An 82,734-nucleotide genomic window follows, 5' to 3' on the forward strand; every position below is an offset into this window, starting at 1 on the left:
CTCGGGGCCACCGCAGACCAGCGGATCGGGTTTGCCGATGGCGCGCGGGTCCTTGCGGGCGTAATCCACCTGGCTGAGCACATGGCGCAGCGCCTCGATCCGGGCGCGGCGCTTGTCATCCGAGCGGATGATCGTCCAGGGCGCGTGATCGCTGTGGGTGCGATCAAAGGTTTCGCGGATCGCGTCGCTGTAGTCGTCCCAGAGGCGCAGCCCCTCGACATCGATGCGGCTGAGTTTCCATTGCTTGAGGGGGCTGGCCTCGCGCTTGAGGAAGCGGCGCAGCTGTTCGGCGCGCCCGACATTGAGCCAGAATTTCACGAGGTGAATGCCCTCATCCACAAGCATCCGTTCGAAATCGGGGGTTTGGACGAAGAAATGCGCGCGCTCAGAATCCGTGCAGAAGCCGAAGACCTTTTCGACGACGCCACGGTTATACCAGCTGCGGTCATAGAACACGAGGTCACCGCCTGCGGGCAGATGGTCGATATAGCGCTGGAAATACCATTGCGTCGCCTCGGTGTCCGAGGGTTTGGGCAGCGCCACCACCCGCGCGCCGCGCGGGTTGAGATATTCGCGGAAGCGTTTGATCGTGCCGCCCTTGCCGGCGGCGTCGCGCCCCTCGAAGACGATGGCGATGCGCGCGCCGCTTTCCTTGGTCCAGGCCTGCAATTTGACAAGTTCGACCTGGAGCGCCTCGAGATCCTTCTCGTAATGCTTGCGCGGCAGGCGCTCGGAATGGGGGTAACCGGGATCGAGGATATCGCCCTTGTCCGCGCGCAGGATGGCGTTGCGGATCGGTTCGGGGGCGTCATTAGCGAAGAAGGACGAAATCGCGCCGTCGAATGGGAGCTCCATGAGCCTCTCCTTTTTTTGGGGATTACTATGACGGGTCAGGGGGCGGGGTGCAATTCGGCGCGCCGAGCGGCGCGATCAATGGCGGCGACGACGCTGTCCTCGTTCGCGTGATGTGGCATGTGGCCGGTGCCGGGCAGGCGGGCGAGATTGGCGGCACCAAGCTGGCGCGCGAGCGGTTCGGCATGGATGTGCAGCCCGACCGTCGTATCGGCGCTGCCATGGACGATCTCGATGGGCAGGTCGAGCCTGTCCAGCGCGGGTTGCAGGGCGTTGATCTGCCCGAGCAGACTGGCGCGTTGCAGCGCGTTGGCGCGCAAGCTGTCGCGCCGCAGTGTGAGCGGCGCGCCGATATGGGCGATGTAGCCCGACGGCACCGGGTCGGGCTGAAAGATCGAGGCGACCGCGCGTTCGACCCGCTCGTCATGCACGAAAGCCGTGAGGAACGGGATTACCAGCGGCCCCAGAACCCGGTGCGACAACACCTTGTAATAAAGCGAAAGATCGCTGTCCCAGGGCTTGGCCGGAGAGGCCAGCGGCACCAGCGCGGCGATGTGGCCGGGCCGATGCACCGCCCAGGCCAGCGCCACTGCGCCGCCATAGGAATGGCCCAGCACGATGGGGTTCTCGACACCCATCTGGCGCGCGGCGTCCGACAGAAGCTCGGCCTGCTGGCGGATCGTGGCGCCGGTCCGGTTGATGCGATCCGTATGGCCAAGGCCGGGACGGTCGAAGACCGTGACCCGGTAATGTTCGGCCAGGCGCGGTGCGAGGCTGTAGGTCATGTCGCGCAGATTTCCGCTGGCGCCGTGGATTAGCACGATATCCGGCCCGCTTCCCATGCTGAGCGCGTGGACCCGGTGGCCGTTCACATCGAGAATGCGCCCCTGCGGGGGAAAGGCGGCTTCGGCGCGGGCCTCGTGGGCACGGGCGCGCAGTTGCACGACCAGCCAGAGCACCGCCAGCGCCAGCAGGCACGCAAGGGCGATCCTAACGGCCAACGGCATGAAGATCGAAGGGAGTGGTCTGGTAGATCTGGTTGATCCAGTTGCCGTAAAGCAGATGCGCATGGCTGCGCCAACGGTTCTGCGGCGGGCGCGCGGGATCGTCGCCGGGATAGTAATTGCAAGGCAGACTGACGGGGGTACCATTGGCCACGTCGCGATCATATTCCTGCTTGAGCGTGTCGCTGTCATATTCGAGATGGTTGAAGATATAGAGCGCGCGATGCGCCGCATCCTCGACCAGGCAGGGGCCGACCTCGTCGCTGTGCAGAAGAATGTCGAGATCGGGCACGGCTTCGATCTCGTCGCGGCGCATCTCGGTCCAGCGGCTGACCGGGATCACGCAATCATCCGAAAACCCGCGCAGATAGGGCGAGGCAGGCGCCATGTTGCGATGCCTGAAGCAGCCGAACGCCTTTTCATCGAGCAGGTGCTTCTGCACGCCGTGAAGATAGTTCATCATCGCCATGCCGCCCCAGCAAACCCCGAAAGTGGAATGCACATGGGTCCGGGTCCAGTCGAAGACCTGGCAAAGCTCGTCCCAATATGTGACCGCGTCAAAGGGCAGATGTTCGATCGGGGCGCCGGTGATGATCAGACCGTCGAAACGCTCGCCGCTGGCCAGCACATCCGAGAAGGGGCGGTAAAAGCTGCGCATGTGGTCGGCGGCGGTGTTGCGGGTGCGATGCTCGCTCATGCGGATGAGGCTGAGCTCGATCTGAAGGGGCGTCGCGCCGATCAGGCGGGCGAACTGGTTCTCGGTCTGGATCTTCTTGGGCATCAGGTTCAGAAGCCCGATGCGCAGCGGGCGGATATCCTGACGGTCGGCCTGATCCTCGGTCATGACCATGACCCCTTCGCGCGTCAGCACGTCGAAGGCGGGCAGGTCGGCGGGGATCTTGATGGGCATGAGCGGTCAGTCCTTGCGTTGGCGGTCAGCTGCGGCGCGCGAGCGCGCTGGCGACAAGGGTTTCGAACCCTGCGGCGTCGCGGGTCTCGGCCACCTCGTCGGCGGTGATGGTGACACCCCAGCGGGCCATCGCCTCGTAGCGGGGCTGGCGATGCGCCAGAGCGCGCGCATAGGTCCAGCGGATGAAGGCATCTGGATCAACTTCGTCCGCTTGAATATTGTTTTCGTTCAGATATTCACTCCACGCCGCATCAAGGAATTCGGGCTGGTAGGCCATCGGCTTGGGCGCTCGGTCAAAGCGGCGGATCAGTTCCTGAGTGTGTGCCTCGGAGCCCTTGATATGGATCAGCAGGCAGTGGCGCGACAGTTCGTTGAGCAGCGGATCGTCAGGGTCGTCGCCATCCACCCATTCGCAGATCGACCCGCCGGTATCGCAGACGAAATTCGGATAGCCGTAGAGCCGCTCGGCGCGGGCGATGAAATGCGCCGTGTCATTGAGCGCGGCGATCTCGGCGTGGCGGAACTGTTCCTGCCGGCGGCGGTATTCGTCGATGGGAAAGCCGCCTTTCTCGGGGTTGCCCGGTTTGCCCAGATAGGTCGAGACCGGCGCCAGGTTGTCGAAGGTGATGTTGGAGCCGATATAGATCGAATCCGTCAGGAGAAGCTCGCGCAGGAACGGCACCTTCATGGCGTGGGCCTTGGCGTTGTCGGCGATGAGCTCGCCCATGTAGCGGGTGCCGATGCGGTAATCGATCGAGTAATGGAACCAGTCGCCGGACTCGCGCAGCATGTTCGACAGATGCGTCTTGCCAAGCCCCGACATCCCGAAGAACAGGACGCGCTTGTGACTGGCATCGCGCCAGGCCTGAGCGGATTGATAGATCATGGGCGGATCCTTTCTGCCGGGATGTGGTAGCCAGCGGCGCGGGGCAGGTCAATGGCAAGCGGGGCACAACGAAAAACCCCGCCCGGGTGATCGGGCGGGGCGCTATCTGCGGGGATGGCGTGGATCAGTAGTGCCAGCCGACCTTCACGCCGACACCGACGGCCGAGTTGTCGGTGAATTGCGGGCGCAGCGGCCCGATGGAGGTCGTGGCGTCGCCGATCCAAGTGTAGTTGACGCCGGTCGAGACCGAGAAGTTCTCGTTCTTGTAGCGCGCGCCGACGGTGACGCCGAACTTGCCGCTGGTCGGGCCGAGATTCGAGACCGGGGTGACCGAGTCGCCGTCTTCATAGGTCAGCGAGAGCGAGCCGCTCCAGGTATCGGAGAAACGCCGCCCCACACCCATCGTGTAGGTGAAGGTGTCGTCGCTATATGACAGGAAGGCGTTGCCCGTCGCGCCGCGATAGATCAGCGGGTCGATGGTGAACTCGCTCCACTCGACCCAGCGGATACCGCCGAAGACCAGCGTGTCCTTTGCAATGCCGGTCTGGAAATTCAGGTTGACCGATTGCGGGGTCTCGACCTCGGTCTTGGTGACCAGCGCGGTGACCGGCGCCGTCAGGTTTTCCAGAGTGGTGTGCGATGTCTTGACCTTGGAATTGTAGGTCAGCGACACGCGCAGCGCGATGTCGGGGCGTTCATAGGACGCACCCGCCAGGTAGCCGACGCCGTAATCCGCATCCGCCACGGCATTGTAGCCCGCGACGATGGGGAAGTTCGCGCGCGCCTCGAGGCGCTGCACCCGCACGCCGCCATGAACGCCAAAGCCGTTATCCATGCGATAGCGCAAGACACCCGTCACCGCGGCGGTTTCAAGCGTGGCGCTGCTGGTAGCCAGCGGATAGGGCACGTTGGCGCTATACTGGACATCCGCGCCGAAGGGCTGGTCGAAGATGACCGCGTAGCTGAGATTGTTGTTGATCTGCTGCTTGTAGGCTGCGCCGACCTGCCAATAGTTGTTGGTCATGTTGCCCGAGCCGACGCCCAGCACGCTGCCCGAGACCGAGGGCGAGACGCTGCCGAAGCTCAGTTCGGCGTAGTTGCCCTGCTCGAACAGGGCGGAAAGCGATTGCCCCGAGCGGTCGACACCGCCGGCATACGCCGCGCCCGAAGCTGCGCAGAGTGCTGCGGCGGTGATTATGGTTCTTGTCATGCAGATGCCTCCTCCGAATGTCGAGCCATGCTATGTGGAAGGGTCAATGGGTCAATCTTTGACGCGGCGTCAGTTACGCCACGTCAGAAAAAGGTGGTGCATGGGCAACAGTTAGCGCGATATCGTGGTGAAATTATGTTCGATCAACGGGTTCTGGCCACGCCCGGACGACCCTTGCGGGTTTCGGACCAGAGATTGAGGTAATTCGCGCCAAAGATGACGGCGGCACCCAGAATCACGAAAAGGTTGATTGCCTCGTCATAGAACAGCAGCCCGATCACCGCGATCAGAGGCAGGCGGGCGAAATCCACCGGACTGACCAGCGTGGCCGGCGCGATAGAGAGCGCCGTGGTCAGGCAGAAATGCGCCATCAGCCCGCCGCTGGCAATCACCACGAGCCAGGGCAGGGACGCCGCCGAGGGCAGGGCGATATCGCCGTCGATCCCGGAACAGATGAGGCCGAACAGGCTTTGGCTGAGGGTCATCCAGAAGAGGATGCAGGTAAGTGTCGTGCCCCGCGTCAGCACCTTGGTCGCAAGGATCGACCCGGCAAAGCCGATGGCCGCGCCCATGGCCGCGAGCGTGCCGATATTGAGCGTGTCGGGGCTGGGCCGGGCGACGATCAGGATGCCGATGAAACCCAGGCAGGCCGCCAGCACCCGCACCCGCGTCAGTTTTTCGCCAAGCACCAGCGGCGACAGGATCAGCACCCATAACGGCGAGGTGAATTCCAGCGCGAAGACCTGCGCGAGCGGGATCATCGTGATTGCGTAGAACCAGAGATTCTGCCCGGTGAAGTGAAAAACGTTGCGCACGAGATGCACGCCGGGGCGGCGCGCGTCGATATGGCGCCAGGCACCGGTCGCGCGCGCGACCGCGACCACCAGAAGGAGGCCGATCACGCTGCGATACATCATGATTTCAAAGGTATCGAGCTCGAAGCTTACGAAACGCCCGCCCACCGCCATGGCCGAAAAGGACACCACCGCGCCCAGCATCCAGAGCGCGGCGCGCAGCACGTCGGCGGGATCGGCCTTGAGGGGGTCGGGAACGCTGGGGGTCATTCCCACTCGATGGTGCCGGGCGGCTTGGAGGTCACGTCATAGGTGACGCGGTTGATGCCCTTCACCTCGTTGATGATGCGCGTGGCGGTCTCGCCCAGGAATTCATGGCTGAACGGGTAGTAATCGGCCGTCATCCCGTCGACCGAGGTCACGGCGCGCAGCGCGCAGGCATAGTCATAGGTGCGCCCGTCGCCCATCACGCCGACCGTGCGCACCGGCAGGATGGCGACAAAGGCCTGCCAGATCTCGTCATAAAGCCCGTGCTTGCGGATCTGGTCGATATAGACCGCATCGGCCTTGCGCAGGATCTCGAGCTTGTCGCGGGTGATCGCGCCGGGGCAGCGGATGGCAAGACCGGGGCCGGGGAAAGGGTGGCGCCCGATGAAGGAGGCGGGCAGGCCCAGTTCATGACCAAGCGCGCGCACCTCGTCCTTGAAGAGTTCGCGCAGCGGTTCCACCAGCTTGAGTCCCATCTTTTCGGGCAGGCCGCCGACATTGTGGTGACTCTTGATGGTCACCGAAGGCCCGCCCGAGAAGCTGACGCTTTCGATCACGTCCGGGTAAAGCGTGCCCTGCGCCAGGAATTCGGCGCCGTCGATATTGCCGGCATATTTCTGGAACACGTCGATGAAGAGGCGCCCGATTGTTTTTCTCTTTTCTTCGGGGTCACTTACGCCTTCAAGTTCACCCAGGAAAAGATCTGCCTCATCCGCATGGATCAGGGGGATGTTGTAGTGGTCGCGGAACATCGTGACCACTTCCTCGGCCTCGTTGTGGCGCAGCAACCCGTGATCGACGAAAACGCAGGTGAGCTGCTCGCCGATCGCCTCGTGGATCAGCACCGCCGCGACCGAAGAATCGACCCCGCCCGACAGCCCGCAGATCACCTGCTTGTCGCCCACCTGCTCGCGGATCTGGCGGATCGCCTCCTCGCGATAGGCGGCCATGGTCCAGTCGCCCTTGAACCCGGCGAGGCGGATGAAATTCTCATATAGCGTCTTGCCGTTGGGGGTGTGGTGCACCTCTGGGTGGAACTGCACAGCGAAGAAGTTGCGCGACAGATCGGCGGTGATCGCGAAGGGCGCATGGGGCGATGTGCCATAGACCTCGAAGCCCGGCGCAAGCTGGCTGACATGGTCCCCATGGCTCATCCAGACCTGTTCGCGATCCTCGAGAAACCAGCCGTTCAGAAGGTCGATGCGCGATTCGGAGGGGCTGACATAGGCGCGCCCGAATTCGGCGGTGCCATGGCCGCGTTCGACCCGTCCGCCCAGCATTTCCATCATCACCTGCTGGCCATAGCAGATGCCGAGGATCGGCACGCCCAGTTCGAACACCTTTTGAGGCGGGCGCGGCGAGCCTTCGTCGATCACGCTGGCAGGCCCGCCCGAGAAGATCACGGCGCGCGGCGCGAATGCGTCGAGAAACGCATCGGTGACGTTCTGGAAGGGGTGGATTTCGCAATAGACGTTCAGTTCACGCAGGCGGCGCGCGATCAGCTGCGTCACCTGGCTGCCGAAATCTATGATGAGAAGGCGGTCATGCGATGTCTGGCTCATGCAATGCCTAGTAGGACGCAGCCGCGCCTTGCGCAAGACCCGGCGAGAATTCCGCCGGATTCGGCGGATCTGTCGCGTCGCATGTCGCTTTAGCCCCCAATGCGGCGCAAATCTCTGATGAGGGGGCGCGGCGCTGCGCTAAGGATGCCCCAAGAAGCTCCGAAGACCGGGGCGATTCAGGACCTTTCGGGGGGAACGCATAAAATGGCCGAAGCAACAGCCCGCAGACGTGGACGAGGGGGCGGAGGTGCGGCGCGCCGCGCCGAGCGCACCGCCGTCAGCATCGAGACCGCGCGCTACATCGAACGCAACGTCCCGCTTTACGAGATCCTCGACGACGCGGCGCTGGAGACCATCGAGGCCAATGCCGAGATCATCCTCGAAGAGATCGGGGTGAATTTCGTCGAGAATCCCCGCGCGCTGGAACGCTGGCGCGAAGCGGGGGCCGATGTGCAGGGCGAGCGCGTGCACATCCCGCGCGGACTGGCGCGCAAGCTTTGCGCCACCGCACCGTCGCGTTTCACCCAGCATGCCCGAAACAGCGAGCGCAATGTCGAGATCGGCGGCAACACGCTGGTCTGTGCCCCGATCTATGGGCCGCCCTTCGTGCGCGACATGGAAGGCGGACGGCGCTATGCCACGATCGAGGATTTCCGCAAGTTCGTGAAGCTGGGCTACATGTCCAAATGGCTGCACCATTCGGGCGGCACGGTCTGCGAGCCCACCGACGTGCCGGTGAACAAGCGCCATCTGGACATGCTGCATGCCCACATGACGCTGAGCGACAAACCCTTCATGGGGTCGGTCACCGACCCGAGCCGCGCCCAGGACAGCGTCGAGATGTGCGAGATCCTGTTCGGCAAGGACTTCGTGCAGGACAACACCGTGATGACCTCGCTCATCAACATCAACTCGCCGATGACCTTCGACGAGGTGATGATGGGGGCGCTGGAAATCTACGCTCAGAACAACCAGGCCTGTATCGTGTCGCCCTTCATCGTGGGCGGGGCAATGGCGCCGGTGTCGGTGATGGGCACGCTGACCCAGGTGCTGGCCGAGGTGCTGGCCGGGATCGCCTACAGCCAGCTGGTGCGCCCCGGCGCGCCGGTGATCTTCGGCGCCTTCGTCAGTTCCATCGACATGAACAGCGGCGCGCCCACCTTCGGCACGCCCGAAGCCAGCCAGATCATCTATGGCGCGGGGCAACTGGCGCGCCGCATGGGCCTGCCGTTCCGTTCCGGCGGGAGCCTGTGCGGCTCGAAACTGCCCGATGCGCAGGCGGCCTATGAAACCGCCAACACCCTGAACGCGGTGATGCTGGGGGGCGTGAACTTCATGCTGCACAGCTGTGGCTGGCTTGAAGGCGGGCTTGTCGCGGGCTTCGAGAAATTCGTCATGGATGCCGACCAGCTTGGCGCGCTGCACCGCTTTGCCGAGGGCATTCCCACCGACGAGAACGGCCAGGCGATGGATGCCATCCGCGAGGTCGGGCCGGGTGGCCACTACCTTGGCTGCGCCCATACGCAGGCCAATTTCAAGAAGGCTTTCTGGCGGTCGGACGTTCTGGATTACAAGCCGTTCGAGACCTGGCACGAAGAGGGCGAGCGCGACACCATGCTGCTGGCCAATGCCAAGATGCACCAGATGCTGACCAATTATCAGCAGCCCGCCCTCGATCCGGCCATCTCCGAGGCGCTCGACACCTATATCGCCGCGAAAAAAGCCTCGATGGCCGACGCCTTCAGCTGAAGATGTCGGTCGTCGCGGCAGCGTGCGAGGCGCGCAACAGGCGGGCCTCGCCCATCATTGCGATCAGCAGATCCACATGGAGCGTGACGCGATAAGCCGCATCACGCTCTTTTCGCGTGCGCTCGATCGCGGCTTCAAGCGCCATGAGGTCGATCAGGGCAGGCCCACTGCGTGGCAGCGGGCCATAACCCAGATGCCGGGGAAGATGCGTGCTGCGCCGGTATTCAGGCAGACCGAAGCGGGCCGCGCTGATCAGAAGGCGGGGTCGGCGCAGATCCGCCATGGCCGAAAGAATGTCTTTCATCGCATGTCTCCGTTTATGATCAGGGGATTCCTTTTACACAACCTTAACGGGTGTTGCGTTGTCGCTGGTTTGTGCGAACGCTGCGCTATGGTTTTGTTCAGCTTTTGGAAACAAGTGTTGATGAATATGCGGCAATTAACGAACTGGTAACATTTACCCGCATAGGTTGTGGATAAACCTGTGGATAACTGGCCCGGCCGGCCAGAGCCATGACTTTGGAGGAATGAGGTGAAAGGCGATTGCGGGGGCGATGAGCCGTTGGCCGGGGTGCCGGGCTGGCTGCCCCAGTCTGCACGGCATTACCTGGCCCATATCGAGGCGGGCACCCCGATCCGGGCGCTGGCACGGCGCGCGGGCTGCCATGCCTCCACGGTGCTGCGCCAGATCCGCGCCTGCGAGGCGCAGCGCGACGACATCCTGGTGGACGCTGCACTTCGGCGTCTCGGGCGGCGGGTGCCACGCGGCCCCGACCGACATGGATTGATCAAGGAGACCTGGGACATGGACGGACGATTGGACAAGGACGGCGCATTGCCCACCGAGGACCGGCTGAGCGTCGAGGCCCGGCGTATCCTGCGCCGCTTATGCGAGACAGGGGCGGTTCTGGCAGTGGCGGCGGATATGGAAAAGGCCGTGGTGCTGCGCGACAATGGCAGCGGCGAAACCAGCCGCGCGGCGGTGGTGGATCGCGCTGTCGCCGAGGCGATGGCCCTGAAGCAATGGATCGCCTGCGAGACGCCGGGGCGGGTGTCGCGTTACCGGATCACGGCGGCGGGGCGGGCTGAAATCCGGCGGATGCTGGCCAGGGACGACACTGGTCCGCCGGGCTGTGCCGAGGCGCCGGGAGCTTTTGCGGGGCCTGCGCGGGCGGTCGGGCTGCAAGACCCGCCTGCTTCCCGGCGCATCCGCTATGGGGCTGCCGAAACGCCGCTGATCGCGCTGGCGCGGCGGCGCGACCGAGACGGGCAGCGCTTCCTTGCCCCCGATCTGGTACGGGCGGGCGAGAGGTTGCGCGAGGATTACGATCTTTCCGGCCTTGGCGCGCGCCGCGATGCGCCCTGGGACCGCTTTGTCATGAAGGATATGGCGCAGCCCGAGGGTCTGTCGCCCATGCAGGTTCTGGCACGCGCAAGGGTGCTTGGGGCGCTACGCGATCTGGGGCCGGGGCTGGGCGATGTGGCGCTGCGCTGCTGCTGTTACCTCGAGGGGCTGGAAACGGCGGAAAAGCGTCTGGGATGGTCAGCGCGTTCGGGCAAGATCGTGCTGCGCATCGCGCTGCAAAGGCTCAAGCGACATTACGAGGGGCTGAATGATGGCAGCGGGCTGATCGGCTAACCGCCGACGATGGCCCCCACCACAAAGGCCACGACCGCGCAGACCGTGCCAACCAGCACGGTTTCCCCGATCGAGCGGCTGAGCCGCTCGCGCGTGGCGCTGAAACGCAACAGGCCAAGGGCGATCAACGCGCTGAGCGTCGTGCAGATGGAGATGTAGAACGTGGTCTGTGTGGGTTCCAGCAGGAAATAGGGCAGCAGCGGCGCAGAACCGAAAATGACGAAGGAGGTGAAGGTGAAAAACCCGTTCAGCGCCGGATTCTCCTCGTCGGGATCCTGCATGCCGAACTCATAGGTCATCATCAGGTCCGCCATGACCTGCGGGTGGCGCGACAGGATCGCGGTGGTGGTGTCGGCCTCGCCGGCGGGCAGGCCGCGCTGGCGCAGGATCTCGAACAGCTCCATGCGCTCCTGCTCGGGGTCCTGGGCAATGGCCCTCAGCTCGTTATTGCGTTGCGCGCGGTAAAGATCGTGCTGCGAGCGCGCCGAAAGGAACTCGCCAAGGCCCATGCTGACCGCATCGGCAAACAGATTGGCCAGCCCGAAGACCAGCACCGCGATGCCGCCGATCTGCGCGACCCCGTCCGCCGCCGCCCCGGCGAAACCCGCGACGATGGCGAAGGTGGTGACGATTCCGTCATTGCCGCCATAGACGATCTGCCTGAGAAATTCCTGCGTCCTGCCCAAGGCATGGGCATCGCGCCTGTGCGCCTGCCAATCCATGTCGTGAATCCCCGTGCCTTGTTGCGCGACCGCTGTCAGGGCGAACAATAATCAAGGTGGCGCTGGCTGCAACCGGGGACATGGTCACAGCCCCGATGATCGCCGCGCTGGAACTGGAACTTGCCCTCGCCATGGTCTATGGTCCGCCTTGCAAGCCAATGATGTGCGGGGACGATTCCGTGAAAGATCTGAAGATGCCGGGCCAGCGCCATCCTGAAAAGGCCCATCGCCCGGACAATGCGCAACCCCGGAAACCCGACTGGATCCGCGTCAAGGCGCCGACCGGGCAGGGCTATCGCGAGACTCACAAGATCATGCGCGAGCATAACCTTGTAACGGTTTGCGAAGAGGCGGGCTGCCCGAATGCCGGCGAATGCTGGAGCGCGGGCCACGCCACCATGATGATCATGGGCGATATCTGCACGCGCGGCTGCACCTTCTGCAACGTCGCCACCGGCAAGCCGCAGGCGCTCGATGTGTTCGAGCCGGGCCGGGTGGCGGATGCGGTCCAGAAGCTGGGGTTGAACCATGTGGTCATCACCAGCGTCGATCGCGACGATATCGAGGATGGCGGCGCAGAGCATTTCGCCCAGACGATCCGCGCCGTGCGCCATCGCAGCCCCGGCACCACGATCGAGATCCTGACGCCCGATTTCCTGCATTGCGATCCTTCGGTGCTGGAAACCGTCGTCGCGGCCAAGCCCGACGTGTTCAATCACAACCTGGAAACGGTGCCTTCGATCTATCCCACGGTGCGACCCGGCGCGCGCTATTTCCATTCACTGCGCCTGTTGCAGCGCGTCAAGGAGATCGACCCGGCCATGTTCACCAAATCCGGGATCATGGTGGGCCTTGGCGAGGATCGCCAATCGGTGCATCAGGTGATGGACGACATGCGCGCCGCCGATATCGATTTCCTGACCATCGGCCAGTACCTGCAACCCACGCCCAAACACCACGCGGTCGAACGTTTCGTCCACCCCGACGAATTCGCAGCATACGAGAAGGCGGCCTACGGCAAGGGGTTTCTGATGGTGTCGGCAACGCCGCTGACGCGCTCGAGCTATCATGCGGGTGACGATTTCGCGCGCCTGCGCGCCGCGCGTCTGGCCAAGCTGGGCTGAGCGTCCGAATATCGGGCCACGAAAGCAAAACGCCCCGCCAGAAGACTGACGGGGCGTTGATTTTCAGTCAATCGCGGGGCGCGGGGTCAGCTGCCCCAGGTACGCACCGGGCCGCAATCCATATGCACGAAATTCGACCCCGAATACCGCCCGACACCGCCACCGCGGCACGCCTTGGCGGCATTGTACATCTGCCCGACCGAACGGGACCCAAGCCGCAGATCGGCAGCCTCACCCTGAAGGTGGCGTGAATTCTTGGCGACGCCACCCGAGCGGCTACGCAGCATCGCGTTGGTCTTCGGGCTGCGATAGCCCGACAGAAGCATGTAGGGTTCGTTCACATCGAGAAGCCCATGCGCCGCCGCCATGATGTCGATCGTGCGCAGGTCGATATTGTGAACGTCATTCGTGCGCCAGTCGCGCATGAACAATTCGATCTCGCGCACCGCGTCGCGGATATAATCGCCTTCGATCCAGTAGATCGTGTCGATGCTTTCGCCGGTGCGCGGCGAGGTCATCTTGATCCGCCGGATATCCCCGGCGCCGCGAAGAAAACCTGCTGCATTGCTGAAGGTCGGAGCGGCGATAACCGCGGAGGCTGCGAAAGCGCCCATTACCGCGCGCCGCGTCATGCTCATCGAGCTTTGGTTCGTCATTGTAAGTCGCGCCTGTCCCGTCGCTTGTTTTTTAGCGCCCGCCTGCCAGCGGGCTGTCCCAATTCGATCCCCAAGTGCTGCCTTTGTATTGCATATCCGGAATCGGGGACCAAGCGGGTTTTGCCCCCGGTTCCCACATTCAAGTTTTTTCGGCAGATTTTTGCGCAAATCACGAAACTGTGCCCGCTTTGCCCCAGTGGCGATGCGTTTTCGCCGCAGAAGCGGGGCCGATTGACGACCTCATCAAGAATTGAATGGACAAGAACCGCAGAGCACATGCGAAGATTTAAACTGCGAAATGTGAATAAACTTTTACGGGGAACCGCGATGTTTTCGATCTCTGCCACCCGCATCCGGGCGGTCTTGCTGAGTGTCAGTCTGTGTCTTGGTCTGATCGGGCTCTGGAGCGCGCCTGCGCAGGCGCAGGTGACGGCGTTCAAACAGGCGGTCGCCGAAGCCGCCGCGCGCGATCGCGATCTGGCGGCATTCTATCGCGATAACGGCTATCAGCCGGTCTGGACGGGGTCTTCGGCGGCGGACCGCGAACGACGCGCCGCGCTGTTCGGGGCGATCGAGATCGCCGACAGCCACGGGCTGCCGGTGGCGCGCTACGATGCCGAAGGGCTGATGGCACGGCTGAAATCGGTACGGTCGCCGCGCGAAGCGGGGCTGGCCGAGGTCGAGATGAGCCGGACCTTTCTGCGCCTCGCGCGCGAAATGCAGACTGGCGCGCTGATCCCGGGGCAGGTGGATGGCGATATCAAGCGACAGGTGGATTACCGCGACCGCATTTCCTATCTTACCAGCCTGATCGAGAGCAGCCCGCGCGCCTATTTCCGTGCGCTGCCGCCGCGCAGCAACGAATACGCGCGGCTGATGAAGGAAAAGATGCGTCTCGAGTCGCTGGCGCAAACCGGTGGCTGGGGGCCGAAAGTGCCGGGCGCTGCGCTCAAGCCCGGCCAGTCGGGCACCGCCGTGGTGGCGCTGCGCAACCGGCTTACCGCGATGGGCTTCCTTGGTCGTTCGGCGACGCAGACCTATGACGAGTCGATCCTGCTTGCGGTGCAGCGCTTCCAGGAGGCGCACGGGCTGACGCCCGATGGCGTGGCCGGCGCCAGCACCATGACCGAGGTCAACGCGACCGTGACCGACCGTCTGAAATCGGTGATCGTGGCGATGGAGCGCGAACGCTGGCTCAATCAGCCACTTGGCGAGCGCCATATCCTTGTGAACCTCACGGACTTCCAGGCCCGTATCGTCGATCATGGCAGCGTGACCTTCGAGACCCGAGTCGTGGTCGGGAAGAATACCGGCGACCGGCGCAGCCCGGAATTCTCGGATGTGATGGACCACATGGTGATCAACCCGACCTGGCATGTGCCGCGCTCGATCGCGGTCAACGAATACCTGCCGCAAATGCAGCGTAACCGCAACGCCGTCAGCCACCTGCGCCTTTACAACAGCCGCGGCCAGCAGGTCAGCCGTGGCGCGGTCAATTTCAACGCCTATAACGCGCGCACCTTCCCCTTTGCCATCAAGCAGCCGCCGTCGCAGCGCAACGCGCTCGGGCTGGTGAAATTCATGTTCCCCAACAAATACAACATCTACCTGCATGACACCCCGGCAAAGGACCTTTTCGAGCGCGAGAAACGCGATTACAGCCATGGCTGCATCCGCGTGCAGAAACCCTTTGAACTGGCCTATGAGCTTCTGGCGCCGCAGGAGGCCGATCCGAAGGGCAAGTTCCATTCGGTTCTGGACGCCGGGCGCGAGAAGCGGGTGGACCTTGAACGCGAGGTGCCGGTGCATATCATCTACCGCACCGCTTTTACCTCGGCCAAGGGCCATATGCAGTATCGCCGGGATGTTTACGGGCGTGACGCAAAGATATGGGATGCGCTTGGCAAGGCGGGGGTTTCGCTGCACGCGGTTCAGGGCTAAACCATCCCCCGAACGAAGGGGAGTGCCATGTCCTATACCATCAAGGAAATCGCGCAGGCGCTTGGGGCCACGGCCCTTGGCGCCACCGATCTGGAAATTGACAGCGTGGCCGAGCCCGCCGATGCCGCCGCCAACCAGCTGGCGCTGGCGATGAAGCCTGAATATGCCGGGCAAATTGCCACGGGGCAGGCGCGCGCGGCGATGCTCTGGGACGGCGCGGACTGGGAAGCGCTGGGGCTGAAAGCCGCCATCATTGCGCCGCGGCCACGCTTTGCGCTGGCCGGATTATCGGCGATGATGGATCCCGGGCAGGGCTGGGAGGCGGGCATTCACCCCTCGGCGGTGGTCGATCCAAAGGCCGAACTGGCGGGCGACGTGAGCGTCGGCCCGCTGGCGGTGATCTGCGCCGGGGCGCGGATCGGCGCAGGCACCGTGATCGGGCCGCAATGTTTCGTCGGCGCGGACTGCCGGATCGGCGAAGGCGGTTTCCTGCGTGAAGGCGTGCGCATCGGCGCACGGGTGCAGATCGGCGCGCGTTTCATCGCCCAGCCCGGCGCGGTGATCGGCGGCGACGGGTTCTCTTTTGTCACACCCGAGGTTTCGGGCGTCGAACGGGCGCGTGAGACGCTTGGCGATCAGGGCGATGTGCAAAAGCAATCCTATGCCCGCATCCACAGCCTTGGCAGCGTCACCATCGGCGACGATGTCGAGATCGGCGCCAATGCCTGCGTCGATCGCGGCACGGTGCGTGACACGAAGATCGGCAATGGCACCAAGCTCGACAACCTCGTGCAGGTCGGCCACAATGTCGTGGTGGGCTGCGACACGCTTTTGTGCGGGCAGGTCGGCATCGGCGGCTCGACCGTGATCGGCAACAATGTGGTGCTGGCCGGTCAGACCGGGGTGGGCGACAATCTGTTCATCGGAGACAACGCGATCACCGGCGGCGGCACCAAGGTGCTGGCCAATATTCCCGCCGGGCGCGTCATGCTGGGTTACCCCGCGATGAAGATGGAAAGCCAGATGGAGGTCTATAAGGGCCTGCGCCGCCTGAAGCGGCTGTTCGCGGATGTCGCGGAGCTCAAGAAAACTGTTTCAAACGGGGCCGAGAGCCATTAAATCCAACGCGACCAAAGCGGGAAGGCGACACTCATGAGCAGCATCAAGGACCGCGTGATCGGAATCATCGCCGAACAGGCCGTGCTCGACCCTTCGGATGTGACCATGGACAGCACGCTCGAGGATCTGGGGATCGACAGCCTGGGATTGGTGGAAAGCATCTTCGCCATCGAAGAGGAATTTGATATCTCCGTCCCTTTCAACGCCAATGAGCCCGAAGCCAGCGATTTTGACATCTCCTCGGTCGCCTCGATCGTCGCGGGGATCGAGAAACTGATCAAAGAACAGTCGTGAAACGGGTCGTCATCACCGGCGCGGGCACGATCAATGCGCTCGGCCATAACGTGCCCGACACCCTTCAGGCAATGCGCGAAGGGCGCTGTGGCATCGGAGAACTGGAGTTCCGCGATGTCGACCGCCTGTCGATCAGGATCGGCGGGCAGGTGCGTGGCTATGACCCCGAGGATCGCTTCAACCGTCAGCAACTGGCGCTCTATGACCGCTTTACGCAGTTCACCCTGATCGCCGCGCGCGAGGCCATCTCCCAGGCCGGTCTGGTCTTTTCAGGTGAGCTGGCGGCGCGGGCCGGGGTGGTTCTGGGCAATTCCGGGGGCGGCATGACCACCCTCGACGAGAATTACCGCTCGGTCTACGAGGACGGCAAGAACCGGGTGCATCCCTTCGTGGTGCCCAAGCTCATGAACAACGCCGCCGCCAGCCATGTATCGATGGAGTTCAACCTCAAGGGGCCAAGCTTTACCGTATCGACCGCCTGCGCGTCGTCCAATCACGCGATGGCGCAGGCTTTTCAGATGGTGCATGGCGGCATGACTCCTGTGATGATCACCGGCGGCTCGGAATCCATGCTGTGCTTTGGCGGGGTCAAGGCATGGGAAGGGCTGCGGGTGATGTCCAAGGATGGCTGCCGGCCCTTTTCGGCCAACCGCAACGGCATGGTGCAGGGCGAGGGCGCGGGGATCTTCGTCTTCGAGGAATACGAGCACGCCCGCGCGCGTGGCGCCGAGATCATGGCCGAAGTGGCGGGCTATGCCATGTCGTCGGATGCGGCGGATATTGTCATGCCCTCCAAACAGGGTGCATCGCGCGCGATCAAGGGCGCGCTGGCGGATGCGCGGCTGAATCTGACCGATGTGGGTTATATCAACGCGCATGGCACCGGCACGGCCGCCAATGACAAGACCGAAAGCGCTGCCGTGGCGGATGTGTTCGGCGCCCATGCCGACCGGCTGATGATTTCCTCGACCAAGTCGATGCATGGCCACCTGATCGGCGGCACCGGCGCGGTCGAATTGCTGGCCTGCATCATGGCCGTCCGCGATGGGGTCATCGCCCCCACCATCGGCTATGAAGAGCTCGACCCGGAATGCGCGCTTGACGTGGTACCCAACGAGGCGCGCGAAGCGGATGTCAATGTCGCGCTGTCCAACGCCTTTGCCTTTGGCGGGCTGAACGCGGTGCTGGCGCTCAAGCGTTTCACCTGACAAGAGCCGCCCCATGCGCCAGGAGAAACGGCGCCGCGTGATCCACGCAGCGCCGTCCTGACTGTCAGAGCCGTCAAAGACCCGCGGGCAGAACCTCAGTCCTGCAACACCGAGACGTTGCTATAGGCGTTGGTGAAACCATCAAGCGACACTTTGATATCGACGGTCTGATCGGGCGCCTGCGCGGGCACGATCTGCAATTGTGCTGCCGCGCCGGCCTTGAAGGCATCGACATCGGCCTGCGTCAGGCCGATTCGGGCAAAACAGCCCACCATCGTGCAGAAGGAATAGGAATAGGACTTGGACCGTCCGCCATCCACCGAAATCTTCAACTCTTCGGGCAGCAGCGTGCCAAGCGGCACCACGATGGTTGCACCAGCTGCGGCCTGCGCACCATCGGGCAGGCGGAACAGGCTGAACTCGGCCACGGGATTGCCTGCCTCCTCGGTCAGAAGCTGATACATCTGGCAGGGGTCTTCCTCGGCCTCGCTGCGGAAGCACTTGAGCTGCCAGTCGCCGTATTCCTCCTTGATGTAGGTCGCGTCCTCCTGCACTTCGCGGCCGGTATCGAGCTGCGGTGCGACACCCGTGGCAGGCTCGGCGGCCTGATCCGTGGCGGTATCTGCACTTTCGGTTTCGGCCTGCGTATCGGTCGCCGTATCGCTGGCCGTGTCCTGCGCGCTCAGCGATGTGCCAACGGCAAGCAGCGCGATCAAAGGCAAGGTCTGATAAATCTTGGGCATTGAGTCCCCGTGATATTGGTTTTCAAGGTTGTTGGCGCTCTAGCACGGCTTGGCGCCAGTGTCAGGAGAAAAACGAAGTTGCTCAGGTGCTTCAAGGCGAAAAATCGCCATTCGAGGCCATCCTGTCCGGAAGGTCGCCGCGCTGCAAAACGGAAAAGAGGCCAAGCGGCCCCTTTTCCTTTATCTCCCCGTCGGACTGGCCGACTTAGTTATTGGCCGGAACGCTAGGACAGTTCTGACAATCCGTCAACAGGTGAACTGCGCCGCCCTGCGCGAAAACGCCCGCTCAGAAAAAAGGCCGCGCACAAGGGCGCGGCCAGTCTGACAGGGAGGAAATCCCCGGACCAGAGGACATGCGGCCCGGGAACGAGATTCATGCTGGCAGATAAAAGTTAACTTTGTATGTTCAGAGCGTGAATAAATTCAGGCCGGGGGCGAGTGACGTGGACAGCAGGATTTTCATCGGTGGCGGCGGCGAGGGATATGACACCAGACAGGGACTCTCGCTGAAATACGCCAATCGGCACGGGCTGATCGCCGGGGCCACCGGCACCGGCAAGACGGTGACGCTGCAAATCCTGGCCGAGGGATTCTCGGCGGCGGGCGTGCCGGTGTTCCTGTCGGACGTGAAGGGCGATCTTTCCGGGCTGGCCGAGGCCGGCAGCCCAGATGGCAAGCTTCACGGCGCCTTCATGAAGCGCAATGAAACCATAGGCTTCGATGATTTCACCTATGATGCATTTCCGGTCACCTTCTGGGACATCTTCGGCGAGCAGGGCCACCCGGTGCGCACCACGCTGGCCGAGATGGGGCCGCTTCTGCTCAGTCGCCTGATGGATCTGAGCGACGCGCAGGAAGGCATCATGAATATCGCCTTCCGGGTCGCAGACGAGGAGGGCATGCCGCTTCTTGACCTCAAGGACCTGCAATCGCTGCTGGTCTGGATCGGCGAGAACCGGAGCGAACTTTCGCTTCGCTATGGCAATGTTTCGCCACAATCCGTCGGCGCGATCCAGCGTCAATTGCTGGTACTCGAGAACCAGGGCGGCATTTCGCTGTTCGGCGAGCCGGCGCTTGATCTTTCGGATCTCATGCGCACCGACCTCGACGGGCGCGGGCGGATCAATATCCTCGCATCCGACCGGTTGATGAACTCGCCGCGCCTTTATGCCACCTTCCTTCTGTGGCTTCTGTCGGACCTTTTCGAGACCCTTCCAGAAGTGGGCGACCCCGACAAGCCCCGGCTGGTCTTCTTCTTCGACGAAGCGCACCTGCTGTTTGACGACGCGCCCAAGGCGCTGGTCGACAAGGTCGAGCAGGTGGCGCGCCTGATCCGCTCCAAAGGGGTCGGCGTCTATTTCATCACCCAGAATCCCGACGACGTGCCCGAGGACATCCTTGGCCAGCTTGGCAACCGCTTTCAGCATGCGCTGCGCGCCTTCACCGCGCGCGACCGCAAGGCGCTGAAACGGGCCGCCGAAACCTATCGCCCCAATCCGCGTTTCGACACGGCGGATGCGATCCGCGACGTGGGCACCGGCGAGGCCGTAACCTCGATGCTAGAAGCCAAGGGCGCCCCCGGCATTGTCGAGCGCACGATGATCCGCCCGCCGTCATCGCGGCTGGGGCCGATCGACGATGAGAAAAGGCGCGCGGTGATGGCCAACTCGCCGATGGCCGGAAAATACGACACGCTGATGGACCGCGACTCGGCCCATGAAATGCTGGCCAGGCGCGCCGACGAAGCCGCCCGCGAGGCCGAAGCCGCCGAGGCTGCCGAGGCCGAAGCCGAGACCCAATCCGCCGCCGAGCGTGAATTCAGCGCCGCCCGGCGTTACTCGGGAAAGCGGGTCGCGCGCTCGGGCACGCAGGCGCGCGAACCCGCCGGTATGGCCGGCAGCATAGGGCAGGCACTTGGCAGCGCAGTGATGAAGGAACTCAAGGGCACCACCGGGCGGCGCATCGTGCGCGGCATTCTTGGCGGGTTGTTCAAGGGCCGGTGACGAAACCGGCCCGTCCGGGCCTGCTAGATCCTGGACAGATCCTCGAGCAGGGCCTCGTACATGTGGGCCGCGCGGCGCACGCGTGAGCGCTTCATCTGGGGGTTCTCGACCCGGATCAGCGCCTCGATCCCCAGCATGAAGGGCAGGATCAGCCGGCGCTCGGCCTCGGTCATCGCGAAGGTCTCGCTGAAACCCTCGATCAATACGCCATCCACCCCCAGCACCCGCGACCCCGAAGGGATCACGCCGCGCCGCCCCATATGCATCAGGAATCGCGCCATGTCCTTGTAGATCGGCATCCGCGCCGAGCCGCCATTGTCGATTCCGGTCATGCGCGTATCCGCCACGATCAGGTTGTTGGGATGAAAATCGCCGTGACAGATCGCCGTGCGCCATTCCAGCCCCTCGATCCGGGACACCAGCCGCGACAGTTCCGCAATGACCGGCCGCTCGAGCTTGCGCAGCCTGGAAAAGGGCTGCTTGGCCGCGGCGCGCTCGGCCCGCTTGAGCCAGCCTTCGGGCTTGGCGGGCCACCAGCTTTCGCTGCTTTCGGTATAAGAGCGCAGCCAGCGCGCCGCCGGCAGGACCTGCGCCTCGCGCGCCTCGGGCGGGCTTTGCCAGATCAGCGCCATCAGCGGCGTGCCGGGGACGAACTCCACCGCGATCAGCCCGAATTCCGCCGCGTGATAAAGCGGCGCGTTCACCCTGTGCTCGTCGTCCTGCATTTCGCTATGGACGCGCTGCAATTCGACCCATTCGCGCCCCGCCACGCCATCCTGCGGGCTGTGAAACACGCGCCAGATACAGTCCCGGCCCTGCACCGTGCCGCGGCAAATGGTGCGTTTGCCCGGCACATGGCGCAGCATCTCGCCCAGATCCGCCCCCTCGAGCGCGGGATCGGCCTTGACAGCCGCCTCGAACCGCGCGGCCAGCGCGATCATCGCATCCATCTCGGGAATGTCGGGTTTTGTCATGACAACAACAATCCTTCAGGGGTCGGGGGGCGTCAACCGAATTGAACCCCACCAGCGCCCCGGATAAGGTGGCCGCATAATTCCTCAGCCAACAGGATGCGAAAATGACAGAGTCGCCGGTTTCCGAAATGTCGTTCGAAGATGCCATGAAGGAACTTGAACAGGTCGTCTCGACGCTCGAGCGCGGCGATGTGGCGCTCGAGGAATCGATCAAGCTTTATGAACGCGGGGCAGCGCTCAAGACCCGCTGCGAAGCCAAGCTCAAGGAAGCCGAGGAAAAGGTCGCCGCGATCACGCTTGATGCCGATGGCACCGCCACCGGAACCACGCCCGCCGAAGGGCTCTGAACCTCATGAACACCCAAGGCGCAGGTCAGGCCGCGCGCGTCCATGCCCATCTTGACTCCGTGCTTGAGGCGTTCGGGGATACCCCGGTCGTCGCGGCAATGCGCTATGCGGTCTCGGGCGGCAAGCGGATCCGGGCGCGCCTGGTTCTTGAGGGCGCGCGGCTTCATGGCGTTGCCGAGACGCGCGCGCTCTGGCCCGCCGCCGCGATCGAGGCGATGCATGCCTACAGCCTCGTGCATGACGATCTGCCCTGCATGGATGACGACGATGTGCGTCGCGGCCAGCCCACACTACATGTGAAATGGGACGAGGCCACCGCCGTTCTGGCGGGCGATGCCCTGCAATCGCTGGCTTTCGAGCTGGCCACCCATCCCGATGGCGCCGCAAGCGCCCATGCCCGCGCCGAACTTGCGCTGAGCCTTGCACGCGCCGCGGGCGGGCAGGGGATGGTGCTGGGGCAGGCGCTGGATATCGCCGCCGAAACCGCCGAGGCCGCGCCGACCCTGGATGAGATCACCCGGCTTCAGGCCGGCAAGACCGGTGCCCTGATCGAATGGGCCGCCTGCGCCGGGCCACGCATGGCAGACGCCGACCCCGCGCCGCTGGCGGCCTATGCGCAAGCGCTCGGGCTGGCCTTCCAGATCCAGGACGACGTGATCGACGTGACCGGCGATGCCGCCGCCGCGGGCAAGGCCGTGGGCAAGGACGCAGCCGCCGGAAAAGCCACCTTCGTCTCGCTGCTCGGGCTTGATGCCGCCCGCGCGCGTGCCCGCGCCCTTGTTGAAACGGCCTGCGATGCTCTATCTCCTTATCAAGAGGACGCCGACAGCTTGCGGGCGCTCGCCCGCTTCGTTATCTCGCGTCGAAGCTGAGTCTTGCCCCGAGGAGGGCGCCCGCTATCATGTCCGACCGCCCCGACACGCCGCTTCTGGATCAGGTCGCCTCGCCGGCCGACCTCAAACAACTGTCCGACAGCCAGCTTGTGACGCTTGCCGATGAGCTGCGCGCCGAGACGATTTCGGCCGTGTCGGAAACCGGCGGCCACCTCGGCGCCGGGCTCGGGGTCGTGGAACTGACCGTGGCATTGCATGCGGTGTTCGACGCGCCGCGCGACAAGATCATCTGGGATGTCAGTCACCAAAGCTATCCCCACAAGATCCTGACCGGGCGGCGCGACCGCATCCGCACCCTGCGCCAGAAGGACGGGCTTTCCGGTTTCACCCGGCGCAGCGAAAGCCCGTTCGATCCGTTCGGTGCGGCCCATAGCTCGACCTCGATCAGCGCAGCGCTCGGCTTTGCGGTGGCGCGCGATCTGGGTGGCGCCTGCGAGACCGGCCTTGGTGACGCCATCGCCATCATCGGCGACGGGGCGATGTCGGCGGGCATGGCCTTTGAGGCAATGAACAATGCCGGGCATCTGAAGAAACGCCTGATCGTCGTTCTCAATGACAACGAGATGTCGATCGCACCGCCCGTGGGGGCGTTCTCGTCCTACCTGTCGCGGCTCTATGCGGGCGAACCCTTCCAGGAGTTCAAGGCTGCCGCAAAGGGGGCGGTGTCGCTCCTGCCGCCACCCTTCCAGGAAGGCGCCAGGCGCGCCCGCGACATGCTGAAAGGCATGACCGTCGGCGGCACCCTCTTTGAGGAGCTGGGCTTCAGCTATGTGGGGCCGATCGACGGGCATGACATGGACCAGCTTCTGCCGGTGCTGCGCACGGTGCAGGCGCGCGCCACCGGGCCGACGCTTATTCATGTCTGCACCCGCAAGGGCAAGGGCTATGGCCCCGCCGAAACGCGCCGCGATGGTGGTCATGCCACCGGCAAGTTCGACGTGGTGACCGGCGAGCAGAAGAAGTCCCCTTCCAACGCGCCCAGCTATACAAGGGTTTTCGCCGAGGCACTGCTGGATCACGCGGCGCAGGATCCGCGTATCTGCGCGATCACCGCCGCCATGCCCGACGGCACCGGGCTCGACCTGTTCGATCAGCGCTACCCGTCGCGCTGCTTTGACGTGGGCATCGCCGAGCAACATGCCGTGACCTTCGCCGCGGGCCTCGCGGCGGGCGGGATGCGCCCCTTTTGCGCGCTTTATTCCACCTTCCTGCAGCGCGGCTATGATCAGGTTGTGCATGACGTGGCGATCCAGCGCCTGCCGGTGCGATTCGCCATCGACCGCGCCGGTCTGGTGGGCGCCGACGGGCCGACGCATGCGGGCGCCTATGACATCGCCTATCTCGCCAACCTGCCGGGCTTCACCGTCATGGCCGCCGCCGACGAGGCCGAACTGAAGCATATGGTCGCGACCGCCGCCACCCATGACAGCGGGCCGATCGCCTTTCGTTACCCGCGCGGTGAAGGCGAGGGCGTGGAGATGCCCGCGCAGGGCATGCCGCTCGAAATCGGCAAGGGCCGGATGATCCAGCGGGGCGGGCGTGTCGCGCTCTTGTCCTTCGGCACCCGGCTCGGAGAGGTGATGAAAGCCTCCGAGGCGCTGCGCGCGCGCGGCATCACCCCCAGCGTGGCCGATGCGCGTTTCGCCAAGCCCCTCGACGAGGCGCTGATCCTGGATCTCGCCGCCACGCATGAGGCGCTCATCACCATCGAGGAAGGCGCCATCGGCGGTTTCGGCAGCCATGTCGCGCAGCTCCTGGCCGAACATGGCGTCTTTGACGACGGGCTCAGGTTCCGCTCGATGGTGCTGCCCGACATCTTCATCGACCAGGCCAGCCCCGCCGACATGTATGCCACCGCCCGCCTCAACGCCGCCGATATCGAAGCCAAGGTGCTTGACACGCTCGGGATCGCCCGGATGTCCAGCCAGCGCGCCTGATGCATGCGCCGGACGCCTCCGGCGGGAGTATTTGAAGCAAGATGAAGGGTTTGGCGTGAAGGGGGTTGGGATCGGTCTTGGCGTTCTTGTGATGCTGGCCGCGGGCGCGGCGCTGTATGTGCGCTTGGCGCCCAGCGATCCGGCGCATTGGCACCAGATGCCCGATATTGTGAGCGATGGCGATTTTAGCCAGGGCGCGGCGCGCGTGGTGATGGCGGGCGAAGATGGGTTGTCGCGGTTGGACCGGATCATCCGCGACACTGCGCGCAGCGAGGTGCTGGCGGGGACGGTCGGGGAAGGGATGATCACTTATGTCAGCCGCTCGCGGATTTTCGGCTTTCCCGATTACACGACGGTGCGCCAGCGGGGTGCGCGGCTGGAGCTTTATGCGCGCCAGCGTTTCGGGCTGTCAGATCTTGGCGTTAACGCCGCGCGGCTGGATCGCTGGCTCGAGGCGCTGGCGCAGCGAGGATGACAGGCAGCCTTGCGAAATCTCGCGCCACATCGGCACGTTGAGCGACATCTGGCATTGCGCCATGAAGCTGCGCCCGCCGACATTCAGGCAGATCATCTCGCCCATCTCGACGCGGCTGCCATTGCTGTCGGTGCAATAGCAATCCACAGTCTTGCCGCCGATGGTCTGGTCGGCGAGGGCCGGGCTGGCCAGAAGGGCGAGGGCAAGAAGGCTGCGCATGCAGTCAGGATATCACAGGCTTTGGTCTTGACCAAACCCGGACAAAGGGGCAGATGCCCAAACATGGTGCCATTGGACAGATTGAACGAGATCGTGCAGCGTTCCGAGTATCTCGAGGCGCAAATGGCGGTCGGGGGCGGCGATATCGCCAGGCTCGGGCGCGAATATGCCGAATTGCGCCCGGTGGTCGAGGAAATCCGCGCCTATCAGCAGGTGCTGGCGGATATCGACGCGGCCAAGGCGATGCTGGACGATCCGGAGATGCGCGCTCTGGCGCAGGATGAACTGCGCGATCTCGAGGCACGGCTGCCGGATCTTGAAGAGCGGTTGCAACTGGCGCTTCTGCCCAAGGACGAGGCCGATGCGCGCCCAGCGATCCTTGAGATCCGGCCCGGCACGGGGGGCGAGGAGGCGGCGCTGTTCGCGGGCGATCTGTTGCGCATGTATCAGCGTTATGCCGAGGCGCGGGGCTGGACCTTCGAGATCATCGCGTTGAGCGAAACCGAGCTGGGCGGAATCAGGGAGGTGGTCGCGCGGGTGGCGGGCGATCACGTTTTCGCGCGCCTCAAATTCGAATCGGGTGTGCACCGCGTGCAGCGGGTGCCCGAGACGGAAAGCGGCGGGCGCATCCACACATCGGCGGCGACGGTGGCGGTGCTGCCCGAGGCCGAGGATGTGGATATCGAGATCGACCCCAATGACCTCAGGATCGACACGATGCGGTCATCGGGCGCGGGCGGGCAGCATGTGAACACCACGGATTCGGCCGTGCGGATCACGCATCTGCCTACGGGTCTGGTGGTGACCAGCTCTGAAAAATCCCAGCATCGCAACCGCGAGATCGCCATGCAGGTCCTGAAATCGCGGCTTTACGACATTGAGCGGCGGCGCGCGCTTGAGGCGCGTTCGGCCAGCCGTGCGGCGCAGGTGGGCAGCGGCGATCGCAGCGAGCGCATCCGCACCTATAACTTCCCGCAAGGCAGGATGAGCGATCATCGCATCAACCTGACGCTCTACAAGCTGGATCAGGTGATGCAGGGCGATCTGGACGAGGTGATCGACGCGCTGCGCGCCGACGCGCAGGCGACGCTTCTGGCGGAGATGGAGGGGTGAGCCCATCGCCGCGCGGCGTGGCGCAGGCGATGCGCGGGGCGCGGGAACGGCTGGCCGAGGCCGGGATCGACAATGCCGAATGGGAAGCACGGCGCCTGATGGCGGCGAGCCTTGGGGTGGAGCCGGGACGGATCACGTTGCATCTCCACGACAAGATGAGCCGCGACGCCGAGGCGGCGCTCGAGGCATTGGTCGGCGCACGGGCAGAGCGGCGGCCCTTGTCTCATGTTCTGGGCGGGCGAATGTTTCATGGCCGCTGGTTCATCGTGACACCGGATGTTCTGGACCCGCGAGACGACACCGAAACGTTGGTCGAGGCGGCGCTTGCGTTGCCGGCCAGCGATGTTCTGGACCTTGGGACCGGATCGGGCTGCATTCTGTTGAGTGTGCTGGCGGAGCGCCCCGGGGCGCGGGGCGTGGGCACCGACCTTTCGCACGCGGCGCTGGAGGTGGCGGGGCGCAATGCAGAGGCGCTTGGCGTCGGCGCGCGCTGCACGCTCTTGCGCTCGGACTGGTTCGACGCCGTTGAGGGGCGGTTCGATCTGATCCTGTCCAACCCGCCCTATATCGCCGCCGAAGAGATGCCGGCACTTGACCGCGAACTGCGCCACGAGCCGCGCATCGCGCTGACCGATGAGGCCGACGGGCTGAGCGCCTATCGTGTTATGGCGGCCGGGGCGGGCGCACATCTGCGCGCAGGCGGGCGGCTGATGGTGGAAACCGGCTGGAAACAGGGGCCTGCGGTGGCCGGGCTGTTGGTGGAGGCCGGATTCGCCGAGGTGGCGATTCTGCCGGATCTGGAAGGGCGCGAGCGCGTCGTCAGCGGTGTCTGGCGCGGCTGACACACTGAAAAACCGGAAAAATCGTGCAAATTGCGCGAAAATTCCGGTTTATCCTTGTCTCAACGCCCACGGCGTGTTTAGTGAGGGCCAGTCAAGCTGATCGGACGCCCCGGCGGCGCTGCGCTTGACAACAAGCCAATACATGTCGGATCCGGGTTGTTACAGGGCCGCAGAAGGCACCGAACCGGATCAAACGACACTTTGAGCACAGGGCTGAACAGCTGAAACAATGAGATCATCCAAGTCACGTTCGCGGAACAAATCCGGCCGCAACCGCTCGATGGGTAACATCGTCAACCGGGTCTTCGAAAGCTCAGGGCCCGAAGGCAAGGTGCGCGGCACGCCTCAGCAGATCATCGACAAGTACAACCAGCTGACGCGGGATGCGCAGCTGAGTAATGATCGCGTCGCCGCCGAAAATTTCCAGCAGCACGCGGAGCATTACCTGAGAATGCTGAGCAGCGCCCAGAAGGAACAGGACGCCCGCCGCGAGCAGCAGGAGCGCGAGAACCGTGAGCGCCAGGCCGAGCGTGATCGCGAGCGCGCCAAGCGCCAGGAGCGGGAATCGAACGGCGAGCCCGATCCGTCGCAATCCAATCAGCCTGATCTGATCGACAGGAGCGAAGACGAGAGCGGCCTTGTCGAGACTCCCGAGACGCAGAAATCCGACAAGCCCAAGCGGCCGCGCAAACCGCGCGCGAAGAAGCCCCCGAAGGACGAGGGCGAGTCGGGATCGGGCGGTCCTTCCGGTTCGGGATCAGCCGAGGCGGCCGAATAGGCTCAAGACGCTTTTTCACGTCATGATCACGAAGAATACGGAATGCAGGGGGCCATGGTCCCCTGTTTCACGTTCCGGGCCTCAGGTTTCGAAACTGCGCGCCAAAGCGCAGAACCGTTCGAGATCCACGGTTTCAGCCCGGTCCGTAGGGGCGATCCCTGCGGCAAGGAGGCGATCCTCGATATCGGGTGCAAGCCCCTTGAGCGCGGCGCGCAGCATCTTGCGGCGCTGGTTGAAGGCCTTGGCTACGACACGTTCGAGTATGACCGGATCGGCCGGAAAGCGCGGCGCAGGCAGGGCGGTCACATGCACCACCGCGCTTGAGACCTTGGGCGGGGGCGTGAAGGCCGTGGGCGGCAGATGCATGACGATGCGCGCATCACTGCGCCACTGCGCGAGAATCGCCAGGCGCCCATAGGCTTTCGAGCCGGGCTGCGCGACGATACGATCTGCGACCTCGCGCTGGAACATCAACGTTAGGCTTTCCCAGACCGGCGGCCAGGTCTTCGGCGTCAGCCAGCGGATCAGCAATTCGGTGCCCACATTATAGGGCAGGTTGGCGACGATCTTGATCGGCGGCGTCAGGTACTCAAGCGGATCGAGCGTCAGCGCATCGGCATTGAGCACCTCGAGCCGCCCCGGACAGGCGGCGGCGATGTCTTCGAGAGCGGGCAGGCAGCGGCTGTCCTTTTCCACGGCCAGAACCCGGCGCGCGCCTTCGGCCAGCAGTCCACGGGTCAGGCCGCCCGGGCCGGGACCGATCTCGAGCACGTCGGAACCGGTGAGGTCGCCCGCGGCGCGGGCGATCTTGGCGGTCAGGTTGAGGTCCAGAAGGAAGTTCTGCCCAAGCGATTTGCGTGCGCTGAGCCCATGACTGGCGATCACTTCGCGCAGGGGCGGCAATTCGTCGATGGTGCTCATCCGGGGTTGGCCCCGCCTGCGCCGCGGGCGCGCGCGCCGCCCATGGCATGGGCCATCTTGAGGGCCTCGATCATCGAGCCGGGGTTGGCGATGCCGCGCCCGGCGATATCCATCGCGGTGCCGTGATCGGGCGAGGTACGCACGAAAGGCAGGCCAAGGGTGACATTCACGCCGCGGTCGAAATCCAGCGTCTTGATCGGGATCAGCGCCTGGTCGTGATACATGCAGACGGCCGCGTCATAGCCTTCGCGCGCGCGGGCATGGAACATGGTGTCGGCGGACATCGGGCCGTGAAGGTCCAGGCCGTCGCTGCGCAGCCGTTCGATGACCGGCAGGATCATGTCGATTTCCTCGCGCCCCATGGACCCGCCTTCGCCGGCATGAGGGTTGAGCCCGGCCACGGCGATGCGTGGGCTGGGAAGGGCGAAATCGCGGATCAGGGCCGTATGGGTGATGCGCAAGGTATCGCAAAGGAGGTCGGCGGTCAGGATGCGGGGCACGTCGGCCAGGGGGATGTGGATGGTGGCGGGCACGACGCGCAGGGCGGGGCTGGCCAGCATCATCACCACCCGCTCCACACCCGCGAGCGCGGCGAGGTATTCGGTATGGCCCGGATAGGCGAAGCCGGCGCCGTCCTGGAGGGCCTTTTTATGGATGGGCGCGGTGCAGAGCGCGCGCGCCGCACCCGAACGCACCAGATCGACCCCGCGCGCGATCACGTCGATCACACCCTGCGCATGGGCCGGGTTGGGGGTGCCGGGGGTCATCGGCCCCTCGAAATCATGGCGCAGCAACGGCAACCCGTGGCGCGCTGCATCTGCCGCCTCGGAGAGGTCCGCGATTTCGGCCAGCGGGCTCTTTGGGGGCAGGTGGCGCGGGTCGCCCACCAGCACGAAGGGCAATTCAGCCCCGAGCACCCGCCATGCGGCAAGCGCCAGTTCGGGGCCGACCCCTGCCGGTTCGCCGCAGCTTAGTGCGACGGGACCTGTCATTCCAGTTCGACGATTCGCGCCTCGGCGCGCAGCTGCTCAAGATAGCCGTTGGCAAAGGAATCGAGGCGCCGGTTGCGAATCTGGTTCGTCAGCTCCTCGGTCGAGGGGCCGTCCTCGCCCAGCTCCTCGCTGCGCCCGCAGAGCATCAGGAACACCAGGGTGTTGCCATTGGCGCGCGTCAGCGTGGTCGAGACCTCGCCCGGATCCAGCTTGGCCAGCTCGATGGCGATGTCCTGAGGGATCTCGGCCGGTGCGCGCGAGTCGCGTTCAAGCACCTCGGGGGGCTGTCCTTTGGCGATACCATAAAGGTCGTCGCAGGTATCGGTTTCGGCCTTGACCCGTGCGGCGCGCGACAGCGCGCGGTCGCTGCGCCCGCCGTCGATGTAATATGCGGCGTATTCGATGGCGGCGTATTCGGGCTCGGCGGTGCCGGTCTCCTCGATATCGCGCATCTGAAAGAGGGCAATCGCACCGTCCAGCGGCAAGGGGTCGCTGACCTCGCCGGGCGCAAGGCTCAGGATCACCGGGCGCAATTGCGGTGGCAGGTTCGTGATCGGCATCCAGTCAAGCCGTCCGCCACGCTCGCGCGTGGCGGCCGCAGACGAGCGGCGCGCCTCGGCCGCGAAACCGGGGAGCGTGTCGATCTCGGAGATGCGCACGGCGCGTTCCTGCACGGCCTCCAGTTCTTCGGGGGGCGCCGGCATGATGATTTCGGACAACAGCACGCGCACACCGGTTTCGCCGCTGACGGCGGCACGGGCGCGCGCCAGATCGGCTTCCGAGACGGATATACGCCGGGCAAAGCGCGCGCCAACCAGTTCGCGCCACGTCAGGCCGGCCTTGACGAAGTCGCGATAGCTTTCGGCCGCGACGCCCGCGCCTTCGAGCGCGCGAATGAACTGTTCGGCGTCCATGTTGGCACGGCCGGCGAATTCCTCCAGGCCGGCCTGGATCTCTTCTTCTTCAAGCTCGATACCGCTGGCGCGGGCCGCATCGAGTTTCAGCCGCTCTTCGATCAACTGCTCGCGGGCCAGTTCGCGCGGGTTGCCGGGTGCGCGGAACAGCGTGAGCATCCTTGCGCGTTGCTGGATTTCGTAGCGCGTGATGGCCTGATCGTTGACCTTGATCACCGGGGTGAACAGGTTCTGCGAGGCCGCCGGCCCGGCAAACGGGCCGACCAGCGCGGAAGCGACCAGGGCGGGAAGAGCGATTGCTGCGAGGAAATTGCGCATTCTGATTCTCATACTGCTTTCTAGTTTCTGCATGATCGTGTGAAGCTGCTTTCGCCGGCATTGGCCGAAAAGCCCCGAAGCGAGACTGTCAAACTGATATCGGTTGTCGGGTCCCGAGTCGAGGAAGTGGTGAAACGACGCGAGGCATCGAGGGCGACTGACACGCATTCGTTGGTGTAGGTCAGGCCGATGCCGCTTGTGACCTCGAAGTCGCGGGCGACATCGTAACGCCAGTTGGCATCGGCGGTCCAGTGCCGGGCAAACCGGTAGCTGCCGCTGATCGACCACTCCGACGCGTCCTCGGCGCGATCCTCGAACGGATCGTTGCGCAGCCAGATATAGGTGGCGGACAGTTCGGTGCGATAGCTTTCCCAACTGGCGCGCGCCTCGGCCTTCGTGGCCTCGAAGTCATTGTCAAAGAGCCCGCGCCCGGTCAGGGTCAGCCCGCCCGGAGTGCGTATCTGCCCGGCCAGCAAAACATCCGAGAATTTGCCGCGCAGGCCGGAGCTGCGGGTGAAGCTGGGAAATCCGTTAGGTTCGACTTCGGGTTCGTCGCGCACGACCTGACCGAAGGCGAGCGCGGTTTCCCAGCCCTTGGGCGCAAGCCGCGTCCACTGCACCCCGTATGCCGCGTTGAAACCGCGCTCGCGCCGGTCCGGCCCCGAGTAGCGTGACACGGCAAAGAGGTTGCCTTCGTCGAATTCGATCCGCGTGTTCTCGTCATTGGGGATATTGAGATTGGATCCCCCGACCCAGGACAGCTGCGCCACAGGTTCGATCATGTGGGTAACGCCCTTGGTGGTCGTTTTCATCAGGGGCCAGCGCAGCCGCATCGCGGTCGAGGGCGTGAGCTGGGACGCCGACGACCGGCTTGTGATGCCCGCTTGCGCGATCTGGAAGCTGTCGGCGGCAAGCCCTGCGCGGAATTCTGCAAGCACGCCGGCCCCCAGCGTCCAGTTGCGCAGCCAGTCCGCGCTGACCGTCAGGCGCGTGACGTCGCGGCCATCCGCCCACGGGTCGAGGTCGGGGCCGTCGATGCTGAGATCGGATGTCCGCCGGTGGCTGTGCGCCTCGGTCGAAAAGCGCAATTCGCCACCGATGGTGCCGGGATACACGCGCCGTTCGTATTCGGCGTTACCCACCAGCGAGGGCAGGGTCGAATTGGATTCCCTGCGGCGCTGCGAACGGAAATGGGTGACGGCGCCACGGATGAACTCGTCGCGCCGGACCCGCTGTATCGCGATTTGGCTGTCGAGTCGCTCTTGCCCATAGTAGTTGTATTGGGAGAGGTAGGAATCGTCGCTAGCGACCTTGATGTCGAACGTCAGTTCGAAGTCGTTGCGCAAGTCGAACGCGCCCTCGGCAATCATGTAACCACGGATATCGTCGTCGCCCAGATCGTCATTCGAAAGAGCGCCTCGAATGCTGATGTCCCCATTCGCGAATGCCTGGCGATAGCGGAACTCGAGCGTTCGGGTTTTCGTCGTCACGAAGGGCGTCAGCGTCAGGTCACGGTGATCGCCGATCCGAATGAAGTAGGGTACCTTGACGCCAAATCCGAGCAGGCTGGAATTGGAGATCGTCGGAAACAGGAAGCCGGTGGCGCGTTCAAGCGTGGGATCGGGCAGACGAAGGCGCGGCAGGTAGAAAACCGGCACATCCAGCACCCGAAGCTGGGCGTCGTGGAAATAGAGCTGGCGCTCTTCCTCATCATGGATCGCGCGCCTGGCACGGATCTGCCAGATCGGCGGGCGTCCGTCCTCGCAGATGCGGCAGGAGGTGACGGCGGTCTTGTAAAGCTGCGAATAGCGCCCGTTGACCCGTGTCATCGTGTTGGCGGCCATCTGCACCTGGGAGGCAAGAACCACGCGTGCCCCTGTCAGCAGCCCGTTGCGCATGTCGCGGTCCAGCTCGGCTGCATCGGCGAGGACCAGGGTGGTTTCGCCTTCACGCAGGGTGATCGGGCCTTCGATGGACAGGTGCTCGGTTTTGCTGTCATAGGTGATCGACTTTGCCTGAAGGCGCCGCCCCTCGTGGATCACCTCGACATTCCCGGACGCCACCAGCTTGTCATCGGGCATCAGGCGCACATCATCTGCCACAAGGAACGCCCCGCCATCGCCCTGGCGAAGGGCGGTGGGTTCGGCCCCACCATCCTGCGCGCGCGCGCCCAAGGGCGCGAGGCCGGGCACGGCCATCAGCGCAATGGCGACAGCGAGAGGGAGCGCGAGACGGATCATCCTTCCTCCATATGCAGCAAAATTCCCAACGCCAGCAAAAAAGAGGCCACAGCCGGAGCCCAGGCGGCAAGCATGACCGGAATCTGCCCGTTATCGCCCAGGATCTGCGCGAAATTCCGGATGTAATGCAACCCGAAGCCCAGCATCACGGCGGTCAGAACCGACATTCCCGTGTTGTGAAGCCGCGCGTGGCGCATGGTGAAGGCCGCCGACATCATCACCAGCGCCACCAGAAAGAGCGGACGTGCCAGCTCCATTTGGAACCAGACCGCGTATCGGCGGGCCGAGAAGCCCGAGTGTTCCAACTGCGCGATGAAATCCGGCAATTCCCAGATGGAGATATATTCCGGCTTGCCGAAACTGTCGATGATCCGGTCCCGCGTGAGGGAGGAGGGCACGTCGTAGCTTTCAAGTACCTGAGCGTTGGCCTCGGCATTCACGCCAAGCTCCAGATCCCAGAGCTTGACATTGCTGAGATGCCAGGCGCCGTCGCCGAGGCGGGCCTTGTCGGCCATGATCCGTTGCAGCGGCGCACCCTCATGCGAGAAGGCGATGAATGTGGTGTTGAAAAGAACGCTGACATCCGAACTGGCGCGGCGCGCGTGGATGACTGTCTGGCCGTCCTCGTTGCCCTGGCGCAGCCATATGCCCTCGGGCGAGATGGCCATCACCGCCGGTCCCCAGCCAAGATAGGAATTGACCAGGTCGTTATGCCGCTTGGCCGAGGCGGCGACGATCGGGTTCAGCATGCTGACCGAGACGATCCCGATCAGCAGCGCCACGATCAGCGGCGCGATCAGTGCACGCAGGGCCGAGCGCCCGGCCGCGCGCACCACCACCAGTTCCGAGGAACGCGACATGCGCAGGAACAGCGCGACGCTTGCCAGGATGATGACCAGTGGCAGGATTTCGTAATTGGCTTCGGGTATCTTCAGCAGGCCGATCTCGACCACATCGCCGAAGGACAGCGCCGAGAAGACCCGCAGATCGTCGATCAGCTCGATCAGCGCCAAGAGGACCACGAAAATCATGACGATGGCAAGGAATGTCCAGAGGAAGCGGCGTGCAAGATAGAGGTGCAGTATCATGCAGGACCCTCCGCAGCCCGCGCGCGGCGCAGCCATGGTCGTGCGAGAAAACCCGGATAAGACGAGATAACAAGCAGCAGGGCCGTCATCAGCGCGCCCGCCAGCGCCGGAAGATACATCAGCGGCCAGGCCATCGCGTTGAGCAGCACGATCCCCGAAACGCTGCTCTCGATCAGCTTGAGCAAAACCAGCAAGCCGAATGCAAGCAAGACCTGCCACCAGACGCCGAACCGGCTGTAATTCCCCAGAAGCAGCGTCGCGAAGCCGACCGTTGCCGCGAAAACGCACATAAGCGCATTGCTGAAACGGCCGTTCAACTCATAGAGGGTCATGGGCAGCGTGGCGCCGGTCCGCTCTGCCACACCGGCCGGGTCGCGCATCAACTCGGGCGTGCCGACATAGGTCACGCTTTCGACGCCCGCTGCATCACTTGTGACCAGATTGCTGATATCATAGGAAAAATCGTTGAAATGCGTGTTGAAAAGGCGGTTTCCGTCTGTCTGGACGTTCTGGGCCAGCCCGTCGACCATCAACAGACGGGTGCCGCCCTTGCCGTCTGGCACGAGATAGGCGCGATTGGAGCTGTAGGTCACCGGCGTTTCGCTGTTTCGCCGATCCGAGAGGAAAACGTTGCGCAGCATGCCCTCGGGCGTGATCTCGCGGATGTAGAACGTGATCCCCGGCGCGGGATGCAGGAATTCACCCTCGGTCAGCAGCTTGGCGGTGATGTTATCGCTGATCTCGGCCTGGCGCTCGCGCAGTTGGTTGAGGCTTTGAGGAATCAGCAGATGCGTCAGGACCGACATCATCAGCGCCACGATGATCCCGAAGAACAGCACCGGGCGCGCCAGGCGCCAGGGCGAATAGCCGGTCGCCTGCATGACGGTGAGTTCGCTTTCGGTGCTGAGACGGTTGGTGACATAGACAGTTGCCGCGAATGCGGCGATCGGCAAAACAACGCCGATGACCCCCGGCAGGGTGAGTGCCGTGAACTCGATAAACACCCAGGCGGGCTGGCCATCACCGATCAGCCGGTCGAACATGCGCACGGCCTTGTTGATCCAGAAGATCGACACCAGAACCAGCGCAAAAAAACCGAACAGAACCATGAATTGCGACAGCATGTATCTGTCGAATCTGGTCACGCTTTCCCCCCAAGGCAGCACTTTTGAGGCAACTTATCGGAATTGATGGCGGGGGAAAACTGCTAACTGGTCATCCGGGTATCTGCGCGCTAGGACTCAGGCAGGTCGCGCCCGGCGCGGACAGGATGACAGACGAGGAGCAGGATGATGACCACACCCGTTGCGGTGAATTTCGAGGAGACCGATATCGAGCGCATCGGCGGGTCGGCGGGCCGCGTGGCGGTCATCGTCACGCCTGACGGCAAGCTGGACAGCGGCGCGCGCCGGGTGAACCGGCTGTGCAAGGGGGCGCTCAAGCGCCTTGTCGAAAGCGATTCCTGGGGAAAGGTCGCGCAGGGCGAGCTGCGCACGCTGGCATGGCCTGCGGGCATGGAGGCCGAGGCGATCGACGTGCTGTGCCTTGAGCGCAATGCAAGTACCGAAACCGCCCGCAGGGGCGGCGTGGCGCTGGCAAAGGCCGCGGCGGCGGGCGGCGGGGCGATTCTGGTGCTTGCCGGGTCGCTCAGGCGGCCTGCCGAACTAGCGCTCGGCCTTGCTCTGCGCAGCTATCGCTTTGGCGCGCACAAGCGGCCGGACGACCCAAAGGAACAACGCGACGACATCACCGTCACGATGATGGTGTCCAAGCCCGCCGAGGCGCAGGAAGCCTTCGCGCCCAAGGCGGCGATTGCCGAGGGCGTTTTCTTTACCCGTGATCTCATCTCGGAGCCGGCCAATCACCTGACCACCACTGAATTCGCCGACCGGATCAGCGCGATGGAGAATCTCGGTCTCAAGATCACCATCCTTGAAGAGTCCGACATGTCGGAACTGGGGATGGGCGCGCTCCTGTCGGTGGGCCATGGCAGCGCCAGCCCCTCAAAACTGGCCGTGATGGAATGGAAGGGCGGCGCCAAGGGGCAGGCCCCGCTGGCGCTGGTGGGCAAGGGGGTGGTGTTCGACACCGGCGGCATCAGCCTCAAGCCCGCGGCGGGCATGGAGGACATGACCATGGACATGGGCGGCGCGGGCGTGGTGTGCGGCACGATGCGCGCGCTGGCTTTGCGCAAGGCGCGCGCCAATGTGGTCGGGCTGGTCGGGCTGGTCGAGAATATGCCCTCGGATCGCGCCACGCGGCCGGGTGACGTGGTGACCTCGATGAAGGGCGACACGATCGAGGTGATCAATACCGATGCCGAGGGGCGGATGGTGCTGGCGGATGTGCTCTGGTACGCGCAGGAGCGGTTCAACCCGGCGGGGATCGTCGATCTGGCCACGCTGACGGGCGCGATGATCATCGCGCTCGGGAACGAGAAGGCGGGCGTCTTTTCCAATGACGACGCGCTTTGCGATGCGTTCCTCAAGGCGGCCGAGACCGAGGGCGAGGGCGCCTGGCGGATGCCGCTGGCAAAGGCCTATGACGACCTGCTGAAATCCGACATCGCCGACATGAAGAATGTCGGCGGGCGTGCGGCCGGGTCGATCACGGCGGCGCAGTTCCTGAAACGTTTCGTGCGTGACGAGGTGCCCTGGATCCACCTCGACATCGCCGGGGTGACACTGCTGAAAACGGATGCCCCCCATGCACCCAAGGGGGCGTCGGGTTGGGGCGTGATGGCGCTGGACCGGCTGGTGGCGGACATGTTCGAGCAAGGCTGAGCGGATGGGCGCGGCCTTTTTCTACCACCTGACGCGCCGCCCGCTGGAGGCAACGCTGCCCATGTTGCTGACAAAGGCGCAGCAGGTTGGCTGGCGCGTGGCGGTGCGCGGCCGGGATGACGCGCGGATGGAGTGGCTCGATGAGAAGCTGTGGCTTGTCCCTGAGGACGGGTTCCTGGCGCATGGTCTTGCCGGGCGCGCGCATGAGGCCGAGCAGCCGGTGCTTCTGACCACGCAAAGGGCCATGCCCAATGGTGCGGTCTGCCTGATGGCGGTGGACGGCGCCGAGGTGGCGCCGGAGGAGGTGCAGGCGCTGGAGCGGGTCTGCATCCTGTTCGACGGCAATGACACCGCCGCGCTGGATGCGGCACGCGGCCAGTGGAAGGCCCTGACCGGGGCGGGCTGCAAGGCGCAGTACTGGTCCGAGGATTCGGGTCGCTGGGAGATGCGCGCCGAAGCCTGAGCGCCCGCGTTTTCGCGCGCCATGCGAGGGGCCAGCCCCTCGCGCTCCCCGGGATATTTTCAAACAGAAGAAGGGGCAGGGGCGATCAGCGGGTGAGCACCAGCTTGCCCCCGCCGATTTCGACGCTGGAATAGCGTTGCAGGTATTCCATCCCCAGCAGGGATTGCGACATGCTGCCTTCGTTCACGACGGCGCGCATATCGTGATCTTCGATCGGGCCGACGCTGAGGCGGTCAAGGCGCACCGGGGCCGTGCGCACCGTACCGTTGGCGGTATTGGCGCGCCCGAGATAGGCGAGCCCGTCGGTATCGATCCCGGCGGCGCGTGCATCGGCAAGCGTCAGGACGATCTGGCTCGCGCCGGTATCGACGACGAAGCGGATCGGGGTGCCGTTCACTTCGGCCGTCAGGTAGTAATGGCCATCCGGTGCGCGCGGCAGTTCGATCCGCTGATCCTGCGCCAGCACGGTCTGGCTGGGGCGCACGGTCTGGCGGATGTCGCCCCAGAGGCCGACAGCGGCGATGACCCCGACGAAGATCAGCCCCCAGACCAGCGCCTGTTGGGTGAGCTTGCCCATCGAGGCGCGGTTCTGGGCGAAGAACCACATCAGCACCGCGCCGCCCAGCAGCACGAGATAGATCAGGCGGGCATATTCGGTATTTTCCATGCCGATCATATAGGCGCGCGGCGCGCGATTGGAAAGATCACGCCGCCAGTCCGAAGCCGCGCAGCCCGTCGAGAACGAACTGCACCGCCAGCGCCGCCAGCAGCATCCCCAGAAGCCGCGTCACCACGTTGATACCGACCCGCCCCAGCGCGCGTTCCAGAAGACCGGCGAAGAGGAAGAGTACCAGCACCATCGCGACCACCGAGAGCATGACGCCGGTCACCAGCGCCAGCCCTTCGATGCCCGGGCTCTGGCCCGCCAGGAGGATCACCGAGGTGACCGAGCCCGGCCCCGCGATCAGCGGAATTGCCAGCGGGAAGATAGAGGGGTCGTCGTTGTCGTCTTCTTCCTCGGCCTCGTCGGCCTGGGATTTGCGCCGCTTGCTGCGCCGCTCGAAGAGCATGTCGAGCGCGGTGAGGAACAGCAGGATGCCGCCCGCGATGCGGAAGGCGGGCATGGAGATGCCGACAAAGCCCAGCACCGCCTCGCCGAAGGCGGCGAAGGCGATCAGAATGAGGGCCGCCGTGATGCAGGCGCGCAGCGCGATGCTGCGGCGGCGCGCACTGTCCATCCCCTGCGTCAGCGCCACGAAAAGCGGCGTCATGCCGATCGGGTCGATGATCACGAAAAGCGTGACGAAGGCGGTGATGAGAAAGGCGCTGTCCATGGCGGGTCCGGGTTGGGATATTTCAAGGCTTAGGCGGCGGATGGCCCGCGCGCAAGGGCGCGCGCCTCAGCCGCCGGCCTTTTCGAGCCGCTCGAGCGCCGTCATCCAGAGGCTTTCGGCGCGTGCGAGCCCGTCGATCACTTCGGCGTATTTCTTCTGCCATTCGCCTGCGCCGATCGCGTCGTTGTAGATCGAAGGGTCGGCGAGCTTGGCGGCGATGCGGTCACGCATCCCGCTGAGCTTCTCGACGCGTTCCTCGCATTTGCGCAGGTCGGCGCGCAGGGCGAGGATGGCATCGCGCGATTGGCGTGGGGCTTTGGCGGGGGTGGGCTTGGCCGCCGGTTTGGGCGCGGATTTCGAGGGGCTTTCGCCCTGGAGCAGCATCTTGCGGTAACTCTCCAGATCGCCGTCATAGGGCGCGACATGCCCGTCCTTGACCAGCCAGAGCCGGTCGGCCACGAGGCTGAGAAGGTGCATGTCGTGGCTGACAAGGATCACCGCGCCGGTATAGGCGGTCAGCGCCTCGACAAGGGCCTCGCGGGATTCGATGTCGAGATGGTTGGTCGGCTCGTCAAGGATCAGCATATGCGGCGCGTCGAGCGTGGCGAGCATCAGCGACAGGCGCGCCTTTTGACCACCCGAGAGACGGCCGACGGTGGTTTCGGCCTGTTCGGCGCCGATACCGAAGCCGCCAAGGCGCGCGCGCAGCTTGCCGGGGGCTTCGCCGGGGCGCAGGCGGCGGATATGATCGATCGGCGTTTCATCGACATGCAGCTCGTCGACCTGGTGCTGTGCGAAATAGCCGGTGCGCAGCTTGGACGCGGTGTGGATGCGCCCTTCCATCGGATCAAGCCGGGCCGACAAGAGCTTGGATAGGGTGGATTTTCCTTCGCCATTGCGCCCCAGAAGGGCGATCCTGTCATCCTGGTCGATGCGCAATTCAAGATCGCGCAGCACCACCTTGTCGTCATAGCCCACCGATACCCCTTCAAGGCGCAGGATCGGTGGCGAGAGAGCCTCGGGCTCGGGAAAGGTGAAGCGGCGCAGCGCGGCTTCCTGGGGCTGGGTGATGGGCTGCATCCGCGCCAGCGCCTTGATGCGGGCCTGGGCCTGCTTGGCCTTGTCGGCCTTGTAGCGGAAGCGATCCACATAGGATTGCAGATGAGCGCGGCGGGCCTCCTGTTTCTTGGCTTCGGACTGGGCGGCGGCAAGGCGGGCGGCGCGGGTTTCGGCAAAGCGGTCATAGCCGCCCTGATAAAGCGTCAGCTTGCGGTCCTCGAGATGCAGGATCGCGCCGACCGCACGGTTCAGCAGCCCCCGGTCGTGACTGATCACCAGCACGGTGTGGGGATAGCGCGCAAGATATGTTTCAAGCCAGAGCGCGCCTTCGAGGTCGAGATAGTTCGTCGGCTCGTCGAGCAGCAAGAGGTCCGGCGCGGAGAACAGCACGGCCGCAAGGGCGACGCGCATCCGCCAGCCGCCGGAAAAGGCGCTGCAGGGCTGGGCCTGCTCGGCATCGGTAAAGCCCAGGCCCTTGAGAATGCTGGCGGCGCGGGCCTCGGCGGACCAGGCGTCGATATCGGCGAGGCGGGTCTGGATCTCGGCGATGCGGTCGCCGTCGCCGGAGGTTTCGGACTCGGCCATGAGGGCCGCGCGCTCGGTATCGGCGGCCAGGACCGTGTCGATCAGCGAGACCTCGTTGCCGGGCACTTCCTGGGCGACGCCGCCGATGCGGGCGCGCGAGGGCAGGCTGATTTCGCCACCTTCCAGCGCCAGTTCGCCCCGGATCAGGCGGAACAGAGTGGTCTTGCCGGTGCCATTGCGACCGACAATGCCGACCTTGTGGCCATCGGGGATGTTGGCGGTGGCATGTTCGATCAGCGGACGGCCCGCGACCGCATATGATATATCTTCAAGACGCAGCATGGCCGGGGTGTGCCGCATTCGCGGGCAGGCGTCAATCGCAGCTTTTCAAAGCTCTGACCCCATGCTATCGGAGCCGCGATATTGAGGGCGCGGGCAGGGGGCTTGCGCCGGATTCAAAGGAAAGAGGCTGACATGGCTGTGGAACGCACGCTGAGCATTATCAAACCCGACGCGACCAAGCGTAACCTGACCGGCAAGATCAACGCCAAGTTCGAGGATGCGGGCCTGCGCATCGTCGCGCAAAAGCGCATCAAGCTGACCAAGGAGCAGGCCGGCGTCTTCTACGAAGTCCACAAGGAACGTCCGTTCTATGACGAATTGTGCGCGTTCATGGCGTCTGAGCCGGTTGTGGTGCAGGTGCTGGAAGGCGAAGGCGCGATCGCGAAGAACCGCGAAGTGATGGGCGCGACCAATCCGGCCGATGCGGCGCCGGGGACGGTGCGGGCTGAATTCGCGGAATCGGTCGGCGAAAACTCGGTTCACGGATCGGACGCGCCCGAGACGGCGGCTGCCGAGATCGCCTATTTCTTCTCGGGTCTCGAGCTGGTCGGCTGATCGAAACCAGCCGGGCAAGCGGAAAACGTAAGGGCCGCGCCTGACGTCAGGTGCGGTCTTTTTTGTTTCTGATCAACGCATTAGATGCTGGCAAAGTCGTTGAAAACCCGCGACGGAACGGTCTGCGCCTCTGGTCTGGGGGCGCTGGAGATGGGTTGGGGTTTGGCCGTGCCTGTGGGGGTTTTGGGCGAAGGGGGGGGTGCTGTATGCCATTTGTCTGCTCCGATTTTATCAGGCAGACCAGCCGGGTGGCGCCCGGCTGGCGCCTTTTGTTATCCGTTCAGGATCAAGTTGAAATGTGGCGCGAATGTGGCGCGCCGGCGGGTTGATTTCGCGCTATGGCGATTATGCCACGAAGCGGAAATTAACGCCTTTTTTTCAATGCCTTGTGTTGCCGTTGCAATGCGTGCAGCAGGGGCGTGAAAGGCGAAATGAGAGGGTCTGACAGGCACGGGCGGTGATCTGCGCAATGATGACTGGCAATGCTCTTAGACGCGGATAGCGCCGCTTTGCCGCTCATTTGAGACACCCCGCAAGAAAGCCTGTCGCAATCGGATAATTCGGTACGATTTGCACATTCTTACCCCCGGTTTCGTACCAGAACCGGGCCTTGCGCGCCAGGGTTTGTACAAACCCCGCAAAACGGCCGGCAGACTTGCATTCCGGGCCGGGATTTTCCATCGTGATCACTCGCCAGCGGGGCGGCGATTTCAGGAGACGGGATGGAGAATTCGAAACTCAGGCAAGACCCCCACAAGGTCCGGGAAGCGCGGGAGAAGAACCTGGAAACCGCGATCGGGCGCGAGGTGCGCGAGCTGCGCCGCGCGCGCAACATGACCGTGGCGGACCTGGCAGAGGTCACGGGGCTTTCGGTGGGGATGCTTTCGAAGATCGAGAACGGCGTGACCTCGCCTTCGCTGACGACGCTTCAGGCGCTGTCGGCGGCGCTGAGCGTGCCGGTCACCGCCTTTTTCCGCCGCTTCGAGGAGCGGCGCGAGGCGGTGCATGTGAAGGCGGGCGAGGCGCTGGAGATCGAGCGCGCGGGCACGCGGGCAGGACATCAATACAACCTGCTGGGACATCTGGGCGCCAATAACTCGGGTGTGGTCGTCGAGCCCTACCTGATCACGCTGAGCGAGGAATCGGATATTTTCCCGACGTTTCAGCATGACGGGGTCGAACTGCTGTATATCCTGGAGGGTGAGGTTGGCTATCGCCACGGCGATCAGAGCTTTCACCTGCGTCCCGGCGACAGCCTGTTTTTCGATGCCGACGCGCCGCATGGGCCGGATGAGTTGATCCGGCTGCCGATCCGGTATCTTTCGGTGATCTCATACCCGCAGCGCGGAAGCTGAGACGGGGCGGCCCCGCGAGGGGGCCGCGCCCGTCTGTGGGTCGTTGCGGTCTTGGGGGTTGACGCAACGACCTTGACCCGCCGGACCGGCCGCCCGAACCAGAGGCTTGGTCCGGGCGGCAGATGAAGGCGGAGGGTGCCGCCGGCGGGAATGGGGATCAGGTGGCGGTGGGATCGACCACGCGCAGATAGGGCATGAGCTGTGACGAGCGTGCCTTGAACTGGCGGATGACATCGGCTTCGGTGCGATTGTCGGAGATGATCGCCACATCGCCCCAATACCAATCGGCCGGGGTCGCCGCGCCGGTCTGAGCGCGCAGTTGCAGCGCGCGCGTCACGCGCAGCAATTCGTCGATATTGCGCCCCACGAACAGCGGATATTCAGAGATCATCTGCACACGCATCGCCGGATCGAGGATGAAGCTTTTGCGGATGGGCCAATCCTGCGATTCCTTGTGATGGAGCATGCCGAAATTCCTGCTGAGCGTCAGGTCGGGGTCATATGCGCCGGGATATTCGAGCGAGACATCGAAAAATTCCTCGATCTCCTCGTGCCACTTCTCCTGCTCTTCGAGCGTGGATCCGGTCAGGGCAAGATGCTTGATCCCGTTGTCGTCCCAGGCCTGCTGATAGGCGGCGATGGACGCCAGTTCCGTGGTGCAGACCGGGGTGAAGGCCGCCGGGTGGCTGAAGAGGTGAACCCAGTTGCCGGGCGCCCAATCCCAGAAACGAATCTCGCCATGTGTCGAGTTGACAGTGAAGTCGGGAAAGATGTCGCCGATCTGTGGCAGCCATTTCACGGTCCGTTGGCAAGCGGCGGGGATATTCACGACCTTTTCATCGGCGCTTTTCTGGTTAAGGAACTGAAATGCCATTTCGTGCCTCGCTTTCTGAGTGGTTCCCTACCGCTAGGCGGGAAAAGGGGCAGGGTGTTGGCGGGTTTGTTCAAAAACTTGCAAATCAGATTGAACTTTGTTCCAATAGGATGTGTCTAAAGAGTTTATCGGGAACAAAGCGGCCACAGGCCCGCAGGTTCGATAACCGTGACCGACCTTCTTAATCAGTGATTTTCCGACCGGTAGCGTAGGCGTGATGCCCGCATTGCGGGCAGGTCCGCCATTGCCGTTTTATCCGCGAGCCTGGGGGAACAGCGGTGGAACATGAATCCACCAATGCTGAGGGAGGACCCTGCCGATGACCATTGCACTGGTTCTGGAGTCCGAAGAAAACCTGAGACGGCAGATCGTCGATGGACTGTCGGACGAGGGCTATTCCTCGCTGGCATGTGAGACCATAGACGCCTTTTCGCGTATTGTCGCGCAGCGCAATATCGACGTGTTCCTGATCGACGCGCGATTGCCCGACGGAGATGGTGTGGAACTGGTCAGGGAACTGCGCAGCGAATCGGATTCGGGAATCATCCTGATGGCCTGCAAGAGCGAGGAGGTGGATGTCGTGCTGGGGCTGGAAATGGGCGCAGATGATTACGTGGTCAAACCGTTTCGCATGCGCGAATTGCGCGCGCGGGTGAATGCGGTGATGCGCCGGACGCGGGGTTACAGCCGCTTGCGCAGCGAGATCACGCCGGTGGATCACGTCGCCTGCCATGTCACCCACGGTTTGCGGATCTATGGCGGGTCGCGCAACGTAAAGCGCGAAAACGGTGAGTTGATCGACCTGACGACACTGGAATTCGATGTGTTGGCGGTTCTGTCATCCTTGCCCAACCACGTCTTTTCGCGCGGGCAGATCATGCAAAAGGTGCGCGGGCCGGACTGGGCGGCCAATGACCGGGCGATCGACGGCCTGATCAGCCGCCTGCGCCAGAAACTGTTTCCCGATGGCAGCGGCCTGCGCAGGCTCAAGACCGCGCGCGGCGTTGGCTATATGCTGACGGCGGACGAATGACGTCGCCGGGGCGGGTCTGCTGAAATTTTGAGCGGTTTTTCGCATCGCAGTGTTTCCTCGCAGGAATATTACATTCTTTATATTGAAATCGCCACGACTCGGCGCTAGTTTTTCCGTGACAGGATCATGGAGGCGTCGATGTGCGGAATCGTCGGACTGTTTTTGAAGGACAAGGCGCTGGAGCCGCGCCTGGGTGAGCTGCTGACGGATATGCTGATCACCATGTCGGATCGCGGCCCCGACAGCGCGGGGATCGCCGTTTATCCCGGTGCCCATCCGGGGTTCGCCAAGCTGACGGTGCAGGCCGACGATCCGGCCCGGTTCGAGGGGCTGGAAGCGTCCATGTCGGATGCGCTTGGCGCGGATGTGACGTTGCGGGTCAAGGATACCCATGCGGTGATCGAGCTGCCCGCCGACAAGGTGGCCGAGGCGCGCGACGCGCTGAAAACGCTTTGCCCCGAGGCACGGGTGATGAGCGCCGGAGAGGCGATCGAAATATACAAGGAAGTGGGTCTGCCCGGCGATGTGGCCAGGCGCTTTGACATTCCGCATCTGACCGGCAGCCACGGCATTGGCCACACCCGCATGGCGACCGAATCCGCCGTCACGACATTGGGCGCGCATCCCTTTTCGACGGGGATGGATCAGTGCCTTGTGCATAACGGCTCGCTCAGCAATCACAATTCGCTGCGCCGCAAGCTGGCGCGCGAGGGCGTAACGGTGGAGACCGAGAACGACACCGAGGTCGCCGCCGCCTATCTGACCTGGAAGATGCAGGAGGGGCACAGCCTGGGCGAGGCGCTGGAATCGGGGCTGGAGGATCTGGACGGGTTCTACACCTTCGTTGTCGGCACCAAGGACGGGTTCGGCGTGGTGCGCGACCCGATCGCCTGCAAGCCCGCCGTGATGGCCGAAACCGATCAATATGTCGCCTTCGGCAGCGAATACCGCGCGCTGGTCAACCTGCCGGGGATCGAGGATGCCCGCGTCTGGGAGCCCGAACCCGCAACCGTCTATTTCTGGAAGCACTGACATGCAGACATTCGATCTGGAAGCCAACGGCCTGCGCGCCCTGAACGAGACCCTTCAGGCGCAGACCCCGCAGACCAACGAGACCGCCTGGGAGGTGGTCAATCCGCGCGGCAGCCACGCGATCGCGGTGGGGCTCGATGCGCCGCTCGATGTGACGGTGCGGGGCTCGACGGGCTATTACTGCGCCGGGATGAACCAGCAGGCCACGGTGCGCATCAAGGGCAGCGCCGGGCCGGGTGTGGCCGAGAACATGATGAGCGGCACGGTGGTCGTGGATGGCGATGCCAGCCAGTATGCCGGGGCGACCGGGCATGGCGGGCTCTTGGTGATCAAGGGCAATGCCAGCTCGCGCTGCGGGATCTCGATGAAGGGGATCGATATCGTGGTGGCGGGCAATGTGGGGCACATGTCGGCCTTCATGGCGCAGAAGGGCAACCTGGTGGTCTGCGGGGATGCGGGTGACGCGCTGGGGGATTCGATCTACGAGGCGCGGCTGTTCGTGCGCGGCGAGGTAAAGAGCCTGGGCGCGGATTGCGAGGAAAAGGAGATGCGCCCCGAGCATCTGGAAACCCTGCGCGATCTGCTGGAGCGGGCGGAAATCGACGCGCGCCCGGAAGAGTTCAGGCGCTATGGTTCGGCGCGCAAGCTCTATAATTTCGACATCGACAACGCCTATTGAGGAAACCAGACATGGCCCAGGACGACAAACACGCGCCGCGCACCATGCCGCTTCAGTCGGCGACCTTCTCGCCCGAGGTGAATGCCGAGATCCGCCGCGCGGCAGCGACCGGCATCTACGATATCCGGGGTGGCGGCGCCAAGCGGCGGGTGCCGCATTTCGATGATCTGCTGTTCCTGGGCGCCTCGATGAGCCGCTATCCGCTGGAGGGCTATCGCGAACGTTGCGACACCAATGTCGTGCTGGGCACGCGCCATGCCAAGAAGCCGGTCGAGCTGGACATCCCGATCACCATCGCGGGCATGAGTTTCGGCGCGCTGAGCGCGCAGGCCAAGGAGGCCCTGGGCCGTGGCGCCAGCGCGGCGGGCACATCGACCACCACAGGCGACGGGGGCATGACCCCCGAGGAGCGTGGCCAGTCAAAGACGCTGGTCTATCAGTACCTTCCCTCGCGCTATGGCATGAACCCGGTGGACCTGCGCAAGGCCGATGCGATCGAGGTCGTCGTGGGGCAGGGCGCCAAGCCCGGCGGCGGGGGCATGTTGCTGGGGCAGAAAATCTCGGACCGGGTGGCCGAGATGCGCGATCTGCCCAAGGGGATCGACCAGCGCAGCGCCTGCCGCCATCCCGACTGGACCGGACCGGACGATCTGGAGATCAAGATCCTGGAGCTGCGCGAGATCACCAACTGGGAAAAGCCGATCTACGTCAAGGTCGGCGGCGCGCGGCCCTATTTCGATACCACGCTGGCGGTCAAGGCGGGGGCGGATGTGGTCGTTCTGGACGGAATGCAGGGCGGCACGGCGGCGACGCAGGACGTGTTCATCGAACATGTGGGCCAGCCGACGCTGGCCTGTATCCACGACGCCGTGCGCGCGCTGCAGGATCAGAACATGCACCGCGAGGTGCAGCTGATCGTCTCGGGCGGCATCCGCACCGGCGCGGATGTGGCCAAGGCGCTGGCGCTTGGCGCGGACGCGGTCAGCATCGGCACGGCGGCGATGGTGGCGATGGGCGACAACGACCCGCGTTTCGAGGAGGAATACCGCAAGCTCGGCACCACCGCGGGCGCCTATGACGACTGGCACGAGGGGCGCGATCCCGCCGGGATCAGCACCCAGGACCCGGAGCTTTCCGCGCGCCTTGACCCCGTCGAGGCGGGGCGGCGCCTGCGCAACTACCTCAAGGTGATGACGCTCGAGGCGCAGACGCTGGCGCGGGCCTGTGGCAAGAACCATGTGCAGCATCTGGAACCCGAGGATCTGGTCGCGCTGACGCTCGAGGCCGCGGCGATGGCGCAGGTGCCGCTGGCGGGCACGAGCTGGTGGCCGGGCAAGCCGGGAACGGGCTTCTGACCGGCGCATGAATGAATGAAAAAAGGGGGGCGGAGCAACCGCCCCCTTGAGTGCCAACAGGGAAAAGGAAAAAACGACCATGACGACAGATCTGGCCGCCTATGCCGCCGAGCGCGGCGTCAAGTATTTCATGATCTCGTTCACCGACCTCTTCGGGGGGCAGCGCGCCAAGCTGGTGCCCGCGCAGGCGATTGCCGACATGCAGGCGGATGGCGCGGGTTTCGCCGGTTTCGCGACCTGGCTCGACATGACCCCGGCGCATCCCGACATGCTGGCGGTGCCCGATCCCCAGAGCGTGATCCAGCTGCCCTGGAAGCCCGAGGTGGCCTGGGTCGCCGCCAACCCGATGATGGAGGGCGAGGATGTCGCCCAGGCCCCGCGCAACGTGCTGCGCCGCCTGATCGCGGAGGCCGCCGGTGAGGGGCTGCATGTCAAGACCGGGGTCGAGGCCGAATATTTCCTGCTGACCCCGGATGGCAGCGCGCTGAGCGACCCTTTCGACACGGCGGAAAAGCCCTGCTACGACCAGCAGGCGGTGATGCGCCGCTATGACGTGGTGCGCGAGATCTGCGACTACATGCTGGAGCTGGGCTGGGGTCCGTATCAGAACGATCACGAGGACGCCAATGGCCAGTTCGAGATGAACTGGGAATTCGACGATGTGCTGGTCACCGCCGACCGGCATTCCTTCTTCAAGTTCATGACCAAGTCGATCGCCGAGAAACACGGCTTTCGCGCCACCTTCATGCCCAAGCCGATCGAGGGTCTGACCGGCAATGGCGCGCATCTGCATATCTCGGTCTGGGATGCGCCGGGAGCGGATTCGAAGGTCAATGTCTTCGCCGATGACAGCATGGAGCTGGGCCTGTCCGAAAAGGGGCGCAATTTTCTTGGCGGGATCATGAAACACGCCACCGCGATGGCGGCGATCACCAACCCGACCGTCAACAGCTACAAGCGCATCAACGCGCCGCGCACCAGTTCGGGGGCCACATGGGCGCCCAACACGGTGACATGGACCTCCAACAACCGCACCCATATGGTGCGCGTGCCGGGGCCGGGGCGTTTCGAGTTGCGCCTGCCCGATGGCGCCGCCAACCCCTATCTTCTGCAGGCGGTCACCCTTGCCGCGGGGCTGGAGGGCGTGCGCACAAAGGCCGATCCCGGCAAACGCTACGAGATCGACATGTATGCCGATGGCCACAAGGTGCGCGGCGCGCCGAAACTGCCGCTCAACATGCTGGACGCGATCCGCGCCTATGACCGCGACAAGGTTCTCAAGGCGGCGATGGGCGCGGAATTCTCGCAGGCCTTCATCAAGATGAAGACCCGTGAATGGAATTCCTTCGTGTCCCATTTCAGCCGCTGGGAGAAGGAAAACACGCTCGATATCTGAGCGCCTCCCCCGCCCGGAGTGTCGCGCCCTTGTCGGGCGGGGCCTCCGGCGGGAGTATTTCAGGCAAGATGAAGCCGGGGCGCTCAGGCCTTCATCTGGCGAAAAATACCTCGGGGGTCCGGGGGCGGCGCCCCCGGTTGCGACCTATCTTTCAGGGATCAACCCGCGCGGGCTGAAGCGCAGCACCAGCAAAAGCACAAGCCCCATCGTGAACAGCCGCATATGGGCCGCGCTGTCCAGCAAGTGCGCCTTCAATGCGCTGTCCTCGGCGAGCGGCGCGGTGATCATCTGCATCAGCCAATAGCCCATCGGCTCGACCTGGACCCAGAGGAACCAGATCAGGAATCCGCCCAGCACGGCGCCGAAATTGTTGCCCGAGCCGCCGACGATCACCATCACCCATATGAGGAAGGTGAAGCGCAGCGGCTGGTAAGAGGTCGGCACCAGCTGCCCGTCAAGCGTGGTCATCATCGCGCCCGCGACGCCGCAGACCGCGCTGCCCAGCACGAAAACCTGCAAGTGGCGCCGCGTCACGTCCTTGCCCATCGCCCCGGCCGCGGTTTCGTTGTCTCGGATCGCGCGCATCATCCGCCCCCAGGGACTGTTGAGCGCCAGTTGCGCCGCCAGCAGGATCACCACCAGAACCACGGCGAACAGACCCGCATAACCGAGCTTGATGTAAAGCGACGAGGCCGTGACCGGATCGAGCCCCAGCCCCTGCACCGTGTCGACAAAGCCCGGATCGTTCTGCAGGTCGACCTCATAGGGCAGGGGGCGCGGGATGCCGTTCACGTTCTTGACGCCCCGGCTCAGCCAATCCTCGTTCTTGAGCACCGCCAGGATGATCTCGGCGATGCCCAGCGTGGCGATCGCCAGGTAATCGCTGCGCAGCCCCAGCGCCGCCTTGCCGATGATCCAGGCCGCGCCCGCCGCCAGCGCGCCGCCCACCGGCCATGCCAGCAGCACGGGCAGGCCAAGGCCGCCAAGATAACCTGTGCCCGCCGGGTTCACGGCCTCCACTGCCTCGACGCCCGGATCGAGCACCGCGCGATAGACGAAGAAGCCGCCGACCAGGATGACCAGCGTCGCCAGCGCGCGCGCCCGGCCCGGGCGCATCGCGCGCCGCGCGAGGATCGTCGCCACCAGCAGCGCGGCACCGGTCGCCAGCCCCGCCAGCACGCGCGCGCCGCCCGCCGCCCAGGCCTCGCCCACCGGCGGCATCGCCACCAGTACCGTTGCCAGCCCGCCAAGCGCCACGAAGCCCATCACGCCCACGTTGAACAGCCCCGCAAACCCCCATTGCAGGTTCACCCCCAGCGACATGATCGCCGAAATCAGCCCCATGTTGAGGATCAGGAACGCCGTGTTCCAGCTCTGGAAGATGCCGGTGACCACGATCAGCCCCGCGACCAGCGCGAACAGGGCGGTATTCCTCATCGTCTCGCTCATACCGCTTTCCCCCGGAACAGGCCCGTCGGGCGGAACAACAGGACGATCAGCAGGATCACGAAGCTGACCGCGAATTTGTAATCGGTGCTCAGAAGCTGCACCAGCCCGTCGGGCGCAAGGCTCTCGGGCAGGGCATGGCCCAGAACCTTCTTCCAGGCATAGGTGATCGTCACCTCGCTGAAGGCGATGATGAACCCGCCCGCGATGGCGCCCAGCGGATTGCCCAGACCCCCGACGATGGCGCTGGCGAAGACCGGCAGAAGCAACTGGAAATAGGTGAAGGGCTTGAAGCTCTTGTCGAGCCCGTAAAGCACCCCGGCGACGGTCGCCAGCACCGCGACGATCAGCCAGGTGATCATCACCACCCGGTCCGGGTTGATCCCCGACAACAGCGCCAGGTCCTCATTATCGGAATAGGCGCGCATGGATTTGCCGCTGCGGGTGCGGTTGAGGAACCAAAAGAGCACGGCCACCACGATCACCGCCGTGATCACCGTGATTCCCTGCGTGGTCCTGATCGCCAGCCCCTCATCGAGGCCGGTCATCTCCTTGAAGCCGGGCGCCGAGACGATGAAGCGCTCGCCATCGGCGAAACGCTGATCGCCGGGGCCGATGATGAAACGCACAAGCCCGTTCATGATGAACATGACGCCGATCGACACGATCACCAGGATCACCGGCTTCGCCTTCTGCGCGCGGTAGAAACGATAGACCGCCCGGTCCGTCACCAGCACCAGCGCCATGCAGCCCAGGATCCCCACCGGCAAGGCCAGCAATGCCGTCGGCAGCGGCCCCAGCGAGACCCCCATCGCCTGCAGCCCCCATGTCGCCAGCACCGTCACCATCGTGCCGAAGGCCATGGTGTCGCCATGGGCGAAATTGGAGAACCGCAGGATCCCGTAGATCAGGGTCACCCCCAGCGCGCCAAGCGCCAGCTGGCTGCCATAGGCGATCGCCGGCACCAGCACGAAATTCGACAGCGCAACGAAGGCATGGAGCAAATCCATCATGCGTCCTCTCCCTCCAGGTCCGCCCGGCAGGCGCAGCGCGGCGCGCTTCGCTCATGGGTTCTCATCCGCCTCATCCTCCCAGGAAACTGCGCCGCACCTCGGGGTCCGCCAGCAGGTCCTTGCCGGTACCGGTATGGGCATTTCGCCCCTGCACCAGCACATAACCCTTGTCGGCGATCGCCAGCGCCTGGCGGGCGTTCTGCTCGACCATCAGCACAGGCAGGCCGGTGCGCGCGATCTCGATGATCCGGTCGAACAATTCATCCATGACGATCGGGCTGACCCCGGCTGTCGGCTCGTCCAGCATCAGCACCTTGGGCCTGGTCATCAGCGCGCGCCCCACCGCCACCTGCTGACGCTGCCCGCCGCTCAACTCGCCCGCCGCCTGGCGGCGCTTTTCACGCAGGATGGGGAACAGCTCGTAAACCTGTTCCATGGTCTCGCTGATATCATCCTCGCGGATGAAGGCCCCCATCTCGAGATTCTCCTCGACCGTCATCGAGGTAAAGATATTCTGGTTCTGGGGCACGAAGCCCATGCCCTTGCGCACCCGCTCCTGCGGACTCAGCGCGGTGATATCCTCACCATCCAGCCGCACCGCGCCGCGGCGCAGGTTCAACATCCCGAAAACCGCCTTCATCGCCGTGGACTTGCCCGCGCCATTGGGGCCGACGATCACCGCGATCTCGCCCGGTTCCACCGCCACCGTGCAATCCTGCAGGATATCCGGCCCCGATTTCCCGTAGCCGCCGGTCATCGCCTCACCGATCAGGAATGCCTCAGCCATGCCCATGGCTCCCGTCTTCTTCTGTTCTCAAATATCCCGGGGGTCTGGGGGCAGCGCCCCCAGCCGGTCGCCCGGAACGGGCGAAACCCGCCTGCAAGCGCGATGCCCGCCTCATGCGCCCACCATGTCGCGGTTCTTGAGCCCGGTGCCCAGATAGGCCTCGATCACCTGCTCATTGGCCTTGATCTCATCAAGGCTGCCCTCGGCCAGCACCTTGCCCTCGGCCATGCAGATGACCGGGTCGCAGATCCGCCCGATGAAATCCATGTCATGCTCGATCACCACGAACGTATAGCCCCGCTCCCGGTTGAGCTGGAGGATCGCGTCGGCAATGGTATTGAGCAAGGTGCGGTTCACCCCCGCGCCGACCTCGTCCAGAAAGACGATGCGCGCATCCACTATCATGGTGCGCCCGAGCTCCAGCAGCTTCTTCTGCCCGCCCGAGATTTCCCCGGCGCGCTGATCGGCCAGATGCGCGATGGTCAGGAATTCCAGCACCTCGTCGGCCTTGGCCCTGAGCGCGCGCTCCTCCTCGGCGATGCGCCTGCGCCCGAACCATGTATTCCACAGCCGCTCGCCCGATTGCCCGCCGGGCACCATCATCAGGTTCTCGCGGCAACTCATCGAGGAAAACTCATGCGCGATCTGGAAGGTGCGCAACAGCCCCTTGGCGAACAGATCATGCGGCGCCAGCCCGGTGATATCCTCGCCCGCCATGCTGACGCGCCCGGACGTTGGTTTAAGAACACCCGCGATCACATTGAAAAGCGTGGTTTTTCCGGCGCCATTGGGGCCGATCAAACCGGTGATCGTGCCCTCGCGCACGGACAGGCTCGCGCCGTCCACCGCGTGAAATCCGCCGAAATGCTTGTGCAGGTTGTCGACCCTGATCATCGCGTCTCCGTTCCCCTCCCGGCAGCGCACCCCGCCGCGCCGATACCGCGGAGGCCTTTTATTGAAACAGCCCGGGGAGTCCATCCCCGGGCCGCTCTTTTTCATGCCATGACGGCGCGATCAGCGATAACCGGCAGTGGTCAGCTTGCCGCCCTCGATCACGATCTCGCGGTAGGAGCCCGCACTTTCGCCGCCGCCGATCAGCTCGACATCGGTGGCGCCGACATAGTCGATATCGCCGCCCCCCGCGAGGATCTCCAGCCCCTTGGCCAGCTCACCGGGGAATATCCGCTCGCCGGGCGCGTTGGCGACCTCCATGATCTTGCCCTTGTAATCGCCCGGCTCGACCGATCCGGCCGCCTGCATCGCCAGCAGGATCAGCGCCGCCGCGTCATAGCTTTCGCCCACATAGGGGCTGGTGCCGTCGATGCCCGCCGCCGTGGCCATTTCCAGCATCCTGTCGGCGCCTTCGCTTTCGGTGCCCGGAACGGTGCCGACCGAGCCGTCGATCTCGGCGCCGAACGTGTCCTCGAGCGCGCTGCCGATCATCCCGTCGGGCAGCACGAACATGTCAAACGCACCGGCATCAAGCGCGGCGCGGATGACGCCCGGACCGCCCTGATCGACATAGCCCGCCACGACCAGCGCATCGCCACCCGCCGCCGCCAATGCGCCGACCTCGGCCGAATAATCGGCCTTGCCGTCCTCATGCGCGGCGGTGGTCGTCACCTCGCCGCCCGCGGCCTTGAAGGCCGCGCTGAAGCTGTCGGCCAGCCCCTTGCCGTAATCGTTGTTCGTGTAGGTCACCGCGACCGATCCGATCCCGCGATCCACCAGCACATTGGCCAGAACCTCGCCCTGGCGCGCATCCGACGGCGCGGTGCGGAAGAACAGCCCCTCATCGGCGGCATCCGACAGCGCCGGCGAGGTCGCCGAGGGCGAGATCATCACCATGCCGTTGGGCACCGCGACATTCGCGAGAACCGCGCCGGTCACACCCGAGCAATCCGCGCCCATGATGCCCTTGATCCCGACCGAGGTGATCAGACGCTCGGCGGCGGCGCTCGCGGCGCCCGCGTCGATACAGGTCGAATCGGCGCGTTCCTGCGTCACAGTCATGCCATCCAGCAGCTTGCCGCTTTCGCTGACCTCGCCGATCGCCAGCTCCGCACCGCCCGCCATATGCGGGGTGAGGGATTCGATCGGGCCGGTAAAGCCCAGGATGATGCCCAGCGTGACATCTTCCGCGCTTGCGGCAGTTGCGCCCACACCCAATGCGGCGGTGGCGGTCGCCATCAGAAGTTTCTTCATTCTCCATCTCCCAGTCAGAATTTCGGTCCGGTCCGGACCGTATCCCGCCCACGGCGAAAAGCAAGAGGATTAGCACGCAAGATGGCTCATGATACCATTGACCCAAGGGCAACGCGCCCCAACATCAATGAATATCGCCCGCAACCGGGCCTCGCCACCTGACAAGGAGCCACGATGATCCGTCACGCCGCTGCCTGCCTTCTCGCCCTTGGCCTTCTTGCGCCGCCTCAGGGTGCATCCGCGCAAACCGGCCTGTCGATCGCTCCCGTCGCCGACGGGTTCGACGCCCCCTGGGCCATCGGCTTTCTGCCCGATGACAGCATCCTCGTCACCGAACGCGGCGGTCGGCTCTGGCGGCTTGACGATGGCGCGCGCCACGAAATCGCCGGCCTTGGCCAGATCGCGGTCACGGGGCAGGGCGGTCTGCTCGATGTGCTGGTGCCGCGCGATTTCCCCGAAACCCGCGCACTCTTCTTCACCTACGCCAAACCGCAGGGTTCGGGCGCGGGCACGGCGGTGGCGCGCGCCACGCTTTCGGATGACGGGCGCGCCCTGAGCGGCTGGCAGGTGATCTGGGAAATGGAACCGGGCAGCGCGGGCGGGCGCCACTTCGGCGCGCGCCTCGTCGAGGCCCCTGACGGGCATCTCTTCGTCACCATCGGCGAGCGCGGCGACCGCCCCTCCGCGCAGGATCTTTCACGCCAGAACGGCTCGGTCATCCGCATCGCGCGCGACGGCACACCCCCCGCCGACAACCCCTTCCAGGGGCGCGCCGATGCGCAGCCCGGCATCTGGTCCTACGGCCATCGCAACCCTCAGGGCGCGGCGCTCGATGCGCAAGGGCGGCTCTGGGTGGTCGAACATGGCGCGCGCGGCGGCGACGAGGTGAACCTGATCGAGAAAGGCGCAAATTACGGCTGGCCGGTGATCTCCTACGGCACGCATTATTCCGGCGCCAGGATCGGCGAGGGCACATCGAAACCGGGCATGAAACAGCCCGCCTTCTATTGGGACCCCTCGATCGCGCCCTCGGGCATGACGATCTATACCGGCGCGCTGTTCCCCGACTGGCAGGGCGATTTCCTGATCGGCAGCCTGAAATCCGACCATATCGCGCGGCTCTCGGGCGACCCGCTGCGCGAAGTCCAGACAATCAGCACCCCCGAAACGGCGCGCGTGCGCGACATCCGCCAAGGTCCCGACGGCGCGATCTGGTTCCTCTCGGTCGGGCAGGGCGCGCTTTACCGCATGACCCCCGGCTAAGCCGCCGATCCGCGCCTTTCACTGTTCCCGCAATACTCCGGGGGAGTCGCGCCTCTGGCGCGGCGGGGGCAGCGCCCCCTCTCATCCGCTCAGACCGACAGCCCTCAGACCGACAGGCGCGCCGATTGCGCACCACGCTCGCGATAGGGCGTGGTGTTGTAATGCGCGCGGTAGCATTTCGAAAAATGCGACGGGCTCGCGAAACCGCAGGCCAGCGCGACGTTGATCACCGTCATGTCGGTCTGCATCAACAGGTTGCGCGCCTTTTGCAGGCGCAGCTCCATGTAATAGCGCTTGGGGCTGCGGTTGAGATAGCGGCGAAACAGCCGTTCCAGCTGGCGGGTCGACATGCCCACTTCATTCGCCAGGATCGAGGGGCTGATGGGTTCCTCGATATTGGCCTCCATCATCTGGATCACCTGGCTCAGCTTGGGATGGCGCACGCCGATCCGTGTGGGCACTGACAGGCGCTGCGTGTCCTGATCGGTGCGGATCGAGGAATAGATCAGCTGATCGGCCACCGCATTGGCCAGCTTCTCGCCATGCTCGTCGGCGATCAGCTTGAGGAACAGGTCGATCGACGAGGTGCCCCCGGCCGTGGTCATCCGGTTCCCATCCACCACGAAAACCGATTTGGTCAGCTCGACCTCGTCGAACTCCTCGGTGAAACTGTCGTGATTTTCCCAATGGGTGGTGGCGCGCTTGCCCTCCAGAAGGCCCGCGCGCGCCATCACATAGGCGGCGGTGCACAGCCCCGCGATCTTGAGCCCGCGCCGCGCCTCGCGGCGCAGCCAGCTCAGCATCCGCTTGGTGGTCGCATGCTGCACATCCGCACCGCCACAGATCACGATCGTGTCGTCGCGGCCCAGCTCATCGAGGCCGATATCGGTCTCGAACACCGCACCCGCCGAACAGCTCACCCGCGCATCCGCCGACTCGCAGGCCAGCTTCCAGGCATAAAGCTCCTGGCCCGACATGCGGTTGGCGATCCTCAGACTGTCCACGGCGGCCGCGAAACTGAGCAGCGTGAAATTTTCAAGCAGAACGAACACGAACCGGCGCGGGGCCTTCGGGGCGTCGACGGGAACGGTTTGTGGTCCTGCCTGCATCATGCTGGGGCTCCTTGCCAGTGCGGCGCGGGCTGAGGGCGCCCGCCGCGAGATCATCTTCGACAAAACGCAGACCCGTGGTTTTGCGTCAAGAGGCACAAATCATATATGGTATCCAGACCGGTGGTTTTGTATAGGAATGGCTGCGAAAGCCTGCAAGCGGAGAAACACCATGAGCGAGTGGCACAAATCAGACTGGCGCGCCAAGCCGCGCGTCCAGATGCCCGATTACACCGACCCCGCGGCCCTGGCCGAGGTCGAAAGCCGCCTGTCGCAATATCCGCCGCTGGTGTTCGCCGGCGAGGCCCGCCGGCTCAGGCAGCATCTGGGCGCCGCGTCGCGTGGCGAGGCCTTCCTGCTGCAGGGCGGCGATTGCGCCGAGGCCTTCGATCAGTTCTCGGCCGACGCGATCCGCGACACGTTCAAGGTCATGCTGCAAATGGCCATGGTGCTGACCTATGGCGCCAAGGTGCCGGTGCTCAAGGTGGGCCGCATCGCCGGCCAGTTCGCCAAGCCCCGCAGCGCCCCGACCGAGGTGATCGACGGTGTGGAACTGCCCAGCTACCGTGGCGACATCATCAATGAACTCGCCTTCACCCCCGAGGCCCGTATTCCCGACCCCGGCCGCATGTTGCAGGCCTATACTCAGGCCGCGGCCACGCTGAACCTGCTGCGCGCATTTTCAACGGGCGGTTTCGCGGATGTGCACCGCGTTCATGCCTGGACGCTGGGGTTCACCGATGACGAAAAGGCCGCGAAATACCGCGAAATGGCCAATCGCATCCAGGATACGCTGGATTTCATGGCCGCCGCCGGGATGACGGCCGAGACCCAGCACGAACTGGGCACGGTGGAATTCTACACCAGCCACGAAGCCCTGCTGCTGGAATACGAAGAGGCCCTGACGCGGCTCGATTCGACCTCCGGCAAATGGCTGGCGGGCTCGGGCCACATGATCTGGATCGGCGACCGCACCCGCCAGCCCGACGGCGCGCATGTGGAATACGCCCGCGGCGTGCTCAATCCGATCGGCCTCAAATGCGGCCCCTCGATGGAGCCCGACGACCTCAAGCGCCTGATGGCGCGGCTCAACCCCGAAAACGAGGCCGGGCGGCTGACGCTGATCGCGCGTTTCGGGGCAGGCAAGGTGGGCGATCACCTGCCGCGCCTGATCCGCACGGTGGAATCCGAGGGCGCCAATGTGGTCTGGGTCTGCGATCCGATGCATGGCAACGTGATCAAGTCCTCGACCGGCTACAAGACACGGCCCTTCGATGCGATCCTGCGCGAGGTGCAGGAATTCTTCGCCGTTCACCGCGCCGAGGGCACCATCCCCGGCGGCGTGCATTTCGAGATGACCGGCCAGGACGTGACCGAATGCACCGGCGGAATGCGCGCGCTTGGCGACGAGAACCTCTCGGCGCGTTATCACACCGCTTGCGATCCGCGCCTCAATGCCAGCCAGTCGCTGGAACTGGCCTTCCTCGTGGCCGAGGAACTCTCGAGCCTGCGCGAAAGCCGCCAGCAACAGGCGCAATCGGCCTGATAGCTGCACAAGGCGCGCAGGGGCGCGCGGCGGCCTGAAAGGGCCGCCAAGCGCGGCCCCGCCGCTGCGCCGCGCGTCTTTCGCGCCTGATCTGGTGCGTGAATATCGCGGCGTAGCCCACTCAAATCAAACAAGATACCCCAGATCCACCCGCTAAGCGGTCCTGGCGTCCGGGCGTTTCATCTGGACAGGCCGATGCCCCCGGCCTCACGCTCTGTCCACCCGCCGCCACATGGCGTGCGGGCTGGCACCCCGCAGGAGGACACGCCATGGCGCTACAGGTCATCGGCTCGGGCTTCGGGCGCACCGGCACCAAATCGCTCAAGGCGGCGCTCGAGCGGCTGGGTTTCGGACCCTGCCACCACATGCACGAAATCATCGCCGATCCCGGACAGGTCGCCCATTGGCGGACCGTCGCCACCGGCGGCACCGTGGATTGGAGCATCGTCTTTGCGGGGTACCGCGCGCAGGTCGATTGGCCCGGCGCACATGTCTGGCGCGAAACCGCGCGGGCCTTTCCCCATGCGCGCATCGTCCACACCCTGCGCCCCGAGGATGTCTGGTGGGCCAGTTTCGAGCGCACCATCGCCACGCTGATGCAGCGGCGCGCCGATCTCGACCTGCCGCCACATATGCGTGACATGCTGGAGGCCTGGGACATCATGGTCGGGCAGGGGATCTTTGGCGGCAATCTCAGCGACCGCGACGCCGCGATCAAGGCCTACCACGCCCATACGAAAGCGGTGCGGCAATCGCTGCCGCCCGAACGTCTTCTGCTGTTCGACGTTGCCGAAGGCTGGGCGCCGCTTTGCGACTTCCTCGGGGTGGATGCGCCGGACGAGCCCTTTCCCCATCACAACCTGCGTGCCGATTTCTGGGAGGCTCTGGGCGGCGAGCCGGGCTAGTCAGTCGGTCTCGATCAGGCGCAGATAGGGGCGCTCGCCGCTGCCGCGCACCCGCGCGGGCACCACCGGATCAAGCTGCTGATCCGCGCGGTAGGCATCCAGGCCCAGCGGCGCGGCGGCCGCTTGCGCGCCGTCATCGGCCTGATCGCCGATCCGCACCACATCGCAGCCGGTGATCGTGAAACGGCGCGGCGTGCGCCCGGCGGGTCCGTCGCTGACCAGACAGCCCACCGCGCGCGATATGTCGCCAAGATCGCTGCGCAGCGGCAGAATCACCAACCGGCCCGTCAGCGGCGGGCGCCCGAAGGCTTCGACCGAGGCCAGCCCGATTTCCAGCCGCGCGGGTCCGTCGAAAAGATCGACCAGCAATTGCGCGAGGCGGTCGCGGTCCCGGGGTTCGATCAGTGCGCTCAGCGGCATGCCGCGCACCTCCATTCCCATCAGATCGCTCAGATGCATCCCCGCGATGCGCAGGCGCGCCAGACCGGGGGCGATCCGCTCGGCGATGAAGGCTTCCGACAAAAGCGCGCTCATCCCGCGCGGGTCGATATCGGCCCGGCGCGGCACATCCGCGCCTTTGCGCATCGTTTCCCAGTAGCCGACAAATGCCGCAAGATCCTGATCGCGCAAGCGGCGCGCGGGGCCGGCGCCGGGCAGATGAACGATATTGCCCTTGCGGGCGGATTGGCTGAAGAAACTGTCGGGCATCGTGACCACACCTGTCTGAACTGATTACCGCCGGGGGCGATCACGCCCCCCGCACAAGACTCACCTTCTCTGCGTGAACGTCTTTTGGCATATTTCGATCAGGTTTTGTCTAAAAATCCGCACAAATGGTTAAGGTCCCGTGCGGCGCTTGCCAGCCCGCGCCGGACTGGCTAGGACAAGGGCGCAAGCGTCCGGAGGATGAACGTGCTGAATTCGATGACGGCTTTCGCCGCGGCCAAGGGGGCGCATGGCGCCCATGAATGGACATGGGAGCTGCGCAGCGTCAACGGCAAGGGGCTGGATCTGCGGCTGCGCCTGCCGGACTGGATCGAAGGGCTGGAACCGGCGCTGCGCGCACGCCTTTCCGGGGCGCTGGCGCGCGGCAATGTGAACCTCAATCTTCGGGTCCAATCCGGCGAACAGGGCGGGCGGCTGGCGCTCAATGGCGCGCAGCTTGACGATATCCTCGCCGCCCTGGCCAAGGTCGAGGCCCGCGCGCTCGAGAGCGGCGTGACCCTCGCGCCATCGCGCCCGGCCGATCTTCTGGCGATGCGCGGCGTGCTGGAAACCGCCGCCTTTGAGACCGATACCGCGCCGCTCTGCGCCGCGATCCTTGCCGATTTCGAACCCTTGCTCGCGGCATTCCTGGACATGCGCGCCAGCGAAGGCGCCGCCCTTTGCGCGGTGCTCAATGCGCAGATCGACCGCATCGAACAGCTGACAAACGATGCCGCCAAGGCCGCCGGGGCGCGCAGCGCCGACATGGCCGCCACGCTGCAAAAACAGCTCGCCCGCGTGACGGACAACACCGAATCCGGCGACCCCGCGCGGATCGCGCAGGAACTGGCGCTGATCGCCGTGAAATCCGACGTGACCGAGGAAATCGACCGCCTGCACGCCCATGTCGCCGCCGCGCGCATGCTGCTGGCGCAGGGCGCGGCGATCGGGCGCAAGCTCGATTTCCTGACACAGGAATTCAATCGCGAGGCCAACACGCTTTGTTCCAAGGCGCAATATGGCGACCTCACGGCAATCGGGCTCGATCTGAAGGCGGTGATCGACCAGATGCGCGAACAGGTGCAGAATGTCGAATGACCGCACGCCTGTTGCGGGCCGCCGGGGGTTCCACCCCCGGACCCCCGGGAGTATTTGCAGAACGATGAAACGCGGGAGCGAAAGATGAGCGAACGGCGCGGGCTTCTGATCATTCTGAGCTCGCCCTCGGGGGCGGGCAAATCCACCCTGTCGGGGCGGCTGCGCGACTGGGACCCGAGCATATCGTTCTCGGTCTCGGCCACCACCCGCACGCCGCGCGCGGGCGAGGTCGACGGTGAGGATTATCATTTCCTTGGCGAAAGCGCCTTTCAGAACGAAGTGGCGGATGGCGGGATGCTGGAACATGCGCATGTGTTCGGCAATTTCTACGGCTCGCCGAAGGGGCCGGTGCAGGCGGCGATAGAGGCCGGGCGCGACGTGCTGTTCGACATCGACTGGCAGGGCGCGCAGCAGATCCAGAATTCGGCGCTGGGGCCGCATACGCTGTCGATCTTCCTGCTGCCCCCGTCGATCCGCGAATTGCACCGCCGGCTCGAGGAGCGCGCGCAGGACAGCGCCGAGGTGATCGCCAAGCGGATGCGCAAGAGCTGGGACGAGATCAGCCATTGGGCCGAATATGATTACGTGCTGGTCAATGACGATCTGGACGCCACGGAAAAGCGGCTCAAGACCATCGTCGAGGCCGCGCGCCTCAAGCGCATCCAGCAGCCCGGATTGAACGGGCATGTGAAGACCCTGCACCAGGAATTCGAGGAGATGTCATGACCATCTACGCACTTGACGGCATCGCGCCGACCATCGCCGAGGACAGCTGGATCGCGCCCGACGCCAATGTGATCGGCAATGTCACACTGGAGGCGGGCGGCTCGATCTGGTTCGGCTGCACCCTGCGCGGCGACAACGAGCCGATCGTGATCGGCGCGGGCAGCAATGTGCAGGAGAACACCGTCATGCATACCGATCCCGGCTACCCGCTCAGCATCGGGGCGGGCTGCACCATCGGCCACAAGGCGATGCTGCATGGCTGCACCATCGGCGAGAACAGCCTGATCGGCATGGGCGCGACCGTGCTCAATGGCGCGGTGATCGGCAGGAACTGCCTGATCGGCGCCGGGGCGCTGGTGACCGAAGGCAAGGAGATCCCCGACGGCTCATTGGTGGTGGGCGCGCCGGGCAAGGTGATCCGCCAGCTGGACGCGGCCGCGATCGAGGGGCTGCGCCGCTCGGCGCTGCATTACCAGCAGAACATGCGCCGCTTTCGCGCCGGCCTCGTGGTGCAGACGGGGCAATGACGGAAGCCGGGATTTCGTCGCTCCTGCGGGCGATTCCGCTGCCTTCGCTTCTGATCGCGCATGACGAGCGCATTCTTGGCGCCAACGAACTGGCGCTGGCGCTGCTGGGGCCGCAGATCGTCGGGCGTCATTTCATCACCGCCCTGCGCCAGCCCGCCATGCTGGACGCGATTGAGGGCACGCTGCGCGACGGCACCCGGCGCACCACGCGCTACCTTGGCAGCGAGGGCAGCCAGGACACGAGCTTCGTCGTCACCGTCTCGAAGGTGGAAACCGATCTCGGGGCCGGGGCGCTCCTGTGTTTCGAGGATGTGACCCATCTTGAGCAGGCCGGGCAGATGCGCCGCGATTTCGTCGCCAATGTCAGCCACGAGCTGCGCACACCCCTGACCGCGCTCATGGGTTTCATCGAAACCCTGCAAGGCCCCGCAAAGGGCGATGCGGCGGCGACCGAGCGATTCCTGACCTTCATGCAATCCGAGGCCAAACGGATGGAACGGCTGGTGCGCGATCTGCTGTCGCTGAGCCGCGTCGAGGCCGAGGAACGCGTGCGCCCCATGGACCGTGTGGATCTGGGGAAATGCATCGGCTCGGTGCTGCACAGCCTGCGCGCCACGGCCGAATCCGGCGGCGTGAGCATCGACCTGCAAGAGCCCGGAACCCCGGTCATCGTCCCGGGCGATTTCGACCTTCTGACGCAGGTCGCCACCAACCTGATCGAGAACGCCATCAAATACGGCGCGCAGGGCAAGGTGGTTCATGTCACGCTCGAGACCACGGGCCATGCCAGCGAACTGCGCGGCCCCGCCGCGATCCTGACGGTGCGTGACGAGGGGCCGGGCTTTGATCCGCTGCATATCCCGCGCCTGACCGAGCGCTTCTACCGCGTCGATACCCACCGCTCGCGCGAGATGGGCGGCACCGGGCTGGGGCTGGCGATCGTCAAGCATATCGTGAACCGCCACCGCGGGCGGCTGCGGATCGAATCGCAGCCGGGGCAGGGGGCACAGTTTCAGGTGATTCTGCCGGCAGGGCGGCAGGGCTGAGGCGCGCCGCGCGGCATTTTCTGCCCTGACGCCCGGAATCCGGCTCTGAATCGCGGGTTGGCATCATTGATTTCGGCGCTGTCATAAAACTGTTACAAAACCGTAACAAAAGCGTCGTCGCCAGTCTCTAGCACGCCCTTGAGGGTTGCCCCCGGGGGGACCCGACCAAAACCAACTCAGGAGCTATTCATGTCCAAACTCAAGATCACCGCATCGACGCTGGCCATCGCCGCCGTCTCGGCGACGACCGCCGCCGCCCGCGATCAAATCAGCATCGTCGGTTCCTCCACCGTGTTCCCCTACACGCAAGCGGTGGCCGAACAGTTCTCGAACAACACCGGCGCCCCGTCGCCCATCGTCGAAAGCACCGGCACCGGCGGTGGCATGCAGATCTTCTGCGAAGGCATCGGCGAAGGTTACCCCGACCTGACCGGCGCGTCGCGGGCCATGAAGGCCTCGGAATGGGACAAATGCGTCGAGAACGGCGTGACCGACGTCACCGAGGCGATGATCGGTTATGACGGCCTGTCGATGGCCGTGTCGCGTGACAACGATTTCGCCTGGGACCTGACGCTGGAGCAGGTGTACCTTGCGCTGGGTGCCGAGGTTCCGGTGGATGGCGAGTGGGTCGAGAACCCCTACGGCAAGTGGTCGGAGATCGACAGCAGCCTGCCCGACACCGATATCGTCGTGCTTGGACCGCCGCCGACATCGGGCACCCGCGACGCGTTCGTGGAACTTGCCATGCGCGAAGGCTGCAAAGAGACCGACTATGTCTCGAACGGCGATTTCGACAAGGCCTGGGTCAAGGAAAACTGTTCGCGCATGCGCACCGACGGACCCTTCGTCGAAGCGGGCGAGAACGACAACCTGATCGTTCAGCGTCTTGAATCGGACCCGAACGCACTGGGCATCTTCGGCTACTCCTTCCTTTATGAGAACCTCGACGTTCTCAAGGGCGTGGACATCGCCGGCGTCGCACCCTCGGCCGAAACGATCGGTGACTTCTCCTACCCGATCTCGCGTCCGCTGTTCTTCTACACTAAGAACGCACATCGCGGCGTGATCCCGAACTTCCAGGAGTTCATCGCGGAGTACATGTCCGAAGACGCGATGGCGCCCGGTGGCTATCTTGAAGAGCGTGGCATGGTCACGCTGCCCGACGAGATCCGCGCCGAGACGCAGGACGCCGTTCTCAACGGTGCCCAGATGGAGCCCAAGCAGTAAGCCTCTGCTGATGTCTCAGAAACACGGCGCCCCCGTCATGACGGCGGGGGCGCCATCCACCAGAACCGACAGGCTTTTCCCATGACGCTTTTCGCCTTCCTGATCCTGCTGGTTGCGGTGGTGACCGGATACATCCTGAACCTGCGCGCCGCGCGCGCGATCCGTGCGGGGGGCGCAAACCTGCACTCCCTTGACGGGTTTCACGGCGGCTTCTCGGCGCTGGTGACACTGGTCCCCACCTTCTTGCTGATCATTCTCTGGCTGCTCTTCCAGGGCACGATCATCGAAGCACTGGTCAAGGCAAGCCTGCCTTCGGGCACGCTGGACGGTCTGGGCGTGGGCGAGGTGCAACTGCTCATGTCCGAGATCCGCTCGATCGCGGGCGGGCGCGTGTTCGGCACGCCCGAAGATTGGAAACTGGCCGCCGCCGACCACCTGGTCAGCCTGCGCGCGACATCCTCCTGGCTTCTCGTCGCGGTTACGAGCGTGATGGTGATTGGTCTGATCTATCTGTCGCGCCGCACCGTTTCCGCCGAGTTCCGCGCCCGCCACGGGTTCGAAAGGATCGTGCACGGCCTGATGGTCGCCTGCGCCACCGTGGCGATCTTCGTCACCATCGGCATCGTCGCATCGCTGGTCTTCGAGACCTACCGCTTTTTCCAGATGGTGCCTTTCTGGGATTTCGTCCTCGGCACCTCATGGGAGCCCCAGATCCCGCTGCGCGAGGACCAGATCGCCGCCGAGGGGGCCTTCGGCATGTTGCCGGTGTTCCTCGGCACGCTGGTGATCGCCTTCGTGGCCATGTTCATCGCCACGCCCATCGGCCTCCTGTCAGCGATCTACCTGCATGAATTCGCCTCGTCGCGCGTGCGCTCGGTCGTCAAGCCGGTGCTGGAAATTCTCGCCGGGGTGCCGACAGTGGTCTATGGCTTCTTCGCCATCCTGGTCATCGCCCCCGCGATCCGGTCCTTCGGCACCGATCTGGGCCTGCCGATCGCGCCCAACACCGCACTGGCGGCGGGCAGCGTGATGGGGATCATGCTGGTCCCCTTCATCTCGTCCTTCGCCGATGACGCCCTCGGCGCGGTGCCGCGCAGTCTGCGCGACGGCTCGCTGGCAGTCGGTGCCACCCAGGCCGAAACCATCTCCAAGGTGCTTTTCCCCGCGGCCATTCCCGGCATCGTCGGCGGCATCCTTCTGGCCGTCAGCCGCGCCATCGGCGAAACCATGATCGTGGTCATGGCCGCCGGTCTGATCGCCAAGATGACGATCAACCCGCTGGACAGCGTGACCACCGTGACCGTTCAGATCGTCACCCTTCTGATCGGTGACACCGCCTTCGACAGCCCCAAGACCCTGGCCGCCTTCGCGCTTGGCATGGTGCTTTTCCTGATGACGCTGATCATCAACATCTTCGCCTTGCGTATCGTGCGCAAGTACCGCGAAATCTACGACTAGGATCGCGCAATGACCGAACAAACCGCCTCCGACGGGTTCGACTGGACCAGCCCCGCTTTTGCGTCCCAGCTCAAGAAGCGCAAGCGAAGCCAGCTGCGGCTGAAGCTGCTTGGCCTGAGCGCGATCGCGATCGCCTTCGCGATGCTGCTTCTGCTGATCGGGTCGCTCATGTCCACCGGCTACCAGGCCTTCACGCAGACCCATATCGCCCTCGAGGTGTTCGTCGATCCCGAAGAAGTCGACGCCGACAACCCCGAACGCGGCGGGTATCGTGACATCCTGACGGCCACCATGCACACCCAGTTCCCCGAGGTCGCGGATGACCGCGCCGCGCTGCGCAAGCTGACCACGGTCCTGTCCAATGGCGCACAGTTCAGCATCCGCGACGCGGTGGTCGCGGATCCCGGCCTGATCGGCCAGACCGTCACTTTCGACGTGCCCGTCTCGGACCCTTATGACCAGCTCAACAAGGGGCTGATCAACCGCGACACCCCCGAAGAAAACCGCCGCCTCAAGGACGACGAGATCGCGAATTTCGATCTTCTGAAGGATCGCGGCATGGTGACCAAACCGTTCAATATCGGGCTCTTCACCAATGCCGATTCCCGCTTTCCGGAGCTGGCGGGGCTCAAGGGAGCGATCATCGGCTCGTTCTACGCGCTTCTGACCTGCTTTGTTCTGTCCTTTCCCATCGGCATCGGCGCGGCGATCTACCTTGAGGAATTCGCGCCGCGCAACAAGCTGTCCGATCTCATCGAGATCAACATCAACAACCTTGCCGCGGTCCCCTCGGTGGTGTTCGGCCTGCTGGCTCTGGCCGTGTTCCTGGGCTGGTTCGGCATGCCGCGCTCGGCGCCCTTCGTGGGCGGGATGACACTGGCCCTGATGACCCTGCCCACGATCATCATCGCCACGCGCGCCGCGCTCAAGGCCGTTCCCCCCTCCATCCGCGAGGCGGCTCTCGGGGTCGGGGCCTCCAAACAGCAGGTGGTCTTCGGCCATGTCCTGCCGCTCGCCATGCCCGGCATCCTGACCGGCACGATCATCGGCCTGGCCCAGGCCCTGGGCGAAACCGCCCCCCTGCTGCTGATCGGGATGAACGCCTTCATCACCTCCGCACCGTCCACACCGTTCGACAGTGCAACCGCCCTGCCGACCCAGATTTTCATCTGGGCGGACAGCCCGGAACGTGGCTTCGTGTCCCGGACATCGGCCGCAATTCTCGTTCTCCTGGGCTTCCTGATCACAATGAATGCCATCGCCATTTACCTGCGCAACAAGTTCGAGCGTAAGTGGTAAACCAACGCGAGGAGACATGAGACAATGTATGATGCGCCAACCCTGGAGAGAGACGTGACAGAAGCCAAAACCAAGTTCTCCGCCCGCAACGTGCAGGTATGGTATGGCGACACCCACGCCATCAAGGACGTGAGTGTCGAGATCGAAGACAAGACCGTGACTGCCTTCATCGGCCCCTCGGGCTGTGGCAAATCCACCTTCCTGCGCTGCCTCAACCGGATGAATGACACCATCGATATCTGCCGGGTCGAAGGCGACATCCTGCTCGATGGCGAGGACATCTATGATCGTCACATCGATCCGGTGCAGCTGCGCGCCAAAGTCGGCATGGTGTTCCAGAAACCCAATCCGTTTCCGAAATCGATCTACGACAACGTCGCCTACGGCCCCAAGATTCACGGCATGACGCGCTCGCGGGCCGAACTTGACGAAACCGTCGAGACCGCGTTGCGCCGCGCCGCACTTTGGGACGAGGTCAAGGACAGGCTCGACTCCCCCGGCACCGGCCTTTCGGGCGGACAGCAGCAGCGCCTTTGCATCGCCCGCGCCGTCGCCACCAAACCCGAAGTCCTGCTGATGGACGAACCCTGCTCGGCGCTCGACCCGATCGCCACGGCCCAGGTCGAGGAACTGATCGACGAGTTGCGCGCCAGATTCTCGGTGGTCATCGTCACCCACTCGATGCAGCAGGCCGCGCGCGTCAGCCAGAAAACCGCATTCTTCCATCTCGGCGAACTCGTCGAATTCGGCGAGACCGGGCACATCTTCACCAACCCCGAGGATGAGCGCACCGAAAGCTACATCACCGGCCGTATCGGCTAAGGAGCTTCCAAATGTCCGACACCCATATCGCCTCGGCTTTCGATCGCGATCTCGAAACCATCCAGGCCCTGATCATGAAGATGGGCGGGCTGGTCGAGAAAGCGATCCTCGATGCCGCCACCTCGATGGAAACCCGCGACGAGGAACTGGCCGAACAGGTCCGCGCCGGCGATCAGGCCATCGACGCGCTCGAGGATCAGATCAACGAGGAATCCGCCCGCGTCATCGCCCTGCGCGCGCCCACCGCCATCGACCTTCGGGTGATCCTCACAGTGATCAAGATCGCCGGCAATCTCGAACGGATCGGCGACTATGCCAAGAACATGGCAAAGCGCACCACCGTCCTCGCGCAGATGGCGCCGATCAACGGCTCCTCCGCCGCCCTGCGCCGTATGGCGCGCGAGGTGGAACGGATGCTGCGCTCCGCGCTCGATGCCTATATCCAGCGCGATGCCGATCTTGCGCATGATGTGGTCCTGCGCGACCACGATGTCGATCAGATGTATAACGCGCTGTTCCGCGAATTCCTGACCTTCATGATGGAAGACCCGCGCAACATCACGCCCTGCATGCACCTGCATTTCATCGCCAAGAACACCGAGCGCATGGGCGACCACGTGACATCCATCGCCGAGCAGGTGATCTATCTTGTCACCGGCGATATGCCCGATGATCCGCGCCCCAAGCAGGACCGCACCTCGACCGACCCCAGCGTCGCACCCGATTCCTGAACGAAAAGGCGAGCCCCTCATGTCGACCGATCAACCCACCGTTCTTCTGGTCGAAGACGAACCCGCTCAACGCGAGGTTCTCAGCTACAACCTCGAGGCCGACGGCTTCCGCGTCACCACCGCCGAAAACGGCGAAGAGGCGCTGTTGCTGGTCGACGAGGAAGCGCCGGACCTAATCGTGCTTGACTGGATGCTGCCCAATGTCTCGGGCATCGAGGTCTGCCGCCAACTCAAGACGCGCCCCGATACGCGCGGCGTGCCGATCCTGATGCTCTCGGCCCGCTCCGAAGAGGTCGACCGCGTGCGCGGGCTGGAAACCGGCGCCGACGATTACGTGATCAAGCCCTATTCGGTGATCGAACTGATGGCCCGCGTGCGCGCGCTTTTGCGCCGCACCCGGCCCGCCGCGTTGGGCCAGCGGCTGGAATACGAGGACATCGTCCTCGATTCCGAAACCCACCGCGTGACCCGCGACGACAAACCGCTCAAGCTCGGGCCGACGGAATTCCGGCTGCTTTCGACCTTCATGGAGAAACCGGGCCGGGTCTGGTCGCGCGAACAATTGCTCGACCGGGTCTGGGGGCGCGACATCTATGTCGATACCCGCACGGTCGATGTGCATATCGGGCGGCTGCGCAAGGCGCTCTGCCAGCATGGCGGCGGCGATCCGCTGCGCACCGTGCGCGGCGCGGGCTACGCCTTGGGCTGACGCCGCGTTTTCGGCTCGTTTCAGGCGTTTTGTACCAAACCCGCGTCGCGTGCCCCTGTTTCGGTACAAAAGCCGCGTACAAAACGGACGTTTCGTACCATCCCGCGCCCGCGCGCGCTCATGCGATCCCCGCATGACCGCCTCATGCGCGAATGTCATGGATCAACGGGGCAGGGGGTCTTCGTCCTCGGCCTGTGTCGCCAGCCAGTCGCGAAACGTCATCAGCGCCGGATCATGCGCCTTTTCCAGCGGCCAGACCAGCTGATAGGCGCCCGGCATCCGCGTCGGCCCGCCCCACGCCATCACCAGCCGCCCCGTCGCCAGATCCTGCTCCGCCAGGTAATCCGGCAGCAAGGCCACGCCCAGCCCGTGCAGCGCCGCCTGGGTAATTGTGGAAAACTGGTCATAGATCGTGCCGGTGACGATCTCGGCGGTAATGCCATGCGCCGCGAACCAGGCGCGCCAGGCATCGGGCCGGGTTTCGATATGCAGTAGCGGCAGCTCCAGCAGATCGCGCGCCGCGCGCGCTGCGCGCCCCTTCAGCAGGTCCGGCGCGCAGACCGCGACAACCGCCTCGGTCTTGAGCGTGACCGCGCCCGTTCCCGGCCAGTCACGGTTTCCGAAATGTATAGCTGCATCAAAGGGTTCTGTGCCAAAGTTGAACGGTTTTATGCGGGTGGACAGGTTGATCGTCACCTCCGGGTGACGGCGCGCGAAATCGGGCAGGCGCGGCACCAGCCAGCGCATCCCGAAGGTCGGCAGGATCGCAAGATCCAGACTCCCGCCCGCCGGGTTGATCGTCAGTTTCAGCGTCGCCTGGGTGATCTTCTGAAGCGCCATGCGGATTTCGGCGGCATAGCCCGCGGCCTCGGGCGTCAGCACCATGCGCCGCCCCCGCCGCAGGATCAGCGCCACGCCCAACTGCGCCTCCAGCGTCTGAAGCTGGCGGCTGACCGCGCTCTGGCTCAGGTTCAGCTCATTGGCGGCCGCCGTGGCGCTGCCCAGCCGGTCCAGCGTTTCAAGCGCGCGCAGACTGGCCGTCGACGGCAGGAAACGGCGCGGCGGCGGCGCGGTCACGGGCCGGGCAGGGGGTGGCTTTCTGTCAGCAGCCATATATGCGCTTTCCTCATGTATGAATGCAGAATTCTCGATATTTCTTACCGCAAAGTTAATATACCCTGCAAGAAACCTGCATAAACCGCATAAGAAGAGAGAGTCATGACCGACAACGCCCCGGAAATCCGCGAAAAAGACCGTCCCAACCTTGGAAACTTCGACTGGCAGGATGCATTTCTTCTTGAAGATCAACTGCTTGAAGAAGAGCGCATGATTTCGCAAAGTGCGCGCTCCTTCGCGCAGGAACATCTTCAGCCGCGTGTGATCAAGGCCTATGCCAACGAGGAAACCGACCCCGAGATCTTCCGCGAAATGGGCGCGATGGGCCTGTTGGGCACCACGATCCCCGAAGAATATGGCGGATTGTCAGCGGGTTACGTCAGCTACGGCCTTGTCGCGCGCGAAATCGAACGGGTCGATTCCGGCTACCGCTCGATGATGTCCGTACAATCCTCCCTCGTCATGTATCCCATCTACGCCTACGGCACCGAAGAGCAACGCCGTAAGTACTTGCCAGGATTGGCAAAAGGCGACCTCATCGGCTGTTTCGGCCTGACCGAACCCGACGCCGGGTCGGACCCCGCCGGCATGAAGACCCGCGCCAGGAAAATCGACGGAGGCTATCGGATTACCGGCTCGAAGATGTGGATATCCAACTCGCCCATCGCCGATGTCTTCGTCGTCTGGGCCAAGTCCGACGCCCATGACGGCAAGATCAAGGGCTTCATCCTGGACAAGGGCGCCAAGGGTCTCAGCGCCCCGAAAATCCAAGGAAAACAAAGCCTTCGCGCCTCGATCACGGGCGAAATCGTACTCGATGGCGTCGAGGTGGGCGAAGACGCCCTGTTGCCCCATGTCGAGGGGCTGAAGGGGCCGTTCGGATGCCTGAACCGGGCGCGCTATGGCATCGCCTGGGGCGTGATGGGCGCCGCCGAAGCCTGCTGGCACGCGGCGCGCCAATATGGGCTGGACCGCCAGCAATTCCGCCGCCCGCTGGCACAGACCCAGCTTTTCCAGAAGAAACTGGCCGACATGATGACCGAGATCACGCTGGGCCTTCAGGCGGCCCTGCGCGTCGGCCGCCTGATGGACGATGCCCGCGCCGCCCCCGAGATGATCAGCCTCATCAAGCGCAACAATTGCGGCAAGGCCCTGGATATCGCGCGCATGTCCCGCGACATGCATGGCGGCAACGGGATTTCCGAGGAATTTCAAGTCATTCGCCATATGATGAACCTTGAAACCGTGAACACGTACGAGGGCACTCATGACGTTCACGCGCTCATCCTGGGCCGTGCGCAGACCGGGCTTCAGGCGTTCTTTTGATGCCCTGACGATTGTAGCGGTTGCCTTCCGCGCGCCCATAGGTAACGTGCGCGCCATCAACGAAAGCACAGCCGCATGAATCACGTTCTGACCACAAGCCGTTCCGACGGCCCCGCCAAATGAGCGACCTCGGCTCCCTCTGGGCCGACAGCAGCGAGGAGGCTTTCGCGGCCCCCACGCTGCAAGGCGAATTCAGCGTCGATCTGGTGATCCTGGGCGGCGGTTTCACCGGCTGCGCCGCCGCTCTGGAGGCCGCGGGGCAGGGCGCCTCAGTGGTCCTGATCGAGGCCGAAACCATCGGTCACGGCGGTTCGGGGCGCAATGTCGGGCTGGTCAATGCCGGGCTCTGGCTGCCGCCCGATGCGGTCTGCAAGACACTGGGCGCAGAGGCGGGCGAGCGCCTGAACAGCGCGCTCGCCGCCGCGCCCGACCGCGTCTTCGGCCTGATCGAACGTTTCGGCATCGCCTGCAACGCCCGGCGCAACGGCACCTTGCACCTGGCCCATGCGCCGCGCGGCGCGGCGCAGCTTGAAAAACGCCACGCCCAGCAGGCCCGGCGCGCAGCGCCGGTCACGCTCCTCGACGCCGAAGAGACCCGCGCGCGCACCGGCTCAAGCGCGTTTCACGGCGCCCTGCACGATGCCCGCGCCGGAACCATTCAGCCTCTGGCCTATGCGCGTGGCCTCGCGCGCGCCGCACAGGGGCAGGGGGCGCGGATATTCGAACACAGCCCGGCGCTTTCGGCGCTCCGGCATGGCGGCCAGTGGGTGGTGCGCACATCGGGCGGCAAGCTGCGCAGCAAGGCGCTCCTCGTGGCGACCAACGCCTATCACCGGCCCGTCGGCGATATGGCGATCCCCAAGGTTGCGCAGGTCAATTTCTTTCAGCTCGCCACCGAACCGCTGGGCGACAATCTCGCGCGCGATATCCTGCCGGGTGGCGAGGGCTGCTGGGATACGGCGATGATCATGTCCGCGCTCAGGCGCGATGCGGCGGGGCGTGTGATCCTTGGCGGCATGGGCGACGATGTCGGCATTCAGGCCGGCTGGGCGCGCCGCAAGCTGGCGCAGCTTTACCCGCAACTGGCCGATGCGGCGATCACCCATGCCTGGGCGGGCCGGATCTCGATGACCTCCGACCATCTGCCGCGCATGCTGCGCATCGGCGACAACGGCCTGTCCATCTTCGGCTATTCGGGTCGCGGCATCGCGCCGGGCACCGCATTTGGCCAGTCCGCCGCGCGCGCCTTGCTGAACGGGGACGAAAGCGCGCTGCCGCTCACGCCGGTCGATGCCCATTCCGAACGCCTGACGCGCCTCAAGACCGCAGTCTTCGAGACAGGGGCGCGCATGGTCCACCTGATGTCGCGCTAGGGGCCGTTTTCGGTTTGATCGTCGCCGTCGCACGACTGCACCCGTTAAGCGCATAATCAGTATTATGTTAATATTGATGGGGTGTATCCCCTCTGCATACGTTTGCGCTCGACTCCATACGGGGAGATGTGAGATGAAACGTGCATGCTCCGCAAAATACTCTATTACACCTTTGCCGTGGTGTTCAGCATTGTCGTTACGCCGGTCGCAGGTGATTTCTTTGTGGAACTTGCCAGATCGCGTGGGTTTTATGACGACCCAGAGGCTACCATGAGTGGCGTCCAGGAGTTTATGCAGATTGTTAATAACACCTGGTGGTATCCTTACATTATGGGATGCGTGATTGGTGTTGGCATTGGATTCGTAGCGCACAGGATGGCCAGCACGGTCGACCGACGAAGAAATCCGCCGCTGACAGAAAGCGCACTGACCCTTCAATACAGACGCGATCTGGTGCCACATGAAGCCAACAATAAGAACATTTTTCGATGGTTTTCGATGAAGCTCGTTGGTCGCGACAACAACGGTGTGGAGAATGTCCATTCGACCCAGATATTTGTAACCTTTGATAAGCCATCCCACACATCGTATGTTCGACCATCTTGTAGTGACCAGAACACGCGGCTTGAAGTAAAAGATCTTACATGTAAATCAGCAATAATTGTCGCGCACGGTGACTTGGCGGACACAACCGTCGATCTAATTTTCTCTGAACGCCCATGACGGAGCGAAAGCTAGTGCCTAACCTAAAACAAGCCCGCAAGAAGGGTAAAATTGAAGAGTTCATCAAAGAACACGAGGCCGACCCAGATGGCGACCTCGACCAACTTGATGAAGCGATCAAGCGTCCAGTTCGGGGAAGCGAGAAAGAAGCTCCGAAAGCATCGTCTCGGGACGCATCCGACGATTGAAACGATACTCAAACTCTTTCACGTAAGCCTCTAGATACTTCTGCGAAACGCTTGTGTGCGTTCCCGCTATCGACTTCTTGAGGTGATTAAAGAAGCTCTCAATCTGGTTGGTGCTGGTCCCGCAAGGCGTGGCGTATTCGCCCTTCTGGTGGTTCACCGTCTTGTGGCTGTAGCTGCCAACCGGGATGGCCTTGTTATAGGCGCGCAACTCGTCTGTGTGTATCTCGGTGCCCGGTGCGACGTTGGCGCGGATAACCGGCAGAAGCGAACCGCGCCTCTGGTCAGGAACAATCTTGAGCATGGCGTCGCCGCCGCGCTCGATCATGCCCATTACGACCGTCTTACGCTCGCGCCAGTCTCTGCCGGTGGTGACGCCGCCGACGAAAGTCTCGTCAATCTCGACAACTTTACCTTCGCCGCCAATGGGCGTGTCACCGTCCACAGCGGCCATATGGTCGCGGATAAGTCGCGCCATGCGCCATGCGGTCTTGTAGGTGACGCCAAGCTGGCGCTGCAGCTCTTTGCCGCTGACGCCGTGTTTGGACGTGGTGAACAGGAAGATCGCGTAGAACCACAGTTGAAGTGGTGTGCGGCTCTTTTCAAAGATGCTGCCGACCATCGGATGAATGTGGTGGCCGCACCACTGGCACGAATAGGCTTGCTCGGATTGCAGGCGATACCATTTGGCCGACCGTTCGCACTTGGGGCAGACATGGCCCTGACCGAAACGCACGTTGAACAGATGCTCAAGGCAAGCGTCATCATTCGGAAATTGCTGGAAGAACTGGCGAACGTTGGCTTGTTTCATGGTCTTAACTCCTATGCTTAATACATAGGTTCAAGACTACCGTATGTCAAGGGGATACACCCCATATTGATACATGCCGAACCAAAAGCGAAATGAATCATATAGACTTGATATCAATCAACTACAGGCCACTCCTGATCCAGTCCCCAAACACCCCCACCATACGCAATCTCCTTGATTTCGTACGCTTCACGCACCGCTCATGCCGCAATTGCCCGTCAGGCTGACATCTTGGGGCCATTCCGGCCAGCGGGAGATCGGATCATGCCAGACGCGTCTGCACAGCGGCACGAGCGCCTGTTCGAATATATCCGGCAGGACAACATGATCCGGGTGCGCGCCTTGCGGATGCAGTCCGCTCGCACCCTCAGCGCCCCCGAAATGCACGCTTTCCTTTCCAAAGCCGAGCGATCCTTTGACACGCCCACAGCGTCGCGGGCCTCTGGTGTCGCTCAGCCCTTGAAGCCGGTCGCGACGACAAATTTCTCCGAACTGTCGGCGCGCGATGCCGGCGGCTTCACATTGGCGACCTTCGTGAAACGCTGCTTGAGCAGTTTCTGGAGCTCGCCCTCGGCGCCGCCCGCAAGAACCTTCGAGACGAACGTGCCGCCTTCGTCCAGAATGTCGAATGCCAGCCACGCGGCGGCCTCGCACAGCGCGATGATGCGCAGGTGATCGGTCTGCTTGTGCCCCGAGCTTGACGCCGCCATGTCGCTCATCACCACATCGGCCTTGCCGCCCAGCCACTCCTTGACCTGCGCGTCGGCGCCGTCCTCCATGAAATCGAGCTGATAGAGATCACAACCCGGAATCGGCTCGATCTCCTGCAAATCGACGCCCAGGATATAGCCCTGCGCCTTGCCCTGTTTCTCGCCAAGCGCGTTCACGCGCGGCACCGCCACCTGGCACCAGCCGCCGGGCGCGCAGCCCAGATCGACCACCCGTGCACCGGGCACGAGGAAACGGAACTTGTCGTCGATCTCCATGATCTTGAACGCCGCGCGCCCGCGATAACCCTCGGCCTGCGCGCGCTTGACGTAAGGATCGTTCAATTGCCGCTGCAACCAGCGCGTCGATGACGATTTGCGCCCGCGCGCGGTCTTGACCTTGACGGTCAGGTCACGCTGGCCGCGCCCCGATGTGTTCTTGCCATCCGGTGTCTTCGCCATCAATCTACCCCTGCCCGTCCTGCAACACGCCATCCGCCGACATCAGCGCATAAAGCATACCCTCGCGCAGCCCGCGATCCGCCACCGACAGACGGTCGGTGGGCCAGCAGCGCAGCAGCGCCTGCAGGATCGCCGCGCCCGACATGATCAGCGCCTGGCGGTCCAGGCCGATGCGCGGATCCTTGCGCCGCCCCAGCGGCCCGAGCGCCAGGTATTTGCGGATCACCAGGTCGATCTCGTCGCTGGTCATGCACAGCCCGTCCACCTTGTTGCGGTCATAGCGCTTCAATCCCAGGTGGCTCGCCGCGACGGTCGTCACCGTCCCCGAGGTGCCGATGATCTGGAACCCCTCGCGCGGCTGCTCGTTCTTGTAGGGCGCGAACTCGGCCAGGTTCTCCTCGAAGAACCAGCTCATCAGCGCGAACCGCGCGCTGTCATCCTCGACATCGTTGAACTGGTCGCGCAGCGTCGCCACCCCCAGCGGCACGCTGATCCAGTCCACCACCCGCGCCGAAGGCCGCCCGGCCTCCTGGCATTTGAACCCGCCATGCATGCGCATGATCGCGCGGGCGCGCTCGGCCGGGGGAACGTCGCGCAGGTCGATCCAGACCAGTTCCGTCGACCCCCCGCCGATATCCACCACCAACAGTTGCTCGGTCTGCGGATTGACCAGCGGCGCGCAGGACACGACCGCCAGTTGCGCCTCTTCCTGGGGCGCGATCATGTCAAGGCGCAGCCCGGTTTCCTTATGCACCCGCGCCAGGAACGACTTGCCATTGGCCGCGCGCCGGCAGGCCTCGGTGGCGACAAGGCGCATCCGTTCGACCTTGTGGCGTCTGATCTTCTGCTGACAGACCCTCAGCGCCTGCAATGTGCGGTAGATCGCCGAACGCGACAGGCGGCCGTACTTCTCCAGACCCGATCCAAGCTGGACGGATTTGGAAAAGCTGTCGACCACCTTGAACTGGCTGCCCTCGGGTCGGGCAATCAGCATGCGGCAACTGTTTGTGCCCAGATCCAGGGCGGCATAAAGACCGTCCGGACAGGGTGAGCTCAGTGCGGGGCTCTCAACCGTTTTCGGGATCGCGCCCGCACTTTCGGGACGCCTGGGCGCCATAACCACGCCCTCCATTTCGAGTTGCCTTTAAACTAGTGTCTCGCGCCCCCCGGTGCAAGCTCTGCGGTGCCGCATAAACTTCATGAAGGTTTTTCGTGCTGGCCCCTGTGGCCCCCCGCGCCGCGCCGCGCTAGCCTTGAAAGGTCGCATGACGCGTCCGTTCTGTCGAAAACCGACTGAGCGTCGCGTCCCGCCTGCTTTAGACAAGGGCCACTGAGGAAGAGGAATCAGTCATGGTTGACGTCACTATCGTCTATTGGAGGGACATCCCCGCACAGGTGATCGTCGGCAAGGGCCGCCGGGGCGCAAAGAAGCAGCTTCCCGAACGCTTCGAACAGGCCATCGACCGGGCCGCCATGAAAAGCGGCGCCGCCGAGACCGATGACTACCTGGCCGAGTGGCGCAAGGCCGCCCCCTACCAGGTGGATGGTGATCCTTCCGAAGTGGCCGAGGCCGAAGCGGCCCGGCTCGATACCGAATACGATCAGGAACGCATCAAGACCCTGATCGGCAATGATGGCTGGGCATGACCCCCGGATCGCTATGGGAGGCCGCAATGGCTCTGTTGAACTTCAAGAAACGTGATGCCGGGTCCACAGGCCCTGCCCCCGTCAATCCGCATGTCGAGGCCTTTCTCAAGGGCTATTCGATCGAGGTGATGCCGCGCACCGCCGAAAAGGTCGAATCCTTCCGCGATCTGCTGCCCGAAGGCACGCGCGTCTACATCGCCCATATCGAGGGCACCCCGATCGAGGACATGGTCGCCACCGCCGCGCGCCTGGCGCGCGAAGGCTATCCTGTGATGCCGCATTTCCCGGCCCGGATCATCCGCGACACGGCCATGCTGGCTGACTGGATCGCCCGTTATCAGGGCGAGGCCGGGGTCGATCAGGCGCTCTTGCTGGCCGGTGGCGTGGCCAAGCCGCATGGCGATTTCGACAGCTCCATGCAGCTGCTGGAAACCGGCGAATTCGATCGCGCCGGCTTCACCCGCCTGCATGTGGCCGGCCACCCGGAGGGCAACCGCGACATCGACCCCGATGGCGGGATGAAACTCGTCGAGGAAGCCCTTCAATGGAAACAGAAATTCTCGGAACGCACCGATGCCGACATGGCCCTGGCCACCCAGTTCGCCTTTGACGCCAAGCCGATCATCGCCTGGGCGGACAGGTTGCGCGCGGCGGGCATCACCCTGCCCGTCCATATCGGCATCGCCGGTCCCGCCAAGCTGCAGACGCTGATCAAGTTCGCCATCGCCTGCGGTGTCGGACCGTCTTTGAAAGTTCTTCAGAAACGCGCTATGGATGTCTCCAAGCTGCTCTTGCCCTACGAACCCACCGAGGTTCTGGCCGAACTGGCCGCCCACAAGGCCGCCAACCCCGATTTCAATATCGAGGCGGTCCACTTCTTCCCGCTGGGCGGCATCAAGACCAACGCCACCTGGGCCATCGAAAACGGCGGATCTTCCGCCGTCCCCGCAAACGCATCCTGAGCGAAGGACACAAATCAACAATGACCCGCACAGTCGTCGAAAGCAAAACCAAGACCGCCATCATCGGGTTCGATCAGCCCTTCTGCGTGATCGGTGAACGGATCAACCCGACCGGGCGCAAGAAACTCGCTGCCGAACTCGAAGCGGGCGATTTCTCGACCGTCGAAAAGGACGCGCTGGCGCAGGTCGCGGCGGGGGCGACGGTTCTCGATATCAACGCGGGCGTGGTCTACAACTCCAACCCCAACCCGAACGAGACCGAACCGCCCCTGATGACCAAGATCATCGAACTCGTGCAGGGGCTTGTGGATGTGCCGCTCTGCATCGACAGCTCGGTGCCCGCCGCGCTCGAGGCCGGGCTGGCCGCCTGCGAAGGCCGCCCGCTGCTGAACTCCGTCACCGGCGAGGAAGACCGCCTCGAACTGGTGCTGCCGCTGGTCAAGAAATACAACGTCCCCGTGGTCGCCATCTCGAATGATGATACCGGCATTTCCGAAGACCCCGATGTGCGCTTCGCCGTCGCCAGGAAGATCGTCGAGCGCGCCGCCGATTTCGGTATCCCCGCCCATGACATCGTGGTCGATCCGCTGGTCATGCCGATCGGCGCGATGGGCACCGCCGGGCTTCAGGTCTTTACCCTGGTGCGCCGCCTGCGCGAGGAACTGGGCGTCAACACCACCTGTGGCGCCTCCAATATCAGCTTCGGCCTGCCCAACCGCCACGGCATCAACAACGCCTTCCTGCCGATGGCCATGGGCGCGGGCATGACCAGCGCCATCATGAACCCTGTGGCGCTGCCGGTGAAGCAATCCGAACTCGACGCCAAGAAGGCCGAAGTCGCCGCCGCGGGCATCGTGCTGCCCGAGGACATGGATGACGAGACCTTCTGCCAGCTCTTCGGACTCGGCTCCACCCTGCCCCGCACCGGCAAGGAAATGGAGGCCATCCGCGCCGCCAACTTCCTGACCGACAACGACCCGCATGGCGGCGCCTGGATCAAGTTCAACAAGGCGCCGCTCAAACCCGGCGAGGAAGAGGCCGGCGCCCGTGGCGGCCGCTCCGGAGGCCGCCGCCGCCGCCGCGCGTGATCTTTGCGACCGACAGCATTCCAACGCCCCGCGCCCTCACCGGCGCGGGGTTTTTCTTTGGCGATTGTATACTTGACAAACCCACGGCAGATTCCTATCTTTAGTCCATAGAGTTAAGGAGCCTGTCATGTCCGTTCTGAGCAAACCGTATATGCACGACGAAGCCGCAGCGTTTGCGCACGTCGAAAGCATCATCTGGACCGATGGCCCGGTTTGCCCGCATTGCGGCGTGGTGGATCGCGCCTATCCCCTCACTGGCGTCCGCACGAAGCCGAGCAAGAAGAACCCTGAAGGCAAGGAACGTCACGGCCTCTGGAAGTGCCGCGAGTGCCGCAAGCAGTTCACGGTGCGCAAGGGCACCATTTTCGAGGATAGCCACATTGAGATGCACAAGTGGCTTCAAGCCATTCACCTGATGGTGTCCAGCAAGAAGGGCATCAGCAGCCATCAACTGCACCGCGTTCTGGAAATCACGCACAAGAGCGCGTGGTTCATGACGCATCGTATTCGTGAGGCCATGCGCTCCGATACGTCCGTTGATTTCGGCGCAGGTGGCGGCGTTGTGGAAGTGGACGAAACGTTCATCGGCAATGATCGCACGATCAAGCCGAAGCACACCAAGAAGGGCCGAGGCCACGCGCACAAGCACAAACTGCTGACGCTGGTGGACCGCAACACGGGCCGCGCCAAGTCTATGGTGGTGGACGACCTGAAAACCGCAACGCTTCTGCCGATCCTGCAAGAGAACATTGCCAAGGAAGCCGTGGTTTATACCGACGAAGCGGGTCAGTATCGCAAGCTGTCCGCAGATTTCGCGGCTCATGGCTTCACCCGCCACGGCGCTGGTGAGTATGTGCGCGGTGATGTTCACACCAACACGATTGAGGGCTATTTCAGTATTTTCAAGCGCGGCATGAAGGGTGTTTACCAGCACTGCGCCAAGAAGCACCTGCACCGTTACGCGGCTGAGTTTGAGTTCCGCTACAACAATCGTGCGGCCAATGGAATTGACGACGCGGCCCGATTCTCCACGCTTCTCCGCTGCATCTCTGGCAAGCGCCTGACTTATGCTGGGCCTAACCAAGCACAGCACTGAGCAACGCAGAAGCAGAGCGAGTAGCAAGCGGAAAGCAAAGCATAAACTTGGACGGAAGCGTCAAAAATGAAGATCACGCAACTGATAGGGTTGCGCGTCACCTGAAACTGTGTATGGTTGATGAAATGAGAAGGGCCACACCATGTTGTGCGGCCCTCTCTGGGGTAGGGTATGAGGCCCATAACCCCTGCTACATATGGAGTTCACCATGCCGGAACATGTCGAGTCCGTCAACAGGATATCTGCGTTTTTTCGCGATCAGTCGAAGGACGCCGCGCCGCAATGGCGTGATAAGTTTGAAAGATACGCTGATCTTCTCGAAGCGACCAAGGATGAACTTGTTCGCCTCTACGGTCTGACAAGCGCACTCCCGCCCGACTTGGGCAATGTCCATGATCTGCCGCCAGAATTGCTGGAGGAGCTGTCTATCGCCAAGGCGGACGAACTTGAGGATCAGCTTGTTACGGTGATCAATGCCTACGGTGGAGAAGCAACACTGGATCAGATCCTTGTTGGCCTTTACCGGAAATTCAAAGTCACCCAGAAACGTCGCTTCGTTCAGAATAAGCTTTACCGCATGGAAATGATTTGGAGCGTTGAGGGCAAAAAGGGTGTCTACACGACCAAAGATCCTGAAAGCGTCACGCAAGCGCCAGAGGGCGTCCAAGGTACAGCCAGATCATTTCATATCGACCTTGGAGAATCTGACGAGGAGGATCCCATACCGTTTTAAGAAGAACGCCCCGCATTGAGCGGGGCGTTTAGCGATGCGGGTGAACTGGTGTGGTAATCCCCCCATTTTTGATGGGGTTCAGCCGTAGAATTCAGGCGGCTGTTTTCAGCTTCATGGCGGGTGTCATGCCGCCGATGGCCATGTTGGGGCGCTCGTTGTTGTATGTCCATAGCCATTTCGTGGCCTGGTCTTGTGCCTCCTCGATGGTTTCAAAGATGTATTGCCCCAGCCATTCACCGCGAACGGTGCGGTTGTAACGTTCGATATAGGCGTTCTGCTGGGGCTTGCCCGGCTGTATGTATTCCAGCCGGATGTTGCGCGTTTCAGCCCATGCCATAAGGGTGCCGCTGACGTATTCTGGGCC

The 82,734-nt window shown here is 64.1% G+C and carries 80 protein-coding genes (1 of these 80 running past the window's edge); 45 read left to right on the top strand and 35 right to left on the bottom strand.

From position 1 onward, the window contains the following. The 7 genes from ppk2 to guaA all read right to left on the bottom strand — a co-directional run. Positions 1-855, bottom strand: partial view of a polyphosphate kinase 2 gene (gene ppk2 / locus N5A93_RS02200; protein ID WP_268953410.1) — the 5' portion only. The gene continues 15 nt to the left of window position 1, outside the view; only the first 855 of its 870 coding nucleotides appear in the window; it begins with the start codon at positions 853-855; its stop codon lies off the left edge, out of view. A 35-nt stretch (positions 856-890) separates the two neighbouring features. Further along, positions 891-1,859, bottom strand: a complete 969-nt coding sequence (locus tag N5A93_RS02205) for an alpha/beta fold hydrolase (RefSeq protein WP_268953411.1) — start codon at positions 1,857-1,859, stop codon at positions 891-893. After that, positions 1,843-2,766: a homoserine O-acetyltransferase MetA gene (gene metA / locus N5A93_RS02210; RefSeq protein WP_268953412.1), complete on the bottom strand. Its 924-nt coding sequence runs from the start codon at positions 2,764-2,766 to the stop codon at positions 1,843-1,845. The genes N5A93_RS02205 and metA overlap by 17 nt, the downstream gene beginning before the upstream one ends. Positions 2,767-2,791: 25 nt before the next feature. Next, positions 2,792-3,652 carry an ATPase gene (locus N5A93_RS02215; protein WP_268953413.1) on the bottom strand — a complete coding sequence of 287 codons (861 nt, stop codon included), beginning with the start codon at positions 3,650-3,652 and terminating at the stop codon, positions 2,792-2,794. A gap of 124 nt (positions 3,653-3,776) precedes the next feature. Continuing rightward, positions 3,777-4,862: an OmpP1/FadL family transporter gene (locus N5A93_RS02220; RefSeq protein ID WP_268953414.1), complete on the bottom strand. Its 1,086-nt coding sequence runs from the start codon at positions 4,860-4,862 to the stop codon at positions 3,777-3,779. Between the two features lie 143 nt (positions 4,863-5,005). Further along, positions 5,006-5,926 (bottom strand): DMT family transporter, encoded by a 921-nt coding sequence (locus N5A93_RS02225; RefSeq protein WP_268953415.1) that lies wholly within the window; start codon positions 5,924-5,926, stop codon positions 5,006-5,008. Further along, positions 5,923-7,485: a glutamine-hydrolyzing GMP synthase gene (gene guaA / locus N5A93_RS02230; RefSeq protein WP_268953416.1), complete on the bottom strand. Its 1,563-nt coding sequence runs from the start codon at positions 7,483-7,485 to the stop codon at positions 5,923-5,925. The genes N5A93_RS02225 and guaA overlap by 4 nt, the downstream gene beginning before the upstream one ends. Before the next feature lie 204 nt (positions 7,486-7,689). Between guaA and N5A93_RS02235 the strand changes: the two genes are divergently transcribed. Then, a complete protein-coding gene (locus N5A93_RS02235) occupies positions 7,690-9,234 on the top strand; it encodes a trimethylamine methyltransferase family protein (RefSeq protein ID WP_268953417.1) in 1,545 nt (514 codons plus the stop codon). On the opposite strand, the gene N5A93_RS02240 is transcribed toward N5A93_RS02235, so the two are convergent. After that, on the bottom strand, positions 9,227-9,538 hold the full coding sequence (locus N5A93_RS02240) for a DUF6477 family protein (RefSeq protein ID WP_268953418.1): 312 nt from the start codon (positions 9,536-9,538) through the stop codon (positions 9,227-9,229). The two genes, N5A93_RS02235 and N5A93_RS02240, sit on opposite strands and share 8 nt — an antisense overlap. Positions 9,539-9,766: 228 nt before the next feature. Between N5A93_RS02240 and N5A93_RS02245 the strand changes: the two genes are divergently transcribed. Then, entirely contained in the window at positions 9,767-10,873 is a 1,107-nt protein-coding gene (locus N5A93_RS02245) for a DUF6456 domain-containing protein (protein ID WP_268953419.1), read from the top strand. Here N5A93_RS02245 and N5A93_RS02250 read toward each other — a convergent pair. Next, positions 10,870-11,595 carry a VIT1/CCC1 transporter family protein gene (locus N5A93_RS02250; protein ID WP_268953420.1) on the bottom strand — a complete coding sequence of 242 codons (726 nt, stop codon included), beginning with the start codon at positions 11,593-11,595 and terminating at the stop codon, positions 10,870-10,872. The two genes, N5A93_RS02245 and N5A93_RS02250, sit on opposite strands and share 4 nt — an antisense overlap. Before the next feature lie 131 nt (positions 11,596-11,726). Between N5A93_RS02250 and lipA the strand changes: the two genes are divergently transcribed. After that, positions 11,727-12,719 carry a lipoyl synthase gene (gene lipA / locus N5A93_RS02255; RefSeq protein WP_328404565.1) on the top strand — a complete coding sequence of 331 codons (993 nt, stop codon included), beginning with the start codon at positions 11,727-11,729 and terminating at the stop codon, positions 12,717-12,719. 86 nt (positions 12,720-12,805) lie between these two features. On the opposite strand, the gene mepK is transcribed toward lipA, so the two are convergent. Further along, positions 12,806-13,375 (bottom strand): peptidoglycan L,D-endopeptidase MepK, encoded by a 570-nt coding sequence (gene mepK, locus N5A93_RS02260; protein WP_268953421.1) that lies wholly within the window; start codon positions 13,373-13,375, stop codon positions 12,806-12,808. Positions 13,376-13,702: 327 nt separating this feature from the next. Between mepK and N5A93_RS02265 the strand changes: the two genes are divergently transcribed. Genes N5A93_RS02265 through N5A93_RS02280 form a run of 4 tightly spaced genes read left to right on the top strand, consistent with a single transcriptional unit; the run spans position 13,703 to position 17,937 of the window. Further along, positions 13,703-15,316, top strand: a complete 1,614-nt coding sequence (locus N5A93_RS02265; protein WP_268953422.1) for a L,D-transpeptidase family protein — start codon at positions 13,703-13,705, stop codon at positions 15,314-15,316. Between the two features lie 27 nt (positions 15,317-15,343). After that, positions 15,344-16,435 carry a UDP-3-O-(3-hydroxymyristoyl)glucosamine N-acyltransferase gene (gene lpxD, locus N5A93_RS02270; RefSeq protein WP_268953423.1) on the top strand — a complete coding sequence of 364 codons (1,092 nt, stop codon included), beginning with the start codon at positions 15,344-15,346 and terminating at the stop codon, positions 16,433-16,435. 33 nt (positions 16,436-16,468) lie between these two features. Further along, on the top strand, positions 16,469-16,729 hold the full coding sequence (locus tag N5A93_RS02275) for an acyl carrier protein (RefSeq protein WP_268953424.1): 261 nt from the start codon (positions 16,469-16,471) through the stop codon (positions 16,727-16,729). After that, positions 16,726-17,937, top strand: coding sequence for a beta-ketoacyl-[acyl-carrier-protein] synthase family protein (locus N5A93_RS02280; protein WP_268953425.1), 1,212 nt, complete (start codon positions 16,726-16,728; stop codon positions 17,935-17,937). The genes N5A93_RS02275 and N5A93_RS02280 overlap by 4 nt, the downstream gene beginning before the upstream one ends. 95 nt (positions 17,938-18,032) lie before the next feature. Here the strand turns inward: N5A93_RS02280 and N5A93_RS02285 are convergent, their stop codons facing one another. Then, positions 18,033-18,680 carry an invasion associated locus B family protein gene (locus N5A93_RS02285; RefSeq protein ID WP_268953426.1) on the bottom strand — a complete coding sequence of 216 codons (648 nt, stop codon included), beginning with the start codon at positions 18,678-18,680 and terminating at the stop codon, positions 18,033-18,035. Between the two features lie 443 nt (positions 18,681-19,123). Between N5A93_RS02285 and N5A93_RS02290 the strand changes: the two genes are divergently transcribed. After that, positions 19,124-20,683, top strand: a complete 1,560-nt coding sequence (locus tag N5A93_RS02290; protein WP_268953427.1) for a helicase HerA-like domain-containing protein — start codon at positions 19,124-19,126, stop codon at positions 20,681-20,683. A 23-nt stretch (positions 20,684-20,706) separates the two neighbouring features. Here the strand turns inward: N5A93_RS02290 and N5A93_RS02295 are convergent, their stop codons facing one another. Beyond that, the gene (locus tag N5A93_RS02295; protein ID WP_268953428.1) at positions 20,707-21,657 is read right to left on the bottom strand and encodes a phosphotransferase; all 951 of its coding nucleotides are present in this window, start codon (positions 21,655-21,657) and stop codon (positions 20,707-20,709) included. A 104-nt stretch (positions 21,658-21,761) separates the two neighbouring features. Between N5A93_RS02295 and N5A93_RS02300 the strand changes: the two genes are divergently transcribed. The 4 genes from N5A93_RS02300 to N5A93_RS02315 are packed head-to-tail and all read left to right on the top strand — an operon-like array spanning position 21,762 to position 25,309. Further along, complete coding sequence (locus tag N5A93_RS02300; RefSeq protein WP_268953429.1) at positions 21,762-22,004, top strand: exodeoxyribonuclease VII small subunit; 243 nt, start codon at positions 21,762-21,764, stop codon at positions 22,002-22,004. 5 nt (positions 22,005-22,009) lie between these two features. After that, positions 22,010-22,876 carry a polyprenyl synthetase family protein gene (locus tag N5A93_RS02305; RefSeq protein ID WP_268953430.1) on the top strand — a complete coding sequence of 289 codons (867 nt, stop codon included), beginning with the start codon at positions 22,010-22,012 and terminating at the stop codon, positions 22,874-22,876. A gap of 29 nt (positions 22,877-22,905) precedes the next feature. After that, complete coding sequence (gene dxs, locus N5A93_RS02310) at positions 22,906-24,834, top strand: 1-deoxy-D-xylulose-5-phosphate synthase (RefSeq protein ID WP_268953431.1); 1,929 nt, start codon at positions 22,906-22,908, stop codon at positions 24,832-24,834. Positions 24,835-24,889: 55 nt separating this feature from the next. Next, the gene (locus N5A93_RS02315) at positions 24,890-25,309 is read left to right on the top strand and encodes a DUF1499 domain-containing protein (RefSeq protein ID WP_328404470.1); all 420 of its coding nucleotides are present in this window, start codon (positions 24,890-24,892) and stop codon (positions 25,307-25,309) included. Here the strand turns inward: N5A93_RS02315 and N5A93_RS02320 are convergent. After that, positions 25,244-25,528, bottom strand: coding sequence for a hypothetical protein (locus N5A93_RS02320; RefSeq protein ID WP_268953432.1), 285 nt, complete (start codon positions 25,526-25,528; stop codon positions 25,244-25,246). The two genes, N5A93_RS02315 and N5A93_RS02320, sit on opposite strands and share 66 nt — an antisense overlap. Positions 25,529-25,591: 63 nt before the next feature. Between N5A93_RS02320 and prfA the strand changes: the two genes are divergently transcribed. The 3 genes from prfA to N5A93_RS02335 all read left to right on the top strand — a co-directional run bounded on the left by prfA (position 25,592) and on the right by N5A93_RS02335 (position 28,261). Further along, entirely contained in the window at positions 25,592-26,641 is a 1,050-nt protein-coding gene (gene prfA, locus N5A93_RS02325; protein ID WP_268953433.1) for a peptide chain release factor 1, read from the top strand. Between the two features lie 29 nt (positions 26,642-26,670). After that, on the top strand, positions 26,671-27,483 hold the full coding sequence (gene prmC, locus N5A93_RS02330; RefSeq protein ID WP_268953505.1) for a peptide chain release factor N(5)-glutamine methyltransferase: 813 nt from the start codon (positions 26,671-26,673) through the stop codon (positions 27,481-27,483). A 229-nt stretch (positions 27,484-27,712) separates the two neighbouring features. Continuing rightward, a complete protein-coding gene (locus tag N5A93_RS02335; protein ID WP_268953434.1) occupies positions 27,713-28,261 on the top strand; it encodes a DUF4167 domain-containing protein in 549 nt (182 codons plus the stop codon). A gap of 81 nt (positions 28,262-28,342) precedes the next feature. Here the strand turns inward: N5A93_RS02335 and rsmA are convergent, their stop codons facing one another. Genes rsmA through lptF form a run of 6 tightly spaced genes read right to left on the bottom strand, consistent with a single transcriptional unit; the run spans position 28,343 to position 35,858 of the window. Next, a complete protein-coding gene (gene rsmA / locus N5A93_RS02340) occupies positions 28,343-29,182 on the bottom strand; it encodes a 16S rRNA (adenine(1518)-N(6)/adenine(1519)-N(6))-dimethyltransferase RsmA (RefSeq protein WP_268953435.1) in 840 nt (279 codons plus the stop codon). Next, on the bottom strand, positions 29,179-30,174 hold the full coding sequence (pdxA, locus tag N5A93_RS02345) for a 4-hydroxythreonine-4-phosphate dehydrogenase PdxA (protein WP_268953436.1): 996 nt from the start codon (positions 30,172-30,174) through the stop codon (positions 29,179-29,181). Before pdxA ends, rsmA begins: the two co-directional genes overlap by 4 nt. Continuing rightward, positions 30,171-31,418, bottom strand: coding sequence for a peptidylprolyl isomerase (locus N5A93_RS02350; protein ID WP_268953437.1), 1,248 nt, complete (start codon positions 31,416-31,418; stop codon positions 30,171-30,173). The genes pdxA and N5A93_RS02350 overlap by 4 nt, the downstream gene beginning before the upstream one ends. 8 nt (positions 31,419-31,426) lie before the next feature. Next, positions 31,427-33,646, bottom strand: coding sequence for an LPS-assembly protein LptD (locus N5A93_RS02355; protein WP_268953438.1), 2,220 nt, complete (start codon positions 33,644-33,646; stop codon positions 31,427-31,429). Next, positions 33,643-34,734 carry an LPS export ABC transporter permease LptG gene (lptG, locus tag N5A93_RS02360; protein ID WP_268953439.1) on the bottom strand — a complete coding sequence of 364 codons (1,092 nt, stop codon included), beginning with the start codon at positions 34,732-34,734 and terminating at the stop codon, positions 33,643-33,645. The genes N5A93_RS02355 and lptG overlap by 4 nt, the downstream gene beginning before the upstream one ends. Continuing rightward, positions 34,731-35,858 (bottom strand): LPS export ABC transporter permease LptF, encoded by a 1,128-nt coding sequence (gene lptF, locus N5A93_RS02365; protein ID WP_268953506.1) that lies wholly within the window; start codon positions 35,856-35,858, stop codon positions 34,731-34,733. Before lptF ends, lptG begins: the two co-directional genes overlap by 4 nt. Positions 35,859-36,026: 168 nt before the next feature. Here lptF and N5A93_RS02370 point away from each other — a divergent pair, with 168 nt between their 5' ends. After that, a complete protein-coding gene (locus N5A93_RS02370; RefSeq protein WP_268953440.1) occupies positions 36,027-37,517 on the top strand; it encodes a leucyl aminopeptidase in 1,491 nt (496 codons plus the stop codon). 4 nt (positions 37,518-37,521) lie between these two features. Continuing rightward, positions 37,522-37,980: a DNA polymerase III subunit chi gene (locus N5A93_RS02375; RefSeq protein WP_268953441.1), complete on the top strand. Its 459-nt coding sequence runs from the start codon at positions 37,522-37,524 to the stop codon at positions 37,978-37,980. Between the two features lie 85 nt (positions 37,981-38,065). On the opposite strand, the gene N5A93_RS02380 is transcribed toward N5A93_RS02375, so the two are convergent. From N5A93_RS02380 to N5A93_RS02390, 3 genes are all read right to left on the bottom strand, one after another. Next, entirely contained in the window at positions 38,066-38,647 is a 582-nt protein-coding gene (locus tag N5A93_RS02380; RefSeq protein WP_268953442.1) for a retropepsin-like aspartic protease family protein, read from the bottom strand. Between the two features lie 37 nt (positions 38,648-38,684). After that, the gene (locus N5A93_RS02385) at positions 38,685-39,314 is read right to left on the bottom strand and encodes a MarC family protein (RefSeq protein ID WP_268953443.1); all 630 of its coding nucleotides are present in this window, start codon (positions 39,312-39,314) and stop codon (positions 38,685-38,687) included. A gap of 66 nt (positions 39,315-39,380) precedes the next feature. Continuing rightward, positions 39,381-41,240, bottom strand: coding sequence for an ABC-F family ATP-binding cassette domain-containing protein (locus N5A93_RS02390; protein ID WP_268953444.1), 1,860 nt, complete (start codon positions 41,238-41,240; stop codon positions 39,381-39,383). Positions 41,241-41,372: 132 nt separating this feature from the next. Here N5A93_RS02390 and ndk point away from each other — a divergent pair, with 132 nt between their 5' ends. After that, on the top strand, positions 41,373-41,795 hold the full coding sequence (gene ndk, locus N5A93_RS02395; protein ID WP_085816588.1) for a nucleoside-diphosphate kinase: 423 nt from the start codon (positions 41,373-41,375) through the stop codon (positions 41,793-41,795). A 722-nt stretch (positions 41,796-42,517) separates the two neighbouring features. Further along, positions 42,518-43,150, top strand: coding sequence for a helix-turn-helix domain-containing protein (locus tag N5A93_RS02400; protein ID WP_268953445.1), 633 nt, complete (start codon positions 42,518-42,520; stop codon positions 43,148-43,150). Positions 43,151-43,307: 157 nt separating this feature from the next. Here N5A93_RS02400 and N5A93_RS02405 read toward each other — a convergent pair whose 3' ends face one another. Next, complete coding sequence (locus N5A93_RS02405; RefSeq protein WP_268953446.1) at positions 43,308-44,024, bottom strand: redoxin domain-containing protein; 717 nt, start codon at positions 44,022-44,024, stop codon at positions 43,308-43,310. Positions 44,025-44,343: 319 nt separating this feature from the next. Between N5A93_RS02405 and N5A93_RS02410 the strand changes: the two genes are divergently transcribed. From N5A93_RS02410 to glnT, 5 genes are all read left to right on the top strand, one after another. Further along, positions 44,344-45,057: a response regulator transcription factor gene (locus N5A93_RS02410; protein WP_268953447.1), complete on the top strand. Its 714-nt coding sequence runs from the start codon at positions 44,344-44,346 to the stop codon at positions 45,055-45,057. A gap of 138 nt (positions 45,058-45,195) precedes the next feature. Then, on the top strand, positions 45,196-46,089 hold the full coding sequence (locus tag N5A93_RS02415) for a class II glutamine amidotransferase (protein WP_268953448.1): 894 nt from the start codon (positions 45,196-45,198) through the stop codon (positions 46,087-46,089). Position 46,090: 1 nt separating this feature from the next. Continuing rightward, the gene (locus N5A93_RS02420; protein WP_268953449.1) at positions 46,091-46,768 is read left to right on the top strand and encodes a GXGXG domain-containing protein; all 678 of its coding nucleotides are present in this window, start codon (positions 46,091-46,093) and stop codon (positions 46,766-46,768) included. 11 nt (positions 46,769-46,779) lie between these two features. Beyond that, positions 46,780-48,123, top strand: coding sequence for an FMN-binding glutamate synthase family protein (locus N5A93_RS02425; RefSeq protein WP_268953450.1), 1,344 nt, complete (start codon positions 46,780-46,782; stop codon positions 48,121-48,123). Positions 48,124-48,202: 79 nt separating this feature from the next. Continuing rightward, positions 48,203-49,519: a type III glutamate--ammonia ligase gene (gene glnT, locus N5A93_RS02430; RefSeq protein ID WP_268953451.1), complete on the top strand. Its 1,317-nt coding sequence runs from the start codon at positions 48,203-48,205 to the stop codon at positions 49,517-49,519. A gap of 144 nt (positions 49,520-49,663) precedes the next feature. Here glnT and N5A93_RS02435 read toward each other — a convergent pair whose 3' ends face one another. From N5A93_RS02435 to N5A93_RS02455, 5 genes are all read right to left on the bottom strand, one after another. Then, positions 49,664-50,968, bottom strand: a complete 1,305-nt coding sequence (locus tag N5A93_RS02435) for a branched-chain amino acid ABC transporter permease (RefSeq protein ID WP_268953452.1) — start codon at positions 50,966-50,968, stop codon at positions 49,664-49,666. Next, a complete protein-coding gene (locus N5A93_RS02440; protein ID WP_268953507.1) occupies positions 50,965-51,975 on the bottom strand; it encodes a branched-chain amino acid ABC transporter permease in 1,011 nt (336 codons plus the stop codon). The genes N5A93_RS02435 and N5A93_RS02440 overlap by 4 nt, the downstream gene beginning before the upstream one ends. Positions 51,976-52,048: 73 nt before the next feature. Then, positions 52,049-52,765: an ABC transporter ATP-binding protein gene (locus tag N5A93_RS02445; protein WP_268953453.1), complete on the bottom strand. Its 717-nt coding sequence runs from the start codon at positions 52,763-52,765 to the stop codon at positions 52,049-52,051. 111 nt (positions 52,766-52,876) lie between these two features. Continuing rightward, positions 52,877-53,659, bottom strand: coding sequence for an ABC transporter ATP-binding protein (locus tag N5A93_RS02450; RefSeq protein WP_268953454.1), 783 nt, complete (start codon positions 53,657-53,659; stop codon positions 52,877-52,879). A 120-nt stretch (positions 53,660-53,779) separates the two neighbouring features. Beyond that, complete coding sequence (locus N5A93_RS02455; protein WP_268953455.1) at positions 53,780-54,970, bottom strand: ABC transporter substrate-binding protein; 1,191 nt, start codon at positions 54,968-54,970, stop codon at positions 53,780-53,782. A gap of 174 nt (positions 54,971-55,144) precedes the next feature. Here N5A93_RS02455 and N5A93_RS02460 point away from each other — a divergent pair, with 174 nt between their 5' ends. Continuing rightward, positions 55,145-56,233 carry a PQQ-dependent sugar dehydrogenase gene (locus tag N5A93_RS02460; RefSeq protein WP_268953456.1) on the top strand — a complete coding sequence of 363 codons (1,089 nt, stop codon included), beginning with the start codon at positions 55,145-55,147 and terminating at the stop codon, positions 56,231-56,233. A gap of 104 nt (positions 56,234-56,337) precedes the next feature. On the opposite strand, the gene N5A93_RS02465 is transcribed toward N5A93_RS02460, so the two are convergent. Beyond that, complete coding sequence (locus N5A93_RS02465; RefSeq protein WP_268953508.1) at positions 56,338-57,342, bottom strand: GlxA family transcriptional regulator; 1,005 nt, start codon at positions 57,340-57,342, stop codon at positions 56,338-56,340. 172 nt (positions 57,343-57,514) lie between these two features. On the opposite strand from N5A93_RS02465, the gene N5A93_RS02470 reads away from it, so the two are divergent. Next, the gene (locus N5A93_RS02470) at positions 57,515-58,888 is read left to right on the top strand and encodes a class II 3-deoxy-7-phosphoheptulonate synthase (protein ID WP_268953457.1); all 1,374 of its coding nucleotides are present in this window, start codon (positions 57,515-57,517) and stop codon (positions 58,886-58,888) included. Between the two features lie 269 nt (positions 58,889-59,157). Continuing rightward, the gene (locus N5A93_RS02475; protein WP_268953458.1) at positions 59,158-59,793 is read left to right on the top strand and encodes a sulfotransferase family protein; all 636 of its coding nucleotides are present in this window, start codon (positions 59,158-59,160) and stop codon (positions 59,791-59,793) included. On the opposite strand, the gene N5A93_RS02480 is transcribed toward N5A93_RS02475, so the two are convergent. After that, positions 59,794-60,501 carry a PAS domain-containing protein gene (locus N5A93_RS02480; protein ID WP_268953459.1) on the bottom strand — a complete coding sequence of 236 codons (708 nt, stop codon included), beginning with the start codon at positions 60,499-60,501 and terminating at the stop codon, positions 59,794-59,796. Positions 60,502-60,699: 198 nt separating this feature from the next. On the opposite strand from N5A93_RS02480, the gene N5A93_RS02485 reads away from it, so the two are divergent. The 10 genes from N5A93_RS02485 (at position 60,700) to phoB (ending at position 70,141) form a co-directional block, all read left to right on the top strand. Beyond that, positions 60,700-61,596 carry a YicC/YloC family endoribonuclease gene (locus tag N5A93_RS02485; RefSeq protein WP_268953460.1) on the top strand — a complete coding sequence of 299 codons (897 nt, stop codon included), beginning with the start codon at positions 60,700-60,702 and terminating at the stop codon, positions 61,594-61,596. Between the two features lie 84 nt (positions 61,597-61,680). Beyond that, positions 61,681-62,322, top strand: coding sequence for a guanylate kinase (gene gmk / locus N5A93_RS02490; RefSeq protein WP_268953461.1), 642 nt, complete (start codon positions 61,681-61,683; stop codon positions 62,320-62,322). Further along, the gene (locus tag N5A93_RS02495; RefSeq protein ID WP_268953462.1) at positions 62,319-62,849 is read left to right on the top strand and encodes a gamma carbonic anhydrase family protein; all 531 of its coding nucleotides are present in this window, start codon (positions 62,319-62,321) and stop codon (positions 62,847-62,849) included. The genes gmk and N5A93_RS02495 overlap by 4 nt, the downstream gene beginning before the upstream one ends. Continuing rightward, positions 62,846-63,895 carry a sensor histidine kinase gene (locus N5A93_RS02500; protein WP_268953463.1) on the top strand — a complete coding sequence of 350 codons (1,050 nt, stop codon included), beginning with the start codon at positions 62,846-62,848 and terminating at the stop codon, positions 63,893-63,895. Before N5A93_RS02495 ends, N5A93_RS02500 begins: the two co-directional genes overlap by 4 nt. 189 nt (positions 63,896-64,084) lie before the next feature. Next, on the top strand, positions 64,085-65,122 hold the full coding sequence (locus N5A93_RS02505) for a substrate-binding domain-containing protein (protein WP_268953464.1): 1,038 nt from the start codon (positions 64,085-64,087) through the stop codon (positions 65,120-65,122). Positions 65,123-65,203: 81 nt separating this feature from the next. Further along, positions 65,204-66,580, top strand: a complete 1,377-nt coding sequence (gene pstC, locus N5A93_RS02510; protein ID WP_268953465.1) for a phosphate ABC transporter permease subunit PstC — start codon at positions 65,204-65,206, stop codon at positions 66,578-66,580. Positions 66,581-66,589: 9 nt separating this feature from the next. Further along, entirely contained in the window at positions 66,590-67,879 is a 1,290-nt protein-coding gene (pstA, locus tag N5A93_RS02515) for a phosphate ABC transporter permease PstA (RefSeq protein WP_268953466.1), read from the top strand. A gap of 24 nt (positions 67,880-67,903) precedes the next feature. After that, a complete protein-coding gene (gene pstB / locus N5A93_RS02520; protein ID WP_268953467.1) occupies positions 67,904-68,701 on the top strand; it encodes a phosphate ABC transporter ATP-binding protein PstB in 798 nt (265 codons plus the stop codon). An 11-nt stretch (positions 68,702-68,712) separates the two neighbouring features. Then, the gene (gene phoU, locus N5A93_RS02525) at positions 68,713-69,432 is read left to right on the top strand and encodes a phosphate signaling complex protein PhoU (RefSeq protein WP_268953468.1); all 720 of its coding nucleotides are present in this window, start codon (positions 68,713-68,715) and stop codon (positions 69,430-69,432) included. A 19-nt stretch (positions 69,433-69,451) separates the two neighbouring features. Next, entirely contained in the window at positions 69,452-70,141 is a 690-nt protein-coding gene (phoB, locus tag N5A93_RS02530; RefSeq protein ID WP_268953469.1) for a phosphate regulon transcriptional regulator PhoB, read from the top strand. A 162-nt stretch (positions 70,142-70,303) separates the two neighbouring features. On the opposite strand, the gene N5A93_RS02535 is transcribed toward phoB, so the two are convergent. After that, positions 70,304-71,254: a LysR family transcriptional regulator gene (locus N5A93_RS02535; protein WP_268953470.1), complete on the bottom strand. Its 951-nt coding sequence runs from the start codon at positions 71,252-71,254 to the stop codon at positions 70,304-70,306. Positions 71,255-71,359: 105 nt separating this feature from the next. On the opposite strand from N5A93_RS02535, the gene N5A93_RS02540 reads away from it, so the two are divergent. From N5A93_RS02540 to N5A93_RS02550, 3 genes are all read left to right on the top strand, one after another. After that, a complete protein-coding gene (locus N5A93_RS02540; protein WP_268953471.1) occupies positions 71,360-72,583 on the top strand; it encodes an acyl-CoA dehydrogenase in 1,224 nt (407 codons plus the stop codon). Between the two features lie 119 nt (positions 72,584-72,702). Beyond that, positions 72,703-73,956 carry an NAD(P)/FAD-dependent oxidoreductase gene (locus tag N5A93_RS02545; protein ID WP_268953472.1) on the top strand — a complete coding sequence of 418 codons (1,254 nt, stop codon included), beginning with the start codon at positions 72,703-72,705 and terminating at the stop codon, positions 73,954-73,956. 144 nt (positions 73,957-74,100) lie between these two features. Beyond that, a complete protein-coding gene (locus tag N5A93_RS02550; RefSeq protein WP_268953473.1) occupies positions 74,101-74,679 on the top strand; it encodes a hypothetical protein in 579 nt (192 codons plus the stop codon). A gap of 117 nt (positions 74,680-74,796) precedes the next feature. On the opposite strand, the gene N5A93_RS02555 is transcribed toward N5A93_RS02550, so the two are convergent. The 3 genes from N5A93_RS02555 to N5A93_RS02565 form a co-directional block, all read right to left on the bottom strand. After that, complete coding sequence (locus tag N5A93_RS02555; RefSeq protein WP_268953474.1) at positions 74,797-75,675, bottom strand: IS1595 family transposase; 879 nt, start codon at positions 75,673-75,675, stop codon at positions 74,797-74,799. A 452-nt stretch (positions 75,676-76,127) separates the two neighbouring features. Further along, positions 76,128-76,844, bottom strand: a complete 717-nt coding sequence (locus tag N5A93_RS02560; protein WP_268953475.1) for an RlmE family RNA methyltransferase — start codon at positions 76,842-76,844, stop codon at positions 76,128-76,130. A 4-nt stretch (positions 76,845-76,848) separates the two neighbouring features. Next, a complete protein-coding gene (locus N5A93_RS02565) occupies positions 76,849-77,961 on the bottom strand; it encodes a Ppx/GppA phosphatase family protein (RefSeq protein WP_268953476.1) in 1,113 nt (370 codons plus the stop codon). Positions 77,962-78,194: 233 nt separating this feature from the next. Here N5A93_RS02565 and N5A93_RS02570 point away from each other — a divergent pair, with 233 nt between their 5' ends. The 5 genes from N5A93_RS02570 to N5A93_RS02590 all read left to right on the top strand — a co-directional run bounded on the left by N5A93_RS02570 (position 78,195) and on the right by N5A93_RS02590 (position 82,370). Beyond that, entirely contained in the window at positions 78,195-78,491 is a 297-nt protein-coding gene (locus N5A93_RS02570; RefSeq protein ID WP_268953477.1) for a virulence factor, read from the top strand. A gap of 26 nt (positions 78,492-78,517) precedes the next feature. Continuing rightward, positions 78,518-79,453, top strand: coding sequence for a methylenetetrahydrofolate reductase (locus N5A93_RS02575; RefSeq protein WP_268953509.1), 936 nt, complete (start codon positions 78,518-78,520; stop codon positions 79,451-79,453). A 20-nt stretch (positions 79,454-79,473) separates the two neighbouring features. Beyond that, on the top strand, positions 79,474-80,541 hold the full coding sequence (locus N5A93_RS02580) for a methyltetrahydrofolate cobalamin methyltransferase (protein ID WP_268953478.1): 1,068 nt from the start codon (positions 79,474-79,476) through the stop codon (positions 80,539-80,541). 127 nt (positions 80,542-80,668) lie between these two features. Beyond that, positions 80,669-81,637, top strand: a complete 969-nt coding sequence (locus N5A93_RS02585; protein WP_268953479.1) for an IS1595 family transposase — start codon at positions 80,669-80,671, stop codon at positions 81,635-81,637. Between the two features lie 208 nt (positions 81,638-81,845). After that, positions 81,846-82,370, top strand: a complete 525-nt coding sequence (locus N5A93_RS02590; protein WP_268953480.1) for a hypothetical protein — start codon at positions 81,846-81,848, stop codon at positions 82,368-82,370. A 91-nt stretch (positions 82,371-82,461) separates the two neighbouring features. On the opposite strand, the gene N5A93_RS02595 is transcribed toward N5A93_RS02590, so the two are convergent. After that, positions 82,462-82,734, bottom strand: a 273-nt coding sequence (locus N5A93_RS02595) for an integrase core domain-containing protein (protein WP_268953481.1), incomplete at its 5' end; no start/stop codon positions are given.

This window comes from Roseovarius salincola (assembly GCF_026891095.1).
Lineage (GTDB): Bacteria > Pseudomonadota > Alphaproteobacteria > Rhodobacterales > Rhodobacteraceae > Roseovarius > Roseovarius salincola.

Bases quoted from the DNA above. Each gene is read 5' to 3' on its own strand.
- prfA (WP_268953433.1), top strand. From the start codon at position 25,592: ATGGTGCCATTGGACAGATTGAACGAGATCGTGCAGCGTTCCGAGTAT.
- N5A93_RS02285 (WP_268953426.1), bottom strand. From the start codon at position 18,680: ATGCCCAAGATTTATCAGACCTTGCCTTTGATCGCGCTGCTTGCCGTT.
- mepK (WP_268953421.1), bottom strand. From the start codon at position 13,375: ATGACGAACCAAAGCTCGATGAGCATGACGCGGCGCGCGGTAATGGGC.
- N5A93_RS02415 (WP_268953448.1), top strand. From the start codon at position 45,196: ATGTGCGGAATCGTCGGACTGTTTTTGAAGGACAAGGCGCTGGAGCCG.
- N5A93_RS02410 (WP_268953447.1), top strand. From the start codon at position 44,344: ATGACCATTGCACTGGTTCTGGAGTCCGAAGAAAACCTGAGACGGCAG.
- N5A93_RS02445 (WP_268953453.1), bottom strand. From the start codon at position 52,765: ATGGCTGAGGCATTCCTGATCGGTGAGGCGATGACCGGCGGCTACGGG.
- N5A93_RS02220 (WP_268953414.1), bottom strand. From the start codon at position 4,862: ATGACAAGAACCATAATCACCGCCGCAGCACTCTGCGCAGCTTCGGGC.
- lptF (WP_268953506.1), bottom strand. From the start codon at position 35,858: ATGCTGTCGCAATTCATGGTTCTGTTCGGTTTTTTTGCGCTGGTTCTG.
- dxs (WP_268953431.1), top strand. From the start codon at position 22,906: ATGTCCGACCGCCCCGACACGCCGCTTCTGGATCAGGTCGCCTCGCCG.
- phoB (WP_268953469.1), top strand. From the start codon at position 69,452: ATGTCGACCGATCAACCCACCGTTCTTCTGGTCGAAGACGAACCCGCT.
- lipA (WP_328404565.1), top strand. From the start codon at position 11,727: ATGGTCTATGGTCCGCCTTGCAAGCCAATGATGTGCGGGGACGATTCC.
- N5A93_RS02300 (WP_268953429.1), top strand. From the start codon at position 21,762: ATGACAGAGTCGCCGGTTTCCGAAATGTCGTTCGAAGATGCCATGAAG.
- phoU (WP_268953468.1), top strand. From the start codon at position 68,713: ATGTCCGACACCCATATCGCCTCGGCTTTCGATCGCGATCTCGAAACC.
- N5A93_RS02250 (WP_268953420.1), bottom strand. From the start codon at position 11,595: ATGGATTGGCAGGCGCACAGGCGCGATGCCCATGCCTTGGGCAGGACG.
- lpxD (WP_268953423.1), top strand. From the start codon at position 15,344: ATGTCCTATACCATCAAGGAAATCGCGCAGGCGCTTGGGGCCACGGCC.
- N5A93_RS02450 (WP_268953454.1), bottom strand. From the start codon at position 53,659: ATGATCAGGGTCGACAACCTGCACAAGCATTTCGGCGGATTTCACGCG.
- N5A93_RS02455 (WP_268953455.1), bottom strand. From the start codon at position 54,970: ATGAAGAAACTTCTGATGGCGACCGCCACCGCCGCATTGGGTGTGGGC.
- N5A93_RS02535 (WP_268953470.1), bottom strand. From the start codon at position 71,254: ATGGCTGCTGACAGAAAGCCACCCCCTGCCCGGCCCGTGACCGCGCCG.
- N5A93_RS02575 (WP_268953509.1), top strand. From the start codon at position 78,518: ATGGCTCTGTTGAACTTCAAGAAACGTGATGCCGGGTCCACAGGCCCT.
- N5A93_RS02320 (WP_268953432.1), bottom strand. From the start codon at position 25,528: ATGCGCAGCCTTCTTGCCCTCGCCCTTCTGGCCAGCCCGGCCCTCGCC.
- N5A93_RS02485 (WP_268953460.1), top strand. From the start codon at position 60,700: ATGAACGTGCTGAATTCGATGACGGCTTTCGCCGCGGCCAAGGGGGCG.
- N5A93_RS02565 (WP_268953476.1), bottom strand. From the start codon at position 77,961: ATGGCGCCCAGGCGTCCCGAAAGTGCGGGCGCGATCCCGAAAACGGTT.
- pdxA (WP_268953436.1), bottom strand. From the start codon at position 30,174: ATGACAGGTCCCGTCGCACTAAGCTGCGGCGAACCGGCAGGGGTCGGC.
- guaA (WP_268953416.1), bottom strand. From the start codon at position 7,485: ATGAGCCAGACATCGCATGACCGCCTTCTCATCATAGATTTCGGCAGC.
- N5A93_RS02265 (WP_268953422.1), top strand. From the start codon at position 13,703: ATGTTTTCGATCTCTGCCACCCGCATCCGGGCGGTCTTGCTGAGTGTC.
- N5A93_RS02400 (WP_268953445.1), top strand. From the start codon at position 42,518: ATGGAGAATTCGAAACTCAGGCAAGACCCCCACAAGGTCCGGGAAGCG.
- N5A93_RS02380 (WP_268953442.1), bottom strand. From the start codon at position 38,647: ATGGAAAATACCGAATATGCCCGCCTGATCTATCTCGTGCTGCTGGGC.
- N5A93_RS02440 (WP_268953507.1), bottom strand. From the start codon at position 51,975: ATGGATTTGCTCCATGCCTTCGTTGCGCTGTCGAATTTCGTGCTGGTG.
- N5A93_RS02425 (WP_268953450.1), top strand. From the start codon at position 46,780: ATGGCCCAGGACGACAAACACGCGCCGCGCACCATGCCGCTTCAGTCG.
- N5A93_RS02465 (WP_268953508.1), bottom strand. From the start codon at position 57,342: ATGCAGGCAGGACCACAAACCGTTCCCGTCGACGCCCCGAAGGCCCCG.
- N5A93_RS02545 (WP_268953472.1), top strand. From the start codon at position 72,703: ATGAGCGACCTCGGCTCCCTCTGGGCCGACAGCAGCGAGGAGGCTTTC.
- N5A93_RS02540 (WP_268953471.1), top strand. From the start codon at position 71,360: ATGACCGACAACGCCCCGGAAATCCGCGAAAAAGACCGTCCCAACCTT.
- pstB (WP_268953467.1), top strand. From the start codon at position 67,904: ATGTATGATGCGCCAACCCTGGAGAGAGACGTGACAGAAGCCAAAACC.
- N5A93_RS02500 (WP_268953463.1), top strand. From the start codon at position 62,846: ATGACGGAAGCCGGGATTTCGTCGCTCCTGCGGGCGATTCCGCTGCCT.
- pstA (WP_268953466.1), top strand. From the start codon at position 66,590: ATGACCGAACAAACCGCCTCCGACGGGTTCGACTGGACCAGCCCCGCT.
- N5A93_RS02335 (WP_268953434.1), top strand. From the start codon at position 27,713: ATGAGATCATCCAAGTCACGTTCGCGGAACAAATCCGGCCGCAACCGC.
- N5A93_RS02475 (WP_268953458.1), top strand. From the start codon at position 59,158: ATGGCGCTACAGGTCATCGGCTCGGGCTTCGGGCGCACCGGCACCAAA.
- pstC (WP_268953465.1), top strand. From the start codon at position 65,204: ATGACGCTTTTCGCCTTCCTGATCCTGCTGGTTGCGGTGGTGACCGGA.
- N5A93_RS02205 (WP_268953411.1), bottom strand. From the start codon at position 1,859: ATGCCGTTGGCCGTTAGGATCGCCCTTGCGTGCCTGCTGGCGCTGGCG.
- N5A93_RS02225 (WP_268953415.1), bottom strand. From the start codon at position 5,926: ATGACCCCCAGCGTTCCCGACCCCCTCAAGGCCGATCCCGCCGACGTG.
- N5A93_RS02355 (WP_268953438.1), bottom strand. From the start codon at position 33,646: ATGATCCGTCTCGCGCTCCCTCTCGCTGTCGCCATTGCGCTGATGGCC.
- N5A93_RS02275 (WP_268953424.1), top strand. From the start codon at position 16,469: ATGAGCAGCATCAAGGACCGCGTGATCGGAATCATCGCCGAACAGGCC.
- N5A93_RS02385 (WP_268953443.1), bottom strand. From the start codon at position 39,314: ATGGACAGCGCCTTTCTCATCACCGCCTTCGTCACGCTTTTCGTGATC.
- ndk (WP_085816588.1), top strand. From the start codon at position 41,373: ATGGCTGTGGAACGCACGCTGAGCATTATCAAACCCGACGCGACCAAG.
- N5A93_RS02350 (WP_268953437.1), bottom strand. From the start codon at position 31,418: ATGAGAATCAGAATGCGCAATTTCCTCGCAGCAATCGCTCTTCCCGCC.
- rsmA (WP_268953435.1), bottom strand. From the start codon at position 29,182: ATGAGCACCATCGACGAATTGCCGCCCCTGCGCGAAGTGATCGCCAGT.
- N5A93_RS02480 (WP_268953459.1), bottom strand. From the start codon at position 60,501: ATGCCCGACAGTTTCTTCAGCCAATCCGCCCGCAAGGGCAATATCGTT.
- N5A93_RS02555 (WP_268953474.1), bottom strand. From the start codon at position 75,675: ATGAAACAAGCCAACGTTCGCCAGTTCTTCCAGCAATTTCCGAATGAT.
- N5A93_RS02305 (WP_268953430.1), top strand. From the start codon at position 22,010: ATGAACACCCAAGGCGCAGGTCAGGCCGCGCGCGTCCATGCCCATCTT.
- N5A93_RS02590 (WP_268953480.1), top strand. From the start codon at position 81,846: ATGCCGGAACATGTCGAGTCCGTCAACAGGATATCTGCGTTTTTTCGC.
- N5A93_RS02405 (WP_268953446.1), bottom strand. From the start codon at position 44,024: ATGGCATTTCAGTTCCTTAACCAGAAAAGCGCCGATGAAAAGGTCGTG.
- gmk (WP_268953461.1), top strand. From the start codon at position 61,681: ATGAGCGAACGGCGCGGGCTTCTGATCATTCTGAGCTCGCCCTCGGGG.
- N5A93_RS02215 (WP_268953413.1), bottom strand. From the start codon at position 3,652: ATGATCTATCAATCCGCTCAGGCCTGGCGCGATGCCAGTCACAAGCGC.
- N5A93_RS02420 (WP_268953449.1), top strand. From the start codon at position 46,091: ATGCAGACATTCGATCTGGAAGCCAACGGCCTGCGCGCCCTGAACGAG.
- metA (WP_268953412.1), bottom strand. From the start codon at position 2,766: ATGCCCATCAAGATCCCCGCCGACCTGCCCGCCTTCGACGTGCTGACG.
- prmC (WP_268953505.1), top strand. From the start codon at position 26,671: ATGCGCGGGGCGCGGGAACGGCTGGCCGAGGCCGGGATCGACAATGCC.
- N5A93_RS02550 (WP_268953473.1), top strand. From the start codon at position 74,101: ATGCTCCGCAAAATACTCTATTACACCTTTGCCGTGGTGTTCAGCATT.
- N5A93_RS02460 (WP_268953456.1), top strand. From the start codon at position 55,145: ATGATCCGTCACGCCGCTGCCTGCCTTCTCGCCCTTGGCCTTCTTGCG.
- N5A93_RS02505 (WP_268953464.1), top strand. From the start codon at position 64,085: ATGTCCAAACTCAAGATCACCGCATCGACGCTGGCCATCGCCGCCGTC.
- N5A93_RS02375 (WP_268953441.1), top strand. From the start codon at position 37,522: ATGGGCGCGGCCTTTTTCTACCACCTGACGCGCCGCCCGCTGGAGGCA.
- N5A93_RS02580 (WP_268953478.1), top strand. From the start codon at position 79,474: ATGACCCGCACAGTCGTCGAAAGCAAAACCAAGACCGCCATCATCGGG.
- N5A93_RS02585 (WP_268953479.1), top strand. From the start codon at position 80,669: ATGTCCGTTCTGAGCAAACCGTATATGCACGACGAAGCCGCAGCGTTT.
- N5A93_RS02495 (WP_268953462.1), top strand. From the start codon at position 62,319: ATGACCATCTACGCACTTGACGGCATCGCGCCGACCATCGCCGAGGAC.
- N5A93_RS02470 (WP_268953457.1), top strand. From the start codon at position 57,515: ATGAGCGAGTGGCACAAATCAGACTGGCGCGCCAAGCCGCGCGTCCAG.
- glnT (WP_268953451.1), top strand. From the start codon at position 48,203: ATGACGACAGATCTGGCCGCCTATGCCGCCGAGCGCGGCGTCAAGTAT.
- lptG (WP_268953439.1), bottom strand. From the start codon at position 34,734: ATGATACTGCACCTCTATCTTGCACGCCGCTTCCTCTGGACATTCCTT.
- N5A93_RS02240 (WP_268953418.1), bottom strand. From the start codon at position 9,538: ATGAAAGACATTCTTTCGGCCATGGCGGATCTGCGCCGACCCCGCCTT.
- N5A93_RS02370 (WP_268953440.1), top strand. From the start codon at position 36,027: ATGACCACACCCGTTGCGGTGAATTTCGAGGAGACCGATATCGAGCGC.
- N5A93_RS02570 (WP_268953477.1), top strand. From the start codon at position 78,195: ATGGTTGACGTCACTATCGTCTATTGGAGGGACATCCCCGCACAGGTG.
- N5A93_RS02295 (WP_268953428.1), bottom strand. From the start codon at position 21,657: ATGACAAAACCCGACATTCCCGAGATGGATGCGATGATCGCGCTGGCC.
- N5A93_RS02235 (WP_268953417.1), top strand. From the start codon at position 7,690: ATGGCCGAAGCAACAGCCCGCAGACGTGGACGAGGGGGCGGAGGTGCG.
- N5A93_RS02560 (WP_268953475.1), bottom strand. From the start codon at position 76,844: ATGGCGAAGACACCGGATGGCAAGAACACATCGGGGCGCGGCCAGCGT.
- N5A93_RS02390 (WP_268953444.1), bottom strand. From the start codon at position 41,240: ATGCTGCGTCTTGAAGATATATCATATGCGGTCGCGGGCCGTCCGCTG.
- N5A93_RS02435 (WP_268953452.1), bottom strand. From the start codon at position 50,968: ATGAGCGAGACGATGAGGAATACCGCCCTGTTCGCGCTGGTCGCGGGG.